Source organism: Paenibacillus sp. Y301, from assembly GCF_059445505.1.
The window spans coordinates 403,699-519,041 of record NZ_JCAIUL010000002.1 but is presented as its reverse complement, the minus strand read 5'-3'; the positions used below and the strand labels follow the sequence as shown (position 1 = coordinate 519,041).

At 40.1% G+C, this 115,343-nt stretch carries 106 protein-coding genes and 2 riboswitches (2 of these 108 only partly in view); of the genes, 32 read left to right on the top strand and 74 right to left on the bottom strand.

All coding sequences use genetic code 11. The features are described from left to right. The 10 genes from AC1D69_RS05900 to AC1D69_RS05855 all read right to left on the bottom strand — a co-directional run. A protein-coding gene (locus AC1D69_RS05900; protein ID WP_495455209.1) for a CgeB family protein crosses the window boundary here: on the bottom strand, positions 1-920 show its 5' portion. The gene continues 163 nt to the left of window position 1, outside the view; 920 of the gene's 1,083 nt are visible here — the first part of the coding sequence; the start codon lies at positions 918-920; the stop codon falls past the left edge of the window. A 181-nt stretch (positions 921-1,101) separates the two neighbouring features. After that, on the bottom strand, positions 1,102-1,548 hold the full coding sequence (locus tag AC1D69_RS05895) for a hypothetical protein (RefSeq protein WP_495455208.1): 447 nt from the start codon (positions 1,546-1,548) through the stop codon (positions 1,102-1,104). 1 nt (position 1,549) lies between these two features. After that, positions 1,550-1,852 (bottom strand): hypothetical protein, encoded by a 303-nt coding sequence (locus AC1D69_RS05890; protein ID WP_495455207.1) that lies wholly within the window; start codon positions 1,850-1,852, stop codon positions 1,550-1,552. Beyond that, positions 1,849-2,196 (bottom strand): alpha-helical endospore appendage domain-containing protein, encoded by a 348-nt coding sequence (locus tag AC1D69_RS05885; protein ID WP_495455206.1) that lies wholly within the window; start codon positions 2,194-2,196, stop codon positions 1,849-1,851. The genes AC1D69_RS05890 and AC1D69_RS05885 overlap by 4 nt, the downstream gene beginning before the upstream one ends. Before the next feature lie 24 nt (positions 2,197-2,220). After that, a complete protein-coding gene (locus AC1D69_RS05880; RefSeq protein WP_495455205.1) occupies positions 2,221-2,508 on the bottom strand; it encodes a nucleoside-diphosphate sugar epimerase in 288 nt (95 codons plus the stop codon). Between the two features lie 130 nt (positions 2,509-2,638). Further along, positions 2,639-3,373, bottom strand: coding sequence for a sugar phosphate nucleotidyltransferase (locus tag AC1D69_RS05875; protein WP_495455204.1), 735 nt, complete (start codon positions 3,371-3,373; stop codon positions 2,639-2,641). Next, positions 3,370-4,134 carry a glycosyltransferase family 2 protein gene (locus AC1D69_RS05870; RefSeq protein WP_495455203.1) on the bottom strand — a complete coding sequence of 255 codons (765 nt, stop codon included), beginning with the start codon at positions 4,132-4,134 and terminating at the stop codon, positions 3,370-3,372. Before AC1D69_RS05870 ends, AC1D69_RS05875 begins: the two co-directional genes overlap by 4 nt. Next, entirely contained in the window at positions 4,131-5,018 is an 888-nt protein-coding gene (locus AC1D69_RS05865) for a glycosyltransferase family 2 protein (protein ID WP_495455202.1), read from the bottom strand. Before AC1D69_RS05865 ends, AC1D69_RS05870 begins: the two co-directional genes overlap by 4 nt. Positions 5,019-5,022: 4 nt before the next feature. Further along, positions 5,023-5,829 (bottom strand): glycosyltransferase family 2 protein, encoded by an 807-nt coding sequence (locus AC1D69_RS05860; RefSeq protein WP_495455201.1) that lies wholly within the window; start codon positions 5,827-5,829, stop codon positions 5,023-5,025. A 185-nt stretch (positions 5,830-6,014) separates the two neighbouring features. After that, complete coding sequence (locus AC1D69_RS05855; protein ID WP_495455200.1) at positions 6,015-9,767, bottom strand: WIAG-tail domain; 3,753 nt, start codon at positions 9,765-9,767, stop codon at positions 6,015-6,017. 263 nt (positions 9,768-10,030) lie between these two features. Between AC1D69_RS05855 and AC1D69_RS05850 the strand changes: the two genes are divergently transcribed. Beyond that, the gene (locus AC1D69_RS05850; protein WP_495455199.1) at positions 10,031-11,143 is read left to right on the top strand and encodes a YheC/YheD family endospore coat-associated protein; all 1,113 of its coding nucleotides are present in this window, start codon (positions 10,031-10,033) and stop codon (positions 11,141-11,143) included. Between the two features lie 170 nt (positions 11,144-11,313). Beyond that, on the top strand, positions 11,314-12,120 hold the full coding sequence (gene asd, locus AC1D69_RS05845) for an archaetidylserine decarboxylase (RefSeq protein WP_495455198.1): 807 nt from the start codon (positions 11,314-11,316) through the stop codon (positions 12,118-12,120). Here the strand turns inward: asd and AC1D69_RS05840 are convergent. The 3 genes from AC1D69_RS05840 to pdxR all read right to left on the bottom strand — a co-directional run bounded on the left by AC1D69_RS05840 (position 12,117) and on the right by pdxR (position 15,475). Further along, positions 12,117-12,974, bottom strand: a complete 858-nt coding sequence (locus AC1D69_RS05840) for an SDR family oxidoreductase (protein WP_495455197.1) — start codon at positions 12,972-12,974, stop codon at positions 12,117-12,119. The two genes, asd and AC1D69_RS05840, sit on opposite strands and share 4 nt — an antisense overlap. Before the next feature lie 136 nt (positions 12,975-13,110). Next, the gene (locus AC1D69_RS05835) at positions 13,111-13,896 is read right to left on the bottom strand and encodes a helix-turn-helix domain-containing protein (protein ID WP_495455196.1); all 786 of its coding nucleotides are present in this window, start codon (positions 13,894-13,896) and stop codon (positions 13,111-13,113) included. 70 nt (positions 13,897-13,966) lie between these two features. Further along, entirely contained in the window at positions 13,967-15,475 is a 1,509-nt protein-coding gene (gene pdxR / locus AC1D69_RS05830; protein WP_495455195.1) for a MocR-like pyridoxine biosynthesis transcription factor PdxR, read from the bottom strand. Positions 15,476-15,623: 148 nt separating this feature from the next. Here pdxR and AC1D69_RS05825 point away from each other — a divergent pair, with 148 nt between their 5' ends. The 3 genes from AC1D69_RS05825 (at position 15,624) to AC1D69_RS05815 (ending at position 17,894) form a co-directional block, all read left to right on the top strand. Continuing rightward, positions 15,624-16,238 carry a pyridoxamine 5'-phosphate oxidase family protein gene (locus AC1D69_RS05825; protein WP_495455194.1) on the top strand — a complete coding sequence of 205 codons (615 nt, stop codon included), beginning with the start codon at positions 15,624-15,626 and terminating at the stop codon, positions 16,236-16,238. A gap of 101 nt (positions 16,239-16,339) precedes the next feature. Continuing rightward, positions 16,340-17,644 carry an aminotransferase class I/II-fold pyridoxal phosphate-dependent enzyme gene (locus AC1D69_RS05820; RefSeq protein ID WP_495455306.1) on the top strand — a complete coding sequence of 435 codons (1,305 nt, stop codon included), beginning with the start codon at positions 16,340-16,342 and terminating at the stop codon, positions 17,642-17,644. 121 nt (positions 17,645-17,765) lie between these two features. After that, positions 17,766-17,894, top strand: a complete 129-nt coding sequence (locus AC1D69_RS05815) for a hypothetical protein (RefSeq protein ID WP_495455193.1) — start codon at positions 17,766-17,768, stop codon at positions 17,892-17,894. Positions 17,895-17,969: 75 nt separating this feature from the next. On the opposite strand, the gene AC1D69_RS05810 is transcribed toward AC1D69_RS05815, so the two are convergent. The 5 genes from AC1D69_RS05810 to AC1D69_RS05790 all read right to left on the bottom strand — a co-directional run bounded on the left by AC1D69_RS05810 (position 17,970) and on the right by AC1D69_RS05790 (position 23,020). Continuing rightward, positions 17,970-19,187 (bottom strand): ABC transporter permease, encoded by a 1,218-nt coding sequence (locus tag AC1D69_RS05810; RefSeq protein WP_495455192.1) that lies wholly within the window; start codon positions 19,185-19,187, stop codon positions 17,970-17,972. A 2-nt stretch (positions 19,188-19,189) separates the two neighbouring features. Then, positions 19,190-19,936, bottom strand: coding sequence for an ABC transporter ATP-binding protein (locus AC1D69_RS05805; protein ID WP_495455191.1), 747 nt, complete (start codon positions 19,934-19,936; stop codon positions 19,190-19,192). A 132-nt stretch (positions 19,937-20,068) separates the two neighbouring features. Beyond that, the gene (locus tag AC1D69_RS05800) at positions 20,069-21,547 is read right to left on the bottom strand and encodes a DEAD/DEAH box helicase (protein ID WP_495455190.1); all 1,479 of its coding nucleotides are present in this window, start codon (positions 21,545-21,547) and stop codon (positions 20,069-20,071) included. Between the two features lie 148 nt (positions 21,548-21,695). Beyond that, positions 21,696-22,469, bottom strand: coding sequence for an SDR family NAD(P)-dependent oxidoreductase (locus tag AC1D69_RS05795; RefSeq protein ID WP_495455189.1), 774 nt, complete (start codon positions 22,467-22,469; stop codon positions 21,696-21,698). Between the two features lie 92 nt (positions 22,470-22,561). Continuing rightward, positions 22,562-23,020, bottom strand: coding sequence for a chemotaxis protein CheX (locus AC1D69_RS05790; protein WP_495455188.1), 459 nt, complete (start codon positions 23,018-23,020; stop codon positions 22,562-22,564). Between the two features lie 382 nt (positions 23,021-23,402). Between AC1D69_RS05790 and AC1D69_RS05785 the strand changes: the two genes are divergently transcribed. Then, entirely contained in the window at positions 23,403-24,305 is a 903-nt protein-coding gene (locus AC1D69_RS05785; RefSeq protein WP_495455187.1) for a LysR family transcriptional regulator, read from the top strand. Positions 24,306-24,328: 23 nt separating this feature from the next. Next, positions 24,329-25,141, top strand: coding sequence for a histidinol-phosphatase (locus AC1D69_RS05780; RefSeq protein WP_495455186.1), 813 nt, complete (start codon positions 24,329-24,331; stop codon positions 25,139-25,141). 121 nt (positions 25,142-25,262) lie between these two features. On the opposite strand, the gene AC1D69_RS05775 is transcribed toward AC1D69_RS05780, so the two are convergent. The 7 genes from AC1D69_RS05775 to AC1D69_RS05745 all read right to left on the bottom strand — a co-directional run bounded on the left by AC1D69_RS05775 (position 25,263) and on the right by AC1D69_RS05745 (position 31,752). Then, complete coding sequence (locus AC1D69_RS05775) at positions 25,263-25,805, bottom strand: GNAT family N-acetyltransferase (protein ID WP_495455185.1); 543 nt, start codon at positions 25,803-25,805, stop codon at positions 25,263-25,265. 9 nt (positions 25,806-25,814) lie between these two features. Further along, a complete protein-coding gene (locus AC1D69_RS05770; RefSeq protein WP_495455184.1) occupies positions 25,815-26,750 on the bottom strand; it encodes a metallophosphoesterase in 936 nt (311 codons plus the stop codon). Between the two features lie 30 nt (positions 26,751-26,780). Continuing rightward, complete coding sequence (locus tag AC1D69_RS05765; protein ID WP_495455183.1) at positions 26,781-27,563, bottom strand: DUF3891 family protein; 783 nt, start codon at positions 27,561-27,563, stop codon at positions 26,781-26,783. Positions 27,564-27,588: 25 nt separating this feature from the next. Next, a complete protein-coding gene (locus AC1D69_RS05760) occupies positions 27,589-28,386 on the bottom strand; it encodes an AAC(3) family N-acetyltransferase (RefSeq protein ID WP_495455305.1) in 798 nt (265 codons plus the stop codon). Between the two features lie 110 nt (positions 28,387-28,496). Continuing rightward, positions 28,497-29,261, bottom strand: a complete 765-nt coding sequence (gene sdhB, locus AC1D69_RS05755; protein WP_495455182.1) for a succinate dehydrogenase iron-sulfur subunit — start codon at positions 29,259-29,261, stop codon at positions 28,497-28,499. Positions 29,262-29,325: 64 nt separating this feature from the next. Continuing rightward, positions 29,326-31,071, bottom strand: coding sequence for a succinate dehydrogenase flavoprotein subunit (sdhA, locus tag AC1D69_RS05750; RefSeq protein WP_495455181.1), 1,746 nt, complete (start codon positions 31,069-31,071; stop codon positions 29,326-29,328). A 12-nt stretch (positions 31,072-31,083) separates the two neighbouring features. Beyond that, entirely contained in the window at positions 31,084-31,752 is a 669-nt protein-coding gene (locus tag AC1D69_RS05745; protein ID WP_495455180.1) for a succinate dehydrogenase cytochrome b558 subunit, read from the bottom strand. A gap of 256 nt (positions 31,753-32,008) precedes the next feature. On the opposite strand from AC1D69_RS05745, the gene AC1D69_RS05740 reads away from it, so the two are divergent. Continuing rightward, positions 32,009-32,908 (top strand): LysR family transcriptional regulator, encoded by a 900-nt coding sequence (locus AC1D69_RS05740; protein WP_495455179.1) that lies wholly within the window; start codon positions 32,009-32,011, stop codon positions 32,906-32,908. 129 nt (positions 32,909-33,037) lie between these two features. Here AC1D69_RS05740 and AC1D69_RS05735 read toward each other — a convergent pair whose 3' ends face one another. Then, positions 33,038-33,706 (bottom strand): potassium channel family protein, encoded by a 669-nt coding sequence (locus tag AC1D69_RS05735; protein WP_495455178.1) that lies wholly within the window; start codon positions 33,704-33,706, stop codon positions 33,038-33,040. A 39-nt stretch (positions 33,707-33,745) separates the two neighbouring features. Then, positions 33,746-35,086 (bottom strand): TrkH family potassium uptake protein, encoded by a 1,341-nt coding sequence (locus AC1D69_RS05730; RefSeq protein ID WP_495455177.1) that lies wholly within the window; start codon positions 35,084-35,086, stop codon positions 33,746-33,748. Between the two features lie 63 nt (positions 35,087-35,149). Next, a riboswitch (cyclic di-AMP (ydaO/yuaA leader) is annotated at positions 35,150-35,316 on the bottom strand. A 431-nt stretch (positions 35,317-35,747) separates the two neighbouring features. Here AC1D69_RS05730 and AC1D69_RS05725 point away from each other — a divergent pair. Further along, positions 35,748-37,370, top strand: a complete 1,623-nt coding sequence (locus tag AC1D69_RS05725) for a CPBP family intramembrane glutamic endopeptidase (protein ID WP_495455176.1) — start codon at positions 35,748-35,750, stop codon at positions 37,368-37,370. A gap of 93 nt (positions 37,371-37,463) precedes the next feature. On the opposite strand, the gene uvrC is transcribed toward AC1D69_RS05725, so the two are convergent. Together uvrC and trxA are read right to left on the bottom strand one after the other, a co-directional pair. Further along, entirely contained in the window at positions 37,464-39,470 is a 2,007-nt protein-coding gene (gene uvrC, locus AC1D69_RS05720) for an excinuclease ABC subunit UvrC (protein ID WP_495455175.1), read from the bottom strand. Positions 39,471-39,604: 134 nt separating this feature from the next. After that, positions 39,605-39,922 carry a thioredoxin gene (gene trxA / locus AC1D69_RS05715; protein ID WP_495455174.1) on the bottom strand — a complete coding sequence of 106 codons (318 nt, stop codon included), beginning with the start codon at positions 39,920-39,922 and terminating at the stop codon, positions 39,605-39,607. A gap of 231 nt (positions 39,923-40,153) precedes the next feature. Between trxA and AC1D69_RS05710 the strand changes: the two genes are divergently transcribed. Then, a complete protein-coding gene (locus AC1D69_RS05710; protein WP_495455173.1) occupies positions 40,154-40,312 on the top strand; it encodes a YqzM family protein in 159 nt (52 codons plus the stop codon). A gap of 81 nt (positions 40,313-40,393) precedes the next feature. On the opposite strand, the gene dnaI is transcribed toward AC1D69_RS05710, so the two are convergent. The 3 genes from dnaI to AC1D69_RS05695 form a co-directional block, all read right to left on the bottom strand. Next, positions 40,394-41,347, bottom strand: coding sequence for a primosomal protein DnaI (dnaI, locus tag AC1D69_RS05705; RefSeq protein ID WP_495455172.1), 954 nt, complete (start codon positions 41,345-41,347; stop codon positions 40,394-40,396). Positions 41,348-41,392: 45 nt separating this feature from the next. Continuing rightward, the gene (locus AC1D69_RS05700) at positions 41,393-42,907 is read right to left on the bottom strand and encodes a DnaD domain protein (RefSeq protein ID WP_495455171.1); all 1,515 of its coding nucleotides are present in this window, start codon (positions 42,905-42,907) and stop codon (positions 41,393-41,395) included. Positions 42,908-43,110: 203 nt separating this feature from the next. Then, the gene (locus AC1D69_RS05695) at positions 43,111-43,404 is read right to left on the bottom strand and encodes a YuiB family protein (RefSeq protein WP_495455170.1); all 294 of its coding nucleotides are present in this window, start codon (positions 43,402-43,404) and stop codon (positions 43,111-43,113) included. 208 nt (positions 43,405-43,612) lie between these two features. Here AC1D69_RS05695 and hemQ point away from each other — a divergent pair, with 208 nt between their 5' ends. After that, entirely contained in the window at positions 43,613-44,359 is a 747-nt protein-coding gene (gene hemQ, locus AC1D69_RS05690) for a hydrogen peroxide-dependent heme synthase (RefSeq protein WP_495455169.1), read from the top strand. Between the two features lie 145 nt (positions 44,360-44,504). Here the strand turns inward: hemQ and AC1D69_RS05685 are convergent, their stop codons facing one another. Then, positions 44,505-44,756 carry a hypothetical protein gene (locus AC1D69_RS05685; protein WP_495455168.1) on the bottom strand — a complete coding sequence of 84 codons (252 nt, stop codon included), beginning with the start codon at positions 44,754-44,756 and terminating at the stop codon, positions 44,505-44,507. A 1-nt stretch (position 44,757) separates the two neighbouring features. After that, a complete protein-coding gene (locus AC1D69_RS05680) occupies positions 44,758-45,951 on the bottom strand; it encodes an NAD(P)/FAD-dependent oxidoreductase (RefSeq protein ID WP_495455167.1) in 1,194 nt (397 codons plus the stop codon). A 418-nt stretch (positions 45,952-46,369) separates the two neighbouring features. Between AC1D69_RS05680 and AC1D69_RS05675 the strand changes: the two genes are divergently transcribed. Next, positions 46,370-47,371, top strand: a complete 1,002-nt coding sequence (locus AC1D69_RS05675; protein WP_495455166.1) for an NAD(P)/FAD-dependent oxidoreductase — start codon at positions 46,370-46,372, stop codon at positions 47,369-47,371. Between the two features lie 177 nt (positions 47,372-47,548). Here the strand turns inward: AC1D69_RS05675 and sda are convergent, their stop codons facing one another. Beyond that, positions 47,549-47,689 carry a sporulation histidine kinase inhibitor Sda gene (gene sda / locus AC1D69_RS05670; protein WP_495455165.1) on the bottom strand — a complete coding sequence of 47 codons (141 nt, stop codon included), beginning with the start codon at positions 47,687-47,689 and terminating at the stop codon, positions 47,549-47,551. A gap of 445 nt (positions 47,690-48,134) precedes the next feature. Here sda and AC1D69_RS05665 point away from each other — a divergent pair, with 445 nt between their 5' ends. After that, on the top strand, positions 48,135-48,347 hold the full coding sequence (locus AC1D69_RS05665; protein WP_495455164.1) for a hypothetical protein: 213 nt from the start codon (positions 48,135-48,137) through the stop codon (positions 48,345-48,347). A gap of 254 nt (positions 48,348-48,601) precedes the next feature. Here the strand turns inward: AC1D69_RS05665 and AC1D69_RS05660 are convergent, their stop codons facing one another. Continuing rightward, on the bottom strand, positions 48,602-48,832 hold the full coding sequence (locus AC1D69_RS05660; RefSeq protein ID WP_495455304.1) for an excalibur calcium-binding domain-containing protein: 231 nt from the start codon (positions 48,830-48,832) through the stop codon (positions 48,602-48,604). Positions 48,833-49,183: 351 nt separating this feature from the next. Further along, complete coding sequence (locus tag AC1D69_RS05655) at positions 49,184-49,546, bottom strand: HesB/IscA family protein (protein WP_495455163.1); 363 nt, start codon at positions 49,544-49,546, stop codon at positions 49,184-49,186. 399 nt (positions 49,547-49,945) lie between these two features. On the opposite strand from AC1D69_RS05655, the gene mqnE reads away from it, so the two are divergent. Continuing rightward, positions 49,946-51,052 carry an aminofutalosine synthase MqnE gene (mqnE, locus tag AC1D69_RS05650; protein WP_495455162.1) on the top strand — a complete coding sequence of 369 codons (1,107 nt, stop codon included), beginning with the start codon at positions 49,946-49,948 and terminating at the stop codon, positions 51,050-51,052. A 43-nt stretch (positions 51,053-51,095) separates the two neighbouring features. Further along, on the top strand, positions 51,096-52,157 hold the full coding sequence (locus tag AC1D69_RS05645; protein WP_495455161.1) for an NAD(P)/FAD-dependent oxidoreductase: 1,062 nt from the start codon (positions 51,096-51,098) through the stop codon (positions 52,155-52,157). On the opposite strand, the gene AC1D69_RS05640 is transcribed toward AC1D69_RS05645, so the two are convergent. Next, positions 52,154-52,408, bottom strand: coding sequence for a YuzB family protein (locus AC1D69_RS05640; protein ID WP_495455160.1), 255 nt, complete (start codon positions 52,406-52,408; stop codon positions 52,154-52,156). The genes AC1D69_RS05645 and AC1D69_RS05640 overlap by 4 nt on opposite strands. Positions 52,409-52,490: 82 nt before the next feature. On the opposite strand from AC1D69_RS05640, the gene AC1D69_RS05635 reads away from it, so the two are divergent. Next, entirely contained in the window at positions 52,491-52,736 is a 246-nt protein-coding gene (locus AC1D69_RS05635) for a NifU family protein (protein WP_495455159.1), read from the top strand. Positions 52,737-52,878: 142 nt separating this feature from the next. Here AC1D69_RS05635 and AC1D69_RS05630 read toward each other — a convergent pair whose 3' ends face one another. The 7 genes from AC1D69_RS05630 to AC1D69_RS05600 all read right to left on the bottom strand — a co-directional run bounded on the left by AC1D69_RS05630 (position 52,879) and on the right by AC1D69_RS05600 (position 59,019). After that, positions 52,879-53,643, bottom strand: a complete 765-nt coding sequence (locus AC1D69_RS05630; RefSeq protein WP_495455158.1) for an SDR family oxidoreductase — start codon at positions 53,641-53,643, stop codon at positions 52,879-52,881. 150 nt (positions 53,644-53,793) lie between these two features. Further along, positions 53,794-54,594 (bottom strand): MetQ/NlpA family ABC transporter substrate-binding protein, encoded by an 801-nt coding sequence (locus AC1D69_RS05625; protein ID WP_495455157.1) that lies wholly within the window; start codon positions 54,592-54,594, stop codon positions 53,794-53,796. 88 nt (positions 54,595-54,682) lie between these two features. Then, entirely contained in the window at positions 54,683-55,351 is a 669-nt protein-coding gene (locus AC1D69_RS05620) for a methionine ABC transporter permease (RefSeq protein ID WP_495455156.1), read from the bottom strand. Then, positions 55,351-56,367, bottom strand: a complete 1,017-nt coding sequence (locus tag AC1D69_RS05615; protein ID WP_495455155.1) for a methionine ABC transporter ATP-binding protein — start codon at positions 56,365-56,367, stop codon at positions 55,351-55,353. Before AC1D69_RS05615 ends, AC1D69_RS05620 begins: the two co-directional genes overlap by 1 nt. A 97-nt stretch (positions 56,368-56,464) precedes the next feature. After that, a riboswitch (SAM riboswitch) is annotated at positions 56,465-56,603 on the bottom strand. A gap of 88 nt (positions 56,604-56,691) precedes the next feature. Next, complete coding sequence (locus AC1D69_RS05610) at positions 56,692-57,417, bottom strand: Cthe_2314 family HEPN domain-containing protein (RefSeq protein WP_495455154.1); 726 nt, start codon at positions 57,415-57,417, stop codon at positions 56,692-56,694. A 208-nt stretch (positions 57,418-57,625) separates the two neighbouring features. After that, positions 57,626-58,543 carry a COX15/CtaA family protein gene (locus tag AC1D69_RS05605; protein WP_495455153.1) on the bottom strand — a complete coding sequence of 306 codons (918 nt, stop codon included), beginning with the start codon at positions 58,541-58,543 and terminating at the stop codon, positions 57,626-57,628. Positions 58,544-58,674: 131 nt separating this feature from the next. After that, positions 58,675-59,019 carry a thioredoxin family protein gene (locus AC1D69_RS05600; RefSeq protein ID WP_495455152.1) on the bottom strand — a complete coding sequence of 115 codons (345 nt, stop codon included), beginning with the start codon at positions 59,017-59,019 and terminating at the stop codon, positions 58,675-58,677. Positions 59,020-59,132: 113 nt separating this feature from the next. On the opposite strand from AC1D69_RS05600, the gene AC1D69_RS05595 reads away from it, so the two are divergent. Beyond that, on the top strand, positions 59,133-60,458 hold the full coding sequence (locus tag AC1D69_RS05595; protein ID WP_495455151.1) for a DUF2515 family protein: 1,326 nt from the start codon (positions 59,133-59,135) through the stop codon (positions 60,456-60,458). Positions 60,459-60,473: 15 nt separating this feature from the next. Here AC1D69_RS05595 and AC1D69_RS05590 read toward each other — a convergent pair whose 3' ends face one another. From AC1D69_RS05590 to AC1D69_RS05555, 8 genes are all read right to left on the bottom strand, one after another. Then, complete coding sequence (locus AC1D69_RS05590) at positions 60,474-62,105, bottom strand: putative polysaccharide biosynthesis protein (protein ID WP_495455150.1); 1,632 nt, start codon at positions 62,103-62,105, stop codon at positions 60,474-60,476. 58 nt (positions 62,106-62,163) lie between these two features. After that, complete coding sequence (locus AC1D69_RS05585; protein ID WP_495455149.1) at positions 62,164-62,649, bottom strand: DUF456 domain-containing protein; 486 nt, start codon at positions 62,647-62,649, stop codon at positions 62,164-62,166. A gap of 61 nt (positions 62,650-62,710) precedes the next feature. Continuing rightward, positions 62,711-64,756 carry a peptidoglycan D,D-transpeptidase FtsI family protein gene (locus AC1D69_RS05580; protein ID WP_495455148.1) on the bottom strand — a complete coding sequence of 682 codons (2,046 nt, stop codon included), beginning with the start codon at positions 64,754-64,756 and terminating at the stop codon, positions 62,711-62,713. 230 nt (positions 64,757-64,986) lie between these two features. Next, complete coding sequence (locus AC1D69_RS05575; protein WP_495455147.1) at positions 64,987-65,376, bottom strand: helix-turn-helix transcriptional regulator; 390 nt, start codon at positions 65,374-65,376, stop codon at positions 64,987-64,989. A gap of 164 nt (positions 65,377-65,540) precedes the next feature. After that, positions 65,541-66,215, bottom strand: a complete 675-nt coding sequence (locus AC1D69_RS05570) for a hypothetical protein (RefSeq protein WP_495455146.1) — start codon at positions 66,213-66,215, stop codon at positions 65,541-65,543. Between the two features lie 214 nt (positions 66,216-66,429). Next, positions 66,430-70,854 carry a collagen binding domain-containing protein gene (locus tag AC1D69_RS05565; RefSeq protein ID WP_495455145.1) on the bottom strand — a complete coding sequence of 1,475 codons (4,425 nt, stop codon included), beginning with the start codon at positions 70,852-70,854 and terminating at the stop codon, positions 66,430-66,432. Positions 70,855-70,953: 99 nt separating this feature from the next. Further along, entirely contained in the window at positions 70,954-71,613 is a 660-nt protein-coding gene (locus tag AC1D69_RS05560; protein WP_495455144.1) for a class D sortase, read from the bottom strand. A gap of 420 nt (positions 71,614-72,033) precedes the next feature. Continuing rightward, positions 72,034-72,192 (bottom strand): hypothetical protein, encoded by a 159-nt coding sequence (locus tag AC1D69_RS05555; protein WP_495455143.1) that lies wholly within the window; start codon positions 72,190-72,192, stop codon positions 72,034-72,036. Positions 72,193-72,372: 180 nt separating this feature from the next. Here AC1D69_RS05555 and AC1D69_RS05550 point away from each other — a divergent pair, with 180 nt between their 5' ends. Both AC1D69_RS05550 and AC1D69_RS05545 read left to right on the top strand, forming a co-directional pair. Next, complete coding sequence (locus AC1D69_RS05550) at positions 72,373-72,810, top strand: hypothetical protein (protein WP_495455142.1); 438 nt, start codon at positions 72,373-72,375, stop codon at positions 72,808-72,810. 36 nt (positions 72,811-72,846) lie between these two features. Beyond that, complete coding sequence (locus AC1D69_RS05545) at positions 72,847-73,551, top strand: AIM24 family protein (RefSeq protein WP_495455141.1); 705 nt, start codon at positions 72,847-72,849, stop codon at positions 73,549-73,551. Between the two features lie 154 nt (positions 73,552-73,705). On the opposite strand, the gene AC1D69_RS05540 is transcribed toward AC1D69_RS05545, so the two are convergent. Both AC1D69_RS05540 and AC1D69_RS05535 read right to left on the bottom strand, forming a co-directional pair. Then, complete coding sequence (locus tag AC1D69_RS05540) at positions 73,706-74,557, bottom strand: EcsC family protein (protein ID WP_495455140.1); 852 nt, start codon at positions 74,555-74,557, stop codon at positions 73,706-73,708. Positions 74,558-74,588: 31 nt separating this feature from the next. Beyond that, complete coding sequence (locus AC1D69_RS05535; protein WP_495455139.1) at positions 74,589-76,124, bottom strand: potassium/proton antiporter; 1,536 nt, start codon at positions 76,122-76,124, stop codon at positions 74,589-74,591. 341 nt (positions 76,125-76,465) lie between these two features. Here AC1D69_RS05535 and AC1D69_RS05530 point away from each other — a divergent pair, with 341 nt between their 5' ends. Beyond that, entirely contained in the window at positions 76,466-77,800 is a 1,335-nt protein-coding gene (locus AC1D69_RS05530) for a glycoside hydrolase 5 family protein (RefSeq protein WP_495455138.1), read from the top strand. Between the two features lie 71 nt (positions 77,801-77,871). Here AC1D69_RS05530 and AC1D69_RS05525 read toward each other — a convergent pair whose 3' ends face one another. The 11 genes from AC1D69_RS05525 to AC1D69_RS05475 form a co-directional block, all read right to left on the bottom strand. Next, a complete protein-coding gene (locus tag AC1D69_RS05525; RefSeq protein ID WP_495455137.1) occupies positions 77,872-78,873 on the bottom strand; it encodes a carbohydrate ABC transporter permease in 1,002 nt (333 codons plus the stop codon). A gap of 26 nt (positions 78,874-78,899) precedes the next feature. After that, the gene (locus tag AC1D69_RS05520) at positions 78,900-79,802 is read right to left on the bottom strand and encodes a carbohydrate ABC transporter permease (protein WP_495455136.1); all 903 of its coding nucleotides are present in this window, start codon (positions 79,800-79,802) and stop codon (positions 78,900-78,902) included. Further along, positions 79,799-82,375 carry a DUF5696 domain-containing protein gene (locus AC1D69_RS05515; protein WP_495455135.1) on the bottom strand — a complete coding sequence of 859 codons (2,577 nt, stop codon included), beginning with the start codon at positions 82,373-82,375 and terminating at the stop codon, positions 79,799-79,801. Before AC1D69_RS05515 ends, AC1D69_RS05520 begins: the two co-directional genes overlap by 4 nt. Positions 82,376-82,389: 14 nt before the next feature. Continuing rightward, positions 82,390-83,016, bottom strand: coding sequence for a Yip1 family protein (locus tag AC1D69_RS05510; protein WP_495455134.1), 627 nt, complete (start codon positions 83,014-83,016; stop codon positions 82,390-82,392). After that, positions 82,991-84,463 carry an NHL repeat-containing protein gene (locus AC1D69_RS05505; RefSeq protein WP_495455133.1) on the bottom strand — a complete coding sequence of 491 codons (1,473 nt, stop codon included), beginning with the start codon at positions 84,461-84,463 and terminating at the stop codon, positions 82,991-82,993. Before AC1D69_RS05505 ends, AC1D69_RS05510 begins: the two co-directional genes overlap by 26 nt. A 16-nt stretch (positions 84,464-84,479) precedes the next feature. Then, on the bottom strand, positions 84,480-85,346 hold the full coding sequence (locus AC1D69_RS05500; RefSeq protein WP_495455132.1) for a carbohydrate ABC transporter permease: 867 nt from the start codon (positions 85,344-85,346) through the stop codon (positions 84,480-84,482). Between the two features lie 4 nt (positions 85,347-85,350). Beyond that, the gene (locus tag AC1D69_RS05495; RefSeq protein WP_495455303.1) at positions 85,351-86,238 is read right to left on the bottom strand and encodes a carbohydrate ABC transporter permease; all 888 of its coding nucleotides are present in this window, start codon (positions 86,236-86,238) and stop codon (positions 85,351-85,353) included. 95 nt (positions 86,239-86,333) lie between these two features. Further along, positions 86,334-89,318, bottom strand: coding sequence for an extracellular solute-binding protein (locus AC1D69_RS05490; RefSeq protein ID WP_495455131.1), 2,985 nt, complete (start codon positions 89,316-89,318; stop codon positions 86,334-86,336). A 198-nt stretch (positions 89,319-89,516) separates the two neighbouring features. Further along, positions 89,517-90,878, bottom strand: coding sequence for an ABC transporter substrate-binding protein (locus AC1D69_RS05485; protein ID WP_495455130.1), 1,362 nt, complete (start codon positions 90,876-90,878; stop codon positions 89,517-89,519). Positions 90,879-91,236: 358 nt separating this feature from the next. After that, positions 91,237-92,256, bottom strand: coding sequence for a LacI family DNA-binding transcriptional regulator (locus AC1D69_RS05480; RefSeq protein WP_495455129.1), 1,020 nt, complete (start codon positions 92,254-92,256; stop codon positions 91,237-91,239). A gap of 78 nt (positions 92,257-92,334) precedes the next feature. Then, positions 92,335-94,272: an ATP-binding protein gene (locus AC1D69_RS05475; RefSeq protein WP_495455128.1), complete on the bottom strand. Its 1,938-nt coding sequence runs from the start codon at positions 94,270-94,272 to the stop codon at positions 92,335-92,337. A gap of 285 nt (positions 94,273-94,557) precedes the next feature. Between AC1D69_RS05475 and AC1D69_RS05470 the strand changes: the two genes are divergently transcribed. Together AC1D69_RS05470 and AC1D69_RS05465 are read left to right on the top strand one after the other, a co-directional pair. Next, the gene (locus tag AC1D69_RS05470; RefSeq protein WP_495455127.1) at positions 94,558-95,487 is read left to right on the top strand and encodes a hypothetical protein; all 930 of its coding nucleotides are present in this window, start codon (positions 94,558-94,560) and stop codon (positions 95,485-95,487) included. A 73-nt stretch (positions 95,488-95,560) separates the two neighbouring features. Then, a complete protein-coding gene (locus tag AC1D69_RS05465; protein WP_495455126.1) occupies positions 95,561-95,800 on the top strand; it encodes an NHLP leader peptide family RiPP precursor in 240 nt (79 codons plus the stop codon). A gap of 79 nt (positions 95,801-95,879) precedes the next feature. Here AC1D69_RS05465 and AC1D69_RS05460 read toward each other — a convergent pair whose 3' ends face one another. Then, positions 95,880-97,778: an ATP-binding protein gene (locus AC1D69_RS05460; protein ID WP_495455125.1), complete on the bottom strand. Its 1,899-nt coding sequence runs from the start codon at positions 97,776-97,778 to the stop codon at positions 95,880-95,882. A 276-nt stretch (positions 97,779-98,054) separates the two neighbouring features. Between AC1D69_RS05460 and AC1D69_RS05455 the strand changes: the two genes are divergently transcribed. Next, entirely contained in the window at positions 98,055-98,270 is a 216-nt protein-coding gene (locus tag AC1D69_RS05455) for a hypothetical protein (protein ID WP_495455124.1), read from the top strand. Between the two features lie 112 nt (positions 98,271-98,382). Here AC1D69_RS05455 and moaA read toward each other — a convergent pair whose 3' ends face one another. The 4 genes from moaA to AC1D69_RS05435 all read right to left on the bottom strand — a co-directional run bounded on the left by moaA (position 98,383) and on the right by AC1D69_RS05435 (position 106,110). Further along, positions 98,383-99,396 carry a GTP 3',8-cyclase MoaA gene (gene moaA / locus AC1D69_RS05450; protein WP_495455123.1) on the bottom strand — a complete coding sequence of 338 codons (1,014 nt, stop codon included), beginning with the start codon at positions 99,394-99,396 and terminating at the stop codon, positions 98,383-98,385. A 723-nt stretch (positions 99,397-100,119) separates the two neighbouring features. Continuing rightward, on the bottom strand, positions 100,120-102,555 hold the full coding sequence (locus AC1D69_RS05445; protein ID WP_495455122.1) for a glycoside hydrolase family 94 protein: 2,436 nt from the start codon (positions 102,553-102,555) through the stop codon (positions 100,120-100,122). Positions 102,556-102,684: 129 nt separating this feature from the next. Next, positions 102,685-103,749 carry a LacI family DNA-binding transcriptional regulator gene (locus AC1D69_RS05440; RefSeq protein WP_495455121.1) on the bottom strand — a complete coding sequence of 355 codons (1,065 nt, stop codon included), beginning with the start codon at positions 103,747-103,749 and terminating at the stop codon, positions 102,685-102,687. Between the two features lie 180 nt (positions 103,750-103,929). After that, positions 103,930-106,110, bottom strand: a complete 2,181-nt coding sequence (locus AC1D69_RS05435; RefSeq protein WP_495455120.1) for a glycoside hydrolase family 52 protein — start codon at positions 106,108-106,110, stop codon at positions 103,930-103,932. A 177-nt stretch (positions 106,111-106,287) separates the two neighbouring features. Between AC1D69_RS05435 and AC1D69_RS05430 the strand changes: the two genes are divergently transcribed. From AC1D69_RS05430 to AC1D69_RS05415, 4 genes are all read left to right on the top strand, one after another. Next, positions 106,288-107,202: an AraC family transcriptional regulator gene (locus tag AC1D69_RS05430; protein ID WP_495455119.1), complete on the top strand. Its 915-nt coding sequence runs from the start codon at positions 106,288-106,290 to the stop codon at positions 107,200-107,202. Between the two features lie 120 nt (positions 107,203-107,322). Further along, positions 107,323-107,994: a GntR family transcriptional regulator gene (locus AC1D69_RS05425; RefSeq protein ID WP_495455118.1), complete on the top strand. Its 672-nt coding sequence runs from the start codon at positions 107,323-107,325 to the stop codon at positions 107,992-107,994. A 15-nt stretch (positions 107,995-108,009) separates the two neighbouring features. Further along, positions 108,010-109,098 carry a mannonate dehydratase gene (gene uxuA, locus AC1D69_RS05420; protein WP_495455117.1) on the top strand — a complete coding sequence of 363 codons (1,089 nt, stop codon included), beginning with the start codon at positions 108,010-108,012 and terminating at the stop codon, positions 109,096-109,098. After that, the gene (locus AC1D69_RS05415; protein ID WP_495455116.1) at positions 109,095-109,952 is read left to right on the top strand and encodes an SDR family oxidoreductase; all 858 of its coding nucleotides are present in this window, start codon (positions 109,095-109,097) and stop codon (positions 109,950-109,952) included. The genes uxuA and AC1D69_RS05415 overlap by 4 nt, the downstream gene beginning before the upstream one ends. Before the next feature lie 49 nt (positions 109,953-110,001). On the opposite strand, the gene AC1D69_RS05410 is transcribed toward AC1D69_RS05415, so the two are convergent. Both AC1D69_RS05410 and AC1D69_RS05405 read right to left on the bottom strand, forming a co-directional pair. Beyond that, a complete protein-coding gene (locus AC1D69_RS05410; RefSeq protein WP_495455115.1) occupies positions 110,002-110,553 on the bottom strand; it encodes a glutathione peroxidase in 552 nt (183 codons plus the stop codon). A gap of 130 nt (positions 110,554-110,683) precedes the next feature. Continuing rightward, on the bottom strand, positions 110,684-111,310 hold the full coding sequence (locus AC1D69_RS05405; protein ID WP_495455114.1) for a TraX family protein: 627 nt from the start codon (positions 111,308-111,310) through the stop codon (positions 110,684-110,686). A gap of 221 nt (positions 111,311-111,531) precedes the next feature. Between AC1D69_RS05405 and AC1D69_RS05400 the strand changes: the two genes are divergently transcribed. Beyond that, positions 111,532-111,930 carry a hypothetical protein gene (locus tag AC1D69_RS05400; protein WP_495455113.1) on the top strand — a complete coding sequence of 133 codons (399 nt, stop codon included), beginning with the start codon at positions 111,532-111,534 and terminating at the stop codon, positions 111,928-111,930. Between the two features lie 79 nt (positions 111,931-112,009). Here the strand turns inward: AC1D69_RS05400 and AC1D69_RS05395 are convergent, their stop codons facing one another. Then, positions 112,010-112,204, bottom strand: coding sequence for a hypothetical protein (locus AC1D69_RS05395; RefSeq protein WP_495455112.1), 195 nt, complete (start codon positions 112,202-112,204; stop codon positions 112,010-112,012). Between the two features lie 255 nt (positions 112,205-112,459). Between AC1D69_RS05395 and AC1D69_RS05390 the strand changes: the two genes are divergently transcribed. From AC1D69_RS05390 to AC1D69_RS05375, 4 genes are all read left to right on the top strand, one after another. After that, positions 112,460-112,993, top strand: coding sequence for a putative ABC transporter permease (locus AC1D69_RS05390; protein ID WP_495455111.1), 534 nt, complete (start codon positions 112,460-112,462; stop codon positions 112,991-112,993). 84 nt (positions 112,994-113,077) lie between these two features. Continuing rightward, positions 113,078-114,007 carry an L-lactate dehydrogenase gene (locus AC1D69_RS05385; protein WP_495455110.1) on the top strand — a complete coding sequence of 310 codons (930 nt, stop codon included), beginning with the start codon at positions 113,078-113,080 and terminating at the stop codon, positions 114,005-114,007. A gap of 179 nt (positions 114,008-114,186) precedes the next feature. Beyond that, the gene (locus tag AC1D69_RS05380) at positions 114,187-114,894 is read left to right on the top strand and encodes a hypothetical protein (RefSeq protein ID WP_495455109.1); all 708 of its coding nucleotides are present in this window, start codon (positions 114,187-114,189) and stop codon (positions 114,892-114,894) included. 136 nt (positions 114,895-115,030) lie between these two features. Further along, positions 115,031-115,343, top strand: partial view of an RNA-guided endonuclease InsQ/TnpB family protein gene (locus AC1D69_RS05375; protein ID WP_495455302.1) — the 5' portion only. The gene runs 800 nt beyond the window's last position; only the first 313 of its 1,113 coding nucleotides appear in the window; its start codon is at positions 115,031-115,033; the stop codon falls past the right edge of the window.

Sequence of the window (115,343 nt, the reverse complement as noted above, 5' to 3'; positions counted from 1 at the left end):
ATATCAAATCCAGGTTGATAATACAGTGAAAGGTCCTCTCGAATATCAGTTATTTGCATCGTGCCACATGCACTTATCTCATAGGTACGGGGGTTGATCGACTTGCCCATGAGGTGATGCCCATTACGATTATCTGATCCTGCATCACATGGACGATGCATGTTGATGACCAATTTAGCTCCATTGTAATATGTCACTGTATCTTCAGGTGGAATCCAACCCTCACGAATGATGGAACCAAGCATCTTCCTGTTCGTTAGCCGATCCCAGCTTCCTCCCGCAATGAATACTTTTTTATTTACTAGAAATGGGGCCATATGATCAATTAATGAGACTCTATTCCAAAAACCATTACCGATAAAACAAATATCATACTGATATTCCTGCGGAGTTTGTTTCGGATGAAATAACGCGGAGCTCATTCCCAAAGGTAAATAGTACACATGATCCACCCCCAGTTCCTGATAGAAAGGGACACAACTGGCCTCATGTGTAAAAACATAATCGTAATGTAAGGCTGCAAATGCTGTATCATCAGAAAAATATGGATCATCTACAAACCATACTGCCGTTTGAATACCTATCTCACGTAATTTATCTATATGGGTGAGATGTGCACTCGGAAACACATGTAATCCATTCATTACAAGCACTACATCAGGTTTAATCAGTCTTGCAGTCTCAAGCATAGCGTCAGCTTCAACTACAATACATTCTCTAACCATGGAACGGAGTGCTTCTGTCACACCGGTATCAATCACTTCGAAACCTTGCGGTATATACATAATCCTTAGATCTCTAACAGAAGAGGGCGTCTGAGAAATTTGTGCCATAACGGCTTTGCATCCTCCAAGACGATATCCTTCCTTATATCCCAAGCGATGTGGATCAACCTGAGGTAACTCATGATCTCTACTCATTTTCTTCACCCAATCTGTCTCTAGTTTCCATGGTCTGTATAACTATATGCGAAAGGGTCATATGCATCATGGACGGCTAACCTGCATAAACGAAAATTGGCTTTTGTCCCCTATAATCTTGTCCGTATTAACATGTTAAAAAAGACCGCATAAATGCAGTCTTAAGAGCGTTACTGAAAGATTATTGAGAGTTATATCCTAACTTGTTTCCGTCTTCAAATCCCTGGGCAAATCCTGAATTAAATCCTTCATTATATGCTTCATCATAACCTTGACTATAGGCAGCGTTAACATCAATTACTGGTGTTATCATTTCAACCTGTGGCTCTTCCACCACATTAGGTGTAACTGCTATAGCGGTCCGTGTCTCGTCATGATGTTTATGTCTCCTCTTATCCCTTCTCTTACTGTGCTTGCTATGCTTGCTATGTGATGAATGTCTTTTTCTTCTCTTTGTTGATTTCGTTAGATGGTGGTGGTGTCTATGCTTTGATTTTTTATGTTTTGATTTTTTACGTTTTGATGACTTATGTTTCGATGATTTACCTATCCGCTCTCGCAATTGCTTAAGACTTACTTTACGTAAGATAAGTGGTCTTCTTGATCCAGATCTTGAGCTTCTGCTCATGCTAGTGTACCTCCTGTACTCCTCGGGCTGCGTCGTAAGTAGACAAATAATCTTCATTTAACCAGGGCGATGAAGGAGCTCCATATTTTATTCGATGTAATGAGATGCCAAGTAGCATCTCACACATAGCACTCTGATACTGTGTTAACAAGCGTATATTCTCAGACAATTGTTTAGCAGCAGACTGTGAATGTGCTGAAACATCAGCTACACTATCCAGGATTCGGGCAAGAGCCTCTTGACTATGTGCAATTGACGTAATCATTTCCAGCTTGGCAGCCTGTTCTGCTCTTAGCCCATTCATTTCTCGTAATCCCCCATATCTCCACCGCCGATCATGTCGCCGAACCCCCCTCCGGACGAGTCACCTCCACCTTCTTGTGTTAATACAGCTCTAAGATTGCTACAAAGGCTCGTTTCCATCTTGGTTAATGCTTCAATCATTTCTACAAGCTGACTGTGAACGAGTAAAGGCTCCTTCATTTGATCCTCATGACACTCGAAGTCTGCTGCATGCATATGGTTTAATGTCCAGTTACGAACCTTTTCTGATTCAACCGCCTTGGCTTCAAGGATCATCGAAATATTCCACTGCATCTTAACGGTGGCATCTAACATTTGTAAAAAGGCGTCTTCTCTGCTCTTCACGTTTTCTCCGCCTTTCCATTTACCCTACTCTTCCTCATGACTACTCATTTCCTTTATGACTAGTGATAAACTCTCAGCTATCGCTTCTTCTAGATCAGCTATGCTATGTAAATAAGAGATGATACTCTTATTTACAAGACTTGAATTCTCCATAATACCAGTAAGACCACCCAAATCAGGTTCTCTATCAGGCAAGTCATACACGATTTGCGACATTCTAACCGTTACATGCCGCTGTGATTCCATAACACGGGCCATTTGCTGCTGCGAATGGGACATATGAGTTAACATTTCATCAATTTTATGTTGCATCCCTAAATCTCTCCTTCACTAACCCTTTATGCCCGGACCTATCAGCGTCTGCTTGGTACAGCATATGCTAGGGGTAGAAAGACAGTTCCGGTTTTTTACCAAACTTCATCTTAATTAATCATGTCATACACTATGATGGGAAGATGTCCCTCATATTAACTCCCGCTTCTTTGAGTGAATCAAAGGTACCTGCATCGCTCCACCATTTCTGCAAAACATCAAATTCCAACTTTTTACTTTTTGCATACATATTATTAACATCCGTAATCTCAAGCTCTCCCCTTAATGAGGGAGTAATTTGATCAATTAGAGTAAATACGAAATCATCATACATATAAATTCCAGTCACACAAAACTGGGTTTTAGGATGGGTTGGTTTTTCTTCTATATAAGAAATCAACTTAGAATTATTCTGATCGAACACAGCAACACCGTATCTTTCTGCATCGGTCACCGCTTTAAGTAAAACTCTTGCACTCCCAGACGGCTGCTTCTTAAAATGCTCAACATATGGGGTTAAGTCATCCATGAACAAATTGTCGCCTAACAGAACTACGAACTGGTCACCCTCTTTGATAAAACCTTGAGACAGCTTCAAGGCTTGTGCGATCCCACCCGCATTTTCTTGAATTCGATAGGTTAGAGACACACCGAATCGTTCTCCACTTCCTAAGAAGTCTGTATAAAGTCCTGCGGACTGTTTACCCAATACAATCATAATATCTGTTATTCCTGCCTTGAGAAGACGTTCTATACCATAACAAATCATAGGATGCTTTCCGACAGGAAGTAAGTGTTTGTTAAGTAATTGTGTTAAGGGAAATAGACGGCTTCCCGTTCCACCTGCCAATATGACACCCTTCACGAACCTTCTCCTCCTTTACTAGGAAATATAAATTGATGTGGGTCTACCTGCCATTTATCTATAAAAAGTTGATGATTTCTATCAATCAGCCCTTGCCACCCATCTGGATAGTCTCTCTTAAAGCTGGCACTTCCTTCATGATGGATCAGGACATCACCACAAACTAATAATTTATATCCACGAGATTTCGCACGGAAACAATAATCGTCGTCTTCGTAATGACCTGGAGAGAATCGTTCATCTAACATACCGATCGTGTCCATAAGTTCTCGTCTGAATAAGAAACATAACCCTACAATTCGTTCAGCATACTGCCACTTTGATCGATCCGGAACATTCCATTCTCCAGCGATTTGCTGGAATTGATTCATATCGGAGTAATGGCATTCCACTTGTTGAACGCCGTTCACATTGGCAGCAACCGGGCCAACAATTCCAATCTGTTCTTCACTATATAAGGCACTGAGCATCGTATTAAGCCATCCTTGAGATACAATAACATCATTATTGAGCAAGAGGATCTGATCTCCACTCGCCGCTAACATCCCAAGATTACATGCCGTAGGGTAACCGGTATTAGTAGGAAGGGAGATGAATAAGAGTTTCTCCTTCTGACAATACTCAAGTGTTCCATCGCGTGAGCCATTATCGACTACAATAACTTCGTAAGGTACATCTGTATGTGATCGGATTGATTCTATACAAGAGATTAGTAAGGACAATCCATTAAACGTTGGAATTATAATACTTGTAACACTCATACTAGATTCCTCCGCTTCGCAAGTGAAGATCTTGACTCCGTAGGTAACTGAAGTCTCTTCCCTGTCATTTCCATGACCATATTCAGCGCCTCTAGATGATCTCCTATAATGAGTTGAGTAACATCATTATTAGCTCCTGTATTCTTAGCCCTCACACGATTATGATTCACTACATCTACTTGCTGGACAGCAGCTAGGTGGAGTCCCTTTATAATAGCTAGTGCTTGTGCCTTTGGGGGGACCATTAGGGATTTCACCCCTACCGTTTGAATCGCACGACGAGATAATGCATGAGGAATAGCCGTCAGGGAGTTTGCCTTTAGATCATCTCTAGTTAATACACGATTCAGAAAGCTTTTACATCGCGTGACATGATCTTGTCGATCAAATGAAGGAACCCATTCCGAGATATCGTTCAAGGCAACATCTACGCCATGATCTACTGCTCGCAAGAACGGCATAAGTTCATGTGCACTTATGAGAATATCCCCGTCGATATACAGGACAATATCCGCATTTGTCAATTTCGTACCTGCTGCCCGACCGACATCATGACCTAGTCGATTCGGATAATGAATAATGATTGCCTTAGAGCATTGTCTTGCGATCTGAAAGCTATGGTCTGTGCAGCCATTTAATACAATTACAATTTGAGAGATCGGTAACTTTTCCAACTCTTCTAACACTTTTCCGATCGTTTTTTCTTCGTTACATACGGAGATCACTACGGCAACAGAATGAGTTATTTTTCTTGAATGATCACTTCTCCGAGTTTTCTCTCTCCGCGTCCTTTCTGATGATCGGCGTTTGGAAGTCCGTTCGAGATCTCTCGTTCTTCTACTTAACGAACTATGTGTTCTGGCACTCGTTCTACTCCCTCGCATGTTCTCACCTCACTTTTTCCCGTTTACGATGTAAATCTGAGTAGCCTCCACGAGGCCCCTTTTGAATTAGTAACCAGTTAATAGCTTCAAGGTGATCTCCCGTAATCATTGCCTCCAATGGATCAACTGTGTGTCTTTTTACACGTCGAGGATTTAATTTGCCAACGGGTATAGAGTGAACCGACTTCATCTTCAACCCCTTGGATGCCGCTATGGTCTGAGCAAGTGGGGGGACAGACAAGGATTCTGCTCCTATTTCTTCTAACGCTCTACGACTCATAGCATGCGGCACAGCCGTAAGTGATGCTCCCTTTAAATCTGCACGCCGTAACATGACATTCAGTGCGTGCTTGGACAATATCACACGATGTACCGGGATTCTATGAACGGGTCCATCATAATCGTTTAGTGCGATATCTACCCCAGACAGAACAGCTTTTATAAAAGGAACTAACTTAGACGATGAGATAACCATATCTCCGTCAATAAACAATAGTACTTTGCCCTTTGCTCTCTGCGCTCCAACATAACGACCAACATCATGTCCTAAAGGTTGATCACTATGGATAACGATAGCTCCAAGCTTAGAAGCGATCCGATCTGTACCATCCGTGGAACCATTCGTAACAACAATAATTTCAGTGCGTGGATGAACCCGAGCAGCTTCTCTTATCACTGCGGCTATTGTTCTACGTTCATTCAGAGCGGGTATGATAACAGATACCACAGGTAACTTATCATTTCTAACGACCCCAGGTTTGTCATGTGTACGGGACCGATGCCTTGTATGAGAACGGCGAACGTCCTTCATGGCTGAGCTCCTCCTCAAACACGAAATGAGTAGCGATAACATTGCTAATTCTATTCATATATTATGTTACAATTTCCCCATGGTAACGGCACATGTACAATAGCTTTGCGCTATCATTTTCGTGACAAACGCAAAAAAAGCGCAGAATCAACCTCCCGCGCTCAAGCATCAATATGAACCGACTTTTAAAGAGATGGGCCTACGGCGATCCAGGAAACAAAACCATACCCATGTCGACTCCCACTATTTCGTACAACTTCAATCACTGCAAATTCCTCTTGTTGAGACTTTAATGCCGCATAGAAGCAAGGATGACTACACATCGCTACAATGACATAATGGATACTATCGAATGCATGATCGAATCGCACATTAACCTCTACTGTACTCTCATCACCCATGAATACAAAAGCAGTCATCCCAAATTGTTGGATCGATGGTGCTCCACTACTAATGACTGGCGCAAATGTTAGATGCTCCATGGATACGGAATTTGCTGCTAATTTGGGACCATACACTGCCCCGTCCGCTAATTTCTCATGATCGATACTTGCATCAGCTATAGATTCGGCAGTTATGGCTCCGGGTGCCAGATGACTGCTATCCACCGATTGTAATGCCAAATGCTCTCCTTCGATCCCTTGTGCAGCAATTTTGGGGCCGTGTACTGCTCCGTCCGCTAATTTCTCATGATGAATACTTCCTTCAGCAATAGACTTTGCCGTTATTGCTCCAGGAACCAGATGACTGCTATCCACCGATTGTAATGCTAAATGTTCTCCTTCGATCCCTTGTGCGGCAATTTTGGGGCCATGTACTGCTCCGTCCGCTAATTTCTCATGATAGATACTTGCTTCAGCTATAGAATCGGCAGTTATGGCTCCGGGTGCCAAATGACTGCTATCCACCACATTCAAGGCCAGATGTTCACCTAGAATCCCTTGTGCAGCAATTTTTGGACCATATACTGCCCCATCTGCTAATTTATCATCATGAATACTACCATCAGCAATAGCTTCCGAGCCAACAGACTCCGGTCCTAGATGACCCCTTTCAACAGACTTTGCTGCCAAATGCCACCCCGTAATAGATTGACGTCTGAGTTTGTTACCAAATATAGCTGCATCTTGGATATGCGCATGGTTGATCGAATCATCTTGGATATGTCCAGCATTCACAGAACTTGGTTGAAGATGTCGTCCACCAATAAGTTGATCATGAATATGATGGGGGAGAATGACACCCTCTTGAAGATGTTTAGAATGGATTAGTCCCGCTTGCAGATGTGAATCCGATATCGATTCTGGTTGTAGATGGTGAGAGTGAACCACGTGATCCTGAAGATGGTCGGAAGTAATGGACCCATTACTTAGATGCTCACTTTGTACAATCTCCTTCGATAAATGCTCCGTTAGGATAGCTTCTGGTTGTATTTTGTCCGAGCTTACAGCTTGATCTTTCAATACGTCACTGTCTACAACGCCCGCTTTAAAGTGTGAAGTCGAGAGGGAATCCTCTTGCAATTTACGTCCATCAATACTGCCTGTCGGCAGCCACTGTCCCAATTTCAACTCATCACTCAGATGAGTCAACGTAACAATTCCTTTTCTCAAATGATAACTATGGATCGCTTCTTGTTCGAGGTGTTTGCCCGTAATGCTCTCAATCCCAATTTGTCGTCCACCTACAGAACCTGAGGCCATTTTATCACTCGTTACCGCACCATTCTGGATACTATTTGTACCCACCGATGCTGGTCCTATATGTTCGGCAAGGATAGAGGTTGGTTGTATTTGTTCCGATCCAATAGCTTTCGGACTAATATGTCGCGTCGTAACCGCCTGTTCGGCTAAATTATCAGAGCGCACGGCTTCAAGAGTTAGATGTTCATAACTCACAGTTTGGTGAGCCAACTTCTCTTGAGTCACACTCCTATCCGTTAACTTGGAAGTTGTTACGGCTAATTCACTTAGTTTCTCTGTGGATACACTTTCTGGGGACAGCTTCAATGAAGTCACAACATGATCCCCTAAATGATGAGAGAGAATAGCGTTAGGTGATATATGCTCATCTATCACAACGTTTGCCGAAAGCTTAGCAGAAGTAATCGAATGATCCTGAAGTAACGTAGAACCGATACTCTTTTCTTGCATATGTCGAGATGAGATAGCCCCGTCTACCAGATGAAAGGCTTGAACAGAATCTTCTTGTAATGCGCGACTACTAACACTATCATCATCTAAGTGTAACGCTTGTATCGCACCCTGAGTAATATTATGAGATTGAATACCTTGGTTTGCTATCTTCTCAGATGTGATCACAGCGTCTGCTAACTTATCGCTTGTCACACTTCCTCGATCTAGCTTCTCAGTCGTAACACTTCTAGGTCCCAATGCTCGTTCTGACACAACTTCATTCCCTAAATGGAACTCTTGAATCGTATCGGATTTAATCTTATCTGTCGTAATAGCAGCAGTCTGAATATGATGCTCTGTGATGACGGATTTTGCTACATGTTCCGATAAAATCACGTCTGAATTGAGATGAATGGGTGTAATCGCATGAGGGGCAATCTGAGTACCTAGAACCGAAGACTTCGCAAGATGGCGTGTATGAATCGCTTCATCAATGATTTTCGTTGATATAATGCTCTGATCTGCAATTTTAGAGGTAGTCACAGCCTGTTCAATGAGTTGCGTTGTTCCGATGGATTGATCCAATATTTTCTTCGAACCAATACTATGATCCACAATATGATGTGAATTAACAACTCCTTCAGCAATGTGTTTACTTCCAATCGCCTCATGATGAATATGAACACTTTGTACAGAACCAGGAGCTAATTGAAGGGAATCTATGGCACCTTCCGTGATGTGTCCCGATTGAATTGCTCCCTGAGCCAGTTGTTCAGATCCTATACTGTTACGTACAATTTGATCCGTCCCAATAGCTTCTGGTACTATATGATTCGCTGTAATAACGTAATCTTGTAGATGTTTCCCTTCAATGCTGGCATCTGCAATTTTACCTCCTGTGACCGCACCGTCACGAATTTTGGATGCTGTAATGGACAGATCCGCCATTTTTGAGTTATCAATGATATCATTTGCTAAATGTACCGCTTGAATTGCACAATTCTGAAGTTTATTTGCAGTGATTGATTGATCCTGCAATAACTCATTTGAAATAAGCATATTGCTAAGATGTCTGCTTTGAATAGAAGCATCTGCGATTTTATGAGCATCAATAGTACGATCACTTAGCTTATCAGAAGTAATACTTCCATCCTTTAATTTCTGACCGCTAATGGATTTATCGCCGATTTTATCAAATCCAATGGAACCGTCAACCACATGATCTGAATTGATCGACCCCTGAGCAATCTTTGAGGAAGTAATAGCCCCATCTGTAATGTGGATACTCTTGATCACATAGTCTTCCAATAACTCACCATGGATGCTACGGATCTGCATTTTCGAGGCATCAATCGCTCTAGGAGCAATTTTGTCTGAAGTCACCGCACCTTCTGTTAAATCATCCCCATAGATAAAGGCTACTTTCCGATTAGGATGTTGTTTATCCGTAAGTAGCGCTTCCCGCTCTATAAGGATAAGCTCCTCCTCTTCTGCTAGAGATATCGCATTATCCTCTAGTTGATGGTCACTCAGAGATAGAGATAACTCCTCACTTTCAAGCTCAACAACGTCTATTACGTCATTTGAAGCTTCCTTAGGACTCTTACTACCGCTATTCTGTGGAACTTCTTTACTCGGTGCCTCCGGGGTAGCCGTTGCAGAATGAATCGTCACTTCCGATTTATGCAGTTGCTGACTCGATTTGGGCTTGTCGAGAAAACTCAGCTCCTGCTTATTCGGGTTATCTACATAATAAAGTGGTTTTTTAGCTTTACTTTGCTTATTCTTCGTGGGTTTGTTCAAAGCAGTTCTCTCCTTCCTGCTGTCTTTCGTCATAGGCATCATATGCAGGAACATGGGCCGTTGTCACAGATGCCTAAACATTCTCATGAAAAGTAAATTGAAAACGGGCATACCGTTCTTCTACAAAGACGACCCCGTTTCAGCGGAAATATAAATAGGCTCACTCGTCAAGCACATTCGTCCATACCAATTGTCCCAATAAATAGTACACTGATGAGAACACATAATGACCTGAACCGAATATCAAACAAGGAGGAACGGTCATGCAACCATATGTTGGTATACTGCTAAATGCAAGCATGCACCGAGGCATACCTCGCCGTAAAACCGGTCAGGAATCACTATCCAATTATGAGGAAGGAGCCCTGTTAGTTGGATTGATCCCTTGTTTTTTACGGCTAGAAGATATCGATGTAGAGACCGGACGGTGTATTGCCTATATCAAGAATAAGTACGATTATGTACCCGTGAATATCCCCATTCCGAAGGTCATTCATAATCGGGCCATTTATTTCAATGAAAGCTCACATGCAAAGATAAGGAAATTGTTACAAGCTGAAATCATGATCTTTAATGTATGTAATCGTTATGGCAAAGATGATATCCATCGTCGACTAGCATCCGACCCTGCATTAAGTGAACACCTTCCCGTAACAAGAAATGCTACACCCGCTGTCATTCGTCATATGATGAAGCGACACAAAGATCTGATCCTGAAGCCGTGTAGTGGTAGTATTGGTCAAGGAATCATGAGACTACGGCGTTCTCATTCTCAATGGATGCTTACGTACTCACGTTCTATTGGAGGATGGAATACGGTCAAACTCAGCAAAGATCAACTTCCTAACATTGTGCTACGTCGCATAACAAGGCATCCTTTCCTCGTACAAGAGCGTATCCCCCTTGCCGAGTATCAAGGTAGTCCATACGACCTTCGAGTAACGGTTCAACGAGGGTTAAGTGGGCTTTGGGAGATGACAGGTTTATATGCGAAGATCGTACCCTCAAGCACATTTGTTTCCAACATTGCACAGGGTGGAACTGCACTCCCCGTAGAATCAGTCATTGCAGATAGCATCCCATCACAATCCCCCTTATTCGTCATCCAACGTATTGAACAGATCGCTTTGCAAATTGCAACTACATTAAGTGCACAATTACCACGACTTGGAGATTTGGGTATGGATATTGGAATCACCGCTAATGGTATCCCCTATTTCATTGAATGTAATGGTAGAGATCAACGTTATGGGTTCCTTAAAGCAGATATGGAGTCCATATGGAAGAAGACATACTATCAACCAATGGCTTATGCTCGTCACTTGTTAGAAATTGATATCTACAATAAAAGTCTTTCCATGTATCATTTATATTAGAAAAAAGGAGATCGTCCCAAATGTCATTAAATTGACTGGGGCATCTCCTTTTTTCATGTCATCAAGTCGTTACTTAAATTATGTAAAAAGACAAGAATGAATTGATTTAAAATCTAATCTATGTCAATATATTGCAGAGCGCTTACGTAATGTCTGAAGGGAGAAAAACCATGGCAAAAAGAATACTACGGCTGATGACAGAGCTCTCCTCAAGAAAATCGATATCCCAAATCATGGGCCGCTTTTCTCATAGTAGTGTAAGCCGCTACGTCATCCCAACATTTATTAAAAACTATCAAATTCCCGTGTCTGAAGCGGAGAAAGACATACGTGAATACCGTACACTTAACGCGTTCTTTACACGACGACTAAAACCAGGAATGAGACCTATTGATTCCAATGACCATTCCTTAACGAGTCCAGTAGACGCCTTAATTACAGCAATGGGTAAGATCTCTGCAGGTACAATTCTGAATGTAAAAGGTCAAGATTATTCCATACAGGATATTCTACATCATTCTCCTCATCTAGAGCTCTATAAGAATGGCTATGTATTTGTACTTTACTTAAGTCCTACTGACTATCATCGTATTCACTCGCCGGTGACGGGTGTGCAGACAGAAAGTGAACATATTCGTGGGCGCGTCTATCCCGTAAATGATTTTGGAATGACACATATGCCTTCTGTATTATGCCGTAATGAAAGACTCATCACCTATATATCACATTCATTTGGAGAAGTAGCCGTCGTAAAAGTCGGGGCCATGAACGTGAGTAGCATTCAATATACGGATGTCTCTGTGACGAAATGGAACAAAGGTGATGATCTCGCCTATTTCGAATTTGGATCGACGGTCGTTCTTCTGATGGAGAACGAAACCTTTACACCTCGAGAAGATCTCAAACCCGGAGATGCTGTGCGTATGGGACAACGTTTAGGTGATCTTCATGCTCCAACGCCTCGTGTGAACAACTAAGATTTGCGATGTAATAGATTAAGAATGATGCGGTGAAACCAACGATCGGGTAACCATTGTTTCATTAACATCGTTATGGATGTCCCCCGAGGGAGAGCATAACGAAATGCTGGTGAATGAACAGTGGCTACCTTTGCGATTAATTTCGCTACATCCGAGGGATCCCCGCTCTCAGTCGCACTTCGTTGTGAATATTGCAGAATAGAATCTAGTAAACCTTTATACGGAGAATGGGATGCCATACTCATCTGAGAGAAGCTCTTTCCCCAGATGGGAGTCCCATAAGCTCCAGGTTCTATTAGAACCACATCTATATTGAATGGTTTCACTTCCATAGCGAGGCATTCACTGAATCCTTCTACTGCGAATTTCGAAGATGCATAAGGACCGAACCCTGGAAACCCCACTTGACCACTAATACTACTCATCTGAATAATCCTCCCCCTTTCCCCCTCTCTCATTAAAGGTAGAACCGCTTGAGTCACACAGACCATACCTATGAAATTAATCTCCATCTGTTCCTTCCACTTAGATAATGAAATTTCCTCAATCATGCCACCCATAGCTATTCCCGCATTATTAACTAGAACATCTATACGGCCGTATTGTACTGTCATTTGCTCCACTACATGGTGAACCTGTTCTTCATTCCGAACATCCATCTGTACCACGTGAATCCGTGTTTCCACACCCGCTATCTTGGAAGCGTTCCTTAACGGCGTTTGATCCTCCGGGTTACGCATACCTGACACAACGGTAAACCCGATACGCGCTAATTCAACACTCACAAGTAAACCGAATCCACTAGAACACCCTGTAACAAGAGCTACTTTACCCTCGTTATTCTGTCTCATGCTGATACCCTCTCCTTCCTATATTTAACTTCATCATATGCCAACAAAAGAATTAACAAAAAAACAACTTCAGATCCATTACATGTCCAAAGTTGCCTTTATTCGCGTTCATATACACCATTCCAAACCATTCGCTCTAACGAATCTCGGATGGATTCTGACCGGTATATTGCTTGAATTGCCTACTGAAAAAAAAGATATCCCGATATCCTAAAGTATCTGCCACCTCTGTCACATTCATGCCTGCATATAACAACAAATGTTGTGCACGTTCAATCCGTGTTTTGATAATGTAGGACTGAACCGGCGAACCTATTAAATCTTTAAATTTAATTGAGAAATAGCGTGGTGACAACCCCGCACGCGCTGCCAGATCTTCCACACGATGCGGAATTCCTGGATGTTGGCGTATGTAGTTAGCTATTTCATGTATGGCCTCTGTCAATTGATTACTAATGACTTTTAGAACAGGTTGGTCCCGATCCTCACGTAACAAATGAATCATGAGTTGCTTGAGAATGAGTTGTCCCTCTTCCTTAGCAGCGTAGGTATTTACCAGAAATAGACGTACGTATCTAGCCAGCATATATTCAAAGTCAACGGTTTCTCGTATGATTCGATAGGGAAGTGGAATCTCTGTCACGGGTTCCAACACATCAAAGTGAATATAACTCAGAACCAGTGGTTTCTGTGGATTGTGAACAGCACTTGTATGATCTCCCGGTCGAAAGAGAAAACAGCTTCCTTTACCAATCTCATAAGTCTCATCATTCCTTTTGAGCGTACCCTCACCACTCCAAACATAGAATAGATCATAATTGGGTAATGCTTTCTCTCGTTTCTGCCATTTCCAACTAGGTTCACATACAATTTTGGCTAAAGAAGGTTTGATCTCAAAAGAGGACGGCGAAGCATGTAGCATGTCGTATATCCCCCCTTTGTTAAAGTAATCGACTATCGACTACACGCTTTGTAATTGCTTATATTTGTTCTTATTTTTGTTCAACGATCAACCCCTGTCGGGCTTGAACTTCACAATCTGTCATTGCAAATAATTGTTGCACATCCTGCCATGCTTGTGCAAGTCGATTTACACCCTCTACCATCTGATCTTCATCAAGATGTGCAAATCCAAAACAAGCTGCTAGAGGACCCGGTGAGATTCTATAGGATGTAGCATCCTTAAATTCCACACCTCTTCGTCTTGCTTCTACTTTGAAAACGTCATATTCTTCTGATGATCCCTGCCATAATGCATACACATGCAGTCCTGCATCCCCAGGAATACAGTGGAAAATATCACCAATCCGTTCAGACATCAGTGTACATAATTGATTGTGTCGTGCGCTATATATCCGAGTCATCCTTCTTAAATGTCGCTTATAGTGTCCATGTGCCATGAAATGTGCAAGTGCCCTCTGTTCTAATAACCCCGGTGAGATAGGATCATAGAATGCTTTGGCTCGCACTACAGGCTCCACAAGGGCATTCGGGATTAATGCGTAACCTAACCGTAATCCGGCAAACATCGTCTTTGAGAAAGAACCTAAATATATCACTCTACCATCATGATCTAACGCTTTTAGCGGTTCAATGGGCCTACCCCCGAATCTGAACTCACTATCATAGTCATCTTCTATAATCATGCCCTCTTGTTTCTGTACCCACTCCAACAGTCGCCTACGTCGTTCCAAAGAGAGTACTGCTCCCGTAGGAAAATGACGGCTAGGCGTCACAAAGAGCACTCGAGCATCCCAAGCCTCTGGTATTAACCCTTCCTCATCTACAACGCCTTGTACAATGGTACCACCACAGGCGTGAACTGCTTTGTGAATACCACTGTAACCCGGATCTTCTACCACAACTCGATCACCTTCATTTACTACAAGCTGGGAAAGAATCGCAATTCCCTGCATAGATCCGCTAAATAAAACGATATTTGTAGCATTCACTGTAATTCCACGGGTGGTTCGAAGATAGCCTGCAATCACCTCACGTAATTGAAGATCTCCTTCGGGACGGGCAGGAAGCTCTAAATCTCCTCCCCCTTTTCCACCTGCATAAGCTAGAGCGCTACGCCACTCATCATAAGGAAAAAACGCCATAGGAGGCGATTCAGGAACAAAACTGACCATCCCCTGACGCTTCTGATTATCATAGGAAGTTTGCTGTTGACTCATTAATCGTAATCCCCAAGAAGAAAGAGTGATCTCTGCGCTAGTTGTTTGCTCTTCCGATACAGGAGAGGGACCCGCATGAGTCACAAAAGTCCCCTTACCCACTACCATTTGAACGTACCCTTCTGCAAGTAACATATCGTAGCTTTGGGCGACTGAACCACGCGAGATATCATAAAGATTCGCTAAATATCGAGTAGAAGGAAGCTTGGAACCTGCAGCAAGTCTCCCCGCTAGGATAGCGTCACGTAATGCATAATATATCGCTAAATACTTATACCGATATTCCTCTAAATAAGAGTCCAGTGGCAAAGCCAGTTCCATTCATTCAGCTCCTCTATTGAAAATGTATCAAGTGGACTATAAATTATAATCTAAATTGGATCTTTTTACTTGTCAATCAATATCATACGATGAACCTATGAGGTTGAAGATTAGACCCTACCATTTATAGATTAGGAGACCATTGACTATGAGAAGACAGGAATTTAGTGTACAAGAAGAAGTAGAACTGAACCAATTTTTATCGAAAATGACCTTCGGCTTTCTGGGGACAGTTGATGAGAAGGGTCACCCCCGCGTGACTCCACTTAATTTCGTATATGATCAAGGTTTCTTCTATTTCCATGGAAGTCGTGTTGGAGAAAAAATGAATCATATGCGTTCCAATGATCAGGTTAGTTTTACAGTCGCCGATGAATATGCGCTGATTCCTTCCTACTTCAGCGACCCTGCATTAGCTTGTCCTGCCACCTCTTACTTCAAAAGCGTAACGGTAAGCGGTACCGCTGAAGTCGTTAATGACCTCACGGACAAAGAGAGGATATTTACTTTGTTTATGAAAAAACTACAACCAGAGGGAGGGTATGATCCCATTGATCCTACTGACCCTCGATATACCTCACGGCTACGTGGCGTCGCAGTCATGAGAATACAAACTCAGCATCTATCTGCCAAATTTAAGTTCGGTCAGAATCTATCCAAAGACGCCGCAGATCATGTTATAAGTGGTCTTGAATCCAGAGGTTGTACTCGTGATCAAGAGACCATTGAGCAAATGAAAAAATACTGTCCCCATTTGCAGTAATAAAGTATTTGTCAGTGACTGTTCTCATGCAAAGTGGTATAATATGATCCATTAAAGCTGGAAATTTACAACCATTAAACAGACTTGGAAGGATGGAACGCATGAACCCACTTGCTGGACAATTGAATGAGAGCATGAAAGCTGGAAATTCACACGTATATGACATGTTATCAAATCTTGGAAGAGAGATTTATTTCCCTAAGGAGGGAATTCTTAGTCAATCGGCTGAAGCAGCAGCCCATGCCAAGAAATATAATGCCACGATTGGAATTGCTACCGAGAATGGAGTTCCAATGCATTTAAGCGTGATTCAAGACAAGTTGTCAGCATTCCAACCCAAGGATCTATACAGTTATGCTCCTCCTGCAGGAAAGCCAGAGCTTCGAACGGTATGGCGCAGCAAGATGTTACAAGAGAACCCTTCGTTACAAGAGAAGTCCTTTGGTAACCCCGTTGTAACCAATGCACTAACACATGGCCTCAGTATTGTTGCAGATTTATTCGTCGATGAGGGCGATGCTGTAATATATCCTGATAAGAATTGGGAGAATTACGAGCTTACGTTTGGTATACGTCGCCATGGTGAGTGTATTAACTATCCGCTTTTCACAGAAGAGATGACTTTCAATAGTGCTGGGTTACGGGAAGCATTACTAGCTCAACAAGATAAAGGTAAAGCCATTGTCCTGCTCAACTTCCCTAACAATCCAACAGGATACACACCTGGACTACAGGAAGGCGAAGAGATTGTAGCTGTTATTAAAGAAGCAGCAGAAGCTGGTATTAATGTTGTTGTCGTGACGGATGATGCCTATTTCGCTCTATTCTTCGAAGATTCACTTAAGGAATCCTTATTTGGTAAGCTTGCAGGAATTCACCCACGTGTGCTTGCAGTTAAAGTCGATGGAGCTACCAAAGAGGAATTCGTGTGGGGCTTCCGAGTTGGATTCATTACCTATGCTTCAGAGAATAAGGATGTCCTAGCTGCTTTGGAACAAAAAACACTTGGTATCATTCGTGCGACCATTTCTAGCGGGCCACATCCTTCACAAACATTTATACTTGAAGCACTCAAAGCACCTGAATTCGCCGCGCAAAAAGAAGAGAAATTCCAAATTATGAAGGGCCGTGCGAATCGTGTGAAAGCGTTGTTGAACAACACTAAATACGATGATGTATGGGAATACTACCCTTTTAACTCTGGTTATTTCATGTGTTTGAAATTGAAGACAGTAACGGCTGAAGCGCTACGTAACCACTTGCTTCTTGAATATGGTGTGGGAACCATCGCTTTGGGTGAAACCGACTTAAGAATTGCCTTTTCATGTATTGAAGAGGAACATCTTGAGGATTTATATCATTTGGTTTATCAAGGCATTCAGGATTTACAATCCCTCTCTAACTAATTTCACCTAGGGTATTACCCATTTTTATTGTCATGGTGTAAGGCCCAATCACCCCTTTCTTCTCATTCATAGAATACGGTGTATCACAGATTACATCATGATTTATGAAAGGGGAATAAACATGAGTGGAGTAAATGAAGTTAGAGGCGGTTGTGGTTGCGGCGTCGGTGGTGGAATGTTTACTAACACAGGTGCGATCTTAGTCCTTTTCATCTTGTTGGTTATCATCACACGCGCTTTGTGGGTATAATGATTGATTAAGATTTCCTATATGAATGACAAGAGGTCGAGGGCATTATCCCTCGACCTCTTTTTGAATGATGATCTAGTCATCATCATTGTTTTTATTCGCTTTACGCGAAAGTATCGTTCTAATAATAAATGACATCACAAGTCCTGCTATAAGCGTACTGATCGTTAGACCTATATGTTGCCATCCGTCCCCCCATAATGGTAGCCAGAGAATCACAGCTACTAACATATGTACCTGGAATACAAATGTTGTGACATTATGCTGTCGACTATTTGCAGGAATCGGATAGACGTTCAGCCAGAAGGAATCTCGATGATACCCTTGTAGCGATGATAGTTGCACACCTACTAAGAACAGAAAGAACAAATAAATACCACTTCCAAGTATGCTTCCTCTTGTCCACCACACTAGTAGTATTCCTAATACCCCTGCACGTACCACAATGCCTAATATATCACTGCGTACAAAACTTTTGGTAATAAGATACCGGTAAGCTGCACTTGGTTTCCATAATACCCGGTTACCAGCCTTTGCAAGTAATCTTCTAGGATACACACGTTGTTGATGCTCTGGAACACTAACGAACCAGCCTAATACCAACATTACCCGACCAATCTGCGATTCTTCTTTCGCAATTAATCGCTCCCAAGCAACTAAATGCTTCACAGGATAGGACACTGCAATGACATAAGTTACTACTATAAGTAACACATAAATCAGGCTTTTTCCTATCGGCTCCCATAACCATGCTGCTAATGCTAAAGCCATCACTGCCCATCGGAGCAAGCGAAACCACTTCGAGGCTCGGATTGACACCATCGATTGCTCTTTCCAACCCCCATAACTAGCAACTAGCTTCAATATACAAAGAAAGATGAGAAATATCCAAAATGACTTAGGTGATTCGTCACTGCGCACGTATAACGGCCAAGCGGTCAAGAATACCAAAGCAAGTCCAACTAACTTATACATAACCCCACTAACCCAGCTACCTGATAAATAATTCTTCATCTTAGATTCCTGAGGTATCAAGAATACAATATCGGGTGACTTTAGATACGTTCGAAAACTACTATGTACAGTCAATGGGAGAAGGATAACCAACATAATCCAGCGAATAGGAAGCCCCTCAGGAATGTTCTGTACTAGCGATGTATACCACGCAGAGAAGGCAATAAATGCGAATAGAAATAACACAGCCACGCCACTTTGCATGACATACCCTAAATAAGGAATAATCTCTCCCCAAAATTGACGGCGTCGTTGTATCCGAAGATTCTTCAGATCCATATTCAGACCCTACCCTGTACGAGTGTGTAGAAAAGTTCCTCCAGTGGAGCGCCCGGTTTGCCAGCTTGTTCAGCAATTTGTTCAAGCGTACCATGAGCAATGATACTTCCCTGATGCATCACGATAAAACGATCGCAATAGTTCTCAATCGTTGATAAAATATGAGAACTTAATAGAATAGAGGATCCTCCGGCTTTTAGTTCCATCATGAAATCTAATAGTGAACGAATACCAAGAGGGTCTAAACCTAGAAAGGGTTCATCAATAATATAAAGGGATGGACGAGCTACAAAAGCACACATAATCATAACTTTTTGCTTCATCCCTTTAGATAAGTGTATGGATAGACTATCCATCTTATCTTCCATCCGGAATAATGCAGATAGTTTACCTGAACGTTCCTCAAAGTCCTCTTTGGTTACACCATAGGCTCTTGCCGTAAATTCTAGGTGCTCTCTAACCGTCATCTCCTCATAAAGTAACGGAGATTCCGGTACGAAGGCCAGCGCACTGTGGTACACTTCAGAGTCTTCCTCTCTCTTCTTCCCTTTGACACGAATCTCACCCTTCTGAGGTGTCATTAATCCCAAAATATGCTTCATCGTTGTACTTTTACCCGCACCATTCAGTCCGATTAGACCGACCATTTCCCCAGTACCGACTTGAAAGTTAACATCATGAAGCACTGGACGGTTGAGACTGTAACCTCCAGTAAGTCCTTGAATTTCTAATACAGGTATATCGCTCATTATCCTCACCTCGTTATGATAAATTATCATCATGTAACAAGAAGCTAGAAGCGGTTGTTCTAATATCTGTAGAGAATACGATTCACTATTCTACAGAGAACAACCTAACTTCCAGATGACCCGTTACTTATTTTAAGAGCGTGGTGGCTTATTCTTCAACCACTTCGGTGCACCCTTATTTTTACGAATCCGCTCCCGCTCACTTTTACTAGCCCCAGTATGTTTTGTTGATTTACGAGGAACCTCAGTAGCCGGAATAGGTTGTACTGGAACTTCAAGCTCTACCTTTGGTTGCGATACCTGTGTACGTTCGGTACTAATAGGTCGGTCCAATGGGCGATTCCTTTGCGTTGCAACTTCTTTGTTATGAGTTAGCTTGTCCGGTTCACCACGTTTCGGACGATCGTCACCTTTGCGGTAGGAAGTTGCCTCTTCTCTAGAAGAGATAGATGCTCTTGACATCGGTACCTCTTGCCCAGGTTCAATAACCTTTCCTCCAAACATCGACCGAAGCCCAATAGGAGTCTTCAATTCTTTCGTAAATTTCTTAATAATAAACTCTTGTCGATCTGTAACAATGGACAGTACCATCCCACTACGACCCATTCTTCCCGTCCGTCCAGCACGATGCACATAATGCTCAGAATCGATCGGTGGATCGAAGTTTACGACCATTGTTAAACCTTCAATATCCAGTCCACGTGCAGCTAGATCACTAGCTACTAGAACCTTGAATTTGCCATTACGGAAACGTTCAAGCACCCCACTACGTGCCATCTTGTCTGCATCTCCATAAAGTGCTTGAGTGCTAAGCCCTAAATGATTCATCTTCGCTTCTACTTCTGCAATATCCTTTGTTGCATTCACGAATACAATCACTTTTTGTGGGTTGTAATGACGAATAAGACGACGGAGCGTATCCGGCTTATCTCGTTCTTGTGCAATGAAATAGAGATGTTCTAGTCCTTTTGCCGTCATTTGTTCAGGCTCAATTCCTACCTCTACTGGCTCTTTCATCTCTTTCTTCACAAGTGCTGCTGTCGCTTTGCTAACGGTAGCAGAGAGAAACACCAGTTGGCGATCACGCGCCGCACTTCGAATAATACGTTCTACATCTCCTCCAGAACCAAGGTCGAATACTTGATCAACCTCATCTACAACAATAGTAGTAACGGTATGCATCTTGATCTTACGCATTTCAATTAATTCTTTTATTCTACCGGGAGTACCTACAACTAATTGAGGATGATTTTTTAGTTTCTCAACTTGACGTTTCATAGCTGCTCCACCAATGAGGCCTAACACACGAATTCCTCTATGTTGTCCGTAACGTTCACCTTCACGTACAATTTGCATGGCAAGTTCTTGCGTTGGAGCTAGAATCATCTTTTGTATAGATTTAACATCAGGGTTAATGCCATGCAAGATTGGAAGCAAGAAAGCAAGTGTCTTACCCGTACCGGTCTGTGAATGTGCGAGGACATCCTTACCTTCTATCATTGCTGGAATCACCTCAGACTGAACAGCTGAAGGTTCGTTTATTTCAAACTCAGAAAGCTTATTTACTAAATCCGTTGGAATACCTAGTTGTTCAAAAGAAGTTAAATTCATGTAAGTCCATCCTTTATGTTCAAATCATTCTTATTCATTATATGCTAAAATAGATATCCCACCAAATTCTTATGCAATTTATTATGTAGATTTCTAAATTAACCATGCTTCTCAACAAAAAACCGACTCCCTTGAGCCGGCTCTCTCTTTATTTCTTATTCATCATGCCATACGTTAATTTGTCCGCCAACCGTGGAAACAGTTGGTAGAAACGTATACCGATCGCGGCTAACCGTGGTAAGTTAATCTCTTCTTGCTTACGCTCAATAAGTCTGACCATCTTACGAGCCACGAGTTCTGGTTTCATCATGAACCAATTGACATTGGCGACATATTTCCCTGAGGGATCTGCTAACTCAAAAAAAGGCGTATCGATAGGTCCTGGATTAACCGTCGATACCGTTATTCCTGTTCCACGTAGTTCTTGTCGCAGACTATTACTAAATCCATATACCGCATGTTTAGTTGCTGTGTATGAAGTGGATTGAGCTGTTCCAATCTTCGCTGCCATAGAAGCGACGTTCACGATCTGCCCTTCTCCTTTGGGTAGCATGTAAGATAATGCGGCTTTTGTACATCGAACGGTTCCCATGTAATTGACATCCATCATTTCACTATATTCATCTACAGACATATCAAGGATGGATTCAAATTTACCGTAGCCTGCGTTATTCATAAGCACATCTATTCTACCGTATTGTTCTATGACTTGGCTCATCGCATGTTGTACTTGATCGGTTTGCGTCACATCTACCACCATTAGCTTATGTGGACCTGATAACTTTGCACCGATGGATGCTAAGCGTCCTGAAGAACGTGCCATTAATACGGGGATAGCCCCTTGCTCAGAAATATACCTTGCAACTAACGCACCAATACCACTTGAAGCTCCTGTTATGACAACGACTTTATCTTGAAGCATGATTTCTTAATCCTCCCAACTTCAAACTGCGCAGAACAAGTATTCTTTTCTACGAAATTTGAACTCCTTAGAATGAGTTTGTTATCTCTATTCTAAGAAATCATCACTTGAATATCCAGTTCACCGATTCCATCCATCATTAAGGGGATGCTGAGTGCCTTTTTTGAAAAGAAGAGAGGATTTTCTTGAGGATTTACAATGACAGGAGGTGTAATGTCAACATTAACTCCTTGATTGAAAAGGATGGTACTAGCATTACCACTAATCATATTGCTAAGTTCTGAGATGGCGCTTTTCCCCATTTCATTCATTTTCGTTAGAATGGTCCCGCCCATCATCGCGGATACTATTTTTAATGCAACTGACTCTTTCAGACCGAATACCACATTACCTGATAATTGCCCTGTCATGCCCACTTGAATCCATATATCACCCTTAACGATTTCAATAATTTTAACTGTTAAATTACCCGTTGAAGGTGATACTCGAATGACTTGTTCAATAACGATCCTTGCGGACTCTAGAAAAGGATTAATTATTTCTGTTTTCATTTTGTAACATGCGCCCCTTTAGACTAGGCTGTTGGTCTTAGCACCAAAAGTCCCGTATATCGTTAGAATAATTATACTTTAAACCCAAAAATATGCTAGTGTTTATTGGAGCATAGCTTCATCAATAGCCCTTCAAACCTATGTTAAATATCAAAAGAAGTACTAACCTTTTATATCATTGTCTCGTTTAGGCTTATGTAATCATAAATCCACTTCTTCTTTATCGGTCTTTTACCCTATTTTTTGAATGGCAATGCTACAAAATATTAAGAATAAATGTTGAGTTTCATTGCTCTGGCCTAGTAGATCATCTATAATTTTAAATAATGGACTTATGAACGAATTAATATACAGATATAAGAATAGCTAGAGGAGGGATGACGTGAACATCAGTCAGTTAGAAACACTTGTGACCATTTCTAAGACGATGAGTTTTCGAAAAGCTGGAGAATTACTCAACCTTACTCAACCAGCCGTATCAGCTCAGATTAAAAGCCTAGAGGACGAGTTTAATACTGTGCTTGTGGATCGTAACCAACCTGTGACGTTAACAGACCGCGGTGAGGTATTCCTTGAACATTCCGAACGTATTCTATCTATCGTAGAAGAACTTAAACAACGGCTCTCTGATTTAAGCGAGACTCCTCAAGGACCTATCGTCCTTGGAACAACCACTTCAATAGCGATTCAAATGTTACCACGCGTACTTTTTTATTTTCAGGATCAATTCCCCCTCATCAAAACGACAATCCAGTCTATGTCTTCTGGCCAAGTATATACTAGCGTAGAGAACGGCCAAGTGGATGTCGGGATTGGATACCTCATTGAGCGTAATCCGAACTTAATGACGTCTGTGCTTTACTATGACACTTTTGAATTGGTCATTTCTACTAAACATCCTCTATCCAAAAATTCTGTCGCTACGATTGAAGTATTGCGCGATCTCCCCCTTATTTTGCTCACACATGATACCGTAGGCCGTAAATTCGCGGATGAGATTTTTAAGAAACATAAAATCACCCCAAATGTAGTTATGGAGCTCTCAAGTAGTGAGGAAATAAAACGGATGGTCGAATTAAACTTAGGTGCGGCTATTATCTCCAAACTATCTGTCGCTAGCGAATTACGTTTAGGTACATTGAAGATCGTTCCTCTTTTTGAGCTTGAAGTTACTCACCCCGTGGGTGTAATCTATAAATCAGGAAGATACCTGAATTCCGCAATGCAACAATTTCTGAGCGATCTCAAAGGTATGCCTGAATCGCAATTTATAAGTTCCGAATAATTCAACTTAAGGAGTGTTACATCATGAAATTTGACATTCATACCCACCATTATCGTTGTGGACATGCAGAGGGAAATATCCGAGACTATATTGAATCGGCAATCTCTTCTGGACTACAGGTCATTGGTATCTCAGATCATTCGCCCTACTTTGCTAAAGAAGAAGATGTGGGTAATCCAGGCGTAGCAATGGGGAAATCTGAGATGGAAGGTTATGTACAAGAGGTACTTCAACTTAAACAGGAATACGCAGGAACGATTGATGTATTGTTAGGGATGGAATCCGATTATTTTCCAGATCATGTTGAACTTTATCGAAATACTTTTGCTAAATATCCCTTTGACTACATCATTGGATCTGTCCATCATGTGTACGAGGACAGTATTTTCAATAAGGATCAGTGGATCGGTCTAGATTCTGAACAACAGCTTTCCATCAAAAAAGAATATTACCGATTGATTCAAGGATCCGCAAAAAGTGGCCTTTTTCAAGTTCTTGGACACATAGACGCCATGAAGGGAAATTACCCTGGATTCTCCGATATCCCTGCTGCTGAGACCATTGATGAGACATTACAGGTTATAGCTACCTGCGGTGTTGCTATTGAGATTAATACATCCGGCAGAATGAAATTAAGTGGTGGATGGTACCCTTCGGATGACATTCTTGAGAGAGCACTTCATTATGGAGTAGATGTGACTTTTGGATCCGATTCTCACCATCCTAATCGTATAGGAGATGACTTCTCAAAAGTAAGCGCAAAACTCAAAGAAATTGGCTTTAAAGAATGGGTCTATTATAAACAGAAACAAAAACAAATCGTTTCACTTCTGTAATCCTATAAACAGACAAAAAAATGGACCCGTTATCAACGGGTCCTAGTTCATATATATTTTCAAAAGGGGGTTATGTAATCAGTATAACCACTCACTGTTAGAGTTACGTAACGGCTATATTTCATTTGTGTAACAAACACTGACTTAGACTGAACACCTTAACCGCATGAACTGGCATCTGTGTCCCATCTCTTCTTGGAATTGTTCGTACCCAAGTTAAACCGTTATTGATCATCACTTTTTCTGAAGCCATATTATCCTCTTGGCATCTTCCCTCGACTTGATGTAACCCAAGCTCCCGAAATCCGAATTCCAACAGAATTCTTAAAGCCTCCGTCGCGATCCCTTGATTCCAGTAAGTACGATCCAGCATATAGGCTAATGTTGCCTTAAATTGAACTCTACTCCAGTGTTGAAATGACATTAACCCTATAATTCCATCCACATTCTTAATCCTGATTCCAAAATGAATAAAACGCTCTACATCACTGTTTAAGATTTGTTCGAGCATTCTTTTTGAACCAAAATAGGAGGTGTGCTGATTATAGGCAGTGGATTGTTGCTCTCGCAGATCAGAGAGAATGGAGCCTAGTCTTGGACCATCCCTCTTTTCAATGGGTCTTAGAAATACACGTGATCCATCAAATGAAGACATATCAATCATATTTGTACCTCATAACAATCCCGACGTTTTGAACGTAAATACGGTTAATTCTGGACTACACAGGAATCTAATAGGTAATTTAGTAACTCCGAACCCACGATTTACATATAACTTCATATCATTGGATTCCATCGAATAGAGTCCCTGAATATAACGTTTCGAACCTTTAGGTGTCATGACTGCCCCCATGAAGGGTAATCGCACTTGCCCCCCATGGCTATGCCCTGATAATTGGAGATCAAAAGGATACGTTGCCGCAGTGTCTGCATAATCCGGTTCATGCATAAGCAACAGGGAAAATGTCCCTTCTGGAACACCCTTTAATGCTTCTTCTGGGTTAGGTCTTCCAATTAAAAGGTCTTCTAATCCCACGATGGCAATCATACTTCCTTCTTTTTTTACGATAACATGTTTATTCTGAAGTACAATAAATCCTGAAGCCTTCAACATACGAATGACTTCACCTGGCTGTCCCCAATGATCATGGTTTCCTAGAATGGCATACTTACCTAATGGCGCATGAAGTGAAGATAAATACGGTACAGCTTGAGCTAGAGGTTCCGCACTATTGTCTACAATATCCCCTGTGAAACAAATGATATCCGGCGATTGACTTGTTATGGTTGCCATTAAACTCTTAATATCCTTCTCGTGAGTATGAAACCCTAGATGCAGATCGCTAAATTGAACCACTTTTAACCCATCAAAGGCAGCGGGTAATCTTGCAAATTCAAGTTCCAGTGACTCAATCGATAGATGTCGAGGTTCCCATAAACTTGCATATCCACCTGTAATTAAACTAGCACCTATCACTGTTGTTGCACTATAACGAAGAAATTGCCTTCTCGTCATCTTCATTTCGCTCCAGTTCTTAGTTGAACGAATTCCAGAGGGTATTGAAGACGAAGATGAAGATGAGTCCAGAGGCTTCTCTTGTTTCGTCATGATGTCACAGCCCCCAATACATAAATTAAATTAACTACCCTGAATTTGAAAAGTATACTGAATCACATCACCATTAGAATAAGCTTCTGAGATACCCATTTGTTGAATAGCTAGCTTGGATACAATGATACATGTCAGTTCAACAGTGAACTTTCTATCAAAGGGAAACGGCGATAGTTCCACTGTATTCACATTCTTCCAGTGTGCTTGAATGATGTTGCCACCCGTACAGTCGAATTCATCAGACATGGGAAAGCCTTCACGCCACCAAGGAAATTCGTGTTCTTTGTCTGCTCCAGGTTCATTTAAACATAAATAGAGCGATAAATCATCACAGAACCTCAATACGTTTAGATCATAGACAAGATCACTATCGGTTTCTAAATCTGTTATTCCTAGCTCTAATTGAATATATTTTCTACGATTCTGTTCTTGCTGCATATACTTTCTGAGAGCAGGATGCTCGATATTAGCTTGGTTTAAAAGTCTGTCGTAATGCATACTGCATAGAAGTGCTGCATATGGACTTTTTAACTGGATTTCGTCCAGTCCTTTACTATAAAAGGTTAATTTCGTAGCAATCGGGAAATCTAAAAATGTATAAGGTGCATGCAAAGCATCATTTAAAAAGGGGTCATCATCTAGATCAATCCAACCTCGGTCATGATCTTTCACGGCATAGACAGCTTCATTCCATCGTTTATTACTTCGAAATATAGTCGAATTCATTGCTGCAGCAAACTCTCCCGCAAGTAATCCATGTTGGTGCTGGTCAACCATAACCCAGTCCTCTTTACGTTCTCTGCATATCATATGAATTCCTCCTAGCAGATTTAGTTTACCGGTGATGTTCAAACCATGATATCGCATAATTCACTAGATCGTTTTGTCTGGATAGCAGGCAGGAAGCCATACCTACGTTCCCACGTGTGTACAGTTCGGAGCAATTCCGCTCGAAATCTGCACCCACTATATGAAAATCATCCGATGTAAAGTTGATATCTTGAAAGGATACCCACTCTGTATTGTGTTTACCCTGGATTGGCGCTTTGGACTCAATCTCCTTCTTACCTCGATATGCGCAACGATATTCCGCTAGATGAAATGATGTATTGTTGCTATGATCCGTACCTAATAAGAGCACATATGTATCCACCTCTGCCATTCTAGCAAGTGGTGAGCTCTCACCTAGACTGTAATCTAACGGATGAGACTCCGTAATATATGTAGCAAGTCTACCCCTAGCTGCGAAAGATACATGGGGATGAGCACTACGATAAACACCCGACTGTTTACGAAAAATTTCAGGAATAATACCCATGCCTCTAGTAACTGTGAAATCAGGATCATATGGAGGCATGCTCTCACGTATAAGACCCCACCATCGAGGATCTGCAGGAGGATTCATCCACGTCTCTGGATCTGTCAGGTTCCCTGATTGAGTGGGCATTATAAGTGTTCCTTCTTTACCCAATAGATTCTCTAAAGCTAGAATAACAGCTTCCGCACCTCCAACGATCCATCCACCAATACTTTTCATAGAAGAATGAACGAGTAAGTTCATCCCACGACGTACTCCGAGTTTATCACAATCTATCATGATATCGGTACTCGTTACCGGTCGATCAATAATCAATACGATCCCCTCCAGATCACTCTTATTATTTACAAATAACACCTCCACGAGTATCGCAGGGATGCGATTCGTGGAGGTGTCGTATTAGCGTAGCTACAATATGCTATTTATTATACTCCTAACCAACGCTTAAACATATGCTTGGTTGTGTCTTTATTCATCTCTGCTATAGAGGTTGTTAGAGGAATCCCTTTGGGACATGAACGGACACAGTTCTGTGAATTCCCACACCCATCAATACCGCCGTCCTCCATTAACATGTCTAAACGTTCCTCTTTATTCATTTCCCCAGTAGGATGGGCATTAAAGAGCCTTACTTGTGAAATAGCTGCAGGACCGATGAAATCCGTCTTCTCATTCACGTTAGGACAAGCTTCAAGGCATACTCCGCAAGTCATACACTTTGATAATTCATATGCCCATTGCCGCTTCTTCTCAGCCATACGAGGTCCGGGGCCTAAATCATACGTACCATCAATCGGGATCCAAGCCTTCACTCGCTTGAGTGCCTTAAACATACGATTGCGGTCAATCACAAGGTCACGCACAACCGGGAATGTACTCATCGGTTGTAACCGTACTGGTTGCTCAAGATTATCAATAAGTGCTGCACACGCTTGACGTGGTTTACCGTTAATAACCATCGAGCAGGCACCACATACTTCTTCTAAGCAATTGGATTCCCAACATACAGGAGCAATATCTTTCCCTTCACTAGTTACCGGATTACGTTGAATCTCCATCAATGAGCTTATAACGTTCATACCAGGACGATACGGAATCTCAAACTCCTCTGTATAAGGCTTAGAATCCGGCGCATCCTGACGAGTAATAATAAACTTAACATTTTTTTGTGATACAGATGTTTCCGCCATATTAGTTCCTCCCATATGTTTTTAAGCGCCACTACCGATACTTAATTCATCGATAATATTAACGTTACTTTTCCTTCGAATAGTCACGAATCCGTGGTGGAATCAAAGATACATCAATCTCTTCATACGAGATTTGTGGTCCTTCAGGTGTCCACTTCGCTTTCGTAGTCTTCAGGAACTGCTCGTCATTACGCTCAGGATAATCTGGCTTATAGTGAGCACCACGACTCTCATTTCGCATCAAGGCACCCAACGTCATCGCGTGTGCAAGCTCTATCATATTCCATAGTTGACGAGTAAACGCTACACTTGGATTATTAAATCGGGATTTATCGTTCATGTTAATATTCTTGTAGCGTTTCTTTAATTCTTTAATCTTCTCAATCGTAGCTTCGAGCTTGTCATTATAACGTACAACCGTCATGTTATTCGTCATCCACTCACCTAGTTCTCTGTGCAGAACATAGGCATTCTCCGTTCCATTCATAGCAAGGAGATTCTCATACTTGTCTGTCTGTTCTTTCTTATAACGATCATATACCGCAGTAGGTATATCTTCCGCTCTCTTCTTAAGGCCTTTGATATATTCAACTGCTTTAGGTCCAGAAACCATACCTCCGTATATAGCGGATACAAGTGAGTTAGCTCCAAGACGATTCGCACCATGATATTGATATTCACACTCCCCAGCTGCAAATAGCCCTGGAATGTTCGTCATCTGATTGTAATCCACCCACATGCCACCCATTGAATAATGGACTGCCGGGAATATTTTCATAGGAATCTTTCGAGGATCATCACCCATGAACTTCTCATAAATTTCAATAATACCACCTAATTTAACATCCAGTTCTTTCGGATCTTTGTGGGAGAGATCAAGATAGACCATGTTCTCACCATTGACTCCAAGACCCATATCTACACACACATGGAATATTTCGCGAGTTGCGATATCACGTGGTACTAAATTTCCGTAAGCAGGATACTTCTCTTCAAGGAAATACCATGGCTTCCCATCTTTATACGTCCAGATGCGCCCACCTTCACCACGTGCAGATTCCGACATCAAGCGAAGCTTATCGTCTCCAGGGATCGCCGTTGGATGAATCTGAATAAACTCACCATTCGCATAATATACCCCTTGCTGATACACTGCACTTGCTGCAGTACCTGTATTAATAACCGAATTCGTAGTCTTACCGAAAATAATACCAGGTCCCCCACTTGCTAAAATAACAGCATCCGCAGCAAACGTATGAATCTCCATGCTCTTCAGATCTTGTGCACAAATGCCACGACATACTCCATCATCATCAATAACAGCGGATAAGAACTCCCAATTTTCATGTTTGGTTACTAAGCCTTCAGCCTCATAGCGACGAACTTGCTCATCAAGTGCATACAATAACTGTTGCCCTGTCGTAGCACCCGCAAAGGCTGTCCTATGATATTGCGTTCCACCGAAGCGCCGGAAGTCCAGAAGTCCCTCAGGCGTACGATTAAACATAACCCCCATCCGATCCATCAAGTGAATAATTCCAGGTGCTGCATCGCACATCGCTTTAACTGGAGGCTGATTGGCTAAGAAATCTCCACCATAGACGGTATCATCGAAATGCTCCCATGGTGAGTCTCCTTCCCCTTTGGTGTTAACAGCCCCGTTGATTCCGCCCTGAGCACATACGGAGTGAGATCTCTTTACGGGAACTAGTGAGAATAAGTGAACATGTGTACCTGATTCTGCTGCTTTTATGGTTGCCATCAATCCAGCTAACCCGCCGCCCACAATAATAATATTTGCTGTTGCCATGTAGGTCACCCCTTAACTTAAGACTGTCTTCCATGATTCTATAAAGTTCAAAGCGGTCTGGAACTCAACATTTCGGAAAGCAATTAGTGACAAGATGAATAATACCGATACGATAGCGAATAATCCCATACACATCATTGATGATACGCGTTGTGCACGTGGTCCTACAGTAATTCCCCAGCTGACTAAGAAAGACCAGATCCCATTAGAGAAATGGAACGCCGTGGAAATAACACCGATTAAATATAGAATAAACGTAACAGGATTCATAACTACTGCATGTATAATACCACCCAATTCTTCATGTGTAACATTTCCTAAGGCTACTTGAACTCGTGTCTCATACACATGCCAAATGACAAACATAAAGGTTAGGACACCTGTAACACGTTGAAACAAGAACCGCCAGTTGCGTCCATAGTTATATGATCCATTATTCGGTTGTGATTGATAGGCGAGATATAAACCAAATACACCATGATAGAGCAAGGGTAGCCAAATTAGAAACAGCTCCATGAACAATACGAGTGGTAGACCATTAAGAAATGCTACCCCCTCATTAAACTTCTCAAGTCCCCCTTCAAATGCACCGAAATTCGTCACAAGATGCTCTAAAATAAAGAAACTCAGTGGGATCACTCCGAGAAGCGAGTGAATCTTTCTAGCATAGTAACCCTTCATAAATGACTAATCCCCTTTCCAATAACAGCGTTTTCAAATATCTTTGTTAATAAAACATATACGGACGTGATAAAAGCCGCAGAAAGCGACTAAAACAGCCACATTTCTTAATAATCTGTGAACAACTTGTGGCACTTTTCATGTTACTCCTTTTTAGCTTATAATGGAATTGCAATATAATTATTATTAGTTATAACATAAGCGCATAAGCGAATGAATTGATGTTCCGGTAAAAATGAGATGAGTGAGGTGTACTATGTTTGAAGCGTTAGATGTGTTTGCAATCGTTGTGGAGCAGTCCAGTCTCAATAAGGCTTCTAAGTTACTGAACCTTTCTCAACCCGCTCTATCACGTAAAATTTCCAAGTTAGAGAACGATCTTGGGGTAAATCTATTTCACCGTCGTGGTAAGCGATTAGAATTGACCTCGATCGGACATTTAACATATACCTTTGCTCTTGAGCAAAGAAAGCTTCAACAACAATTCTTGCGAACATTATCTCAGCATAAAGATGGAAGTCAGATCTCTGTCACTCTTGGGGCAAGCCTAACTACAATTCAAACAACGCTTCCACCACTGATCAATACTTTTATGGAGAAGCATCCCACTGCAGAAATCAAACTTGTTACAGGTAGAACGCATGAAATTGTTTCAGCACTCCGTGAGAAGAAGATCGACGTTGGAATTGTTGCTTCATCCATCCACGAAAGAGGCTTAAACTGTATCCCTTTATTTGAAGATCACTTGGAATTAGTTCTACCAAGACAACACCCCCTTGCCGAATCACCAGCCATTCATATGAACGATTTACATGAGACACCCATGATTATTTTCTCAAGTGGGACATGGTATCGTAAATTAATGGACGACTTATTTGAGAATACGGGTATTATGCCTGATATTCGAATGGAGATCGACTCGTTTGAAGCGATTGTCCGCTTATTACCTACTTGTAAAGCTGTAACATTATTACCCAAATCTTATCTACATCAACAACTTATTGACGATAATGATCTCAAAGTTATTCATATCCCTGATCTCAAAGAAACACGACGAACGACATCCTTAATCTATGGTGAATATACCGAGTTAAGTAAGGCTGCACGGCAATGGATCGAAGAAACAGAATCCTTATTTAATCGCCTAGATTTATGATTTTTATGATTTCACCAAAAAAAGAAACACAGAGAAGGTCAAGGATAATCTCCTTGACCTTCTCTGTGTTTTACGTTCGCATTTTTTTGAGAAATTAGCTACCTCTACCGAAAGTGGTTCTATTCCTATTTAATTGTCATCCATGAGTTCATTCTCAAAATTTTCAATATTCTCGTTAGACCCGATAATGACCATAATATCGCCTGCTCGAACCTGATCCATTGCTGTAGGCGCCACAATAATGCCAGTTGATCTATGCAAAGCCACGATGCTACAGCCAAATCTAGTACGAATATTTATCTCTGTGAGTGTCTTACCATCAAGACATAACGGAGCGTTCATCTCTACAATGCTGTAATCTTTCGAAAGTTCAATATAATCCAGTAAGTTCGGAGTTACCAGTTGATGTGCAACCCGAATGCCCATATCTCGCTCAGGGTACACTACTCGATCTACTCCTAGTTTCTCCAATGCTCTTCCGTGAAGAACAGAGATCGCTTTAGCAACGACTGTCGTTACTCCTAAATCTTTGAGCAGTATGGTTGCAAGAATACTCGTCTGGATGTCTTCTCCGATAGCCACAATACCACAATCGAAATTACGAACACCTAACGATTTCAGCACTTCTTCATCTGAGGCATCTGCCACAACAGCATACGTCAGTAACTCACTCATATCACTTACAATCTCTTCATTTCGATCGATCCCTAGCACTTCATAATTCAGTGCCATAAGTTCTTGAGCAATAGAAGACCCGAACCGCCCCAATCCAATAACGACAAACTGCTGTTTCTTCATCTCTCTTTCAATACTCCTTTAATCATCTCAATTTCTCTTCTACCCTATAATAATTTTACCCTCTGGATGACGATATAACTCTTTGCCTTTCTTCGGACCCAGTGCATATGCCAGTGTAAGTGGTCCAAGGCGACCTGCAAACATCGTTAGACTTATCAGAATTTTACCCGCTAAGGTCAGATGTGTGGTTAATCCCATCGTTAACCCTACTGTACCAAATGCAGAAGTTGTCTCATACAATATCATTAGAAAACTACTGTCTTCTGTCGTAGAAAGTATCATCGCTACACTCATTACAAGCAAAAGTGCAACTAGTGTAATCGTGAGCGCTTTAAATATACGTTCTTGCGCAAACCGGTAGCGAAACAATACGATGTCATCTCGTCCACGTAACATGGAGATCACAGCACCAATAATAAGCGTAAACGTTGTTGTCTTGATCCCACCTCCAGTAGATCCTGGAGAAGCCCCAATGAACATAAGTATAATCATAAAGAATTGAGATGCCTGTCTCATATTACCCAGATCAAGCGTATTCGCACCTGCAGTTCTTGGTGTAACCGATTGGAAGAGGGAGCCAAGGATTTTGCCACCCCAATTTAACGACCCTAATGTTCTTGGATTAGAATACTCGAATACAAATATAACAATGGCTCCGAACACGATTAGAAAGGCTGTCATGGATAGTACTACTTTTGAATGTAAAGATATCCTACGCGTCTTTCGGAAATCGACCATGTCAGATAGAACAATGAATCCAATTCCTCCAGATACAATAAGGAACATCACCACAAAGTTGACGATTGGATCATATACATAACCTGTAAGGCTACGGAAGTCACCGAATAGATCAAATCCAGCATTGTTAAACATTGAAATGGCATGAAAAATACCAAAATATAAAGCTTTTCCAAAGGGCATATCTACTGCCCATCTTACAGTTAACAGAACAGCAGCTGATCCTTCGATAATAAGAGAAAAGAGTAATACTTTTCGAATCAGTCGTACTATTCCTTCCATTGAGCCCTGATTCATCGCTTCTTGAAGGAGCAAACGGTCACGTAGGGATATCTTCCGTTTCAACAGAAAGGCGAATAACGTAGCCATCGTCATAAATCCAAGTCCGCCCACCTGAATGAGCATAATAATGACCACTTGCCCAAATGTGCTGAAGAACGTCCCCGTGTCCTGCACGACTAAGCCCGTAACGCAAGTCGCTGATGTTGCTGTAAACAATGCATCAATGAAGGCGAGGGGTTTACCCGTCGTATTCGATATGGGTAAGGTTAACAATACCGTTCCCAGTAGTATAATGGTAGCGAAACCAATAACTAGAATTTGTGGAGGGGATAATCTGAACCAACTATACTTCCATTTCACACGCTTCACCCCTTTTTAAATCAACAAAAAAAGACACTGGAAATCCAATGCCTCTCGGTTGGTTCCTGCTTGCATATCGCCTACGAGGTTAGCTGACGGATTCGGGTATGCACAGCTTACCCTATTCGTTCATTCAACAACGAAATTCACCCCACAAGTAGATAGACTAAATCGTCTCTACAAGAAATGGTTCCCCCGTATTTCATATGAAAATTTGGCGCATTATTAAATTGCATTCCGATTATAATCTTTATCCAGTAACTGTACAAATTGATTTTCTGGACAAATGACTGGATATGGGTTAAATATAAGCGAAAGAACGTATCAGAACAGTGGTTCTCTCTCCATAAGTATGATTACCTTCTTATTCATCTGCTTTGCACCATTTCGAGTTACATTTGCTGGATTTACCGCTAGAAGCTATGCTATGTTATCGTTACTTATAAGAGCATCTAACGAAGTTTATGTTTTCGATGTAAGTTTTTACGAAGTATTACCAAGGAGTAGCGCTCAAAAACTTTAAGTTTATGCTTTCGATGTAAGTTTTTACGAAGTATTACCAAGGAGTAACGCTCAAAAACTTTAAGTTTATGCTTTCGATGTAAGTTTTTACGAAGTAATTCTAAGAAGTAGCGCTCAAAAACTTTTAGGAGGAAATTAAATGAATTCTACGGGACAACCTTTGAAACTTAATATCAACTATAAGGTTCTCGGTCTATGTGGGGTTATCGGTCTGATTCTGTTTATGATATTGCAAGTATTCCCCAGCACCGCATCCGATACACTGGAGCAACCAAGCAAAGAATTAATCACTAAGGATCAAGCAAGAATCGCGGCCACACAATATGCTGAGTCACAACTTCACATTCATGTATTGAGTCAACCCGATGATACTTTGGTCACCTATCAATCTGACTCAGATTTATATGGTTATTTATCTAAAGAGAAGTTAATGGAGAAATACAATACTACTTTCGATCATAAATATCCAACCGAAGTTTACCGCGTCCGTCTGAAAGAAGGTAATACCAATAACTACCTTAATATAGATGTACATATGAATACAGGAGATATCGTATCCTTTTCTCAGAAGAAGAACTCGCCCCTTATTGAACCTACAGAGGAATCGATCAGTACAACAAATAATGTAAGACTTGCAGAACAATGGCTAACCCAATTAGGATATGATTCAAAGACTCTCCAGATCACAGAAAATAAAAAATCGACCCTTACCTATTCGGACTTAAATACTACGATTGGCGAGGCCGTATTACAATTGAAGTTCACTTTCGGATCAGACAGGATCGTCTCCTTTGAACCTTCCTTTTCGATTCCGTCAGAACATACATCTTATGTAGAAAAAGAACACACCAAAGCCGTTTGGATGACCATGCTCGGATATGGACTCCTCACTTTAGCGCTTGGCATACTTGCTATTGTATATAGCGCAATAACGAGAAAGCATACCTCTTTTGTTCGAGGAATATTCCTGAGTTCATTCTATTTCATTGTCTCCATGCTAAGCACATTAAATATGTTGCCCGCCTTGGAAGCCGAGGGACTGACGGGATTAAGTCTAACGTTCGGGTTAATATTCCAGGGTCTCCTTACCTTAGTTATGGCTGCGTTATTGTACTTCTCACTTGTTGGTGGAGATGGCTTATGGCGGAAGGAAACAGGACTTAATCCTTGGCCACGTGCAAAAGAAGCCGGGTATGGTAAATTTGTTCTTCATAGTATGTATGTCGGATATTTATGGGCCCTCATCTTGTTAGGAGTTCAATCCGTCATCTTTTTAATACTCGGTCTGACGCTTCATAGCTGGTCTACGACGGATGCTAGTCAATCCCCGATTAATATGGTATACCCTTGGATTCTACCGCTCATGGCATGGGTAGCTGGAATTTCAGAAGAAGCTGTTTATCGTTTATTTGGGATTAGGATGATGCAAAAGATCGTTAAGAATACCTTCCTAGCGTGTCTCATTCCATCCCTCATCTGGGCGTTCGGCCATACGCTTTATCCTATCTATCCCGTTATTTCAAGACCTATAGAACTAGTCGTTATCGGCTTACTCTTCAGCTTTATATTTCTACGCTATGGCTTTATTGCAGCGATGTTCAGCCATGTTGTGTTCGATAGCATCTTGATGGGTTTCAGCTTACTCACCCTGGAGGACTCCACTAGTATTACAGCAGGTGTGGTGTCTATGGTCATGCCCTTCATCGTTGCGTACGTAATTTATCTTGTCTACTCCAGAAGAAAGAGACTCACCACTGATTAAGACGGTGTCCTATCTCGGACGGAATTATAAGATATAGCGTATCAAGCGATACGTATCCTGCTTATTTTCAAGAAAAAAAAGAGAAGCCGTATGTTACGACTCCTCCTGAAGTGCTGCAATAATCTGAGAGGCGAGTTTCTCGCCAATAGAGAGAGGCCGGAAGTCTTCGACACTGGCCTCTCTTATTTTTTTGAGAGATCCGAAATGCTTCAACATCAGCTTACGCCGCTTTTCTCCTACCCCCGGTATAGCATCGAGCTGTGAGGTAACCATAGATTTACCCCGTTGTTCACGATGGAACGTAATCGCAAAGCGATGTACCTCTTCCTGAATGCGTTGTAATAGATAGAATTCTTGACTATCACGTGGCAGTGTAATCACCTCTGCAGGTTCACCAATCATCAACTGTGAGGTTCTATGCTTCACATCCTTAACGAGTCCGCATACAGGAATAAATAAACCTAATTCATTCTCAAGTACGTCCATCGCCGCAGATATTTGACCCTTCCCACCATCCACAACGATCAAATCTGGCATTTCTAGGTTTTCCTTCAATACTCGTTCATATCGTCTTCGAATCACTTCTCGCATCGTATTATAATCATCGGGTCCATCGACGGTACGAATTTTGTATTTCCGATATTCTTTCTTATCAGGTTTACCATCTATAAATACAATCATAGCTGAAACAGGATTCGTTCCCTGAATATTGGAATTATCAAAAGCTTCAATGCGATGTAATGAATCAATACCAATCGCTTCACCTAAATTGGCTGCGGCAATGGAAGTCCGCTCTTCATCACGCTCGATAAGTCGAAACTTCTCATTCAGAGATACTCTAGCATTCTCAGCTGCCATCCCTACCATCTGTTTCTTCAACCCTCGTTGGGGTACATATACTTTAATACCCAACCATTCTTGAAGTGCAGCCACAACGTTAGCCGCCTCGACGCTACCTGATAGTAGAGAAGCACGTGGATCATTCTCAGTTGAAGTAGCTTCAACATCGGATATCTCACTACCAGAACCTTCGATTACATTCCCCTCTTCGATATTAGACTGAACATCACCCTCATCTTCGGCAACATTTCCATCCGCGTCTATTATCTCTTCCTTAACTTCTGCTGTGTTCAGCTCTGGTAATAGGATTTCTTGAGGTAATGCCGGGTTATCACTGTAATACTGAGTAACGAAAGTCATGAAGTCGCTATACGCTTCCCCATAGAACGGGAACACCGAGGCGTGACGCTGAATCATTTTACCTTTACGCATATACAGAATTTGAACACACATCCAACCTTTATCTACTGCAAATCCAAGTACATCACGATCTCGCGTATCTGAAGTCGTAATTTTCTGCTTCTCCATAATGGCATCGATGTTCATAATCTGATCTCGAAGTTCTTTCGCTCGCTCGAAATAAAGTTCCTCTGAAGCTTCCAACATCTTGCGTTGTAGTTCCTTCTTAATAATTTCATGCCCTCCACTAAGAAAAGAGCTAATCTCTTGTGTAATCTGATCATACGATTGTTGGGTTACTTCTTTCTCACAGGGTGCTAAACATTGTCCCATATGATAATAAAGGCATACTTCCTTCGGCATAGCTCCACATTTACGTAATGGATACATACGATCCAACAATTTCTTAGTCTGCTGGGCAGCATAAGCATTCGGATAGGGGCCGAAATACTTCGCCTTATCCTTCAACACACGTCGCGTCACTTCTAATCGAGGATGAAGTTCATTCGTAATTTTAATATATGGAAATGTCTTATCATCCTTTAATAGGACATTATATCTCGGTTGATGGCCTTTAATTAGATTACATTCAAGAATCAGTGCCTCCATATTACTTCCTGTTACGATATATTCGAAGTCTCGAATTTCGGAGACAAGCATCTGAGTTTTACCATTGTGACTTCCTGTAAAATAAGACCGAACCCGATTCTTAAGAATCTTGGCCTTTCCTACGTAAATAATGGTACCATCCCTATTCTTCATCAAATAGCACCCCGGGAGATCCGGCAACAAGGCTAGTTTATTGCGGATATGATCCTGTGCCTTCTCTATCTCTTGCGTAGAATTAATCAGGTCATCCATTTGATGTCATAACCTCCCCCAGTAAATACTATATATATATAATGAATGATCAAGCTTATAACACGTAGCTTGATCATTTTCAGTTTAATAAAGCGCCCCCGGCTAACCGGAGGCGCTAACGTGTAGCTCACATCTTATTGATGCTTGGAAATCATGTTCTTCAGTGAATCTTTCGAATTCAATCCAACCACTTTATCTACCGGTTGACCATCTTTAAAAACAATCAACGTTGGAATACTCATTACACCAAAGCGAGATGCTGTTTCAGGATTCTCATCCACATTTACTTTAGCGATCTTCACACTATCACCTAGTTCAGAAGAGAGCTCATCCAAGATAGGAGCAATCATCTTACAAGGACCACACCAAGGAGCCCAAAAATCAACCACAACAGTTCCTTGACCTTCCACTTCCGTGTTAAAGGACTGATCAGATACATTAACAATAGCCATTATATTTCTCCTCCTTATTAGGAAAGTTCCATGAATTTAAACTGATACGTCTTTGTGGACAGTTATAAGTATAACACATTCTAACATGTAATGGAAAACATCAAAACCATTAATATACGGAAAATCTTTACAAGTTCTTTTAGAATTGAGTATACTTGGGATAACTCAGATCTAATTGTCTATGATGTTTATCATGCACAAAACTAAGATCTTTATGAGGAGGATTCAATCATGGATACAAATGTACATTTCAACGATCCAAGAGAACATGTAAATGAAGAACCCCGCGATGACTTCAAAGATTTAATGGTTGGATTTGGCGGAATGTTCGTCTTCATGGCCATTCTATTCTTCGCAATGGTAATTATCAAGTTCATCATCTCTGGCTAACCATCAATTCTTGATAAAAACCAGAAAGTGAGATCCCCTTCGAAGGGGATCTCACTTTTTTATAACAATCATTCGATTGGATTAATGTTTGCCACGTTGGTTCTCTCCGTGCAAGTTCACCACATCCACAAATGGAGAGATCCGGTCCATTAATCGTTGACCTTTGTAACCCTCTTCTCCATCCTTATTCGTGAAGCTGAGATGCTTCTCTAGCCCCTCAAGTGTGTAATTCGATGTATAAAATGTAGGTTTGCGATTCATGCGATAATTTAGGATTGACCCCATAATATGATCACGAGCCCATGGATTCAAATTCTCCGCACCAATATCATCAAAAATCAATAAATCACAATTCTTCATCATTTCTGTACTTTCCTTAAGCTTTACACTGTCCATCATTAATGATTTCAAATCCTCAACGAAATCTGGCATATAGACGATGACGCCCGTATGACCTGCAATCGCTAACTCATGTAACATGTAACTCATAAGAAATGTCTTACCCGTTCCAAAAGAACCATACAGATACAGTCCACGTGTGGACAATCCATTGTCCTTCGTCTCTTGGATATATTTAAATACTTGCTGTACAGCAGGTGCACGAAGGCGATCTTTACCCATAATTTCCACTTCTTTATAGCCTTCATTTAGCGCACGCTCGTCTACATAAAAACTACGAATACGCTTTTTCACCTGATCATCATGTTGTTTCGTTATATGAAGGGAGCAAGGAGCCTTTCGTTCGTACAGCTCAGCAGAACCATTTACGGTCTGAACTCCAAGCTTACTATAATGACCTTGAAAGTCATTTGGACAATTCGCTAGACCTGGACAGTTATCACAATTCCGTTTGTCTCCAACATACTGGTACAACCGGCTTAAGTTAAGACGTAACTTAGAATCATCCAATTCAGGATGAAGCGCTCGTAGCTCCTTAATCAACGGATTGTTGAATAGTTCGTCTTCTATGGCCTGCGACTGTCGTCGGAAAGACGGATTCTTCATCTGCTGAAGTAGTTCTCCTAAAGATTCCACGCCTCATCCCCCTTTAAATGATTGATATTCATGCATTTCTCAAAATCAGCCTTGTTTCTTACTCGCTTGGATCTCAGCAGCCATTCTCATCATCTCTTCGAATTCTGCTTCAGATACCTGACCGCCTTGGCTATTATCTTGAGCGACCGGAATGGCTGGCTTCATCTTGGCTTGCTTACTGTAGGTATTACGGCCACGTGCTCCACCAGATGCGGCTGCAGCTTGTTTACCTTTCACTTTAGACTGATCTTTGATATATTGTACTGCTTTCTCATACGTATTCACTTGCTTCAACAACATATTAGATGCAATAGCCTCTATGAAATTGCGATTAATTCGTTGATCCCCACCTGAAGCCAAGAGAGACATTAAATAATGTATAAGGACATTAATAACTTCACCAGGTAATTTATAACTAAGGTCAATCTTTTCAAATATATCAATTAGATTATCTGGAACTGAACCTGGAAAGAACGTTTTAAGTAATTTGGTATAAGGTTCATTCCGAAGCATCATATTATATTGATGAATATCACACTTGGATTTAAACTGCATCGGTACTTCAACATAAAACTCCATTTGCACCGCATGTTCCAATTGAAGGGACCCCTCTGGCTTCTCTTCCCCTTGTCGAATGGATATGATCTTACCAGCTAACACCTCACGCTGTTCTTTTCTTTTCTTGCCTTGACGGAAGTGTAGATTGGCCTGATGTTGCAATTCATCTAAGATGATATCACCCTGCGGTGTAAATATACCATCCTCATCTAAAAGACGACATATATCTTGAATATTCAACTCATATTTATTAACAACATAATTTACAATGCCCATTTGTTCAAAATTGAACCTAAGCTTCTCGACATGCTCTCGATTGACAGACTCTCTTGGGAATCGAAGGATAATATCAGCATAATTCAGACTGTTACTTTCTTCACCCTTTTGTAGACCCGATTGTCTTGCCGTAGAAACTTCGGATAGAGCCTGCTCTAATTCATAATCTATCACATGAGTGTTAAGTTCAAAAATCTCATAAAAAGGTACTGAAATATTTTCTTTATTCTGTGTAGCGAAAGACCACTCTTCCGGTTCTTTAGCCCACAGCTCTTCTCGTAACGAAAGCACAGCAAATTTGCCGATCTTGTCACGTAATAAAAGTGTTAAGTGTTGTGTATTAAAGAATTCTGTTGGTGATAGGGGTGCCGTTAATTCATACTCATACATATAATCATCATTCTCTGGTACATAAATCCGACTTGTTTGTAATAAACCTACCGCTTCAAGCTTCGACGCTTGCTCAATCAGAAATTTCCGACCCTTCTCACTAGGTTCCATACCTAATGTTAAGAAAAGACGGCGTTGTTGCTCTATTCTAGAATAACCGATCTTCTCTATAGGGAGCTGTTGAAACAACAGATGATAGAAACTTAGAGCGAATGCACCGACCATGGGTTGGTAGATACACTGGAGCATTCTATTGTCCAGACTGCTCAAGCAGAAATCGCGATAAACGCAGTATTGGTGGTTCTCTGAATAATGTAGAAGACTCTTTATGCGCATCTTTTACCTCCCATCTGTTTACATAGACTGCTTCTATTCTAACATAATTCTTATAGCTCGTTCGACGTATTTCGCGTATATTTTGTGATTGGACATACTTACCTGTGAATCTTTTTTCAATTCTTTGTTATATGATCTCACAACTTATTATAGCAACAGAACAGCTCTCCCTAGTGGAAGAGCTGTTCGCAATATGTATCTAATTAAAACATAGTATATCCGCCTTGACGTAACTTCTTAATTGCCCAACCACTAATATAAGCTCCAACTAACCCTGCTATTCCTGTAAGATAATCAACAATATGAAATGAACCCAGATGTGTCATAAGTGGCATACTATGATCCCACAAGGAATATATGACCACAGGCAATATGATAATAACAAACAAATAACATGGAAACCACGTTGTCTTCATTAACATATTCAGAATAAAACCAATGCCGAACATCATTACAAAAAATAATACCATTAATACGAGCACAGGGATAAATTGCATACGGGCCATTTCACCTCTTCTTTATATTCCCTTTTCTATAAAAAAACGCACAATAGTATACTCTAGTTGATAGTTTACTAGAAAAATTGTCACGAAGCAACGAACATTACGTGAATAGATTGTGTCATCGTTTGCTCTAACGCTTTTTCTTGAGTACAATGTTACCATAGCTACATGCAAGTTACCTATATTAGGAGTGATTAATGACATGAGTGAAGTCGCAACAACACTTGAAGGATGGTATTCTCTTCATGATTTCCGTTCTATTGATTGGGCTGCTTGGAAATCTGCTGATGATGAAGACCGTGCTATGGCACTGGATGAGCTTCAAGCGTTCATACAAGAATGGTCTGCTGTGGAGACTTCTCAAAAGGGAAGTAGCATTGCCTATACGATTGTCGGACAGAAGGCTGACTTTGTATTTATGCACTTGCGGGAAACGTTAGAAGAATTAAATGCAGTTGAGACTGCTTTTAACAAAACTATCTTTGCACAGTACACAACCAAAGCTTATTCCTATGTCAGCATTGTTGAGCTTAGTAATTACATGGGTAGTAATGGCGGAGATCCGATGGAGAACCCCGAGATTGTGAAACGTCTTAAACCGATTCTTCCACAGAATAAATATATCTGCTTCTATCCGATGAATAAGAAACGTGACCTTGCAGATAATTGGTACATGCTTAGCATGGAAGAACGTCGTGCTCTCATGCGTAGCCACGGATTAATTGGTCGTAGTTATGCTGGTAAAGTGAAACAGATTATTACCGGTTCTGTAGGGCTAGATGATTGGGAATGGGGAGTAACATTGTTCTCAGACGATGCATTACAATTCAAAAAACTTGTATATGAAATGCGTTTTGATGAGGTTAGTGCCCGTTATGGTGAATTCGGTACGTTCTATGTAGGCAGTCTGCTTAGCGAACAATCCTTCGAAGATATGCTTAAATTATAATCTACACATCTCAATATATATAACTAGCATCATGGCCTTCTCCTATTCATCATATGGAGAGGGCTTTATTTCTATGCAAACATTAACCTGATCCTAAAAAGGATTTGTCGCTCACTATGTAGCGACAAATCCACAATAATACCTATTATTCTTGTTCCGTTTCCGTTTGTTTCCTAGAATCAAGATACTCCGCTGTTGCTACATCCCGCGCACGGCCTTTTTCCTTCAAACGCTCAATAGCTGGGAGAATCAGAATATCGACTTCTTTCTGAATCGTATAAGCCATATCGTAAGCATCCTGAGATTCCAAGTGAGAACCAACTTCCATTAATGCATTATAACGATCCAATTCATCCCTCGTAAGTAACCCACGCACTTGTACACTACAATGTCTCATATTATAGGAATCTTCCTTTTTTTATCACAAGTGTAATGCCGCCAATCGTAAACAAATATCTCATATCTACAACCTTCTTCAATTGCGCTGCATTCCAACCCTTCACTAATTTCTTACCTATAACTGCTACACCTTCACCTCTACCTAATGAGGCAACCGTACCTTTATTACTGAATTCGAATTTCTTAAGATGCTGGTTACGTATACAAGCAACCACGTTCTGCGCACAACATACCCCCTGTTGCATAGCAATCTGTGCAGTTGGTGGGTATGGCCGACCTTCAGGATTAAACATAAGTGCATTATCACCTATAATGAATACATTATCTTGACCTGGTACGCGTAAATGTTCGTCAACTTTAACTCGGCCTCTCATCGTTTCGAAGCCAGCAGCCTCAATCATACGATTTCCACGAATACCACCTGTCCAAACGACAGTAGCCGATTTGATCTCTTCACCTGTTGCTAGAAGAACACCATCCGCTGTACACTCTTTGATGGCAACTCCCATTTTGAAAGTCACGCCTTTTTTGACAAGGACCTCCATGGCATAATCAACTAATTCAGGAGCAAATCCTGGTAATGCCGTTGGAGCTGCTTCAACATTATAGATATTTACTAAATTAGGATCGACATCGTATTCTTTACACAGTTTAGGAATTCGATCGGCTAGTTCAGCTACAAATTCTATACCACTGAATCCTGCGCCCCCAACTACGAAATTAATGCGTTCTTGAGCATTCTTCTCATTCTTATATTGGGCGAATTGATACTCGATATGTTTGCGAATTAGACGTACCGAGTTAATGCTACGAATGGACATGGCATGTTCAGCAAGTCCAGGAATACCAAAGCTCTCAGGCTCTCCTCCTAAGGCAATGATAAGATAGTCATAAGAAAGTGTACCGTCTTCTAGAATAATTTTTTTCTCTTGAGGGCGAATCTCCTGAACTGCGGATTTCACCAGATCAATCTTGAATTCATCGATTAGATTCGAGATAGGAACACGTGTATTCTCTATGCTATCTGTACCTGCAGCAGGCATGTGCAAATGAGTTGTAATATAATGATAGTCATGGCGGTTAACCAATGTAACATCTGCCTCATTATATTTTAATTCTTTTTGAAGACGTTGGGCTGTTAGGATCCCTCCATATCCAGCACCCAGTATTACTATTTTCGGAATATTACTCATACTCATTCCTACTCCTTCCAAATCTCTCTTTATATAGTTATACTCATTTAACCCTAGTCAGAATGTGAAAATAAACACATTAATAGAAGGGATTTATTATATCCCTATTTTAAGATATATATCTTATCTATTTTAAACCTTTTAATTATTTTAATCAAAATGAGATTCATTCACTTTCCCCGCAATTACTACTGTTTGAGTATACACACAACTGAATTACTAGCTATTTCAAAGTGTCTTGAACAAGGTTTATATAAAAAGCCACATGAACAGTTCATAATTTATATCTTGGACGTCACATCTTTGCATTTTATAATAGAAATACTCTCTTTCAAACTTTTAATATGATATCGATCCGACTATAATGATTAAGATGAACTAAAACAAATTCACTTTTTATATGGAGGTGCTTTACCTGATGACATCCCAACCACTTGGTGATGAATTAACGGATCTAATTATAATCGGGGGCGGCCCCGCGGGTATGTTTGCTGCATTTTATTGTGGAATGCGTCAAGCATCCGTAACTCTAATCGAGAGTATGCCGCAACTCGGTGGGCAACTTGCTGCTCTTTACCCTGAGAAGTACATCTATGATGTTGCCGGCTTCCCTAAGGTAACAGCACAAGAACTTGTAGAAAATTTACAGGAACAATTGAAGTTATTCGAACCGAATGTACGTCTTGAAGAAAAAGTGGTTTCTGTCGTAAAAGAAGCAGAACGTCATTTCATCGTTAAGACAGATCAAGCTGAATATCATTCCAAAGCCGTTATTGTCACTGCTGGTGTAGGTGCATTCGAACCACGTAGACTTGAGATTGATGGCGCGGAACGTTTCGAAAAAACAAACCTACATTATTTCGTCAATGATCTAAATGCTTTTAAAGGAAAGAAAGTGTTGATTAATGGAGGAGGAGATTCCGCAGTAGACTGGGCACTTATGCTAGAACCTATTGCTGAACAAGTTACGTTAATCCACCGTCGTGATAAATTCCGTGCACATGAACATAGTGTGGAGAACTTGATGAATTCCAAAGTCAATGTTATTACTCCTACAGAAATCACGGAACTTCATGGAGATAACTACATCACTAAAGTGACTCTTTCCGATGTTAAGACAAAAGAGACACAAGAGATTGAAGTAGACGATGTTATCATTAACTTCGGCTTCATTTCTTCACTAGGTCCTATTGAGGAATGGGGAATTGCCATCGACGGAAATTCTATCATCGTAGATTCCCGTATGGAAACGAATATTCCAGGTATTTTTGCTGCAGGAGACATTACGACCTACCCAGGCAAGTTAAAACTTATTGCCGTTGGATTTGGTGAAGCTCCAACCGCTGTAAATAATGCAAAAGTATATCTCGATCCAGAAGCTCGTCTATCTCCAGGGCACAGCAGTAATATGAAACTTTAATATATCTCGAAAAAAAATGAAAAAGGTATCCATATTGACGAATCATGTACTGACGTCAATTGGATACCCTTTTTTTTCTGTTATTCTCATGTATGTAAATGATGTACTCACACCTCCGGTTGCTTGAGATGGATCACTATTCAACGTCCAAGATCGGCATCATGATAGCATTCCAACTTAATATGCGATGTTCATTTGCTGGATCAATTTGCGCTTGTGTATTTCGGCTAATAGTAGCTTGATGAATTCACGCTCTAGTTTTAATTCTACCGCAAGATGATAGGAATCTAGCAACATCTCATCTGATAATATAGCCATCCTCCGCACGCCCTTTCCTCTTTTTTCCTAAAATCATCATATCAAACTATCAATAACAGAACAAGCGTTCTGATTATCCACAGGCAACTGTGGAAAACCTGTGCATATTTTGTGAGTAAGTGTCGTGAGGCTTATGAAACTACAGTGGGTAATGTGGATAAATGTTATACACAGGGTCAAAGTCTTTCATTTTAGAAAAAAATATTTTTGCTAGAATCCTATTCATTTAGTTAATTTATGGAAATCTATAAATAATACCCGCTCAATTGATAGATTCAACGGTAAAATTACATCCTACCTCCCATCATCATTATGAGCACTGTCTAATCCGATCTTTAATCTAGTTAAAATGTTCTTGTTTTGGAATAGATTATTGGCTTCCTCCGTAATATCAGATATACTCTAAGCAATATATGGATTTGTGATAAAGGAGGTACACGCGACTGTGGCACAGTTATTTGAAATATTATATTGGATTGCAATGGTTGGCATGTCAGCCATTCTTGCACTAACAACGGTCTTAATCTTCGCGATTGGATTTAAGTTCATCAAGAGTAAACGAAGTGTTCTAGGAGCCAGTTGTATTGCCTTCTCCATTCTTACTGCTTCCATGATTGTACTGATGGTGAATCATACATTTCTTGTACCCGCTTCGTAACATTAAAAGCCACTTCATATAAGGAAGGTTACTTCCTAATCATGAAGTGGCTTTTATTTGTGGATGGTCGTCTGCCAAACTTGATGTACAGCTTCCATAATCCAATGACATTAAACCAGAGATTTAAGTGTAACTCTTGCCCTTTAACATTTTTAACAGAAATGCGTTTAATACACGAACGACCAAATACAGTGGAATGAAGGATTAGATTAGGAAGGTCTTTGCTAAATCAAGCCAAATTCTGAAACGATCATTTAACGTTCACATGCGATTAAGTCTTTATCACGATCACTTTTCTTATTCGCGTCATAGAGAGCCTGAGAAACAAAAGGCTTGTATTTCGTTTTCCCACCTTTATTTTTGACTGAGGAAGAACGAGCTACACCACCTTTATAAACCTTATTCAACTCCGTACAATTTTTATATGTAACAATCTCTCCCTTAGCTTCTGCTATATCAGTTAAACTTAAAGTTAAAATAAGAATTAGTCCTGCAGCAAGAGAACTTACGAGTACTTTATTAATACCAACACCTCCTTTACCTTAAGTTAGGCAATTGATAGTTACTTAAGCTCTATGATAAAATCACGTATTATTATCCGCACTATACCATACGCTGGAATATTGGTGTGATCTTTAACTTATGCTACTCCACCCATAAAAATACCTCCTAAATATGTGTTATAGCTATCAACACAAGTTTGGAGGTACGTTATCCGCAATCATAAACAGTAATTGTTATGATTGCGGATTGTAATTAATCCCTACAATCCTTAATCCACAGTTATAAGTGAAAGAGCTTCATCTCTTCTCACTTTATATCGCTCTAAACCTTTCTTAACACTCGCCCTCAGGCGCTGGTTTACCTGCATCACTAGCTGTACGGAAGCTAGATCCACACCCACATGTAGCGGATGCATTCGGGTTGTTGATGGTGAAGCCACCATCCATACCAGATTCTTCGAAGTCAATTTCTAACCCATCCAGGTATTTCAAGCTTTCTTTATCAACCACAATTTTCATATCATTTACGTTCATATATATATCATTCTCTGTTTCGTCATCATCAAAACCCATGGCATAGGAGAAGCCGCTACAGCCGCCAGGTTGCACACCAAGTCGAAGGAACATATTGGGTATCTCTTGTTCCGAGAGCATCTCTTTTAGCTTATCTGAAGCACTATCGCTAATATTTATCATCGTTCAACCTCCATATTGTGTCGTAGGTCAATTATACTCCAGAACCCCCATACCCTCAAGTCAACTAACCCACAACATAATATCCGTCTCACCTACATTTCCTCTCATCCTTATTGCGACCCATTAAATGGAGGTCTATAATAGGAAAAGAGTGATCCATAGGCAAATGCCTAAAAATATTCATAAATATGGCGAGTTTTCAGCTCGAAATGCCTACTTTTGCTATGGACAGATGGAATACAATGTCGCACAAATACTTAAGTCTATGCTTCCGATGTAAGTTTTTTCGATGATTAAACTGGAAGATATGCTACAAAAAACTAAGTCTATGCTTCCGATGTAAGTTTTTTCGATGATTAAACTGGAAGATATGCTACAAAAAACTTTAGGAGGAACTATATGTCTACAATCACTACCACAAATATAGACAACCAAATGGCTGCTATTATAGAAAAAGTACAACAAGGAGAACGTCTAACCGTTGAAGATGGTGTCTATCTCTATGAGAGTGATGATATATTGACTCTAGGACAACTAGCTAATCAGGTCAACTTACGCAAGAACGGAAAAAAAGTGTATTTCATTGAAAATATGAGTCTTTATTTTACGAATGTATGTGAATCTTATTGTGCTTTCTGTAACTTCCGTAAAGATCAGGGAGAAGAAGGTTCTTATACGCTTTCTGGTGAAGAAATGGTCGAATATGTTAATCAACATATCCATCCAGGCGTAAGAGAATTCCACATCGTTGGAGGTCACAACGCTAACGTACCTTTTCAATATTATGTAGACTCTCTACAAACATTGACAGATCATTTCCCAAATGTAACATTGAAGGCATATACTGCTGCTGAGATTGATTTCTTCACACGCATAAGTGGCCTTAGTATTACTGAAGTCCTTCAACAATTACAACAAGCAGGGTTGAAAACTCTAACGGGTGGTGGTGCAGAAATACTTTCTGATCATTATCGCGAAAAAATGAAGGTTGATAAAGCCAATGTGGAGCAATATTTAGAAGTACATCGTTCCGCACATAAGTTAGGCATGAAGACGCATACTACAATGCTATACGGATCCATTGAAAGTCATGAAGATCGTATACGCCATATGGTTCAGATTCGAGAACTTCAAGATGAAACACAAGGATTCATGGTATTCATTCCATTATCTATGCAACCTAAGAATAAGAATGCTGGTATCATGCGACGCAATTCTGCCTACGAAGATCTCAAGACAATTGCGATCAGCCGTTTAATGTTGGATAACATCGATCACATAAAAGCCTATTTCATCAATATCGGTCCTCAATTAACGCAAATGGCGCTAAGCTTCGGTGCTTCTGACGCTCATGGTACGATTATTAAAGAACGCATTAGTCACGCTGCAGGCGCCCTTACTCCAGAAGGTTTAACTCGTAAAGAATTAATATGGCTAATCAAAGGCGCTGGACGTATTCCGGTTGAACGCGATACATTCTATAACGAGATTGAAGTGTTCGAGTAGCAGACAAATAATTGATGTGAAACAACGAAAGGAAAACTCATTCATGAGAAAATTAGTTATTCTCGGAGGTGGTTATGGAGGGCTTGCTATTATTCAGGGCCTTCTAGACGATCACCTACCAGAAGATATTGAAATGGTATTAGTGGATCGTATGCCCTTTAAAGGTCTTAAAACAGAGTATTATGCTTTAGCTGCAGGTACTGCAACAGACTTAGAACTTCGCGTCCCTTTTCCTAAACATCCTCAACTGATGATCACATATGGTGAAGTTTGCTCCATCGATTTAGAAGGTAAAAAAGTAATTATGGAACAATCTGATGAGATCATCTACGATGATCTTGTCATTGCTCTAGGGTGCACAGACCGTTATCATGGGATCGAAGGTGCCGAACAATTCACATGTAGTATTCAATCCTTTTCTAATACGCGTAAGACCTATCAACAACTGAATGATGTGAAACCTTACGGTAAGGTCAACATTATAGGAGGAGGGCTCAGTGGTGTGGAACTAGCCGCAGAATTGAGAGAAAGCAGATCTGATCTGAACATCTCGATTCTCGATCGGCATGACCATGTGCTCTCGGCCTTCCCTTCTAAATTGTCTATTTATGTAGAGGATTGGTTCCAATCCCATAGTGTAAATACTCATCATCATGTGTCGGTTGATCGCATAGAATATGGGGCAATCTATAATGGTTCAGAAATCATCACAAGTGATGCAACCGTATGGACAGCCGGAATTCAACCTGTCCGCATCGTGCAGGATCTTCAAGTTCCGAAGGACTCTGGGGGACGAATTATTCTGAATTCATATTCACAGATCGCTGAACATCCAGAAGTTTACGTCATTGGTGACTGTGCAAGCCTACCGCTCGCGCCAAGTGCCCAAGCTGCTGGTGCTCAGGCTGAGCAAGTTGCGAAAGTAATGCATGCATTATGGCGGGGAGAAACTCCAAAGTTGCAGCCTTTCCATTTAAAAGGAACCCTTGGGGCTCTAGGAAAGAAAGCGGGCTTCGGACTAATGGGCAAAACATCCGTTATGGGTCGCGTTCCTCGCTTACTGAAAAGTGGCGTTCTTTGGAAGTCGAAACGACACTCTGGTTAATCTAAATCTAGGTCATCCCAAGCTTCTGCTTCCTTGATCTTAGCGATGATGGCATCATATAATTCATCTGCGCTATCTGCTGTGACAATTTCTCCATCTACCATAGCGTAGGGCATCATGTAACATTGGCCACAATTACTCAAACATCCATATTCAACAACGTCATAATCTGGATTGGATTCTAACTTTTTCATAACTATATCGGTATCAAAATGCATGTTGTTCGTACAAAATTCAATGATTGGTCTCAATTCTAATACACCTGCTTTACTTATCTATTTTATTTTTGTGTTCATTTGTAATATAATGAGGATCAGGAAGGAGTTGAACACTATGAGTGAAAACGCACAAGGCACCATGTATGATGAGGTATTGGATGTACTAGATAAGCTTCGTCCGTTCCTTCAACGCGATGGCGGTGACGTCGAGTTAGTTGATGTTGAAGACGGTATCGTGAAACTAAGATTAATGGGTGCATGCGGCAGTTGCCCAAGCTCCACCATTACTTTGAAAGCCGGTATTGAACGTGCTCTCCTAGAAGAAGTTGAGGGCGTACAAGAGGTTGTTCAAGTATTTTAATCTAATTTCTTAGTGAAATCTTCTTAATATTTTGAGAAAGTCTTGGCCCTCGTGATTAGCGAGACCAAGACTTTTTTTTAATATAGAAAAGTATAAGTTTCACTTAAATCCATTTCATAATTGCCGCTACATCTAAATATCCTTATATCCATGGACGAATGGGATCTAATCCTCCCGTAATATCCATAATATTACCTGTAATGAAGTCGGAGTCATCCTGACACAAGTACTGTATGACACGCGCAATGTCTTCTCCACTACCCGGTCTTCCATTTGGCGTCTCAAGGTCTTCTGTCCCTTCAACTTCCGCAATAGATTTCTCCTTGTTCATCCCTCTAATATCTCCGGGACACACCATATTAACGGTTATCCCATAGGGTGCTTCTTCCACAGCTAAAGTTTTGGTAAAAGAGACCAGCCCTGTCTTCGCCGCTGCATACACTGCACGATGTGGCCAAGCTCTTGCTTCCCCTGCATGTCCAAATCCAAAGTGAATAATTCTTCCCCACTTCTTCTTTCTCATCGAGGGAATCACCATATGATCCAGGAGCATTGCACCGATCAAATTACCTTGCATCAGAGAAATGATCTCAGCATGCGTATATTCTGCAAACAATCGTCGTTCCCGAACAAAAGGGCCCGCATTATTTACAATGATATCTGTACCTCCAAAATGATCATCTACTTGATGAATTAACCCTTCAAGTTGTTGTGGATCGGAAATATCGGCTTGTACAGCAATACATTGAACACCTTTTAGTTCAATCTTGGCTCGTAACTCCTCTGCCTCAATAGCACTATGGACATAATTCAGAACAATATTACATCCTTGATCTGCCAATGTGAGTGCTGTTCTTTTGCCCAACCCCTTCGCACTTCCCGTAATCAGGGCTACTCTCCCATTCAAATCCTTTTCCTCCTCAATGAGTGGTCATACCTTAATTATAGAAGATTTAACAGTCCTCTACAAATATAATCCCGTTGAACCAATATGGCTCTACGGGATTATATTTAAAAACATGATGAATATACTCATTGAAGCGCAAGGATAAGCTTCTTAGAATGCTGGAACTACAGCGCCTTTGTATTCATCCTCAATAAATTTCTTAACATCATCGGAAGTGAGTACTTTCGCTAACTTCTGAATCGCTTCAGAATCTTTATTATCTGGACGAGCTACTAGAATATTAGCATATGGATTATCTTTTCCTTCAATTAACAATGCATCCTTAACGGGATCCAAGCCCGAATCAAGAACAAAATTGGTATTAATTATAGCCAAATCTACCTCATCCAATTGACGTGGGAGAATCGCTGCATCATGTTCCGTAATTTCAAAATTTCTTGGATTCTCTGTAATATCACTTATTTTAGATTCCACTGCTTTTGGATCTTTCAGTTTAATCAGACCATTTGCAGCAAGGAGACTGAGTGCACGTCCGCCATTGGTTGCATCATTTGGAATCGCAATATGAGCACCATCTTGAAGCTCATCTATCGACTTAAGCTTAGTGGAATAAGCGCCAAGGGGTTCAATATGAACCGCTACGACGGATACAAGATCCATCTTACGTTTGCCATTTTCGCTATCCAAGTATGGCTGATGTTGGAAGAAGTTAGCATCCAATTGCTTCTCAAATAATTGTGTGTTCGGTTGAACGTAATCATTAAATTCAGTGATTTCAATTTTGACTCCTTCTTTTTCTAAAGCGGGTTGAATATGTTTCAGAATCTCAGCATGTGGTACAGATGTTGCCCCAATTTTTAACGTATCTGATGATGAAGATGATGAATTACCACAAGCAGAGAGAACCGCAACTAGTGAAAGACTTAGAAAACCAAGTGCCCATTTTTTCATTTTTTATTCCCCTTTTCTTCAATATGAATAATGTGGTATATATGCGACCGAATATGATATTCGGTTATTACCTTAATCCAAACATCTTTTATTTTCTTGTAAAATGACGAACCAGTCGATCTCCTGCCATTTGTAGTAACTGTACTAATATGACCATTAAGAACACAGAGATCAGCATGACTTCCGTTTCATATCTGTAGTAACCATATCGAATGGCTAAGTCTCCTAGACCTCCACCACCAACCTGACCCGACATAGCAGTGTAAGATACGAGAGTAACGATAGTAATCGTCATCGCTGCAAGTAGACCTGGTCTTGCTTCCGGAAGTAGCACACGAAGGATGACTTGCCGTGTAGATGCTCCCATTCCTTCCGCTGCTTCAATTACTCCTCGATCCACTTCCCCAAGCGCTGTCTCCACAAGTCTTGCGAAGAAAGGTGCCGCTCCTACAACAAGTGGAGGAATCGTACCTAGAACACCCATTGATACCCCAACAATTTCTCTAGTCACAGGGATCATCGCTACAATTAGAATAATGAAAGGTACTGATCTTAATATGTTAACTACGAAAGAAAGTATCGAATACAAAAAGTGTACTTTTCGTGAAGGGGATCGAGCCGCTAGATAAAGAATGACACCCAATGGAAGACCCAGTATAAAAGTGAATACGGCTGATGCTCCCAACATTTTTAGTGTATCCAGTATAGCCGTTGCTATCTCTTTCCAATCAATTATAGAGAAATCTAACCCACCCATTATTGCATCACCTCCACTTCAAGTCCTTGTTGTAACAGCCTATCTATTGTACTTACAATATCCTCTGGATTTCCCTCAAAGCGTACAACCAGTTGTCCATACGGTGTATCTTTTATCGTAGAGATCGTCCCTTGTAAGATTGCAAAATCAACGCCCGTCTCCCGTACAGTCTTCGAAAGAGTTGATTCGTAGGTTTTCTCTCCCAAATATGTTACCTTGAACACTTGTGAAGATGACAGGTTAGGTCCTTTCATGGCTTGCTTAAATAACTCACTATTATCCAATTCTCCACGAATGAAGTCACGCGTCACAGGATGCTTAGGTTTAAGAAATACGTCTGTTACTGCTCCCTGTTCTACAATGCCACCTTGGTGAATAACAGCAACGCGATCGCAGATACTCTGAATAACATGCATTTCGTGTGTAATGAGTACTATGGTTAGATTAAATCGTTTATTAATATCTAATAACAAATTTAAAATAGAGTCCGTTGTCTGTGGATCAAGAGCAGAAGTAGCTTCATCGCATAATAACACTTCGGGTTCACTTGCTAAAGCTCTGGCAATACCTACACGCTGCTTTTGTCCACCTGATAGTTGTGCTGGATACTTGTTACTATGTTCTTGTAGTCCAACTAACGCTAGTAACTCGTTCACCTTTTGATCAATAACATCCTTTGATGTGCGAATAAGACGTAATGGGAAAGCAATATTATCATAGACCGTCGCAGATGACAGAAGGTTAAAATGTTGAAAAATCATGCCGATTTTACGTCTTTCCTCTTGCAATAACTTCGTATTCAGTGAAGTTAGATTAACACCGTCCACCCATACTTCACCTGATGTCGGCCGTTCTAATAAGTTAATGCATCGGATGAGGGTACTCTTCCCTGCACCAGAATGACCAATGACTCCAAATATATGACCCTTCTCAACTGATAGATTCAGTCCGCTCAATGCGGTTGTCATACGTGCACCTTTGCCGTAGTTCTTCGTCAATTGCTTCAGTTCAATCAATCTCAAGAACCTCCTCTATTAAAAAATACCCAAACAATATAAAAAGCCCATTTTTCAGAATGAAAAAGGGCTCTCTTTGTGTAAAGACAATGCCTTCTTCTCATCTGCCAGAGTCGCGTTATACGCTTCTGAAGGAATTAGCACCTAACATTCTCGGATACGAGACCTACTGCCTCGCTCTTCAAATCGGTTGCTGGGCTTCATCGGGCCTATCCCTCCGCCTCTCTTGATAAGAAAATAACTTTTATGAAATTGAGTATTGTAAGTATAAATTTTTTTATTACCTTTGTCAAAAGAAATTATGTCCAGGCAATGATTCAGCTATTATGTTTGGATCACTTTGCGTATCCATTGTTCACTCGTATAATGATATACTGTCGAAATCGTTCTACTCACCATATCTAACCCAAGCTTCAGATCCAACAAATGTGTATCAACATCTTCTAGAATAATTTTGTCATGTAACCCTTGATGTCGTTGCCAAAGATCGTCTTCCATTTCCACGTTCATATAGTGAATTTCTGCATTTCTGCGCTTCCTAAGATCATGAATCGGCTCTCGATATTCCTCCCTAATCGATACCAGTAACTGTCCAAGTGGTTCATGGGTATGTTTAAATGAAAATTGGCGTAATACCGTAAAGTAGGAATATTGAGATTTAACCTTCGTTGTTTGCAAGTCATACACTTCATTTAGAAAAGTACCCACTTTGTCCAGGATTGCAAACACTCGGATAAATCCATTTTTATAAAAATAAACATATCGCGCGTAATCCACCTGTTCTGTAGGAGACATATCATCCATGAACCCAGCAATACTAATGGACTTCCTAAAAAATTCAGCCGCCGCATAGCTTTCGTCTAACTCCATTAGAGAGGTTACCAATCCACGCGTCCAGATCTCTAACTTACGTAAGTCATGAGTTGGATCCTCATATCGATTCATTTCCTTTTGCAGTAATTGTATCGCGTGCTCCATTTCTTTAAAAGCGTTATCCACTAAGGGATTATTAATCTTATGTGATAAGTCTCCAAATAACTCATTCAGCATGGCGTGGTCTCCCTGATCATTTTTTCAGTAAAGTTCTTTGAATGCTAATTAGTATTCCCAAAAGTTGTTTTCGCTACTAACAAGCATAAACGATCTCGTCGTCCTTTAACGATGAAGAAACGTTTAGCGTTGAAATATAAGCCTATTTATAAAAAGCCCTCGAATAAGTTCGTAAACTTGATCGAGGACTTTTAAAGTCAGGACAGATTTATTTACTTAGCTGCCATACTCTAACACTAAGGTAACAAAGAACGCCAAACAATGATGCTACGAGTAGATTATGGAGTAATGCTGAGAATATATACAATTCTGGATTGTATAACGTGGCAATAATTATTGCACCACTTAGTACCTGTAGAAGACAAAGCGTTAGTGCAGCAATACCCAACATTTGTACTTCACGATTCCCACGGTTACGACGGTAAGCAAAGTGGGCTAACGTTGCGATCAGAATAAACAGTACTAACGCGGCAATTCGATGCATAAAGGCGATACCGACACCACCGGACAATTCCGGAATCCATTCCCCGTTACAGAGAGGCCAACCTGAACATCCTCCTGCAGAATCTGAATGACTGACAAAAGCGCCAACATATACAACCACATAACAATACACCGTTGTTAGCCAAGTCAAATTTCGAAACGACCGGCTTACCCGTGGCAGATTCATTAGATTAAAGACACCTTTAGCCTTGTCTAACCTACGAATTCCTAGCGCTAACATTAAAGAACTCGCAAATGCGATGAGAGAAAATCCAAAATGTAAAGCAAGTACAGCTGAAGACTGGTTATAAACAACGGCAAGTGCTCCCATCGTTGCTTGTACCAAAACAAATATGAGTGTCATCACCGAATACACTCTTAGATCTTTACGCTTGTTATACATCCAAAAGGCAATAACCACAGCCAGCGACAGCAATCCAGCTAGTCCACTAACTAAACGATGTGAATATTCTATCAATGATTCAACCGTATGTGCAGGAATAAACTTTCCGTGGCACAATGGGAATTCCTGTCCACATCCAAGACCTGAGCCAGTTCTTGTTACGACCGTCCCCCCGAATGTAGCAAAAAACATTACAAAAAAAGTTACATAACTGAGCCATTTCAATTGCTTTGTATTCAAAATATCTCACCTGCTGATCAAATTTATATTCTCTTCATTATACCTAATAAGTATAGCTTATCCATAGCCTCCCATGTGATAAACACAAAAAAAGCCATCACCCCTTTCTCGCTGGAGTGATGTGTGTGATTTTACTTATGGATGGAGTTATACACGTCTAATGCACTATCCAAAAATTGTTCAATTTCTTCACGAGATTTACGAAGTTTATTCACAAATCTAACAAGTTCTCTTCCATCTGTGTAAGCAACGAAACTAGGTATGCCCATAATGTTCTGTTCTTGACTCACCGTACCTACTTGATCGACATCCACTTCCACAATCGTCAATTGCTTCGAGTATTGCTCTTCCACTTCAGGCATGAAAGGATCTATATATTTACAATCAGAGCACCAATCGGCTTTAAATACAGCTATGGTTAATCTTGGAGATTGAATAGACACATCAAATTGCGCCTTAGATGTTATTTTTTCCATTTAGATCATTCCTTCCTACTATTTTTATATAAGTGAACCAAAATTGGGAGTGGAAGTCAAATAATTGAGACATACTGAGAATAGAACTCTAAAGTTAGAAAGGACGTAGAACGATGTTTGACAAGCATTCGGATGCCCACGTTATCGGTGATATGCTGAGTCTTTTAAAAACGCTTCCCCAACAAACTACAGAAGTCATTAAAGGAAAATATGCCTGTTGGAAATTATCACGTCCATTTCATAAACATTCCCAAAAAATAGAATGGAATGATGCTGCAGCACAACTTATTAGGAATCAAATAGAACGAACAGTTGATGAAACAAATCGTTCTAAAGATGCTAATATCTACAAAGAAGAGTTACGTGATACTTCCTTAACAAACTTGGATAATTTGATTATAAGAGATATACAGGTCGCTACGGCATCTGCTAATCAAAGTAATATCACACGTACCCAAGCCTATCTGCAATGTTACGAAGCCTATCCTGAGCTCCACTGGGCCTTATTAGCTCATATGGTTTCACGTAACGGAGGGTGGAATATGAGCGACCTCAAAGGGGGATTAATGGCCGACCTGACCAACAACACGCTTAGAGATGATATTTACCGAATGTTAGAGCGCTGTAATGCACTTATTTTTCAAGATGCCTATCCTCAACTACTTCTTTACATACATAGTAAACGACATGGTTGTAGTTATTTTCATCTATTACCCCAGTTTCATGTGTCTACATTCATGAACTCTTTTTGGAATAACTTTTGGATTGATCGGAATGGTGCTTTATTAGCTGTTGGGTTAATCATAAATGAACAGTATTATATTGAGGGCCGAGTCGTACAACATAGCTATTTCCAGAAGAATGTCTTTCAACAATCTGGATATAAGCTCCATCATCTTGCACATGTGAATCAAATCGTATTTCCCTTGAGTAAGAAGTCACTAACTACCACGGACAAGCTAGAATCTACTCCTAACCCAGGATTGGTAGGCTTAGTATTAGAGAACTTCGGCAAGATCGAAGAGAGAATCAATCTCGGTAAATCTCTATATAGTCTCCTTTTTGGATACAAGGATGTGCTGGATCAAGTAACTTCTTTCGCCACACATACGACATACCAAGGTTCAAGAAGTGAATATTGGCCACAATTATTTACTACAAACAAAGAAACAGCTCTGAATTCTCCCTCAGAGAGTTCAGAGCTGTTAGAACATGAATGGTTACCACCGGAACAGAGGATATACAGTCCTGTACTCAACGATGTGTGGTTCGATATGCCTTATGACCCGATTCCTCAGTATGATTGGCTGAAGAATAAGAATGTTACACAGTACATTTCTAAGCCTATACGCCCTTTTCTCATTGAGATGAGTCATGATCATCGATCGGCGATTCAAAAAACAGCATTAGCACATGATATCGTCCAAGGTTTCAAATAATCTCTGTAGGAGATGTTAACCTTTTTCATAGTTCCGCAAACGTTTGGGTTGCAAACGCATAAGTGGTTTAAATACTTTCTGTAGCATTCTTGGATAACTAGATAGCTCTTGTTCTCTCAGAACCCCTAATACAATTAGCATCACCAAGTAAATCATGACGACAACAACGCCTACCATGATACAAGTGAATAAGAAAGCCAATCTTGCAGGCATAACATCTACCAAAAGGATACCTGCTTGATTCACACCATATCCGGCTCCACCAGACACGATAACTGTGGTCAGGAAGCTAATCCACCGTGTTCCAAGTATAGAGAATGGGACGATAACTTTAAGCAGTCTAACATTGAGCAGTGTAATGACAAGAAAACAGATTCCCGTTGCTGCGATAATACCGTAGACTCCAAAGAAAGGAGCTAAAATATAACTCGCCGCAAGTTTGACTAGAATTCCGATCATTACGTGAACCATCGATACTCTTGCCTTACTTAACCCCAGCAAAATTGAATTGGATGTCATCATTGTGATCTGAAATATAGTTCCCAGTGTAAGCATGCTGATAATTCCGCTGCCATTCGTGTCCGTGAATATCGCACCATTTACTGAATAGGACGCTGCACAAAGCGCTATAACCATTGGCATACCCGTTAGAATAGCAATCCTCATAGCCAATGTAATCTGTTGCTTCAGATAGGCCTGATCACGTCGTGCAAAAGCAGCAGATATGATAGGAATAAGGGATGTACTAAGTGCGATAGCTAGGATAGGTGGAATGCCCGCTACTGGCTGTGCGCGACTTCCTATAATTGCTAGAACCTGTGTTGCATAGGCATCCCCCGACTGATCAATTAACAACCCTTTAAGAATGGAAGTATCAATGAAGTTCACCGCTGGGACAGCTAAGGAAGTTAATACAATTGGAATAGATAACTTAAATATATCTTTATAAATTTGAAGCATAGGCAGAGGTACACCTTGTCCCTCTTGATGGTGGAGCGCACGATCTTGCTTACGCAATTTAAGCGTGAAATACAACATAACACCGAAGGCACCAATACTACCTAGTACACCTCCGAACGAAGCTCCTGCTGCAATCGTACTATCATTATAGCCTGTACGAAGCAGTACGTAAGCCAGAACAATGGCCGTACCCACTCTCGCGATCTGCTCCACAATTTGTGAAATACCACCAGCCATCATATTATTACGTCCCTGGAAATACCCCCGCATCATTGCAATAGTAGGAAACAACAACAGTGCAGGTGCCAACGTACGGATAGCAAATGATGCTTCTGGTGTCTTCGTACTCCTAGCATAATATGGCGCCCATAGGTACAGTAGTACCGTCATAATTACCCCTATGACTGCCGAGAAAATTAAGGCAGCATGATAAATTCGCTTCGCCTCATGGGGCTTCTCCAGCGCATAACGTTCGGAGACCATTTTGCTTAGGGTGCTTGGAATACCCGCGGTTGCTACCGTTAATAGCATCAAGTAGATATTATTGGAAATGGTAAACGATGCATTCCCTACATCACCCAACATATGCTGCAAAGGCACCCTTTGAACCAATCCTAGCACACGTGCGATCAATGCTGCGGCTGCTAGAATAAGCGTGCCTTTAACAAAAGATTCTTTCTTAGCCAAACCCTTTCCCCTTCTTTCTCACGAAGACAGCTCTTGGCTATCGTTACATAACGTACAATTAATTGACTACAATCCATATAAAGAAGATCACAACCATTGCGATCTGCAGAATAATCTTCATCACCATACTGCTGAACAGGCCTACTAAGGAACCAAACCCAACTTTTACAGATTTATTTACAGAAGAACCTGATAACAACTCACCGATGAAAGCTCCAAGGAAAGGTCCTATAACGAGTCCAAACGCAGGAATCACAAACGGGCCAATAATCACTCCAATGGTACTTAATATGACTGATTTGCGTGACCCACCGAATTTCTTAGTCCCCCATGCTCCCACGACGTAATCAGCCACAAACAAGACGACAACGATTAACGTCTGAATGATCCAGAACCATACTCCAAATGAATCAAAACTAAAAAACCAACCATATACGAAAAAAGCTAAGTAAATGGCAAGTGCACCTGGAAGTATAGGATATACAGCACCAGCAAGCCCAACTGCAAATAATGCAATGATCAGGATCCATCCGAGAATAGCCATTCGTCTAGTCAACCCCTTCATTTTTTTGGAGCGTTTCGAAAGTTCCTATACCGTGAGTAACTTACTCATCGCTTCCATCTGCTGCCTTATCTTTCGTACCTTTAGGTACGCCATCTAATCCATAAACAGCATCATAAGCATCAAAAATTTTGCGTGCAATTGGAGCCGCACTATTTGACCCAAACCCACCTTCAGGGATCATCACAGCTACAGCCAATACTGGATTATCTCGTGGTGCAAAGGCAATAAATACACCATTATCTACTAGTTCCCTACCCACGTTTTGAGTGGATGTTCCTGTTTTTCTAGCAAAGTCATATGGGAAACCTCCAAATGAAGACACGGAACTATTCATACCTTTCTTAATGACTTTCCAATAGGACTTATCGAAATCAACAACGTTCAATATTTCAGGTTGAAAGGCTTGAACGACATTTCCATCATTATCCGTAATCTTACTCACCAGTTGCGGTTTCAATCGTTTACCTTCATTAGCAAGCATTGTAGTATATTGCGCTAGTTGCAGCGTAGTATATTTCCCCTGCTGTCCGAAAGATGCAAACGCCATTCTAGACTGCGTACTTTCATTCTTGTTTAAAATATACTCACGTGTTCCGTTCTGCTCTCTAGGTAGACCACTTCCCGTAATAACCCCGAGACCAAAATCCGCCATATACTCATCCCATTTATCAATCGCTTCAGAACCGTATTTGTTATTAAGAGGTTTACCGACCATGTCTACCATGAATGCATTCGATGAATGTTCAATCGCTCCAGCAGGGCTCAAAGAACCATAGACACTTCCATGTGAGTTTTGAACCCTACCATCCTTACCGAAATAAGCCGCACCTGTATCATAGTAGGTATAATTCTTCGTGAAGAATCCTTCCTTCAATCCAATTAGAACACTAAGTGGCTTAATTGTGGAACCAAGAAGTACGACAGACTCTGGATGATACCCTTTCTTTCCTGAATTAAAGGAACGAATGGTTCCATTCTGGTATATATATTGAACCTTATCCCAATTATCCGAAGATATGGCTCCTGAGCTCCATACATTGGTATCGTAGTCTGGCATACTCGCCATAGCTACGACCTTACCGGTCTTCACTTCCATTGCCACTGCAAAACCCGTAGTCGCATTCGGATGAAGTCTTCCAGATACCGGATTCTTATGTAACCAATCTAGTTGGTCCATAATGGCTTGCTCTGTTTTAACCTGAACCTCTTTATTTATAGTTGACCATACATCATGTCCTTTTTCTGGTGCAATAATGGCATCTACACCTTCAGGCATATTACGTGGGTCAACCGGGATCTCCATATAACCGTTCTTCCCCCGAAGTTCATCTTGATACATTAATTCTAATCCATCAAATCCAACAAACTCCGATTCGGAATACATTAGACCTGGATCGGTCTGTGTGCCATCTTTCATCTCGTCTGTTATGGTCTGATACTTATCCAACGTTTTAGATCTTTTGAAATCCTTAATGTATCCTATTGCTTGAACAGCAACAGTATCCGGATCATATTGTCGAATACTCTCCTCAACAATCGTAATCCCCGGAAATTCAGACTTATGTTCCATGAAATAAGCTATTTCAGCTTCTACTAAATCCATCTTAATTCTTCTTGGTATGTACCCAGAATATAATTTGTAGTTTAGATCTAATGACTTTAAGACGTCATCCTTAGTGAGTTTCTCTCCATTAGGATCTCCGTATTTATCAAAGGCTGCTACTAATTTCTCAGCCAGCTTCTCCACTTCAGGGTAATTATCTCGCTTGGTACCATCCGCAAGATCGCTATAATTACTACTTAAAGTAATATACAGTGACTCTGTCGGTACGGAATAGGCCAATTTAACACCCTTATCATCATAAATAATACCTCTTGCTGGAGAAATGGGTACATTCTTAACATCTCTACTCGTTTCTTCACCTTTTAGTGTAGGGCCCTCCACAAATTGCAAAATAGCTAAACGTACAATAATCAAACAAAATATAAGGAATGTACTGAAAAAAAACAGATTGATCCGCAGATTAAAACTATTTTTGTGCTTTGGCGATTCTTGCTGCGTTCGATCCGGTACGTAGTCACTCACCGAATATCCCCCTTTTGTAATTAACACCTCTCGATGCTCATTTCCGTAAAAAAAATGTCACTCTTATTCTATCATAAAAGAAGGGCGCCTTCACCATAGCATAAACTCCCATCAACACACCCTATCATACTTCATAATAGACGAGGCTGTACTGTCAATAATGACAATACAGCCTCATCTATTTCTTTTCACCGTTATGAATGGGAAATTATAGTTTATTGAATGTCCCATTATAAAGATGGATTATTCGAATGATTATGTATACCTGCTCGCTCAATCCTATTTTTATAACTCACGGCCATCACTTTCTCAAAAGCACTTTCGAACTCCTCAGGGAGAAGAGGTTTGATCTGATCCATTATGTTGGCTAAAGAGGCAAAAGCGTACATTTCCTGCTCTGTCCAATCTAAAGGATACAATGAAAAATCACCAATAAACTTATACCCTTTACCATAACCTTGGTGAATGATAGGAATATGCATCGCACTCAACATATCCATGTCTCTATAAATAGTACGCTCTGTTGTTCCACATCTTTCTGCAAGTTCCCTAGCAAGAATTCCAGGCATGGCTTGTATTAGAGTAATGATTCGCATTAAACGGATTAGTCTGTCAGTCATATTATTCCCCTTGGATGTAGTTAATTAGACTCATCAATAAAACAACATAACTAGTTCTTTCGACATCCAGAGGGGGAATACCTTCCTTTTGAGTTGTTATTTTCATTTAGCTATACTCTTTATCAAGCTATTATTCTCTGTGAAGTAAATAATGCTCAATAGGACTATGTAGATTTAATTCCACAGTTTTCAATGAATTGATACATCTTTTCCGCCTCTTCCAGCAGTCTTAAATCCCCCGATTGGACAGCGAACAATAACAATTCGTCCCCTTTTCTTCTGATTAAAAACTTAGCGTATTCTATATCACCTAATTCAAATATCGCAATAGCTTCTCTCAATAAAATAGGTGTTTTTAAAAGCTTCGCTTGCTTTTCTACCTTGAAATTCCCCTTTTTTTCTACTAGTCCTGGATTAAACGTATAATTCATGTATAGTTCTTCCATGGCTTGTTCTATGAACTTATCACTTGTTGCTCCTTTGTATCTCCATTGGGTAGAGAGTACAGTACGTTTACACTTAGCATTTGGTTTGAAAGCAAATTCAATAACGATACTTTGCTTGCTATTTATATATAAATTCCCTAGTTCCAGTTTTAGAGATGATGGTGAAGAGTGAATATATCCTTCGCAACCGTAAATAGCCACAACTTGGACAACTGGGTCGAGCCATATATTTAATTCAACATCTCGAGCATAAGGTTTCGATATAGAACTTGTCCTGGTTGAATATGGTTCTAATGCACTCCACTCAATAAGTAAGTAAATGCTAGCTGCTCCGGCAGGGGTATAAACATATGTATGGTTCCACGTATATGTCGCTTTAATATCAGTATTCAAACCCATCACCTCCTTAATGATATAAATATACCAATATTAGATTGACATCATATTTGTCAGGGAACATACATTCCCATCAAGTGTAACTAAAGTATTTCTGTGGAAATCAACGAACTTTCTTTGAATGCGTTTTTCTTATAATAGAGAATGAGTGAATAAAAAAAAGGCTACCACCTCATCTATAAGGGATAGCCTTCCATGTACTCATTCTAATTTACTGCAAACGTTTCTTTCTGTAGAGCAACAATATTGCACCTAAAATTATGAAGCTAAGTCCCGCCAACTGAAGCGGCAAATGGCTTTGTTCTCCTGTTTGAGGTAGTGTTTCCATGGTTTGACCTTGAGTGGTTGTTCCTACGTTCTTCGTACCATCAGTTTCATCTTTAGGCATAATTTTTACATCAACGTTTATTTGGACTTCTTGTTCATGTCCAACTTCATCTGTAATGATAATCTCGAATGAGTCTTTACCGATATATCCTCTATCAGGTTTATATACCCAATTCCCTTTCGGATCTATGGTAACTGTTCCGTTCTTAGGCTCTCCACTAATATTAGGAATGCTTGCGTTCGGAACCTCAACCTTACCTTTAATCGGCGTTTCTTTAGGCGTTGTTACATTCTCTTTAGGTAATACTGGAGTACTCGGTGTTGGGTCCACTGGTGTACTTGGTGTTGGGTCCACTGGTGTACCCGGTGTTGGGTCCACTGGTGTACCCGGTGTTGGGTCCACTGGTGTACCCGGTGTTATACCGCCACCACCACCGCTAATTAATCGGTCATTTTCCACGATTACTATCGTCTCTTGATTCTTAATAATTTCGAACTCAGATAGTGTGGTCTTGATGATATAACCACTTGGTGCCACTGTTTCTTCAACAAAGTATTTACCCGGTCTTAGGTCTGGAATACGTAGTTCTCCATTGACATCCGTTGTAAGATCCTTTAATCCGTTACCATCCTTATCCACAACTAACACTTTATTCTCGTCCAAGACGCTAAATTGTGCACCTTGTAATCCTGTACCAGGTAACCCTGTTTCCGTTTTTGTTAATTTCACAGATCCTGGAGTCAGCTTATTCTTGAACTCTACATTTACTGTTACTCCATCATTAACAATATCAAAGGGTAAAGGTGTTGTGTTCAATTCATAATCTGGAAGAGGTGTAACTTCAACGAACTGATAATGTCCTGCGTTTAATTTACCTACAGACAACTTACCGTCTTGATCTGTTGTTAGTCCAGTCTGTAACACTTTACCATTCTCATCTTGAAGATCAAATTCAACACCTTCAAGGACTTTCCCGTCTTGTATATCCGTCTTCAACAATTCGACTGAACCAACATTCTTTGTATTCTTCATCGTAACTTTCTTTGTTGATGTCTGATTCTGATCGATTGTAAAATGAATGGGTGTTGCATCTAACTTGTAGCCACTCGGTGCAGCTGTTTCAATAAGTTGATAATTGCCACCTTTAACTAGTGCCTTATAGGAAATTTTCCCATCAAATAGCGTTACCATATCAGAATACATAGCTACATCCTCATACGTTCCACTATTATTCTTTATCTGTAGCTTGAAGTGAGCACCTTCTAACGCCTTGGTAGGGTCAGTTGCATCAACTTTTGTTAATTCAAAATCCCAAACACCTTTCGTATTATCAACCTGGATTGTAGAATTGGTTGCATTAAATGTAATCACTTTTCCTGCCTTATAATCAACATCGAACAAATATCCCGTTGGAGCTACCAACTCTTTAAGCATGTATTCTTTGTATTTAATATTATCAAATACGACTTTTCCATCTGGATCTGTCACACCTGTTTTAATTAACGTATTACCCGTTTTGTCATAAAGACCGAAGGTAGCTCCATCGAGTTTGACATTATGATCAGCTGCATCTACTTTGACAATGGTCAGATTGCCTTTAGGGGTAGTAGCTCCGCCTCCAGCTCCTGAAAAGTAAACCTTGAATGATTTATTCTCATTCTTATCTACTGCTCCAGCCGATTGACCTTCAAATTTGGCATCGTTACTAATGGTGTCGTTCTGGTCCGCATTAATAAACGACTTATATTCTAAGATATACGCTCTCTTAAGTTCATTCTTAAAAGTAAGCGTAAACGTATTTCCCACAACATCTAAAGTATAGTCTGAATCAGACACTATTCCTGCTTTGGTTAGCTTACCATATTGATCTGTCTCATAAAGCTTAAATGAATCCTGGACAAGGATTTGATTAGCCGACAATGTGTCGGTCAATTTAGCACCTGCCTCAACTTGAGACTGACTATTATTAATATTAACGGTCCAATAAGCAAAATCTGAATCTGCCCCTGTCCCTTGTTTACCTGTTTTATTGACATATTCTCCACCATGGGAAGGATTCACGGTAGCTGATTTATCAAATAACAGATCATTAGGAGTATTCTCATCATACATTGTTGCTTTATTGTTATATGTCGCTTCAATTCGATGACCTTCAAGACTCGTTCTATACGTAATGCGATAAGCACTATTAATTAGACCTAACTTTAATTCAAAACCATCATTTCCATTGTCTTTCACAGTGTAATCAACGTCCGTATCAGGAACGGTAACTGGAGCTCCAGCGCTCACTCCATTGTTCCCTCCTGTTAGCGTCAAGGGAGACACTGTCAGAGAACCTTTAACGAATGTTTGCTTTCCTGTATAGAAATCTCGAACCATGGCATTAGTAATCGTGTGAAGATTATAGTTCACATCAATAGTCCAAGTGATTTCCTTCGTTTCAGCATTATAGGTACCCGTTTTATTACCGTTTTCCTTCGTGTACGTATCAGAATCAGCTGTACCGTACTTGGTTATTGTTTTTTGTTTTACACCATTTTCTGTCCAATCCAACGCTGCAGTGTTCTTATATTGGCTAACCTTTAGGGTTGAGTCAAACTTCGTCGTGTACGAGATTAACTGACTACTGTTGATCGGTTTGATAAAAGTAATGATAAATCCAGTATTATAACTTGAGTTAGGAGCTACAGTGTAATCAGTGCCCTCTTTTAGACTACCAATCTTCAATGAATCTGGTAGAAACGTTAGTCCTTGACTCGCTGCATAACTATCATTGATAACAACATCAGACATTAGTTGATTGTCTTTATTCAGCTCAATGGTCCAGTCGATTATTTTTTTATTAAAGTTTACTTTTCCATTATTTTTCTTAAAGATCACTTGATTCATGTTTACAGTCGTATTGATAGGTGTGACACCAGACATTTCTACTGTATTCTTAACAGCAACTGATTCCCCATATACACGATTTATAGATGTTGTTTTATACTCAATTCTGTAAGCAGATTCAATTTTATCCTTAAAGGCCAACTGAAAGCCATCCGCTAAGGTTTCATCGATATCATAATTTGTAACTACACCTTTTGATGTCGCATTTCCATTATCCTCAATTTTCATTTCGGTAACTTTAAATGAACCTGGCACTAACGCTTGAGTTGTTTTGTCAAATGTGTCCTTAATCCATGCATTACTGTGCACAATCTTCTGTTCATTGTAGTTATACTCAATCACCCAGGGTATGGTTTGTGAGGAGGAGTTATAGCCGCCTTTTGGGGAATTTTTATTAAGTGGCTTGCTATATGTCACTGCCACGGCTTTTGATGTTTCCTGCGGTTTAGGCAAGTTATCACCAGAAACTGTCACCTTATTATTATAGGTTTTATCAGATGTACCTGTGATTGTTGTTGTGTACTTCACTCTATAAGCGTTACTAATATTGCCAAAGTCTAGTTGAAATCCGTTCACATTAGGCACTGGCGCAATCCCAATAAACGGTGTTGTGTTCTCTTCTACACTTCCATCCAATTTAACTATTAATTCAACGACTTCAATCGAATTCATGTCGACAGTAAGTCCTGTTGGAAGTTCATCTTTAAAAATGGCATTTGTTATTGATTTTTCACCCTTATTAAAATCAACTTCCCAACTAATCTCACTAGCATTCTTTCCTTTATTCGGTGTTCCCTTTTTATCTATTTCGCTAGTAGATTTACTTAGGAAATGAACAGGAACAATGTCACGCTCTCCTTGATATATAAATTCTATATCCTGATTCGTACCGCCAACGAAACTTTTCTCATCAAATAATCTCCATACATTAAAAGTCCCATTCGTTACAGCTGTACCCTCAATTTCTTTACTAAAAGTGAATGTTACTTTACCTTCAGGAGTTACTATAAATGTCCCGTAGATATCTAAATCACCCGTCTTTTCACTGTCTAGTATAAAATGCTTGGGGAGGTCGAAAGTAAACGTGGAACCCTCCAAATACGGATGATTAGCCGGAAGCTCCCATTTGAAATCTATCTGTACCTTCGATCCTTGATCTGGGCGAACGACAGAAATATTCTCCTGCTTATCATTCGTCATCACTACGTCTGTAATAATATTAACTGGGATTTCATACACACTCTGCGTGACACTTAGCGCACTGATCCTAGCATTACTTCCATAGACATCCCCCGTGACCGTATTACTGATGTCCGTTACGGGCAAGTTATTAGCAATAACCATTGATGTTGGCACCACTAGATTTACTACTAAAGCTACTATTAATAATAAGTATACAATTTTGTTACGTTTCCTCATTCTGAATCTTCACCTCTTGTTTTTATTTAAACTATGTTTTCAGCTTTTTATATTATGGTCCCAAAAGCCATACCTCCTTCTCTTCTCTTTTTCTTGGTACTATTCTATTATTTTCCCTTTAATAATGAGACGATGAGTAGGATTTATCATAGGATCACAAGTGACCAATGTCATTTCTTTATCTTTACCATTCGCTTCCAATACCCACACTTCTTCTGGCTTTACACGTAACTTCTCCGTAACCGTATATTCAAATTGTTCTTCTCCGTTATCAATTTGAATCTTATCTCCCAGTTCAACCTCATCAAGTCTATTAAAGTTTCTGCCATACGTGCGATTTCGATGTCCAGCAATAGCATAATTACCAACCGTCCCGACTTCCCCTGTGTTTATGATACTAGCCACACTAGTTTTCATATTGTTCTTCGTTACACCATGAAGAATAGGCAATTGCAAGCCAATTTTGTTGATATGCATAATGCCTTCCATATTCTCGACTTGAAGAGAGGCTTCCTTTGCTGTTACTCCAGGTAGTTGATCTGCATCATCTTCGATGACACGATTGCCTGACGACCTCTCCTCATTCCTCGTTTGCGAAGAATCATCTCCATTATTAATATTTTGGAGGCTAATCTCCCACTCTTGTAGCAGCCTTTGCTGTTGTTTCTGTTCAACCATTTCAGATAGCTTTGGATAACATAGCAGAACGATGCCGATCACGATTAATAAGATAGATACGATTTTTGTTTTAATTTTCATAGATTATGTATATTCCTAACTTCTTTATAAGATTAATATCATATTATAAAATATGTATGGTTCTGACTATTCTATTTTTCTATAACAAATATCACATCTCGACAAAATTTTCAACAATCATGACATCACACTGACTAAATACTTGAATAAGACCATTAAATCTAGAATGGTCGTTTAGCCTAAAAGTAGTGTCTTATAAAGATTCACACTAATATCTCTCATATTTTATTACATTTTCCATCGTTATATGACTGTTTCCAATTGCTTACTAGTAGTATACTGAAACCCTTTGATAATGAATGTCGAAATCTGTCATCAAAGGAAAATTATTTGTCGCAAAACAAAATAATCAAGTCCCTCATCGGAGGAACTTGATTATTCATTTCTTAATCTATCATTTTTTCTCATCATAGATCTCAGTTAACTGTTTTTTTTGTCGTTATGATGTGAAGCTATATTGGAATTTGCTCCTTTTGATATAGGTGCATAAGTAACTTTGTCGATAAGAAGACCGTTCCCAACAGGTTCACCGTTAACGGTAATCACCATTTTTTTATAATTTTTCTCTTTATTTTGCATCCTTTTCGTGCTCCTTTAAGTATTATATAGATATATATACCCGTAATTCATTGTCTTGAAACATCGATTAACCATTGTAAAAGTCGCCGAATTCTGATATTCATGTTATATACTAGAATCATACATGATCAATACTTTAAAGATAGTTCTATCTATAACACTATTTCAGGGGGTGGCCCTATGAGGTTTCAATTACTCTTTCGTAGCATAGGTAAGACAAGCTTAATCATCTTCATCTCTTACCTATGTTTCTTTCAAACGAATACAGCACATGCTAATTACTACAGCGATTTCTATGATGGATTACAACAATTCTCTGAACTTCCATCTGAATTAAACAAGTTAAAAGATAATTATGAAGAGACTCGTAAAGAATTAGATAAAGCGAAAGCAAGCGCTCAAGCCTACGAACAACAAAATGCTCAACTCATAGAGCAAAACCGTCAGCTAACCGAGACTGTTCAGTTGTTAAATGAGTCAGAAATAGCCCGACAGAATCGATCGCACCGCATAAGAAATGTCGTTGTGTGGGCAATCGGATTAGCAATAGGTTACTTTATTCTTATACGAACGATTCGATTCTTAATGAAGCGTTCTAATCGTACAATCAAATGGTAGATGTACATCCAGTCAGTATATGGGGAGGTGCGTTATTTGAATATACAAATAAATAGTGGCAGTATTGCTCCTATTGGACAAGCCGTCACATTTTCTCTTACTCAAGGGGATCTCATCCATATGCTCCACCCTGAACAGATAGTTGCCTATCGCGGGCCATCTGATGGACGAAGTGACCGCTTCATGAATATGAAACGAATGTACCGCAAGGGAAAAATAATTCAATCCGATTTGAGCGGCCCCTCTCAATTTGTTGCTGGTATACCTCCTGGGTTTGCCATGAAATCGATAGAAATTAATGAAGGAAGTGATCTTCTTTACGATTTCCGAAGTCTTTTCTATTATAGCCATGGCATCACAATGCAGACTCGTCTTCTGAACATGAAGAATCTACTCATTACCCGAGCCATGATTAAAGTAAAGTTTGCAGGCACAGGAACGATAGGTATTCTCACCCAAGGTCCTGTATGTCAAGCCGAACTTCATCCTTCACAACCTATATACATTGATGCTGGAAGTATTGTGGCGTATCCGGAGAATGCCAGCCTCGAATTAACCGTATATGGAAATACACTTGCTAGCCAGCATATGAACTATCACTGGAAAATGACAGGGCGTGGATCTGTCTTGTATCAGGCAGGTGTTCCTAACCAGAAGTTAGAGAAAGAAATGAAGCAAGAGGGACTTTTCAAACGAGTTCTTAGAGAAGTCATTCCTTTTGGTGGTATTTTTATTAAATAAGAAATTCTTCATAAAAAAACCGCTAAGATCCTGGCCCTAAAGCCGTCTAAGCGAGTTTATTTAAAATATAAGAATTTATAAGTATTTCTGCTTATAAATAGTCTTATATTTCAACGCTAAACGTTTCTTCGCCACTAAAGGACGGCGAGGCCGTTTATGCTTGTGTTATGCTATTAACTTTGGTTAGCTCATCTAGTTTTCGTAAGATCCTTCGTTTCTTATAGAGCATTTTGCCTGCCTCAGATACATCCTCGATTGTGGCTTTATTACTGATCGATCCAAAGAAAATCCCCGCAACGGGCACGAGTTGGAATAACTTCTTCATTCCGAAGCTATCTATATACGTCTGAACCACTTCTCGCCAACCTTTTAATTGAGAGAATACTTGTGATTCACGATCTTCAGCATCAAATTGGGCGAGTTCTTCAACAATTGCCTTCTTTCCTACAACATCTGCAGAAGCGAACTGAAGACACTTCACAATAAATATCCGTTCATTTTTCTCGGTAGGATCGAATCCGTAGCATAATGCTAGCTCTTGCAAAACCTTAAGCGAAAGACCCAGAATGAGGGGGACATCGACAGCAATAGTGAATATACCTCCGACACCTGTCGTCGCTCCTTGAACCGTCGCAAACTTAACTCGTTTGGATATGACATCATCAGCAACACCGTCTAATACACTCAATGGTAATTCGCCCACGTCTTGAAGTGTAAGAATCCCTTCTTCTATTGGATTTGTGGTAGTCTGCGATGCTTTTTCTAACCGTCTCATCATCGTGTTATGGTGTACTAAGTACTGTCCACCCGTCTGAATGAAACTCCCAATTTCATTTACCACTAAACCTAACTTTTCACGTATTCCCTTTGGTGTTATCTTATCCAATAGTAAAAAGGGCACTCTCCCGATTTTCTCCCATATCCACACTTTCTTTTGTTCTTTCTCCCATTTCACAATGTTGCGAAGTTCCTCCTGCAAATGTTCCAATGACTCCTGGTTCTCCAAATGTTATTAACCTCCCTTGACCTTTAGATCTTTATTGTAACCCTTCATTCTCAGACACTTCTGTAACCTTTTCCTTCTCATCAGGAGAACGTACATCCTTTGTTAATACGACAGGCAAAGATGGAGAAGTTAATATGGATTTCAATTGTTTTCGTTTCGCTTTCGGACTTAGTACATACAACGTATCTCCGGCCTCAATCTTCGTATTTCCTCGCGGTGTAATAATCTGTTCATTACGAATAATCGCAGTAAATAAAATATCTTCTGGTAGATCTAGTTCAATGATCTCTTTTCCTGCAATATCCATAGAAGAATTCACTTCAAGGTGATTAATCTCAGATTTAGTCTTGCCAAGTGCTGTTAACTCTAATAAAGATGGGTTGGACGGCTTGATGTCGCCTGCTAATCCTAGTTTCTCTGCAAGAGGAGAGATCGTAGCTCCTTGAATCACTGCCGACGTGAGAACCACAAAGAAAACTACATCGAAAAATAAATATCCATTTTCCAATTTAGCCATTAAAGGATATGTAGCTAGAACAATAGGAACGGCTCCACGAAGTCCAGCCCAAGAGATCAGCACTTTTTCTTTCACTGATAATTGCGTGAACAGGGTACTAACGAACACACCAAGTGGTCTCGCTACAACCATAAGAATAACAGATAAAGCTAGGGCAGGCCAAATAATCTCTGGTAATCTCCCAGGGAATACTAGCAAACCAAGCAATACAAACATCATAATCTGCATCATCCAAGCAAAACCCTGATTAAAGTGTAAAATAGATCGACCATACGCCAAATCAGAATTCCCCATAACGATAGCCGTAACATAAACAGCTAACAATCCACTACCATGCAACATTGAAGTAGCACCGTAAGAAAGAACTACAAAACCGAGTGCCATAACCGGATAAAGTCCAGAAGAGTCAAAGTTTATTTTGTTTATAACATAAACCGCTAACTTCCCTATCACAATTCCTAAGATCAACCCTAATCCCATCTCCCATATAAATGAAAAGAACATGGCCAAGATCGACTGATCTGGTTCCTGAATCCATTCAATCAATGAAATGGTAAGGAATACCGCCATAGGATCATTACTTCCCGATTCAGCTTCTAATGTGGATGTAATACGTTTACGAATATTCTTTCCCCCGAGGACGGAGAATACAGCCGCAGCGTCAGTTGATCCAACAATTGCTCCAAACAAGAAGCCTTCCGCCCAATCGACACCTAGAATATATTTGGAGCATACACCAACCACAACAGTGGTGATTAGGACTCCAACGGTTGCTAGAGATAGTGCAGAACCTACAACAGGTTTAATATCATCAAACTTTGTCTGCATTCCTCCCTCAAACAAAATAACGATTAGAGCAAAAATCCCAACAATTTGTGTTATAAAAGCATTGTCATAATAAATAAAGCGACTCAGAACCATCCCAACTGCAATAAACAATACAAGTGCAGGCATACCAAGCCTTGAGGAAAACTTTGTCGTGAGTACCCCCACCAATAGAAGACCTGCTACAAGCATAATTAATGAGTTCACGAGTGTAGTAGCATCCATAACCTCACCCCTTACTTCGATTGGATCACACTACAATAAATCTATAAGCAATATAAACACATTCGTACGCTCACCAAACATGGCTTATTTTGCCACCAAGTCCAATTGTCCAAATTCAGTATTTAGTTTAAAATCCCCTTGTCAGCTCCAATGTATTCAGGCTAGAAATATTTCATAACAACTATAAAGCCCCACCCTTATTCGTGACACAAATAATTAAATTATTTATTTTTGTTATTATAGTGTTTTTTAATACAAAGTCATTTAAAATAGGATATATGTACAGTCACATCATAAATTGTTATGTTAAATTATTATGAATACAAAACAGGGAGTTGCCAATGACAACATTTACTAAAGGCTTCGATAATTACATTACCCGCGTTGGAGATACGTTGTTTGAGGGTCAAGATGAATTTCGTTTCATATCTATTAATGTACCCAATTTACATGTGAATGAAGATCCACTACCCCATTGGCATCGTGTGGATGAATGGGAATTACATGATGCTTTCCAAACGCTTCAACAGCTTGGAAGTCGCATCACGCGTTGCTATACATTATCCATACGTAATGGTATACGGCCCGGAGATGGGATCGCACATATTTATGGACCTGGGCAATACGAAGAAGAATTATTTAAAGATCTAGATCTAGTCCTTGCTCTTGCACACCAATATCACATTCGTCTTATCATTCCATTTATAGATCAATGGGATTGGTTCGGTGGAGTGAAACATTTTGCAGCTTTTCGTGGTAAAGAAAGTCATGAATTTTATACTGATCCTCAGGTTATAGCTGATTTCAAAGACGTCATTACATATGTCATGAACCGTACGAATACCTATACAGGTATTCCATATAAAGATGATAAAGCTATACTAGCTTGGGAAACCGGCAATGAACTAGATAGTCCTGACGCTTGGATCGCTGAGATTGTAGAACATATTAAATCCCAACACCCAAGCCAGCTCATTCTTGACGGAAATTATGGCGTATCCGAAGCATCGCTTTCTCATCCAGACATTGATATTGTATCCAACCATTATTACGTCGATCGTGGTGTTGATTTCTTAGCTAGACTGTCATCAGATCGCGAGCGTAGTAAGGGTAAGAAGGCATTCATTGTGGGTGAATTCGGTCATGAAGACCCTACCGTCAACGTTAATTTACTACAGGAAACTATTAAGAATGGCTCTACTGGCGCAATGCTCTGGTCACTACGCTATCATAATAAAGATGGAGGATTCTATTTCCAAGGTGATCCTGAGGATTGTAATGCATCTCACGCTTATTTCTGGCCCGAATCACCTATACGTGCAGGTGGAGCCGCTGAAATTAAGATGAACGCGCTTCGTGAATGTGCCTATGCTATAGCAGGTAAACCAATTCCTAATGTCCCTACACCTACCGCACCAATTTTATTACCTATTTCATCGGTCACTGACATTCGCTGGAGGGGATCTGTTGGAGCTACTTCGTATATCTTAGAGCGTTCAACAACGGAGAATGGACCTTGGGAAGTTGTCGAAGATCATATTGTAGAATACACAGTTCCTTTTATACCATATTCCGACGCTCCACCATCAGCAGGCTTATTCTATTATCGAATGAGAGCGGTTAATTTATCTGGTCAGTCTGAACCTTCCAATATCGAAACCATTCTTGTCCCTTAACATATTCCCAAAAATAAAGGTGTTCTCTGCGGTCATAAAGACCTTAGAGAACACCTTTTGTTATTGAGAAATTAACCGACCACACCTGTACGTTCCACACTCTCCACGAAATAGCGTTGTGCAAACATGTACATCACAATTAACGGTAGTATAGCTAGTAGAATCCCCGTATCCACAATCATTGCCACATGGTTAGGATCTGCCTTCACATTGGCATTACTGCCGACTCCAATTAACTTTGGAATCAATAGATTCGCTTCTGCAGGTAGAGAAGCTACCCGTAGTGGCATTAGTGCACTCTGACTCATAAATAAGGATGTAAAAAAGGTATCATTATATTGCCACACGAATGCGAATAACATAACGGTGACAAGGGGCGGAACGGCATTGGGTAACATGATTTGGAAGAATGTCTTAATCCCTCCTGCACCATCAATTAATGCAGCTTCCTCAATTTCTTTAGGTAACCCCTTGAAGAACTGTCGGAATATATAAATATATAATCCTGATTTGAGACCGTTCGCTGTCGCTGCCGTTACAATCGATGGCCAATACGTATTCAGAAGATTAACGCCTTCCTTACCTGTGAACATATGAATGATACCCATAATATCAAAGCTTCGAAAGTGTAGATACATGGGTACCATTAGAGTACTCATCGGAACGAGAATCGTTAAGATAACCAAAATAAATAATACATTACTCCCCGGAAACGAAAATCTCGCAAACCCATACCCTGCTAGTGCACATGAGGCTGTCTGCAACAATACGGTGATGATGACAAATACTAAGGTGTTCCCCAGTAGAGGGAAGTAATCCATTACCTCCAACGCCATCTTGATATTATCCATGGTGAAATGTACTGGAATCATATAAATCGTTGGATTATAAATATCTTGTTTGTCTTTGAAAGCAACTGATACTTTAGATAACAAGGGATAGATAATTACAAAGGATATTCCTATGATCAACGCGTACCGAAAAATGGACCACAACGTATCCATGAATTTATTTTTTGTCTTTTTTAGACGATATACTACCGCTTCACTTCGAAGTGGTTTGGCTGATTCCATGTGCGGTTCCCCCTCTTTCGTAAGCGTTAATCATAGTAGAATACTTTCTTGGATACCATGATCCCGATAATGACTAGAATGGCACTAACAACGAGTGTATATAGCCAAGACATTGCTGCACTTAATCCGAAATTCTGTGTCTGAAAAGCTGTGGTATAAATCGTCTGTGTAACGCTACTATCTGAGAAAGAATCAATAATTGTATAAATAATATTGGTTAATAGAAGTGGACTGACCATCGGAAATGTAATCTTCCAGAACGACTCATAGGCAGTTGCACCCTCCATCTTAGCGACCTCGTACATCGTAGTTGGGACGGATTGAAGTGCAGCAAGAAAGATCAGAATTTGTACACCTGAACGGCTAATCACCTCATAAATTCGCAGAACAGCATCCACGATATAATCCGTAAATACCATTGGAAATCCCGCTTCATCTAGTAATCTCACCATAGAGAGCACATTAAACTGAGACGATGAAGCCCCTAATTCCTGTGCTACACTTGCATCCCCAATGAGATTAATGAGACCTGAGGCTTCCGCAGCCGATATCGCTCCAGATGCCAGAATAACAGGTAAGAAAAAGATGGCGCGTGCCAATGCTCGACCTCGAAATTTCTGGTTAAGAAGTGTTGCTGAGAAGAGACTAAAGAATAAGATCAACGGTACATTCACTGCCATATCTACTACTGATTCTGTCAAAATTCGGTTGAAGTTCGCATCTACGAAAAGCGCTTCTTTGAAATTCAGCCAACCTACAAATTTCAATTCATATCCTGTAGGAATCACGTTTAATTCATTGAAACTGAATTTAACAGATTGAATAAGGGGTGATGCGAATAAGAATATAAACCCGAGTAACCACGGTAGAATAAACACAATGCCCAGTAACGACTTTCTCTGGTTTAAAGATAGTCTCAATCTATTCATCCACGATCACCACCTATGGTATAATCCAGTGCACCTATAGATACCCCGTTTATGGTTACAGAATTATCCGTATAGTTAATGAACACAGACGTTCCACCTTCATATTTCACTTCGACAACACCATATTGATGTTGAATATGATCCACCATCTTTTGGGTTCGAAGTCCTGACATCACATCGTTCGCTTGTTTATACATGGTCACGGCCTGATCATACCAATCCTTGTAGTACGAAGCGTAGATTCCATCGAATCGTGTATATTTAAGTTCGGATGACGGCTCATATGACCACATAAAGTGAGGTGATGCACCTAGCTCAATAGCATGTAGGAGTTGTCTCTTCATATCCTGATCATCGTCTAAATTCATAGGAGTCCCAGCATAGTCCACATATCCATGAATGACCATCTGATAAAAGGGTACCGCTTCATCCGTAATATTAAACCCACTCGATGTCGTTGGAATATTGATTAACTGATCGCCATATCCCCAAGAGTAAGCATTTCCTCCAGATAACATCATATCGGGGAAATTATCCTTAATCTTATCTAATTGCTCTACAACGATATTCTTTGCCGTATCGCGATAGATGACTCGATTCTCCCGATAATCTGAATTTAGAAGGTTTCCCAGATCACGAAGTGATAACCCCATCGTATCGATAGAAGCGTAACGGTCTATGAATTGATCAACATAATGGGGAAGCTTGGCAGCCGAGAGCAGGTAATAACTTCCCAAATCGGTATCCATCCGATTAAACGAACGGTTAAATGGAGAACGTTCCGCCTGTTCTCTCGTGATGAATCTAGCCGCATCCGATGAGGGTGTAAACTGACTATCATCATGGTAGACATGCTGAAATGCCACGTCAGGATATAGAGTCCCACCTAACTGTTCTACTTTCTTAGCTAGTTTCTTTAAATCTTCTTTGCCACCCAATACATGATCAACTTTTATAGTGACGGGAAGCTTGTGATCTACACCTTTATTGAACCAGCCTAGATATCGCATTTTCAGATTCGTAATGCCATCTTTAGTCAACTGTTCGGCAATCTCTCCAGCTTCGTCAAACGTTGTCATTGAGATGATAGCGTCGTAAGGAATGCCCAGAAACGATTGTTGTTTATCTACTGCCCCTAACATATCTAAGTAGAATGGAATAGCCTCCTCCTCTTGAAGAGGGGTTAGCAACTTGTTCTGTACAAGTAAATCTTGATACAATTTGGCCATACCAGAGTAGTTAGCCTCATCTCCTGACAAGAAGCTATACCGAATGCGAATATCCCCCTGATATAAATCCTCTGACAAAAGATCAATATCTTGTATCGTTGATCCCGTATACAGCTCCAATGTGTCCTCGCCACGTACCGCAAAACTACCGTATACGTGATTGTAGTTATTTTTTTTACCGCTAATATCCGCGTTTATACTTGCGATTGCGTCGCCTTCTTCAATAACAGCGAACCAAGCTCCAGCGCCGGATTTCAAACCATAAACTGGCATGCGAGCATTTTCACTTACTTGCCCACGGCTCCTTGTATTATCGTTCTCATCTGTTCCATATACGCGTTGAGCATACTGTTCATCCTTCACTTTGCCGTTATTTAAGTAAATCAGACTACCCGTTCCATCTGGAACGAACATATACCCTTTGTCATTCGTTCCTGCTGAACCGAAGTAACTGAGCAATTCTATACTTCCGATGCGATGCGTTGCACTTTCTTTAATCTGGCTGACTGGAACAGAAACAACGAGTGAACCCTTCTCAAGACGATATTCAAGTGGGATAACGAAGTTCGGCCTAGTAGATTCATTGCCACTTGTAATCCCGTTCTCCTCATTATCCATCGCCAAATCCTCGGATGAATATCCAGCTTTTTCGAAAGCAGCAATCATTTTATTCATCACTAATTGCTTCGATATTTGCTCATCTAAGCGTTCCATAACATCAGGGTCTTTGTCCCTTGGATAATATCGTGCAGATACATATCTCTTGGATGAATCGTCCAATTGGCTCAATACCTTTTCTTCAAATCTTGATTTGCTAATATATTTGGGTAACACATCGATACCAAGTGACATATCCCCTAATGTATACGTAATACGAATACCATTCTCAATACTTTCCGTTGTAAACTGTTTCTTGCTAATGCTCTGGCTAAAATTAGTGTACGTTTCTAACGTTGCGATCGCATCCCGGAATGAAATACCTATTTGTGAGGATAGCACTTCTTTCTCAAAAGGGGATGCCTTCTCATCCTCTTCTCGCCCAGGTGGATTACTATACCACACTTGCCCTTGCCGCTTATCCATGACCGCCACGATCGTAGTCTCAGGCTGAAGATACAATCCTAAGTCACTATTTTGTGCCACAAGTTCCATCCCTGGAACTCCTGAGGTCGAATCGCTTAATACAGTAAGATCTGATCCTTGAACCGGCTTATTCTCTCCTTGAATATAGGTTGCAACATCGATCGCTGGAGCACCACGATTGATATACATCAGGACAATAGTGAGTATACCGAGCATTACGATGCATGCGAGTACCCTATAGAGGATCTTTCGGTTATTCACGGATGCGGCCTCCTTCATGTTCGGAAAATAATTTCTTTATATACGTTATAAACAAACTCGAATATTTGTTGAACAAGGCTGAACATCAATGTCCCAAGGAATACGATAATCCCCATCACCACAACCGTAAGTAGCATGGTCATGATCGTCTTACTTGCTGTATATTGGTGAACGGTCATCGTGCCTATGAATAGGAGATAGATAAACCAGATACTGGCCACAACGTTCAATAAGTAATAGAATGCCGTCTCCTCATTCGCCATGAAATTACTTACAAGAGATGTTGGCAGATAGATTAGAACAAGCGGAATTAAAGCATATGCCGTAGCCATGACAATCTCTTTAAATTTCCCTTCACCTTCCATGAGCGTCGTAATAGACCAATTCGAAATGCACCAGAGGAAGAAGGGCAATACAATATACTTCAACTCATCCATACTGTTTAAATATCTTGGATCATTATAGTTCACTAGAAATCCAGAAAATTGTTTCTGAACAATCATGGTGATAATAACGAGGAGAAGGACAGTAAGTGCCACCTTCATTCTGCCCTTACCTTCATATTTGAGGTCCCAGAATCCATCAAATGGATGCACTATCAGATGAAGTGGAAACTTAATAAAGTCCTGTTTCACGTTCATTCGCCCTCCTTTGTCTCCACTTCTTAACCCCTTTAAATAGTAATAGTGCAGCTATGAGAATCATGACAACAGATAAAAAGGTACCAAAATGCTCCTTCATCACTTCCCTACGGTATCTTTTATAAGCTACAGAATAATATTTACGTTCCATTCCTGCTTTGAAATAGGATAGCGCTTCTTTATTTTTCTTCTCGATGAGTAAAGACTTACCGATACCAATATAGGCAATATCATAGTTCGAATTTAAGGTAAGTACCCTCTTCCAGCTCTCAACCGCCTCAGTATCCTTACCGTCATAATGGAGCTTTACTGCCTTATTTACACTAAGACCAAATGCGGTTGGTTCGTACACAACAACATTAGACTTCCCTCGATCCAATACCACCAGCGACTCTTTCAGAAATTCTATAGCTACAGGTGTTTTGAAGGTTCCTAGTTGTGTTCCTTTCCCTCCAAATACATATAGTAAATTTCCTTCATCATCATAAGTGAATATCCGTCCTCGAAGTGAATCCAACGCACTATACATGCCACCTTCGCGCACCTTAATATCGATGAGTTTCGATGGACCTGCGTTCCCTCCGAACATACTATAGCGAATATCCCCCTTCACATCGAAGTAACCGAAGCGCTTAAGGACATCCTCTCCTGATGGATTCAATCGTTTAATGGGTTCTTGGGAATCGGGATCGATATTGGTCGCATACACAAATCCTTTGTAATCAATATCTACATTCGAGAATTCAGTTGGGATAAATAATGCCATTTGCTGCTTCTGAGCTTTCGTAGAGAGCAACCGCCAGAAGTGATCCACAACATCTCTCTGAATCTTGTTCGTTCCAACATATCCGATGAATTTTCCTGTTTCATCAAATTGAACAATCCCTTCAAAGACGCCTTGAGAGACGACATAGACACGATCTGCCTTATCGACCGTTAACTTTAATGGAACGAATGTAAAGTTGTCTGGAAGTACATCGGATTTGGGATCTTTAATCATACGGATATACTCGCCTTCAGGAGATAAAACGACAATACGAGAATTCTCCGTATCAGCGACGTAAATATTCCCTTCTTGATTAACGAAGATCCCACCAGGATTCTTGAATCCATCTGCTTTACCTTCAACTTCGAACGAACTAATCATCCGCACTACATTCCACTGATCATCGAGACATACAATCCGATGGTTACCACTATCTAGAATGTATACAAGACCATTGTCTGTCACATACATATCGCTTGGTTCTACGAAATCACCAATACCTAAATCAGCTCCGGAGATCGAACGAGATGGTAGATAAGGTGCCGGAGAAGGAACCGCTTCTTCCCAATAGTTATAGTTATAGCTCTCATAGGGAGCAGAAGTTGCCGATGCAGTCGTCTGGGAATGGAACGTTAGCAGGGAAACAACTGCGATCATTAGAAGCCATTTTTTCGCTGTCATTAGATGTTCCCCCTCTCTAATCCTTCATGCCAGATGTGGCCATCGTCTCAAGAATACGGCTCTGTGAAAAAACAAACAGAGTAATCGGAACACTCATCAGAATAAGAGCTACCGCAGCTCCTACTCCCGCCCGAGCGACTCCACCTTGCACAATCTGATTCGCCGCATAATGGAGAGATTTCAACTGTTCACTATAGATAAATCCATTCCCATCCGAACCCCATAACATTTGGAATAAGAGAATAATAAGTGTAAGCCAAGCTGGCTTCACATTAGGCATGACAATGGTCCAGAAGATACGATATTCACTTGCACCATCGATCTTCGCCGCTTCGAGCAAGGCATCCGGGATTTGTTCCATGAACTGCTTCATTAAATAAAGACCCAGTGGAAAGGCAAATGCAGGGACAATAACAGCCCAATACGTATCAATTAGCCCAATCCATGACATGATCATATAGTTAGGGATCGCTGTTACAGCAGCAGTGAACATAAGCGATAACACGACCATCTGGAATAGAAATTTACCACCCGGGAATTTATGTTTCGCTAGCGGATAAGCTGATGCTGATGCTAATAGTACATGCCCCACAATGCCCATTCCGGTAATGAATACCGTATTGAAAATATATCGAGAAAAAGGTACCCATGAATTACCTAGCAAATTAATAAGATCCGTGAAGTTACCCATCGTTGGATTACGTACAAATAATCTTGGTGGAAACAAGAAGATCTCATCTAACGGTTTGAATGCATTATTAATGGCATAAACCAAGGGTAGTATCATAAAAACTCCCACTACACATAGCAGTAAGAACAGGGACAGGTTACCAAATAAAGAACGGTTCACCCTTTTTTTACGCAGTCGCAGGGAGAAGTTCATCCGATTATTCACCCACCTTGCGTAATAGTTTTTGTATGATCAAATTGCTTCCTACCATAATAATAAATAACACAGTCGCGATCGCTGATGCATAACCCATCTCAAAACGGATAGTTCCGAAATCTATAAGGTGCGTGACGATGGTCTCTGCTGCATAATTAACACTTGGGAACCCTGCGAGATAGATGGATACATCCGATACCGCGAAGGAAGTAGTCAATTGAATTACAGCTCCAAACATTAATTGCGGTCGCATCGATGGCAATGTGATATACCATAGCTCCTGCCACCGATTCTTCACACCGTCTACCGCACCCGCTTCGTATAATGTCCTGTCTACCGTCTGTAGCCCCGCAATAAAAGCTAGAAATCCTGTACCTAGACTTAGCCATAATTGCACAAGAATAATAATTGGCATAATATAAGCCTCAGTCTTTAACCATTGAATCGGTTCTAGCAGAATCCCCCACTTGATTAAGAACCCGTTAGCAATACCATATCGATCACCGGAAAATATCATAAGCCATATAAAGAATACGTTTCCAGAAATAGAGGGCGCATAGAACACCAATGTCATAAAGGCTCTCCATTTAGGGGACAACTCATTGATAACCCAAGCGAAAATGAAACATGCCATATAACTGATCGGGCCAGTAATCGCCGCGAATAACAGTGTGTTTTTGATCGCTATTAGAAATACATCATCTTCTAGAAATAGCCGCATGTAATTCTGCCAACCTACAAAATGCGGAAATTCTAACATATTGAAATAAGTAAAACTGATAATGATAGACATCATAACAGGTAAGATCGTAAATAAACCAAACAGTATCATGTAGGGTGCCATCAGAACATAAGAGTGTTTGTTAGCCTTTATCGCCTTTTTCTTCATTGCCCACCAGGAGTTAGGCTGGGGGACAGGCTTGCCTGTCTCAACTTCTAACGTTGTCTCTTGTATAGTAGAATGCTGCATCCTTGACCCCTCCTTTAATCTGGCAGACCGAATTCTTTGCGTTTAGTACGAATTTCATCTTGAATATATTGGGTATAATCCATAAGAGCTTCTCGAGGTTCGACTTGATTATTAACTACTTTGTAGAACGCATTAAGCAGATGGCGACCTGTAAAATAACCCCCAGGTACCTCAGGAATCCCCTGTACCCATTCAAATTGTGCCTTCAGATTCTCATAGTCAGTAACAGGCCATGGGAGTTGATCGAGGGCATTGATATTCGCTGTCGGATACCGCGCTGCCGCTCCCATCAATCCTTCCATTTCACGCCCATATTGTACCTGTGTATCTTCACTAGTCCACCACTTCATGAATTCCCATGCTGCTTCTTTATCCTCTGTTGATTTCATCATAACCACGCCATTACCACCGCTTGGAACTTCACGACTTAGTGTCCCGTCACTTTGCTCTGTTCCTGGAACAGGAACGAATCCCCACATCCCACGAATTTCAGGAGCAAATACAGACAATTGGTTATACATCGTATAGTCTGCAATTCCAATTGGCATTTGGCCCGTGCGGAATCGATTCGCGAAATCGTATTCTTTCTCAAGCTTGTAATCCGTATAGAACTCCGTCCATTGCTTGAACGCTTCTGTTCCCGTTCTTGAATCAAGATCCGATGCTTTCCCACCATCTCGATAGAATGCACCACCAGATTGCATAAGCAGAATAGCATAGATGGAATTTGGAGCAATATTCTCTCCTGGGTATGAAGGTACTAATACCAGAGGAAGTCCGAACTCCATATGATTCTTATTTAGGACAGCAAGTAAATTCTGTACATCATCCCAAGTCTGCGGAACTTCTAGACCTAACTCCTTCAACGCATCTTTTCGATAAAATAACATATTGAATGTTTGCGTCTCAGGCAGTGCGTATACACCTTCATTGTATGTATAAGGAACCATCGCACTATTACGAAAACGCTTTGCTACTTCCTCATAATCGCTGAACTGAGTTAAACTCGTTGTCGCATTTCTCATGGCATAGTTCACTGGAATATCATTTGCGATCTGCATAGCTACGTCAGGTCCTTGCCCCGCTAACGTTGCAGATAACAGTGTGTTCATCTGGACAAGCTTCAGATTGACACTAATTCCACTTTCTGATGTGAAACTCTCATCGATCATCGATTTTATGGTGTTTGCCTGGTCCCTGCCGCTACCGACCCATACCGTTACTGTTCTTTGTTCCTTTTCTTTGGATACATTTCCAATCTGGTTGTAATCAATAAAGAAGGAATATAAGAACGTAAGCCACTCGTGCCACAATTTAGAGAACCATCCCATGCCATCCGTAGGCAATTTTGTTCCTTTAGACGCAATATAAATCGTATCAATCTCTAGGGGTTGTTCTCTTGCCTTCTGTAGCCATGTTCCTAGACCACCTGTATTCGCCTTATAAGCTTGTAACCTTCTTGGAATTGTGTCAGGTTCATCAATCATTTCATCCAGTTGCATGGCCATTGTCTTGAGTAGCGCTTCTTGATCACTACTCTGTCCTGATAATTCTTTCAATTGCTTCGCTACCGATTGCAGTCTCTCACTTTCCGTTTGAAATACTTCTAATAGATTAGGAATCTGCTGTTCAACTCGATAATCACGAACTTCATCTGGTTTCGTACCGGTAATCATTAATATTTTGCGATACATCGCATTCAGATTGAATAAACTATCTTCTACATCACGAATTAATGGTGCGAATTCCCCCAGACTCACTTCAAGTCTTAGGACATGCTTGCCCTTCTCCATATAGTACATATAGGGATCATCTCCACCCATCACATCGAGACGATAACCACTCTTGTATTTAAATGCGACCTTTTCCATTTCTTGAAAAGGAACTTCACCATCAATGGTTAATATGCGTGAAGAATAAATCCCCCTCACAAAATTCTGTTGTGATTTAAAGGCAATTTGATATAACCCAGTCTCAGGGATATCAGCCTCCCATTCAATCCACTGCCCTGGAATGCGCCAATTATAACCTCCGATGGTGTTCACCTTCACCTTGGAAGGACTATATGGATAGACAGCAGGACTTGATCGTTCACTGACTGGATATAAGGTTGGTGAAGATTTGGCGATCGCGTCTTCTCCTTGAATTTCAACGAGAACACCTTCTGTCTCCTGAATCTTATCTGTTTCATACTGCCTCAATAACTCTTCATAAGATAGAGATCGAGTAGCTTGAAATAACTTCAAATGTTTAACAACCATGGGCTCTCGTTGTGATAAGAAGGTTACGGTATGATCTCCCATGCTCAAATAGAATTGAAATGGGTTATCGTAATAGCCTTCAGAATCTTTGAGCACTACTTCACGCCATTCGGGGTGCTCCATCTGTTGTGGCCGGAGGTCATTTCCCTGATTATCCATTTGTACTTCTTGTAGCTCATTGTCCCAAATTCGATCAAATTGAATATAAGCTGCCTCCTCAAAGGGAAGTTTGCCATCAATAAGCAATGAACGCTCAATATTTGAGCTTTTCCCTTCCATGGGATAATAAAGGGCCGATAGATTATACAGACCTGCCTGGTCTATGTGAACATTCCATTCCACTTCGCCCTGCTCACCCGTTGAAAGTGATGTGCCCTCCATGCCTTCATATTGCTCCAACTTGTTGAACCCTTGTCCCTCAAATTTGACGTAGTTACTGGCTTCTATCACCACTTCATGATCTGGAAGTGACGTTTCCTTATATTGTTCCAAATAATCACTGTATGTTGAGATTTCATCTGTCACTAACATCGAATCACGGCTAGAGGCCCTCTCTTCTTGACTCGAGACTTCAACTAATTCTGCATCAGCCACGACCACTTGCTTGGACGCGGGAATCAGAATGGTAATAAACAGAATACCCGTCAACATAGTGGCAACCGATTTTTTTAGACGTTGATTGGTAACGATCAATGCAAGCCCCCCCATAAGCACTAAACAGCTAAATTCCCTTTTCATTCAACCCCTACTCCCATCAACAGGGCATGAACAAGCATAAACGGCCTCGCCATCCTTTAGCGGCGAAGAAGAGTTTAGCGTTGAAATATAAGCCTATTTATAAGCAGAAATACTCATAAATTCTTATATTTTGCTAACAACAAGAGTGCACCATTGCGGCACTCTTGTTGTTAGCAATATTCTCTATGCTAGGTTCTACTATTTACCGAGCTTATCAATTGAGGCTTGTGCCTGCTGTTTGTATTTCTCAGCCGTAGCAGTAACAGATGCATTATTCTTAATCACATCTTCAACCATACTGTTGAATGGGTATTCAGGATACGCCTCATCAAGTACGATAATTCCTGTACCATAAATATGTTCACGAATCATTTGGATATCTTCTTCATGACCATAAAGACTTTCTAAATAATCTTGCCCAGGATAATCTTCGAGTTGCGGAACATCTTGCATCTCTTCGAAGATTTGATATACAATTTCAGGATCTTTAACACCCTTTGGAATAAATCGAGCTGCTGCCGCCGTATTCGCGTACGTTACTTCTTTGCTTCCTTGAGGTCCATTCGGAATAGGAACAATTCCTACATCAAACGTTAAATCTGGCATTTGCCATTCGGCAGCGACGAACATCGCTACGTCTCCATCCTTAAAAGTATTCGTTTCCTCCCAGTTCGTTTTATCACCTGTTTTAATTTTCACAACATTCTCCACATTATATAACCGGTTTAAGAACTCCATAGCTTCAAGAGTCTTAGGATTAGACAGACCCTCTTTACTCGTTGCATCATCAGCAACTTTAGCACCATTCGCTGCTACGAGAATCCGCCCTACTTGAGCAGCCCATCCAGAGAAGCCATATGTGTCCATTTTTCCGTTATTATCAGTATCCTTAGTTGCTAGTTTGGAAACTTCAATAAATTTCTCCCAATTCCATTCGCCTTTGTTGTACAGTTCCTGTAAATCGGGTAATCCTAATTTTTTAAAAAGATCTCGGTTATAATGCATACCTACAGCAAGGGTAGTGGGCGTATCAAAGGCATACTCAGCACCAGCTAAACTTGGGCTTTTTACCGCTAAATGTTGATCATTATTTATATTAGATTCTGGTTTTGTAAAGTCACTTAACTGAAGCAACTGGCCCTTTAACACTGCTGGAAGTGCTGATTTATATTCCAGTAACACGATATCTGCGAAAGGTTCACCTGCAAGTACAGTCGTCGTAAATTTATCCATATATTCATCAAACGGTACGTTTACAAATTCAATTTTCATGTTGTATTTCTTCTCAAGCTCAGCAATCTTAGCTAAGCGTGCTTTGTCAGATGCAGTGGTACCCGCTGGTGTTAGATCCCACCATGCAGCCATTTTAATTATACGTCCACCTAGATCTACAGCCTTCTCTTCTGTCGGTTCTGGCTCAGTTTTCACTTCTTCCTTAGGTGCAACGACTTCATTTTTGGTAGCGTTTTCACTTTTTGGCGCATTGTTACCTGCACTACAAGCCGATAGCAATAACATGAAACATACCATCGTCATTGATAATAATTTCACTTTTTTCATTTCCCAACCTCCCACTCTAATTTCGCTCCCCTTAACATAACCTCTCCTGAATATTGGATAATCTTACATATCCAAACATGGATAATCATTCCACAAAACAACAATACCATCCAGAAATAATTATAGTCAAACGATTTTTAAATTATTTTATATTTTGTTTTGTTGCATTTATATTTGTTTTGATAATCCATGAAAATTCGACATCAAAACCCTATAATATCAACATTTATACATAAAGTAGCAACCTGAATAAATTTGATTTTGTTATTCGTAACATAACAAAAAATAGCTATATTATGATTTTTTCAACAATCATAATATAGCTATTTCTCGTACATATTTGCTATGAAATTGGAAGTTACGTACTCTTTACCATATTATAATCACGTACAATCGTATCCGCATAAATGAGCTTTTTCTCAAACGAAGATTCACGATTTATAATCCGCCAGAGCATCTGATCTACAGCTCTCATACCCAATAATTCCTTCTTCACGTTCACTGTTGCTAATATAGGCAATGTCTCATGTGTGTTATCAAATCCAGTTACAGCACATGGACCTGGAGTTTCTACCCCTACTTTCTCCAAAGACTCGATCGCAAACAACGCTGTTGTATCATTAGAACATACAAATACTTCAGGGAGTTCTCCCTTCTCGAACGCTAACGTGATACCCTTATGTTGTTCCTCTTCCGGACCAAGTAACATGGTCAATTGTTCGTTAACAATCCCATACTCTTCAAGAGCAGTCTTGTAGGCAATCCAACGTTCATAAAAGCTAGTTGCATCATTAATGTTCCCAACGAACTGATATTTCTTATAACCCTTACTGTATAATTTAGTCATAATTTCTTTCATACAAGTGAAATTATCTGTAAAAATAGTGTCGCAGTGGAATGCCTGATCCGTATGGTCCACCATAACGACAGGTATATTTAATCGATTAATATCTAATAAAATAGATGTGGAGACTGACCCAACTGTAATAATTCCTTGAATAGCTTCCGGATTAAGCAAAGAAAATAAATTATCACTACTTGGTTCCGTTAAGGTCAGAATATCTAGCCCTTTCTGATTTAACCGAGTAGATATCCCATCAAATACAGGTCCCCAGTATAATGATTCTTTGTTCTGATATCGCACATTAGGAAATAGAACGAGAATGGTCCCTTGGACTTTCTGTGTTTTATGATCATCCGTTATGTTAGCAAATCGCTTAGACTCATTCTTGAAATACCCTAACTGCCCTGCAACTTTTAGAATCATTTCTCTTGTCTGGACACTGACACCTGACTTCCCAGATAAAGATCGGGATACAGCAAATTTAGAAACACCTGCTAAGTCAGCAATTTCTTGTACCGTAACTTTTCCTCGCATACCCATCACCCTGATCTCAATTCAGAAATTTAACTCATTAAACACAGCATACATGAATGACAATAACAAAACAATCTGTTAGTTATAACAATTATTTGTTATCATATCATCTTCTTCACGGGCAACAGGAAAACAAATAATAGCCACGGTTCCAATGCCTTTTTCACTTGTAAACGTAATTGTGCCATCCATCGCTTCAATAATTCTAAAAGTCACCATTAGACCGAGACCTGTACCTTTCGTCTTATTGGAATAGTACGGTTCTCCTAATCGTATAATCTCCTCCGCATCCATACCCTGACCATTATCGTGAATATGAATTTGAATTTCTCCGTTGACTGTATAAGCCCAAATGCGAATAAACCCCTGATCACCTAAAGCTTCAATACTGTTCTTAATCATATTAATGAGAGCTTGTTTAAACTTAGATGAATTCCCACGGATAAGAAGCCCTGAAGGGATATCTATTTCTACCGTTCCCCCTTCAAAGTTCGCTAACGGTAACAGAATTCCCTCGATATGCTTAAACTCTCTAGATATATCAATTAGCGTAATCTGTTCAAGTTCAGGTTTAGCAAATGTTAAAAAGTCAGTAATAATATTTGATGCTCTCTCTAGTTCCTCAAGGGCAAGGTTAAGATACCCCTTTTCTTTGGGTTCCGATTTCTCCTCCAACAATTGCAAGAATCCCTTCGTTACTTGAAGTGGATTCCTCACCTCATGGGCTACTGAAGCTGCTAGTTCACTGATAATATCCATTTTCTCAGAGCGTTGTAACTCATTATTAAACCGTTCGAGTTGCTTAGAGTATTCAACGACACGACGATGATTTAAAGCGAACTTTCTACCTAGTAGAACGATTAATGAAATCACGAAGGCCATGATTCCCCATTTCCATAGATAGAACTCATAATTACCCTTTTGTACAAAGTACCATAACAACTCTGATATGACGATTAAAAGGAATACCACAAAGCCCGTAGTTATGATCATAGCGTCTTTATTACCCTTAATAGCATAGTATAATGCGCTAATCCCTAGCAGAAGTCCCTGAATAATTATAAATACACCTAATATGATTACGGATATGAAATAGTTGGCACTATAAAGAGCATGATCAAACAGTATATTTATAACCATAAATATCAAACAAAACATGGAGTAACACACTTGAAATTTTCTGAATTTGTTAATGACTCTACAATGGCTGACTCCAATCATATTCTCGAATATGTAAGTTAACGCAGGTAAGAAAATAAGTAATGATATATCAAATAATGTTGTATATAACTGTCCATATTCCCCATAATGAGTATATAAAAAAGGAGAGTATGTAATGATCATTGTCCCCATGGATATTAATACGATAGTTAGTGATAACCATTCGTTCAACTGCTCTCTTTTCAAAAAAAGACTACACAATAACATAACGAATGCTACAAAAATAATAGTGCTCCCAAAAATAATATCTATCAAATTCTCCTTAACGAACGACCTAAGCAGTGTTTGATAGTCTCCTACTAGTATTTCCTCTGCCATTCCGAGTCTCTCTCTCTCAGAAGATACCTTTATCAGCAGTTCCTTACCCGTATCTTGACGACTAATAGGTAGTAAAATTTGATTTACATCATACGAATAATCTCTTTTGTTTTCATAAATCAACATTTTGTCTACGTAAATTGAGATTTCCTTAGCATAAATATTATTGATTAATATGCTAGGAGTAGAGGTTCCACCAATTGCGGGTATTCTAAATTTCAGCCATACGGCATCTGATTCTGAATTACCTTTTCTTATCACTTGGTTAGCGTCGCGCCAATTCCATACATTTGAAGAATTATGATCTCTCAGAAATCTAGTTACATCTCTATTGCCCTGATCCAACATGAATTCCCATCTCGTAATTTCTGTCACATTAGCCTTATTCTCGGTTGGATCCAACGCAGATCTAGTATTCATGTAAAGAGAAGATATGATAATGATAATGATGATGAAGACAATTATGGTTATACTCATTTTTCTCAAAATCCACTTCATAGACACACCTCAAGAATAAAGATAGTAGCACTCATCATCATTCTAAAATTCGACAAACTTCGTAACTTCCCTTTATTCAAGACCCTATTAGAAATAAATAAATAATTCTTTTTTTGAAAGAAAAACTTCTAATAGGCTTCTTTAGGAATATATGTTAAAATAATCTAGTTAGTATGTTTTATCTCTATAATTCTATTAAAGTAATCTCACCCTTAGAATCTGCAACGTGATACTAAAAAATTCTACTAATTAGGTGATCATCCCATGCAGTGGTACACAGATTTCGAAAAAGAAATAGCACAAGTATTTAACGAATCACACCGTATCATATCTACCTTCCCACCTCCGCTTAATCACAAAGGGCTCTCTTACTTAAATAAGTTTGATGCACGCCACGAAGATAGCTCAAAGAATTACATTTGTTACCTTTTACCTTTCTGGTTGAAGGAATTAACCCAACTTCCGAAGGAAGACTATGTTCAACTATCTGTGGGTAATGTATTTGCCATGTTATACTTCTTCATTCAAGATGACATCATGGATAGTACAACCAAGCTAGATCGAGATCAAATACCACTTGCCAATTTACTTCAATTGCAGTTCCTCGAAATTTACATATCCTATTTCCCTTCTGATTCTCCATTCTGGCTCTACTTCCATCAATACATCACAGAATGGGCAGATAGTGTCTCCAATGAAGATCAGCAAGATTACTTTCAAACAAATATATTATGGATAGCTAGAAAAGCTAGTCCTCTCAAGTTATCAAGCACAGGTGCACTAATCCTTTCAGGGCAATCAGATCTAATTCCCATAGTTTCAGATTTCATCGATCACGTCTTAACAACCTTACAAATGGCGGATGACTGGGTTGATTGGAAGGAAGATTGGGAGGAAGGAAACTATAACGGGTTATTATCTATGATTAGAGCGGAGAATGACCAAGGAGAACCTTTAAGTGTTGAGAAGATTAAGAATGCGATCTTTGTGCGCAATGTTATGAAACGGTATTCAGATATTGCTCGAAGTAATCATACATATATTCAACGGTTGGCTTTCGACATTCCTTACCTTACCTCATTCCATGAAACGCTCGTTAATCACTTAAGGCAAGACTCAGACACGATCGAAGAGAATCGATTATTGAGAGAAAAGGGGGGATTAGAGTACTGGTTGTCAAAAAATATAAATTAATGTAGATTTATATCATTATCCATGGTATTCTTGATAAGTAAATAATAACCATTTATTTGAAAGGGTGATTCTATTGACACAGCAGGCTCTCCTTCAAACACAAGTCATTAATAAAGCATGGGAGGATCCAAGTTTCAAAGCACTACTGTTATCGGATCCTAAAAAAGCCATCAAAGAAGCACTTGGGGTTATCATTCCAGAACACATCAAGCTTAGATTGGTAGAGGAGTCATCCGATGTATTCTATCTAGTGCTTCCTTCTAGCCCAACCGGAACAAGTCCGGATGACATTCAAACAAAAGCAATTTGGTAATCCTATTACCATCTACTTCATAGATTACTGCTAAAGGGTTGGGATCCGTACGTCATCCGATATTCCCTCTATCAAAGATTTACTCTGAGATAGAAGGAAACGTGATAATCGTCTCTGTCCCAACCCCTTTCTGACTAATAAAATGAATTTTACCTTGCATCGCTTCAATAATTCGAAAGGTTACCATTAATCCTAAACCTGTCCCTTTCGTTTTGTTCGAGAAATAGGGTTCTCCCAATCTCGTTAGTTCTTCCTCGTTCATTCCTTCTCCATTATCTTGAATATGAATAACGATAATGGAGCTATCTCTATATGCCCATATTTTAACATGACCTTCCTGATGCCACGACTCAATACTATTCTTAATGATGTTTATAAGAGCCTGCTTAAATTTAGATGAATTCCCCCTAATCATGAGGTTTCGAGGTATATTCACGATGATTTCTCCACCCGAGAGGTTAGCTAGTGGCAATAGAATTCCTTCAATATGTATTAACTCATCCCGAATATTAAGCACACTAATGTGATCCAATTCTGGTTTAGCAAATGTCAGGAAATCCGTAATAATATTCGAAGCACTATCCAACTCTTCCAGTGCCAGATTCAAATATTCTTGTTGCTTCTCTTGTTCACACTTTTTTGTCAATAATTGGAGGAATCCTCTTGTAACCTGTAACGGGTTCCTTACTTCATGTGCCACTGATGCAGCTAGCTCACCAATGATCTCTATCTTCTCAGAACGTTGCAATTCATTATTAAATAACTCTAATTCCTTTGAATATTTAACAATCTGATTATGATTAATAGCAAATCTTCTGCCTATAATAATAATGAGTACAGTAACAAAACCTACAGCTCCCCACTTCCAAGCAAAAAAATCATAATTTTCTGATTCTGAATAAAAGTAGATCATCTCCAATAGGGAAGTGCCTACAAACAGGACCAGTCCTATAGACAGAATAGCAGCATCCTTATTACCTTTCATGGCATAAAGAATAGAGGTTATAACCAATAATACACACTGAACAATAATGACAGATCCTAATACTTTAACAGAAATAAAATAATAAAGTCCGACATATTCATCTGAAATCATCGAATTCAAGAACATACATAAGCAACAAAGGCTAGAATATCCAACCTGAAATCTACGGAAGTGTCGGATAACACCATAATACCCACCACCAAATATTCCCTCAAAAAAATACGTTAACGATGGTAATAACATAAACAATGCACAGTCAAAAAGAGTCGTATATAGCTCCCCATGCCCTCCATCTATTGAATATAAATAAGATGAATACGTAATCATCAATATACCTATCGTTAATATCACGATAGATAGAGCAATCCAGTTGGAGAGAAATGTTTTTCTCGTAAATAGAGAGCAAATCAGCATAACGAACGAGAGAAATATGAATGAACTACCTAAAATCATATCCATTAGATTTGTTTTAACAAACATTGGTAATAATTCAGAGTTATTGCCTAGAACGATCTGGTTATGAAATCCTATTCTCTGTTTATCACCTGATACCCCTATATATAATACCCCGTTAGAATCTGTTGTTCTTAAAGGAATCATAATCTTATTCTGTTCATAATTATAAGTTCGCTGTGACTCATATAGGATAGTGTCACTCGTTCTGACCACAATATGTCGGCCATAGATGGTTTTGAGCAATAATGTGGGTGTATGCAAATTCATCTTGGGCAGTTGAATTTTGAACCAGGCAGAGGAATTAGAATTAGGTTTAGTAGGTAAGGGCTGTTTAGAATTAGTATCCATCCAGCCTTCAGGTTGTTCTAAGATTGAATCTCGTGCTGTTAAGTCGTCCTCTAAGGTCCATTTAATCTGCCACTCTGAAATCATCTGTGTACTCGTATTCTTCAGTTCTCCGTAAGATGTTGTGTTAAAAATACAAGAGATCAATATCAATACAACTATAATGGCTATCAGTTTGGGTACAAACTTCATAATAAGTGGCACCTCAAGAATTAAATTTTAAAAGTGGTAAATTAATAATTATGTATACATTCTATATATTTATACAATAAACCTTCTCTATGTCATGATTTTCAAAAAATAAATCACGTGATTTTTTGAATCGTGGATTGTTTCAGTAAAAAGGGTGTAACTTTAAGCTTCTCTCGGAAAATGATGATTGATATCTCTTACACATAACTTTCGAATGACTAGGAGGGAAAAAGGAGGTTATCCTAATGAATGATTCTACACGTAGTGTCGTAAAAAATGGTCATCCCTGAAGATGATATTAGAGTGAATCAGATTGAATCGGAGAATGAAGAATTGGTATTGAATGAGACGACCGCTCTCGAAGATGTTCCAGATGCCGATGATATCCAAATGAACAGTCCTATCGATCCAGCTGCGCCTCCAATTGAAGTTGTGCATGGCACGGATCTATTGAATGGATACGATGGTGACATTACTGAAGACAAAGAATGATACATTTGATTTACCTATATAAGAACAGAATAAATAGGGTGGATCGTAACCAACATGACAAAACTGGTTAACGATCCACCCTATTTAACTCAAAGATGTGTCCAAGTGAGCTCTAACCACCGATTCGTGACATTTCAACTTTATGACCCTCCTCGTTATGATTACTGCTTTTACCTCTATCTATCGAATACCGATCATGTCGGTTATACCATATATCCATGAGAACAGATGTAATCTCCTCATCTGAAGCACCTGAACGAAGGAGGGGTAGCAATTCATATCCTTTGCTAGCGAATAGACAAGTATATAACGTCCCATCAGCGGATAATCGTGCTCTTGTACAGGTAGAGCAAAATGCATCACTTACGGATGAGATAATACCTATTTCTCCTTTTCCATCTAGAAAACGATAGCGTGAAGCAACTTCCCCCGAATAATTAGGATCTAACGGTTCTAATGGCCACTCTGAATGGATTCGGTCTAACATTTCTTTCTTGCTAACCACTTGGTCCCAGTTCCAACCATTCGTATTACCAACATCCATATATTCGATTAAGCGAAGAATATGCCCCTTCACTCGGAAGTAATCCACCATAGACAGAATGGATTCATCATTTACCCCTTTTTGTACTACCATGTTTACTTTGACCTTAAGTCCAGCTTCTGCTGCAGCTTCAATGCCATCAAGAATAGGTTGGACATGGGAACGCCCCCCATTCATTTGCATAAAGATATGATCATCTAAGGCATCCAAGCTTATAGCAATTCTCATTAACCCTGAATCTTTTAAGCGTTGAGCCTGTTTAGCCAGAAGGCTACCATTGGTCGTAAGCGCCACATCATGAATCTGTGGAATGTGAGATACACCCTCAATAATCTCCGACAAATCTTTACGAAGTAGTGGTTCTCCACCTGTAATTCGTATTTTTTCAACTCCAAGAGCAGTAAATATTCGTGCTAATCGTATAATCTCATCTACGCTCAGAATATCTTTCTTAGGTAGATAAGCATAATTATTATCAAATATCTCTTCAGGCATACAGTATCTACACCGAAAATTACATCTGTCTGTTACCGATATCCGTAAATCTCTAAGGCCTCGATTGTATTGGTCCTGTATCTGCATGTTATCAACTCCATTAAGGTCTACTTCTATAATACCAGCCTATCTATACTTATTATAAACGATGGATAAGGAAGTGAGCTCATAATGTTTCTGTTATTCTTAATTATACGTACTGATGCCGCTACGATAACGGATTGTCCTTACGATCGTTGTTGCCCTCAGATTTCTTGATTATATAACCTCAATAGCGGTTGAAATCCGATGGCAGTATTGGCTTACGAGGTAGCTTTCCTACGGAAAGCTTGTAGGCGAACGCTACCGCTTCTTCAGGACAATTCCGTTCTCTTCGCTACTTCGGCATAGTTCATTAATTCTGAATGCACTCAGTGCTATTCACTATTAATTATTATCAAACCCTTATCAACTACTGTCTAATACTCGTCTCCCATAAAATATTGACTTTGTAGAGTCTGAGCCAATAAAATATGCCATGAGGCCTCTATGGTGCATACCAATTATCCCATAGAGAAAGACGGCTACATCGTACCTGTGTTTATTCTTTAATTCACTATTTTCGAAATTAATTTTCTTACTTACGCGGACCTTGCGTTAAAAGGTTTTACTTTTATTTTGTGGGTGCAACATAAAAGCCACGTATGTTTCTTATATCAAAAAACCATCTTTCGCACAAATATATTGTGCAAAAGATGGTTTAAATTCAATTTATTGAAGGTAGCGGAATCCTTCATAAATCTTTGAAGATTTTATAATAATGAAAGAGTACTAACCTAGAACAACTTCCACTTGGTGAGACTTACCGTCTCCGATAACTGGAAGGATGTTACCTTCGATTTGTTTACCATCCACAGTAACAGAAGCAACGCCTTTAGTTACATGGTTTGGATTGGTAATGTTAATCACGAAAGTATCTCCACGGAACACACGAGTGATGCTGAAGCCATCCCAAGCGGTTGGAATACAAGGGTTTACTCTTAATCCATCATATTCTGGTTGAATACCAAGAATAGCTTGTGTAATCGCTACGAAGTTCCATGCTGCAGTACCTGTCAACCATGAGTTCTTCGCTTCACCTTGACGAACAGCATCTTTACCAGCGATCATTTGTGAGTATACATATGGCTCTGTACGGTGAACATCACTGATCTCTTCCAAGTATGCAGGAGCGATCTTCTTGTAAAGTTCAAATGCACGATCTCCGCGGCCAATTGTTGTCTCAGCCATCATAATCCAAGGATTGTTGTGGCAGAAAATACCTGCATTTTCTTTATATCCTGGTGGATATGAAGAGATTTCTCCAAGGTTAATATAATATTTGGAGTATGGTGGATTCTGAAGAACGATACCATATTTCGTATCCAATCTTTCCTCAACTGCATCCAATGCTTTCTTCGCTAATCCTTCTTCTACGCCAATACCAGCCATAACGCAGAATCCTTGTGGTTCAATGAAGATTTGTCCTTCTTCATTCTCTTTACTTCCGATTTTGTTACCATAATGGTCGTAAGCACGCAAGAACCACTCACCATCAAATCCATGTTCCAACGTCGTTGCACGCATCGTATCAATGTGTTTCTGTGCAATTGCAGCTTCTTCATCAAGACCTCTACGTTTGCATAGTTCCACGAAGTCTGGACCCGTAAAGACAAACAGACCTGCGATAAATACGGATTCTGCTGTACGTCCTTCAATGTTCTGAGTTGTTTGGTAAGGCTCATCTGGTACATTAGAGAAACAGTTTAGATTCAGGCAATCGTTCCAGTCTGCGCGACCAATAAGTGGCAAACCATGAGGACCCATGTTCTCAATAACGTGGTAGAAAGAACGTTTCAAGTGCTCGAACAAGCTTGCCGTGTTATTCGGATTGCTATCGAATGGTACCTCTTCATCAAGAATACTGAAATCTCCAGTTTCTTTAATATAAGCAGCGGTTCCAAGGATCAACCATAGTGGATCATCATTGAATCCACCACCGATTTCATTGTTACCTTGTTTCGTTAATGGTTGGTACTGATGATAAGCTCCGCCATTCTCAAATTGAGTAGACGCGATATCGATAATACGTTCTTTCGCACGTTCTGGAATCTGATGTACGAATCCAAGTAAATCTTGGTTAGAATCACGGAAGCCCATACCACGACCAATACCAGACTCAAAATACGATGCCGAACGTGACATGTTGAAGGTAACCATACATTGATATGGATTCCAAATGTTAACCATACGATCCAGTTTATCGTCACCACTGTTGATCGTATATTTCGAAAGAAGATCACTCCAGTAAGCTTGAAGTTCATCCATCGCTCTGTCTACATCTGATTCGTTCGCAAATTGCGCAATCATTGCTTCAGCGCGTGTTTTGTTGATGACATCCAGTGCTTCCCATTTCTCTTCTTCTGGGTTCTCAACATAACCAAGTATGAAGTTGTAGCTAATTTCTTCCCCTGGAGCAAGTTCAATTTCCATACAATGAGAAGCGATTGGAGACCAACCACTTGCAACAGAGTTGGAGGATTGTCCAGCAGCCACTACCTGTGGATTTTCTAGACCATTATATAGACCTAGGAAAGACTCACGATCTGTATCGAAGCCATCCATTGGACGGTTTGCAGAGAAGAATGCAAAATGATTACGACGTTCGCGATATTCTGTTTTGTGATAGATAACAGAGTCTTTCACTTCAACTTCACCAGTATTCAGGTTACGTTGGAAGTTCGTCATATCGTCGTAAGCATTCCACAAGCAGAATTCTACAAAGGAGAACAACTTCACTTTTTTCGTAGCATTAGATGTATTAGACACGGTTACTTTATGTACTTCACCGTTATAATTCAAAGGAACAAGTGCCAATTGGTTAACTCGAATTCCATTTCTTTCACCAGTGATTGAAGTATAACCAAGACCATGACGACATTCGTAGAAATCAAGATCTCTCTTTACTGGCATCCAACCTGGAGTCCAGAAATCTCCTTCGTCATAAAGATAGAAATAACGGCCACCGTTATCAACCGGAATATTATTATAGCGATAACGAGTCAATCTGCGGAGGCGTGCATCACGATAAAAAGAATAACCCCCTGATGTATTTGACATTAAGCCGAAAAATTTCTCATTCCCAAGATAGTTGATCCATGGATATGGGGTTTTAGGTGTGTTAATCACGTATTCTTTATTCTTATCATCGAAAAAACCGTACTTCATCTTACAAAACTCCTCTCAAAGTTAAAAGATTGTATAAACGCGTGTTTATTGCGCGTTGGATGAACCCTTTGTTAGGGACACCTTAGAATAGAGTGGCGAATAAATTGCTCTTAGAGCACGATATTCACCTTAATATGAAGAATCCAGTTTCCTGCAGGTCTCCCTAATCATTAACTGGGTTGTAAAACTAATCGTACTGAAGGAGGTACTTCCCTTCACGCACATGTCGACTAGACTATGTGCTGCCTTCTTAGACATCTCATATATAGGCAAGCTAACAGAAGTTAGGCTTGGATTCAGTTGAGAGGCTACGGGAATATCATCAAATCCGATCAGAGATAGATCTTCAGGAATCATAATACCCAGCTCTTTACACGCATCCATGGCTCCAAGAGCCATCTCATCATTGGCTGAAAAAATAGCCGTCGGCCAAGATGCCTTATCCCCTTGTAGTAACTTTTTAACCTCTTGATATGCCTTACCTCGTAAGAAATCCCCACTAAGGATAAATCTATCATCCACTTTTAATTCGTGCTTTACCATCGTAGTGACGTAAGCATCATATCTCTGACGACCAGAGTAGGTATTCTGCCTGCCGCTTATAAATGCGATATCTCGATGTCCCAAAGTAATCAAATGTTCGACTGCCCAAGCTGCACCCTCAAAGTCCTTAGAGTTAATAACCGCTAGGTTATTACGATCCAATCGATTCTCAAGCAACTCTGCAATGTCATAGTCAATGAGTACAAAAGGAACGTCTAGATCAGCAATGACCCTAGCCATAGCCATATTATTCTCGGTCCCTACTATGATGCCTCCATCAATTCTTTTCTGCTGAAATGCTTGCTTCACCTTCAAGAAATCATCTTCTGAGAAAATCGTATGAATCAACACATAATATCCGATAGCGTTAGCCGTATCAACCAGTGCATCTACGAAAGGTGCAAAGTAATTATTCTGATAAATGCGGTTCGGATTGTGCTTCTCTGCTGTACTAACAACAAAGAGTCCAATCGTATTCGTACTCTTACCTGCTAATACTCTTGCAGAAGTGTTAGGTTCATATTGATACTCTTCAATAATCTTCATGATCTTCTCACGTGTCTTAGCTGGCACGTTAGAATAATTGTTAATGACACGGGATACTGTGCTTCTAGACACCCCGGCGAGTTTGGCGATATCTTCGCTACGCATAATAACCCTCTTTTACTGTGAAAGCGTGTTTATTCCACAATTGTAACCGCATTAATCAAATAATACAATCAAAAGGTTTGTGAATAATTAATAAAAATAAGTCACTATGGTTTCTCCATTAGATTGGCCACTGTGACTTATTAAAATAATATCTCGTAAATAGAATGTCACATGAGTATACTATTGGACTAGACGGTTGCCTTTACCTTCGAACAACCATAGAATCGCAGTAACCCCACGTGGATAATACTTGCTTCCCTCTATTAACCCATTTAAGATTTGATCACTCCAGCACCAATAAGATAATTCTGGATGTAGTAGCCATTCTACATGTGCTGCATCAGCCACTACCCCACTCTCATCCCATGGAAGATCCATAATCTCTCTTGTTATAAATTGAGCCAAGTATATTTTGCTAAGCCATGAGTTATTGCTCGTGGAGGAAAGTTTCCAGGCACCATTGTCGAAGAGACAAGTCCCTTTCACAAGTACTGTTCTTAGATGTGTCTGTAATGCCTTCAGATATTGACTGTATCGTCCATTAATATCAAGTGCTTCTTCACAACCCATAAAGTATGGAAATACTAGACCTTCAATGGCTGAAATAATCTTGGAATCGTTATTCTCATCGATAACAGCTGGAATATAACCCTGTTCTGTCAGCTTCTCTGCAACTGATGCAGCACATTTATCCGCCTGTTCACCAGCTTCTTTAGATAAATGTGAGAGATCCTCTAGTGCGAATAACTGTTCAAGAGCCACATATATTGCCCAGCATTTGCCTGCCATATAAATATTATTACGTGACTGTCCAAGGGAGACATCCAGACTATCATACGTTGTAATTTCTGTTCCACCCTCTGTACGACTGCTGTCCAGACCCATCATTCCATTACGTTTCTCACGTTCTGGATGATCACGATTAAGCATACTCTGGAAGCATTCACGAATAACAGGTAACATTTTATCTTTGAATTCTTTATCCTGTGTCTGATCGATGTACACAAGAGCACAACAGAGCCAGTTCACTAATTCCTCATGACTCATATAAGAGAAGCAACCATGAAGACCTGCCATTTCATAAACTGAATATTGTGAACGAGAGAAGGCATTTGCAATACCCATATCATGTGTAAATGTTAGTCCTCCTGGATAATCACGACGATCCCCAGGGAAGTTCACGTGATCTTCGTAGCTATAATTGGATACGAATAATTCAAGCTCGTTACGTACAGTCCATGGGTTCATCATCAACTCGAAGAATAACTGATCCGCTGTTAGATCTAGCGTATTCATCATCCGGTACTCCCCTTCATTGACAACCCAGATCGGTTCCCCAGCAGCATCTAGGAATTGTGTGCTTCCATAATAACTGTGAATAGCATGATCTAACATAAACGCTTGATCCTTCGATAAGCTTGATGAATCAATAGCACTAGCTGATTCACATGATGTTGTTAACTCTGAAAATTTTTCCAGTGAATACTTCGCCACTTCCTCTATGTTGGAGAAATAACGTGTGTAATAGTACGAAGCGTCGATCCCTGTTGTTACGATACCACCACGATAAAAGCAGACAGCGAATTTAAATGTCCGCTTCTCACCTGCTGGAACTTCCATCAGTAGTGCTGCTGTGTTACCAAGTCCGAAGGCCCTATTACTTGCTAGAGGTTCAGACAACACCTTGTCAATTGTAAAACCTTGAACAGCAATAATGCCAGGATCATTGGATACAATCGCTGTCATACGTCCCTGACCTACACCCGTAAGTTGCCCCTGTCCGTTTCCTTGAATAAGCCGCATCGCACTATACGGATCACTTCCTTCATATCCGAAAAACGCTTTGCGAGAACCCTTACCTTCTGTATTATCAAGTGTGAGCTCAGCGAATACAGCAGGTACAATCGCTGCTTTCATTAACTCTGCATCAAGAGTTCCAGGCTCTGGAACCGATCGAACGGGGGAATAGATACTGAACGTCATATCCCCTGCATGCCACGTATCCACACCCGTCTTAAACTCCCTATAAATGTCATTTTCTTGGAATGTCGTAATGATAGGGTTCGGCGCTAGATATCCCCCGCCTACACGTTCATTATCACTATCACTAACTTCATCCTTACCCATTTCTTCTTTCTTCTCTACGTCATATCTAGCACTCTCATCTTCTACACCTTCAAAGAAAGGAAGTGCCTCATAAGATTGTCCATCTTTTGACTGCATACCGATATATATATTCTGATCCGCTGGTTTACCAAGTTCGAGTCCAAGCCCACCCTTTTTTCCACGGAACCCCAAAGTAAAGCTAGCAAATGCACCTATTGGTGAGTGCTGTGCGTTAAAGAAAATGTTGTTGCTCATGATATTAAACCCCTTTCGTACCGTCAATGAAATGGATAGACGTATATTAATTCTTATTCATCCTAGCATGGTAAATAAGGCGTTACCATTGTCAAATCAATCATTTATTTACCCAAATCAAGCTATATCAGTTATGATGAAATTAGTGCTGATTAATTAGAGTTGGAGGTAATCACCTTGGCATCTTCTTATCTCCCACCAGAAATGGGACAAAGTATTAGTGAAATTATGATTCCAGATATTCGAACGACCGTTAACTTAGTCGGTATGCATCTAAGACGTGTACATAGTCATTGGGAATATCCCGAGCATGTCCACCCACAATATGAAATTAATGTTGTTCTTGATGGAGAACAGTTTATGACAGTAGGAGGCCAAGATTATCTGCAACGTGCAGGTGATCTAATCTTACTCCGTCCGGGAGATACCCATTCCAGTCGAAGTGGTAATGACGCTCCTTTTAGTTATTTTTGCATTCATTTTGACATCGATGATCGCATATTTCTCTCTGTGCTTAGTCGTATGGAACAAGTATTATTTCCTAGTGACAGCCCCGTCACTCACCAAGTTCAGCCTGTCATGTCTAAATTAATTGATATCGTAAGCAATACCGAGAAGAAGACCATGGCTCATCACATGCAGTTACAATCTGCGATCTTCGAGTTATTTGGTCATTTGTGGGAAGCTATATCCAATGAGGTCATCCATTTCTCTAGTTCTGCTTATGATAAAGTCGAACTCGCGCATCAGATTCGAAATCGAGTTCAGGGCCTCCTTAATCAGCATTTCAAACAAGAGGGAGCGCTTGAGCAGCATTATGGCATTGATGATATCGCCTCAGAACTTGGGATTAGCCCTTCTCACTGTAACCGTGTATTCCGACAAGTATTTAATCAATCCCCGCGGGCTTATTTATCTGAGCTAGTTCTTCATGAGGCTAAGTTGCTTCTTGCGAATCCACGGCTATCCATTCACGACATCGCTTCAATTCTTGGTTATCGAGATATAGCTCATTTCAGTAGACAATTTAAACGTTGGTCTCATATATCTCCAAGTGAATACCGAAGCTTAAGCACAGGAATTGAGTCCTGATTATGACGCAAAGAGCCATCATTTTATAGCTGTAAATTTTTACTACCATACTACCATACAAGTATGGTAGTATGGATTCATCCTCTTATAAGGAGTTGATTTGAATACGTGGATTTATATATGAAAGCGCAATCACTTTCTACCCGTGATGCTATCTATTTTGCACTAAGGGATCAAATTGTGTTATTAGAACTTCCACCGGGCACTAGTGTCTCTGAGAAGGAAATCTCTATTAAGTTTAATGTGAGTAGGACCCCTGTAAGAGAGAGCTTCGTTAGACTGTCACAAGAAGGACTTCTAGAAGTCTACCCTCAACGAGGTACAGTCATCTCACTCATTGATCTAGAGCTTGTAGAAGAAGCGCGCTTCATGCGTGAACAACTAGAAAAGGCCATTATCCGACTCGCATGCGATCATTTTCCTGATAACCAATTAATGCAGCTGAAGAGTAACCTAGATCAACAACAGTTATGTATAGAAGAACAGAATCATGTAAGAATGTTTGAGCTAGATGAAGCTTATCATCGTACACTATTTGAAGGTTGCAATAAACTGAATACATGGGCAGTCATTCAACAAATGAACGTTCATTTAAATCGCACTCGAACGCTACGTTTGGCGGCCGATCATCACTGGGAGCAACTGTATAACCAACATCTCCACATGGTTCAGGTCATTCAAGAACATGATGCCGATCAAGCTGAACAGTTGATGAGTGACCATCTCCACCTGACGATTACCGATCAAGCGCTACTGAAAGAGAAGTTCCCGACTTATTTCAAAACTTTATAATGAGGTGAATGATGTATGAAGATGGTTTTTCGATGGTTCGGTGATCATAACGATACCGTTTCACTCCAACAAATTAGACAAATTCCAGGTGTAGAAGGAATCGCTTGGGCCCTTCATGATGAGATTGCTGGTGATGAATGGCCTATGGATAAAATTCTGGCACTCAAAGAACAGGCTGACCAAGCTGGTCTACATATGCAAGTTGTCGAGAGTGTTAATATTCATGAAGATATTAAGCTCGGACTTCCAAGCCGGGACCTATATATTGATAATTATAAAAAGACGATTGCTAAATTAGCCCAAGTTGGAGTAAAGGTGATCTGCTACAATTTCATGCCTATCTTCGATTGGCTTCGCACCGATTTACATAAGGAAGCCAGCGATGGCTCAACAGCCCTTTTCTATGAGAAGAGCCGAATTCATAATCTTGATCCCTTCGAGCTCGTGAAGCATATCAACCAGAATTCAGAACTCACTATGCCCGGTTGGGAACCTGAGCGCTTACAACATCTTACTGGACTCTTCGAAGCTTACCGTGGTGTCACCGCTGACCATTTATGGGATAACGCTAAATATTTCTTAGACGAGATCATTCCATTCGCTGCCGAGCATGATATCCGAATGGCTATTCACCCGGATGATCCACCTTGGCCTATATTTGGATTACCACGAATTATTACTAGCCAAGAGAATATCCGTAAGTTCTTACAATTGCACGACAGCCCATATAACGGAGTTACACTATGCAGTGGTTCCCTTGGGGCTAATCCTGATAATGACATCATTGGGATGATCCACGAGTTCTCTGACCGTATTCCATTTGCACACATCCGGAATGTACGTGTCTTTGAGAATGGTGATTTCATTGAGACATCACATCGAACGCAAGATGGAACGGTTGACATTGCAGGGATCGTTCAAGCGTATCATGAGAATCATTTCGAAGGTTATTGTAGACCCGATCATGGTCGACATATCTGGGATGAACAATGTAGACCTGGATACGGGTTATTTGATCGTGCACTAGGGATCATGTACCTTTGGGGGCTCTGGGATGCTTATCGACAAGTTACATTACTCGAAGGAAAGAAGGTACAATCATGAGCCAACCCCTAACTATTCATCCATCTTTAAAAGACAAAGTCATCGTCATTACAGGGGGAGCTGGCGTATTGTGTCGAGTTATGGCTCATGAGCTTGCACGCCAAGGTGCCGCTGTTGCCATTCTGAACCGCACCATTGAGAAAGGCCTTGAGGTTGTTGCAGAGATAGAATCAATCGGGGGAAAGGCTATCGCCGTATCGTGTGATGTGACCGATCCGAACAGCGTGCTTCTTGCTTCTGAACAGATCTTAGATCGCATCGGATCATGTGACATTCTAATTAACGGTGCTGGAGGAAATCATCCAAGCGCGAACACAACGAAGGAAATTTTCAATAGTGAGGATTTAAATAACCCTGATATCTCAACATTCTTTGATCTAAGTGTCACTGGATTCCGTAATGTACTCGATCTTAATTTCATCGGTAGCCTCATTCCAACACAAGTCTTTGCGAAACAAATGTTAGGCAAACAAGGGACCACAGTCATCAATATCTCTTCCATGAGTGCACCCTCTCCTATGACGAAGGTACCTGCTTACAGTGCGGCCAAAGCAGCGATTGATAACTTCACACAATGGCTAGCTGTCCACTTAGCTGAGAGCGGTATCCGAGTCAATGCTATAGCTCCAGGATTCTTCCTTACTCAACAGAATGCGAAACTTCTGAAGAATGAAGACGGAAGCTTAACCGATCGTTCACATAAAATTATAACGCATACTCCTATGCGTAGATTCGGTGAACCGAAGGATCTACTGGGTACGCTCCTCTGGTTAAGTGACGAGAATATGTCTGGATTTGTAACGGGTGCAACGATACCTGTGGATGGCGGCTTTATGGCTTATTCGGGCGTTTAAAAAAAATCCCGGAAGCTATATAAGCTTCCGGGACTTTATCAATATATTCTTATCTTTTCAATTCAGCTTCAATAGCAGGCTCTAAATCTAACGGATCAACAGGTGCCTCGAACCGATCCACTACTTCACCCTCTCGATTAATCAAAAACTTAGTGAAATTCCACTTAATATCGTTTCCTATTAATAGTTCTGGGTGCTTATCGTTCAGCATCACATTCAACATTTTGGCTAAAGAGTTATCCAGCTTAAAACCTTCAAACGGTGCTTGTGATGTTAAGTATGAGAATAACGGAATCTTCTCTTCACCACGCACGTTTACTTTCTCAAACAATGGGAACGTAACGCCATAATTTAACTGACAGAAAGTATGTACATCTTCATTACTCCCTGATTCCTGATCAGCAAACTGATTACATGGGAATCCCAATATCACTAATCCTTGTTCTTCATACTTATTGTATAACTTCTGAAGATCAGCATATTGTGGTGTAAATCCACATCCACTGGCAGTATTCACTATCAATACTACTTTCCCTTTATATTGTTCAAGGCTCATTTCTACTCCGCTAATATCGTTAGCTCTAAATGAATGAATACTCATTATGCCATTCTCCTTTGATAAAAACGATGTGTCATGAATGAATCCGCAATATAGATTGCCCGCAATTTAATTGTCAACTATATATATCATATGCTGAATCTATCATCTCAGAAAAGTATTGTCAACCTCCCTACCATTCCGCCCATTTCCATATGGCTATCAGACTTAGATGAAGAGGATAGAACGATCGCCACACCCATTTACGTACAGTCACCGATTCAAGTCTAGCCCACAGTAATGGTCCATACACGATAATTAGAGTGGGTATTATACTGTACATTTGTAGGATGGAGTTGTTAGAGAACAAATACAAGATGTTCAGAAATACATGTGCAAACACTAATTCATGAGATGATAAATATCGGAACAATAAAATAAGGATAAGTCCATAAGCACCATAATCAAATGGAAACGTCTGCATCACAATTCCGAATAAAAGAATAGTCGCTCCTGAAAGAATCTTAGAAGAAAGCCTATCTAGTATATTCAGAACTACAACAGCTATTAGTAATGTACCCACAACATTAAATCCTGTCGTATCAAATGCCAATTGATAGGGGACTTGAGATACCAATGCAATAATAAATAATCGAATTCCGTATTTCAGCTTTTTCGCTGTATGTAGGTGTCCCTGCACCAAGGCATACACATAGATTGGAAAAGCTATTCTTCCAACTGTCCTCCACAGCATCTCGTCTGGAAAAAAAACATATCCAATGTGGTCGATAAGCATGGTTAGCATGGCGATCCACTGCATCACTTCACTCCTTCGGTCAGACTACTGAAATTCCCACTCTTATTCCATGTAGGAATTAATTAGCCCTCTTTTCTTCAGATTACCATAGTTAGGGTGTATCTTTCATGTCCTACCCCTCCAATGATAACGATCTCATTTTTCTAGAAATGGGCTTATTTGGGTTCACGTCATTATTAGCTCCTATCATACTAATAGAGTAACCAACAATCGGAGGGATACAAATGATAAACCAACCATTTCATCAGAAAATCATAACCCCAATATGCCTTCAACAACGTCTCGCTCAGCTTACGGGACATCTCGTAGAGATTAATGGCGCCAATCTAGGGCTAGAACCAGGAACATTACAACGGGTTTTCAAAAGAAATTTCATACAAGTCCAGCAGGAATTGTTCGTACCTACCAGTCTTAATTCCATCAGAGTCTTCGATATTAAAGCTCCGCGTCGAAATATACGTATTGGAATACGTACAACATTTCCAACAGGTAACGCTTTTAAGAATATGAGACTGGTTCGGATCGGCAGCGATTTCATTGAAGTGCAAGCTAAAGGAACGAGTCCCTCCCGAATTCTGTTTCCCCTAAACAAGGTCGAAGGCATATTTCGGGTCACACGTTGACTCTTATAGAATTCGATTAGGCTTCTCAATAACAAATAAACAAGTACTATCTGGTAATGATACACGATTTCCCTTTTCATCAAATAAAGTCACTCGATGGCTCAATGCTTCCGTATAGCCCTCTTGGAGATAATGCCTGCTCAATTACATTCGAGGAAATATCGATTCCTATTGGATCAAGATGTGGCATTTCTTTCTCCATAAGATCAAGCAGAATGCCACCTCCCGGTCCAATATCTAATACTTTCTGTCCAACAACAAAGTCCAATAACACTTTCTTATAATCCAGGGGAAGGTGATTTCTTCAATACAGAATTCAATTAATTTCTCTGCCGCCTTCGCTTCCATCGTATTCATAAATGGTTCGAAACTAATATGCCTTAGTTGTTCAATATGGTCATTATGATATACGAATAGAAATACTTTCATGAACTCAGTCAGCGTCTCTATTTCCTATTCCGTATAAAGTATACATGTCCAGCCATAATAAGGAATGCTCTCTACTCCACAATGAAGGATGATTACAGACATGTCTATTACAGCCCTACAGGAATTCACCTTTTATTTTCTAATCTATTCATTAGCAGGTTGGTTACTTGAGAATGTCTATAGTTGGTTTGTCGATGATCTATTCTGGAAACAAGGATTTCTCAAAGGCCCTTTCAAACCAATGTATGGTTTCGCGCCGCTCTTACTTTCTCTGACCTTGACTTGGCACCTCCACTGGAGCATTATTCTTATCCTTAGTCTGATTATACCTACAGCCATAGAATACATTAGCGGTGTTCTTCTTCAAAGTCTTTTTCAAAAAAGATGGTGGGATTATTCAGCACACTCACTACAACTTCAAGGTCACGTCTGCCTGAAGTTTTCACTATACTGGTGTCCATTGTCTTTATTTTGCTTATTCGGTCTTCACCCATGGGTAATGAATCTTTATACGCTTATGCTCCCTTTGTGGAATTGGTTATTTCCAGTATTATCACTGTATATCTTGGCTGATGTTATATGGAGTAGCTATAGCTGGAAATCAATATCTAAGAAGCGCTTAACAACATCTTGATTACTCTCCTATGGTATAACTTCTAATGAATCTAACATTTTGTTACAATAAGTAGAAATATATCCCTTAAGGAGTGAATCTATTATGGCCAACCCATCCTATAAGCCAAGTCGAGTTGCTATTATTGGTACGGGGGCTGTAGGTACAACTACTGCTTATACATTACTTCTAAGACATCGCATGACTGAGTTAGTACTTATTGATGTTAATCGCAAGAAAGCGTTGGGAGAGGCACTTGATATGAACCATGGTCTACCGTTCGTCGGAGGCGTTAAACTATGGGCTGGGGATTATGAGGATTGTGCCGATGCAGATATTATCATTGTTACTGCGGGGGCTTCCCAGAAACCTGGTGAGACACGAATTGATCTACTCAAACGAAATGTCGACATATTTAAAGATATCATTCAAAAGATAACAACGTACAACCAAAACGGTATCCTTCTTATTGCCACTAATCCCGTTGATATTTTAACTTATGTGTGTTGGAAGATTAGCGGCTGGAATCATCAGCGAGTCATTGGATCAGGTACATTACTCGATAGTGCCCGCTTTCGATACCTTATTGGCTCTCACAAAGAAATCGATCCGAGAAGTATTCACGGTCATATCATTGGTGAGCATGGTGATTCAGAATTACCCGTATGGAGTCTTGCTAATATTGCAGGTACCCCTCTTGATTTCAACGATGCGGAACAGAAGGAAATATTTGAAGATACCAAGAATGCTGCCTATGAAATTATCGATGCCAAAGGGTCTACTTCATATGCAATAGCGTTGGCTCTAGATCGAATCGTGTCCGCTATTCTTCTCAATGAAGGCGCCGTCCTCAGCGTGTCTGCTTTACTAGATAATTACAATGGCATATCCGATGTGTATCTTGGAGTTCCAAGTATTGTAGATCGTTCTGGTGTTCGGCGAATACTCGATCTTCCTTTGAATAGAGATGAAAAGGCTCTTTTTCAACAGTCAGCAATTAAGCTGAAGTCTGAAATAAGCAAACTAAAAATATAGTCGTAATTCCCTATATTTTCACAAAAATACTTTGCAGGTTTTTTTATTGAGAAAACCCTAAATTTTTACACTATAAAAGCCGATAATATATTGTAAGAATTTTCTTGATTTAACATCTCTTCTGATACCTTATGAAAGATAAGAAGTAATATGAATCGACTTAAAGGGAGATGAATCTTGTGGCAAATAAAACCTATTCCGCCAATAGAACAAGGGGATGGTTTAAAAATGTTTTAACGGCTCGCACCGAAGAAGACAATGATCTTATTCTCTTACAAGAGGGAACTGAAGAAGAATCTACGGGGATTAGTACTGATTCGTCAAAACTTGACTATGCCGTACTAGAGCAAGATAAAACAGCGTTGGATCTCGTTCTTGCAGTTGAGAACTTGTTGAATGAACGACAATTGTTCCAATTCAAGAGTAAAGATACAGAAGATCAACTATACAACGCAAATGAAACGACCAATCGCCTTAAGAATGAGTTAAGTAAGAGAGAACATCAGATTCTTGAGAAGGAAAAGGAATTTAAAAGTCTTGAGGACAAGCTAACTAGCAAACAAATGAGCTATGACCAGCTCCTTGAAGATTATAAAGACTATCAGAGCACCTCGAATAGTGGAATAGAGAACTTGAAATTCCAATTAGAAAAAGAAAGAAATAAATATTTCCAACTCAGTGAAGAATTCTCCAAACATCAATATGACAGCATGCAAAAGACGAAGGAACTAGAAGAAAAATTAAGAGATTCCGAAGCAGAGAATTTAAAAATATCAAGTCAATATCAAAAGGTTATGGAAGAAAAGGCACAATTATTACAATCCGTCACCGATTTCACAGAACGCATGTCTTTTTCATCTCTTCACAGTGGAGACATGCGACTTTAGTCGTGAGAGGAAACTGCGTCTCTGAAAGCGAATTGTACTTATCCTGAATAATTGCATACTCCACACCTTTCTTCTGATTCTCACTACTCACTTCACTAAATATATGATATAACATTTAGTGAAGGGGGTGAGCATGGTGAAAACTACCATTACAGCAAAGATAAAGATTAACCCTACAGAGGTTCAAATATCTCAATTAGTTGAAACAATGTCTGTGTATATGAAAGGATGTAATTTTGTTTCAGAAATTGTATTTGACACTAAGAATCTCAAACAAGCTTCTTTGCATAAGGTTACATATGAGATCCTTCGCACTCAATATGGATTGCGTTCGCAAATGGCACAATCTGTATTGAAAACTGCAATTGCTAGATACAAGATCAACAAGAGTAATGGCCACGAGTGGACACTTGTCACTTTCAATAAGCCCGAATATGATCTCGTTTGGA

Bases quoted from the DNA above. Each gene is read 5' to 3' on its own strand.
- AC1D69_RS05895 (WP_495455208.1), bottom strand. From the start codon at position 1,548: ATGAGCAGAAGCTCAAGATCTGGATCAAGAAGACCACTTATCTTACGT.
- AC1D69_RS05890 (WP_495455207.1), bottom strand. From the start codon at position 1,852: ATGAATGGGCTAAGAGCAGAACAGGCTGCCAAGCTGGAAATGATTACG.
- AC1D69_RS05880 (WP_495455205.1), bottom strand. From the start codon at position 2,508: ATGCAACATAAAATTGATGAAATGTTAACTCATATGTCCCATTCGCAG.
- AC1D69_RS05870 (WP_495455203.1), bottom strand. From the start codon at position 4,134: ATGAGTGTTACAAGTATTATAATTCCAACGTTTAATGGATTGTCCTTA.
- AC1D69_RS05865 (WP_495455202.1), bottom strand. From the start codon at position 5,018: ATGCGAGGGAGTAGAACGAGTGCCAGAACACATAGTTCGTTAAGTAGA.
- AC1D69_RS05860 (WP_495455201.1), bottom strand. From the start codon at position 5,829: ATGAAGGACGTTCGCCGTTCTCATACAAGGCATCGGTCCCGTACACAT.
- AC1D69_RS05850 (WP_495455199.1), top strand. From the start codon at position 10,031: ATGCAACCATATGTTGGTATACTGCTAAATGCAAGCATGCACCGAGGC.
- asd (WP_495455198.1), top strand. From the start codon at position 11,314: ATGGCAAAAAGAATACTACGGCTGATGACAGAGCTCTCCTCAAGAAAA.
- AC1D69_RS05840 (WP_495455197.1), bottom strand. From the start codon at position 12,974: ATGAGACAGAATAACGAGGGTAAAGTAGCTCTTGTTACAGGGTGTTCT.
- AC1D69_RS05835 (WP_495455196.1), bottom strand. From the start codon at position 13,896: ATGCTACATGCTTCGCCGTCCTCTTTTGAGATCAAACCTTCTTTAGCC.
- pdxR (WP_495455195.1), bottom strand. From the start codon at position 15,475: ATGGAACTGGCTTTGCCACTGGACTCTTATTTAGAGGAATATCGGTAT.
- AC1D69_RS05825 (WP_495455194.1), top strand. From the start codon at position 15,624: ATGAGAAGACAGGAATTTAGTGTACAAGAAGAAGTAGAACTGAACCAA.
- AC1D69_RS05820 (WP_495455306.1), top strand. From the start codon at position 16,340: ATGAACCCACTTGCTGGACAATTGAATGAGAGCATGAAAGCTGGAAAT.
- AC1D69_RS05815 (WP_495455193.1), top strand. From the start codon at position 17,766: ATGAGTGGAGTAAATGAAGTTAGAGGCGGTTGTGGTTGCGGCGTCGGT.
- AC1D69_RS05810 (WP_495455192.1), bottom strand. From the start codon at position 19,187: ATGGATCTGAAGAATCTTCGGATACAACGACGCCGTCAATTTTGGGGA.
- AC1D69_RS05805 (WP_495455191.1), bottom strand. From the start codon at position 19,936: ATGAGCGATATACCTGTATTAGAAATTCAAGGACTTACTGGAGGTTAC.
- AC1D69_RS05800 (WP_495455190.1), bottom strand. From the start codon at position 21,547: ATGAATTTAACTTCTTTTGAACAACTAGGTATTCCAACGGATTTAGTA.
- AC1D69_RS05795 (WP_495455189.1), bottom strand. From the start codon at position 22,469: ATGCTTCAAGATAAAGTCGTTGTCATAACAGGAGCTTCAAGTGGTATT.
- AC1D69_RS05790 (WP_495455188.1), bottom strand. From the start codon at position 23,020: ATGAAAACAGAAATAATTAATCCTTTTCTAGAGTCCGCAAGGATCGTT.
- AC1D69_RS05780 (WP_495455186.1), top strand. From the start codon at position 24,329: ATGAAATTTGACATTCATACCCACCATTATCGTTGTGGACATGCAGAG.
- AC1D69_RS05775 (WP_495455185.1), bottom strand. From the start codon at position 25,805: ATGATTGATATGTCTTCATTTGATGGATCACGTGTATTTCTAAGACCC.
- AC1D69_RS05770 (WP_495455184.1), bottom strand. From the start codon at position 26,750: ATGACGAAACAAGAGAAGCCTCTGGACTCATCTTCATCTTCGTCTTCA.
- AC1D69_RS05765 (WP_495455183.1), bottom strand. From the start codon at position 27,563: ATGATATGCAGAGAACGTAAAGAGGACTGGGTTATGGTTGACCAGCAC.
- sdhB (WP_495455182.1), bottom strand. From the start codon at position 29,261: ATGGCGGAAACATCTGTATCACAAAAAAATGTTAAGTTTATTATTACT.
- sdhA (WP_495455181.1), bottom strand. From the start codon at position 31,071: ATGGCAACAGCAAATATTATTATTGTGGGCGGCGGGTTAGCTGGATTG.
- AC1D69_RS05745 (WP_495455180.1), bottom strand. From the start codon at position 31,752: ATGAAGGGTTACTATGCTAGAAAGATTCACTCGCTTCTCGGAGTGATC.
- AC1D69_RS05740 (WP_495455179.1), top strand. From the start codon at position 32,009: ATGTTTGAAGCGTTAGATGTGTTTGCAATCGTTGTGGAGCAGTCCAGT.
- AC1D69_RS05735 (WP_495455178.1), bottom strand. From the start codon at position 33,706: ATGAAGAAACAGCAGTTTGTCGTTATTGGATTGGGGCGGTTCGGGTCT.
- AC1D69_RS05725 (WP_495455176.1), top strand. From the start codon at position 35,748: ATGAATTCTACGGGACAACCTTTGAAACTTAATATCAACTATAAGGTT.
- uvrC (WP_495455175.1), bottom strand. From the start codon at position 39,470: ATGGATGACCTGATTAATTCTACGCAAGAGATAGAGAAGGCACAGGAT.
- trxA (WP_495455174.1), bottom strand. From the start codon at position 39,922: ATGGCTATTGTTAATGTATCTGATCAGTCCTTTAACACGGAAGTGGAA.
- AC1D69_RS05710 (WP_495455173.1), top strand. From the start codon at position 40,154: ATGGATACAAATGTACATTTCAACGATCCAAGAGAACATGTAAATGAA.
- AC1D69_RS05700 (WP_495455171.1), bottom strand. From the start codon at position 42,907: ATGCGCATAAAGAGTCTTCTACATTATTCAGAGAACCACCAATACTGC.
- AC1D69_RS05695 (WP_495455170.1), bottom strand. From the start codon at position 43,404: ATGCAATTTATCCCTGTGCTCGTATTAATGGTATTATTTTTTGTAATG.
- hemQ (WP_495455169.1), top strand. From the start codon at position 43,613: ATGAGTGAAGTCGCAACAACACTTGAAGGATGGTATTCTCTTCATGAT.
- AC1D69_RS05685 (WP_495455168.1), bottom strand. From the start codon at position 44,756: ATGAGACATTGTAGTGTACAAGTGCGTGGGTTACTTACGAGGGATGAA.
- AC1D69_RS05680 (WP_495455167.1), bottom strand. From the start codon at position 45,951: ATGAGTAATATTCCGAAAATAGTAATACTGGGTGCTGGATATGGAGGG.
- AC1D69_RS05675 (WP_495455166.1), top strand. From the start codon at position 46,370: ATGACATCCCAACCACTTGGTGATGAATTAACGGATCTAATTATAATC.
- sda (WP_495455165.1), bottom strand. From the start codon at position 47,689: ATGGCTATATTATCAGATGAGATGTTGCTAGATTCCTATCATCTTGCG.
- AC1D69_RS05655 (WP_495455163.1), bottom strand. From the start codon at position 49,546: ATGATAAATATTAGCGATAGTGCTTCAGATAAGCTAAAAGAGATGCTC.
- mqnE (WP_495455162.1), top strand. From the start codon at position 49,946: ATGTCTACAATCACTACCACAAATATAGACAACCAAATGGCTGCTATT.
- AC1D69_RS05645 (WP_495455161.1), top strand. From the start codon at position 51,096: ATGAGAAAATTAGTTATTCTCGGAGGTGGTTATGGAGGGCTTGCTATT.
- AC1D69_RS05635 (WP_495455159.1), top strand. From the start codon at position 52,491: ATGAGTGAAAACGCACAAGGCACCATGTATGATGAGGTATTGGATGTA.
- AC1D69_RS05625 (WP_495455157.1), bottom strand. From the start codon at position 54,594: ATGAAAAAATGGGCACTTGGTTTTCTAAGTCTTTCACTAGTTGCGGTT.
- AC1D69_RS05620 (WP_495455156.1), bottom strand. From the start codon at position 55,351: ATGGGTGGGTTAGATTTCTCTATAATTGATTGGAAAGAGATAGCAACG.
- AC1D69_RS05610 (WP_495455154.1), bottom strand. From the start codon at position 57,417: ATGCTGAATGAGTTATTTGGAGACTTATCACATAAGATTAATAATCCC.
- AC1D69_RS05600 (WP_495455152.1), bottom strand. From the start codon at position 59,019: ATGGAAAAAATAACATCTAAGGCGCAATTTGATGTGTCTATTCAATCT.
- AC1D69_RS05595 (WP_495455151.1), top strand. From the start codon at position 59,133: ATGTTTGACAAGCATTCGGATGCCCACGTTATCGGTGATATGCTGAGT.
- AC1D69_RS05585 (WP_495455149.1), bottom strand. From the start codon at position 62,649: ATGGCTATTCTCGGATGGATCCTGATCATTGCATTATTTGCAGTTGGG.
- AC1D69_RS05575 (WP_495455147.1), bottom strand. From the start codon at position 65,376: ATGACTGACAGACTAATCCGTTTAATGCGAATCATTACTCTAATACAA.
- AC1D69_RS05565 (WP_495455145.1), bottom strand. From the start codon at position 70,854: ATGAGGAAACGTAACAAAATTGTATACTTATTATTAATAGTAGCTTTA.
- AC1D69_RS05560 (WP_495455144.1), bottom strand. From the start codon at position 71,613: ATGAAAATTAAAACAAAAATCGTATCTATCTTATTAATCGTGATCGGC.
- AC1D69_RS05555 (WP_495455143.1), bottom strand. From the start codon at position 72,192: ATGCAAAATAAAGAGAAAAATTATAAAAAAATGGTGATTACCGTTAAC.
- AC1D69_RS05550 (WP_495455142.1), top strand. From the start codon at position 72,373: ATGAGGTTTCAATTACTCTTTCGTAGCATAGGTAAGACAAGCTTAATC.
- AC1D69_RS05535 (WP_495455139.1), bottom strand. From the start codon at position 76,124: ATGGATGCTACTACACTCGTGAACTCATTAATTATGCTTGTAGCAGGT.
- AC1D69_RS05530 (WP_495455138.1), top strand. From the start codon at position 76,466: ATGACAACATTTACTAAAGGCTTCGATAATTACATTACCCGCGTTGGA.
- AC1D69_RS05525 (WP_495455137.1), bottom strand. From the start codon at position 78,873: ATGGAATCAGCCAAACCACTTCGAAGTGAAGCGGTAGTATATCGTCTA.
- AC1D69_RS05520 (WP_495455136.1), bottom strand. From the start codon at position 79,802: ATGAATAGATTGAGACTATCTTTAAACCAGAGAAAGTCGTTACTGGGC.
- AC1D69_RS05510 (WP_495455134.1), bottom strand. From the start codon at position 83,016: ATGAACGTGAAACAGGACTTTATTAAGTTTCCACTTCATCTGATAGTG.
- AC1D69_RS05505 (WP_495455133.1), bottom strand. From the start codon at position 84,463: ATGACAGCGAAAAAATGGCTTCTAATGATCGCAGTTGTTTCCCTGCTA.
- AC1D69_RS05500 (WP_495455132.1), bottom strand. From the start codon at position 85,346: ATGAACTTCTCCCTGCGACTGCGTAAAAAAAGGGTGAACCGTTCTTTA.
- AC1D69_RS05495 (WP_495455303.1), bottom strand. From the start codon at position 86,238: ATGAAGAAAAAGGCGATAAAGGCTAACAAACACTCTTATGTTCTGATG.
- AC1D69_RS05490 (WP_495455131.1), bottom strand. From the start codon at position 89,318: ATGAAAAGGGAATTTAGCTGTTTAGTGCTTATGGGGGGGCTTGCATTG.
- AC1D69_RS05485 (WP_495455130.1), bottom strand. From the start codon at position 90,878: ATGAAAAAAGTGAAATTATTATCAATGACGATGGTATGTTTCATGTTA.
- AC1D69_RS05480 (WP_495455129.1), bottom strand. From the start codon at position 92,256: ATGCGAGGAAAAGTTACGGTACAAGAAATTGCTGACTTAGCAGGTGTT.
- AC1D69_RS05475 (WP_495455128.1), bottom strand. From the start codon at position 94,272: ATGAGTATAACCATAATTGTCTTCATCATCATTATCATTATCATATCT.
- AC1D69_RS05470 (WP_495455127.1), top strand. From the start codon at position 94,558: ATGCAGTGGTACACAGATTTCGAAAAAGAAATAGCACAAGTATTTAAC.
- AC1D69_RS05460 (WP_495455125.1), bottom strand. From the start codon at position 97,778: ATGAAGTTTGTACCCAAACTGATAGCCATTATAGTTGTATTGATATTG.
- AC1D69_RS05455 (WP_495455124.1), top strand. From the start codon at position 98,055: ATGGTCATCCCTGAAGATGATATTAGAGTGAATCAGATTGAATCGGAG.
- moaA (WP_495455123.1), bottom strand. From the start codon at position 99,396: ATGCAGATACAGGACCAATACAATCGAGGCCTTAGAGATTTACGGATA.
- AC1D69_RS05445 (WP_495455122.1), bottom strand. From the start codon at position 102,555: ATGAAGTACGGTTTTTTCGATGATAAGAATAAAGAATACGTGATTAAC.
- AC1D69_RS05440 (WP_495455121.1), bottom strand. From the start codon at position 103,749: ATGCGTAGCGAAGATATCGCCAAACTCGCCGGGGTGTCTAGAAGCACA.
- AC1D69_RS05435 (WP_495455120.1), bottom strand. From the start codon at position 106,110: ATGAGCAACAACATTTTCTTTAACGCACAGCACTCACCAATAGGTGCA.
- AC1D69_RS05425 (WP_495455118.1), top strand. From the start codon at position 107,323: ATGAAAGCGCAATCACTTTCTACCCGTGATGCTATCTATTTTGCACTA.
- uxuA (WP_495455117.1), top strand. From the start codon at position 108,010: ATGAAGATGGTTTTTCGATGGTTCGGTGATCATAACGATACCGTTTCA.
- AC1D69_RS05415 (WP_495455116.1), top strand. From the start codon at position 109,095: ATGAGCCAACCCCTAACTATTCATCCATCTTTAAAAGACAAAGTCATC.
- AC1D69_RS05410 (WP_495455115.1), bottom strand. From the start codon at position 110,553: ATGAGTATTCATTCATTTAGAGCTAACGATATTAGCGGAGTAGAAATG.
- AC1D69_RS05405 (WP_495455114.1), bottom strand. From the start codon at position 111,310: ATGCAGTGGATCGCCATGCTAACCATGCTTATCGACCACATTGGATAT.
- AC1D69_RS05400 (WP_495455113.1), top strand. From the start codon at position 111,532: ATGATAAACCAACCATTTCATCAGAAAATCATAACCCCAATATGCCTT.
- AC1D69_RS05390 (WP_495455111.1), top strand. From the start codon at position 112,460: ATGTCTATTACAGCCCTACAGGAATTCACCTTTTATTTTCTAATCTAT.
- AC1D69_RS05385 (WP_495455110.1), top strand. From the start codon at position 113,078: ATGGCCAACCCATCCTATAAGCCAAGTCGAGTTGCTATTATTGGTACG.